Origin of the sequence: Chryseobacterium rhizosphaerae, from assembly GCF_003385455.1 — a bacterium.
In the GTDB taxonomy this organism is placed as follows: domain Bacteria; phylum Bacteroidota; class Bacteroidia; order Flavobacteriales; family Weeksellaceae; genus Chryseobacterium; species Chryseobacterium rhizosphaerae.
In genome coordinates, this window is sequence record NZ_QNUF01000005.1 from 1 (window position 1) to 115,343 (window position 115,343).

The window sequence follows — 115,343 nt, forward strand, 5'->3', positions numbered from 1 at the left end:
GTTTAATATATTGTTTTTTAGTGTTTTACATTGTTATTTTTTATTGAAAATCAATTTAATGTGAAAAAAAATTTGAATATATTATCTTTTTTTTTAAATTTAGTGAAACAAAATTCAATCATAAAAAATATAATCATTAATAGTAATTGATAAGAATTTGATTTTTTTTTTGAAAATTATTTTCTAATAACTTGCTTTCCCCACTATCTAGGCAGGTATTAAAATCTAACGTAGAACCGCATGTTAAATCAATCCATTGTTTATACCGTCAATAGTGATTGATTTGGAATTAATTCTTCCAACCTCATTTTACATTCCGATAATAAAACAACTAAATATTCAGACCTCATTTTAAGTCTGAGTTTTATGAGTTTTTGTACATCATCCTTTGTCCATTTGTTTCTCAAGTTGGGTGGATATTCGGATGGTAATTAGCCTGTGTCAAATTCAAAAAAATAAGACTATGAACACACTTGAACTACTTAAAACCCAATTTAAGTATCCGTTCCCTACATTAAAGAACCCTAATGCGGATCTATTGCAGGAAATAACAGAGAATCAATGGATTGATGGAGAGTATCTTTGGCTCTACGAACAAAACCCCAACCTTCGTAAGAAGTATAAGATGACCAAGACGGCACATATTGCTTCCCATTGGTTTCCTACGGCTTCTCCTGAACGATTGAGGCCAATTTGCAGACTGATGTTATGGACCTTGTATAATGATGACCTCTATGAAGAAAGTGAACTTGAAAACATCGAATATGTACATGCACAATCAATTGCTGTACTTAGGGGTGAGGTTACCGGTGAAGATTCCGGAATCCCTTTGGGTAAAATGCTGGCTTCCTTGAGACAGGAGCTGTTACAGTTTATCCCGGAAGAATCACTTTTCCGTTTTACACAGATGATCGATAAATATTTTATGGGATTGAAAACAGAGCTGATCTATAAGAAGAACAAAACTTATCCCAGTGTAGTAGAGTGTATTGCTTTACGCGAAAACTCTATTTGCCTGTATCCTTTCCTTCAACTTACTGAAGTGGAAACAGGAATCGTTCTCCCACCGGAAATTCATGCAAATCCGGTAATACAACGTTTACAAACTTTAGCCTGTCATTTGGTTACCTATTTCAATGAAGTTCAGTCTGTCTTGAAAGATGAAGCTACAGACAGCGTCTATTATAACATAGTGAAGGTCATTCAGAACGAAAGACAAATGTCTCTGATGGAGGCATGCCTTGAAGATTTACGTCTGCATAATGAAGACTTGAATGAATTCCTGGCATTGCAAGTCTCTCTTCCGGATTTCGGCGAGTGGCAGGAAGCGGTTATTAATTGGGTACATTACATGGGCATGGTTTTGAGTGGTTGGAAGAATATATCTACAAAGTTGGGAAGATATAATGCTATGGATTTTCCGGATGCCGGAGAGCTGAAGGCAAAACTAAATGAAATATAATAATCATATAATCTTAAATACATAATAAACCTATGAGTATCAGAGAAGAATTAATTGTTCCTAAATGCTATTATCCCTGGGAAACAGTCCAGAGTCCTATTGCCAATGCTTTTGATGAAGAGGAAAAAGAATGGTATGACAATGACTATACTTTTATTTCTGAAGAAGGAATAAAGAGATGCAAGCCTCAATTTTTGTCTCGGGTTGCCACTTATATGAACCCAACTTGCAAAAGTATTGATCTTATGCGTCCTTGTGCAAGGTTGATGATTTATATCACTATTTTTGATGATTATTTTGGGATAACACCAAGAGATGAATTGCAAGTTATAGCCGATAGGGTTTATGAGGTAATGATGGGGGATGAGCCCAATCCGGATGAAATTGGAATCCTCCGACAAATGGCACAGGCCAGAAAAGAGTGGCTGGCTAATGGAATGCCACAATTTTGGATAGACCGTGTCTCCATCAATTTCTATGAATTCATCATGTATGGCATGGCAGAGGAAATTCCTTTCAGGCAAGTAGAAAATAGAACCTATCCCTTGCTTGCTCATTATCTGAGTTTCAGGAAATACTCAATCGGTATGTGGCCTTACGGAGACTTGATAGATCCTGCCACTGACTCCCCGTTACCTGTTCACCTCTATAATCATCCCATTGTACAGCGCTGCAGGGAAATACTTTCTCTGGTTATTGTTATTCAGAATGATTTTGCCTCTATAAAAAAAGAACTTGAAATAGAAAGTGAAAGTTTGAACATCATCTTCATTCTGAGTAATCAGTATAATTTATCCTATCAGGACTCTTGTACGGAAGCGATGAAATTACATGATGCATATTGTCAGGAGCTTGATGATTTGCATAAGTCTCTACCGGATTTTGGAGAGTTCCAGGAATTAGTATATGATCATATCCAACATATCAAATTACAAATAAGCGGCTGTGCAAACTGGTATTATAATTCGGGAACCAATCGATATGAACCTAAAGGATTCATTGTTCCGCAATATGGAAGAGAGGGTGATGAAATCGTAATTCCTCATAGTGTATTTGTTAAGAAATAACAGTTGGGTGCTCTATTATAAATGATATGTAACATCCTCTTATGGAAAATAGTATGAACTAGCCTTTGAGTAATATTTATTTGAGCTATGGGGAAACAAATGAGGATGTTAGATTTGATAATTTAGTTGTTAAGTTATTAATGACTATGAAAAAAGAACGATTGGACGCCATTACAGATGGGATAATGGCCGTGATAAGCACTCTGATGCTTATGGATATTAAGATTCCTAATTTATCATTGGCACATTTACCTGGTATTTTATATCAGATATTTGTTTATGCCATGAGTTTTGTGACTGTAGTCATTGTATGGCTTAATCATCATCGCATTACACTCCATAAAGAGAAGATAAGCATTAATTCCGTTTGGATTAACTTCGGACTATTGTTTGTAATATCATTTATCCCTACTGCTACAGCACATTTAAGTGAATCTTTTTTTGATACATCGAACCATGTGTTCTATGGTGTTGTTACCACATTGGTCGTCCTTTTCTACGCAATCTTTCAGGAGTTTATCACTCGATCTGAAAATGAAAAGAATATACAGTTTGATAGGAAGATGAGCTGGTTGACAATGGGGCTGTATCTATTAAGTATCCCATTAAGTTTGATAACAGTATACATATCAGGGCTTATTTTTCTTTTCGTACCTGCTCTATATTTTATTCAAAGTAAGAAATAGTAATTTTTCAACAAAACATCATGAAGATATGAAATTCATATAACGATGGCAGATCTAAATCAAAGGTAATGAATGATACATACTTATGTTAATTATAAAGTTACCTTTGTTTATCATCATTTTTAAAAGCGGTATTACCATACTCAAAAGGGGTGGAATATCGCTTTCTTATTATTCTACTTATTCTACGTAAAAATTAACTTTATTACTGTCCTGTACAAAATATCCAATTTTCACGGAACAGTATATATGCTGGAAAGTTATGTGTAAATTTCGAATAAAGAATTTGAAATATAAATCCTATTTAAAGTAAGAAAATGTAAGAACAAACCAATTAAGGTAGATTGTTTACCTTAGTTGGTTTGCCTATAAAAATCAATTATGAAACAAAAGACACTCCTATTTTATATCTATATGAAATAGTCTCTTTTTCTAGTCATTTCGGAATATGAAATATCCATATTTACTATTTTTGTTTAGACGATGCTTTATTTTTTCAAAATAGATTCCTGAACAACTGACGAACCTGTGCCTGGATTTGGACTTTTATGGAGCGGATTCAAAGGATTATTCCATATACATTTCGACCATTTGTCCGCTTGATAAACTTTGACACAATCCTCAGACATATCGTAGATAAGCATCCCATTGGCAGGATTGGAGACCGTATTAGTATTAGCAACTCGATTAAGGATAAGGGCTTTGTCTGCTGATCCCAATTCCAAATCAACACTTGGATTGAGGTTGTCCGTTTTTATACCAATCTGAGCTGAAACAAAAGAACCCCATGTGAATGCCAGTAATATTATAGTTTTAGTTTTATTGATCATATTAGTTGAATGAGTGATTTAATGAAAATATGAATTAATTTTTTATACATCGAACAGAGTGAGCCTCCACTCTGGACATAACTTTGTTTGTATTAACCATATTAAGGATAAAATTGACGCCTACTCCAAAATCAGACAATCCCGAAACAGGATTTGATGTCCAATATGAAGAATTTCCAATACCAATGTCCTGAGGCAAATTAAGATTATCATTAGTTGCTTGGTTGCTAGTAGATGAATAAAGGCCAGATCTCATACCTCCCATTGAAAACTTTAGGCTCGAAAGAGATGCTATTGTTGCATTGGTAATACCTGCTGTTGTAAGTAAGGTTACATATTCTGTTCGTGAAGGAATCCTAAAGCCTATTGGGCAAGGATTATTCAATGAGGATTCTTGTTGCCATTTTGTAGGGCTATCGGTTACTGCCCAGTCTACAGGAGTCTGCCCTGCAGTAATTAATTTTGTATGATTGGGATTATCGCTCTTACTATTTGTTGTAACAGAATTGATAGAATTACCTGTAATCTCTGAAGTGTAAGCAATCAATTCATGGCCATCAGGTTTTCTTCCCCATTGAAAAAGTGAGCCATATGCCCTGTAGTCATTATGAGAGGTGGCCTGAGCTCCTGGGTTAAAATCAATACTGTTGATATTGGTATAATTTGCTCCCAGGTTATTGTTCAGCCAAACTTTACCATCTTCTCCCTGAACTGGAACATAAATAAAGTTATGACGTTGTCCTAAAGTTGGATCGTTATCTGTTTTCCCAAACATTTTATCAGGAATACCGGGGATATCCCGGACTGCGTAATTGGAAAAGGAACCAGCATTATTATAAGGATACTGGAAGGTTCCCATCAGAATACCCAAATAATCACTTCCTAGTCCAGCGTTTATGTCCAGCTTCTTTGCCTTAAGAGGTCCTCCTATGGCTTTAATAGTTGCTGTAATGAATTTAGAAGCAGAAGTATAGGTTTGTGGTATCCAGGATAACTGTAGCAGCCTGGATTTTCCATCCTCTGTCAGAAAAGCAGGAATACTTATTGTATTCGTCCATTCTCCAATTATTCCGGTACCTGAAGCTCCGGCTATGGGAATTTGTACCTGAATACCAGCTTCGGTAATGGATCCTTGATAATCAATCAACTGATCTGTTGTTCCATCAGCATCTACAGGGCGCGTAGTTGTAGCCGGGCCTGTAGGAATAGTATAAGGAAGATAATTATTATCAAAAATGGAAGCAATATATTGTATCCTGTTTTGTGCCAATGTAAAGTTTGGAGGTAATACTCCGCCGCCACCTTGTGAGACCGTTATAGTTTTAGAGCAAATCTTTCCGCCCAATACAATATTGAAGTTATAGTTTCCGCCTGTCGGAACAATGCTTGCTGTAACACTATAGGTTACAATTCCATTGCCATTATTAAAATTTCCTGCTGTAAGATTTGCCGTAAATCCTTCAGGTACAGAAACTAATGTCTGTGCAGGATAATCTCCTGCGTTTCCGCCTGTATAACTTACTACAAACGATCCGTTGTAAGAAGTTTGTCCCGCAGTTGCTTCCGGAGAAAGTACGGAGTTGCAGTCGATACTGGTAACGGTACCGTTACCTCCGGTCTGTCCATCATAACAAGAAGTCCATTGTCCAGCTTGATAAGCTTTCATGCACTTTTCAGAGAGGTCATAGATAACCATTCCATTGATAGGTAATTGTATACTAGAAATATTAGGCACGCGGTTCAGTAGTAATGCCTTGTCAGGAGAGCCTAAATCTAGATCAGAACTGAGATGTGGGTTGGAGGTTTTGATTCCTATCTGTCCGAAGGTATATGATGAAGGTATAACAATAGACATCAAGAGGTAGATAATGGTTTGCTTTTTTTTCATTGTTTTTTCTTTATTGTGTAGTGAGGAATGTTGTGGGGAATTCAAGAATGAGGGATGTCCGAACTCTGCAAAATTAAAATGAACAAATGAAAAGAAATTTACTTTGTTGTAATTAATTCGGAAAATATCTTATTCTTTTTTGCCTATCATGCATTGAAAAACACATCGATTTTATATTTTAAGGAAGGTTAGAATCTATAATTATTGGAGTTCTATTTGTGAAGCAAATCTTTTCATATTTACAGTAATTTGAAAAGATATAATGTTTAAAATCCTGAATTTCTCACTATAAAACCTGTGTAGGGTTGTTTATTCTACGCAATTTTGAGTCTTATAATAATATAAGTTTGATCAAATTAAATTTTGATCCTAACTCTAATGTTATAGGAGGAATGAAGGGGAAATCATTAGTCTGAAAATAATTTCTCTTGTCATGTCTAAGTAATTAGTACTTCACTTAAAAAATACAATTGAATATGAACAAAACAATAATTACCCTAATAATTATCCTTATAATATTTCTCTGTTATGCAAGAATGTTCAGCCAGGTGGGTATCTATACAGAGAATCCCCACTTCAGTATCCATCTTGAATTATACTCCTTCTATAAAGTATTTTTTCCGCTTATCAAGGGAAATCTGGAATTAATTTTCAGAACTATGGAGTATTAGGAGTTCCAACGATTTTTCTCATTGATAGCTTCAGGAGAGATAGAGGCGAAGATGACTGGGCTTGACAAAATTGTGAAAAGATTTAAATAGATGACTTCTTGAATGGGTGGACTTTTGAGAAATATAATTTTGAACCGATTACAAACAAAAAACAAATATAGGAGATGTAGCTTTACATCGTAATTTTTAAAACAAAAATATGAAGAAAACAATTTTAATTACAGGAGCGGCTAGTGGTTTTGGTAAAATCGCGGCATTTGATTTAGCAGGAAAAGGGCATAAAGTAATTGCAACTGCACAAGTGTATCCACAGATGAGTGATCTTATTCGTGAGGCAAAAGAAAAAGGAGTTGATCTTATTGTTGATAAACTTGATGTAACGAATGAGAGAGATCTTGCTTATATACATAGCAAATATGATATTGACATTCTAATAAGTAATGCAGGTATCATGGAAGGTGGACCTATTGCAGAGCAACCTATTGAGTTGATCCGTTCTATGTTTGAGGTTAATGTATTTGGCGGGCTTGCACTGGCACAGGGATTCATCAAGAAATTTGTTGAACAAAAGAAGCCGGGTAAGATTGTGTTCACTACATCAATGGGAGGATTATGGACAGTGCCGTATGTGGCAGCATATTGTTCATCAAAGCACGCAATGGAAGCTATTGCGGAAGGATTGAAAACTGAACTTGCAGATTTCAATATTAAAATTGCAACCTGTAATCCGGGAATGTTTGGTACTGGTTTCAATGACCGTGGGGCTGATAGTATTTTCCGTTGGTATAATCCTGAGGTTAACTTTACATCTTCTCATGTATTTGATGGGGTTTCAGAAGCATTGAGTGCGCAACTGGATCCACAGGCAATGGCAGAATGTATTGTTGATGTAGCATTGGATGATAATTCTAATTTTAGAAACGTATTTCCTAAGGAAACTGAAGATTTCGTGAAAAAACTTCAAGCAGAGGCATGGACTGCAAAAAGTTAGTCTAAAATATGATAGGGCACAGATCTGTATCTGTGCTTTTCTTCTATAATTTTTTAAGTAATAATTAGTAAAATGAGTATAGATTATCACGAGGCATCTAAGATAGTGAATGCCTCAATTGAAAAAGCTAAGGAATTGGGAGTGCCAATGAGTGTTGCAGTAGTGGATACAGGTGGTCATCTGGTTGCCTTTGCAAGATATAATAGTGTTTTTGGTGTTATAGAATTTGCTATGAAAAAGGCGAGAACAGCAGTAATGTTCGGAGTTGATAGTGATGTAATGGGAAGTATCATTGCAGGTGCTGGATTGCACGCTCAAGGGATGATAAATTCTAATGAAGGATTGTTAACCATTGCAGGAGGTATTGTCATTAGGAATAAAGAAGGAAATGTCATTGGGGCAGTGGGAGCATCTGGAGGAACAGTTGACCAGGATAGGGAAATTGCAAGCTCAGGAGCTGGTGTAATCATTTAATTTTCTGAAATTTGTATCATGGAAGTAATGCGTGAAATAATATTTGACAGATTGGTATACTCCTGTGTCTTTGAGAAACATAGGGGAGTTGAGGAATTTTTTCCTGAACATTTTTTAGGGTACCAGTTATCCGGTGAAACTCATGTTGTTCATGATCAAGGAACTACGGTTATCAAAGAGAATACAGTTGTATTTGTCAGGAAAAATCAACTGATAAGAACAATCAAGTATCCTTCAAGGTCTGGTAATTATAAGTTTATAGCTATTACATTAGATAAGGATGTCTTGGAACGTTATGCTATGGAAAACAAGGTTGTAATAGATAAAAGATTTGAGGAAACGCAGAAAATGTTTTTTGAACCCAATGATTTTTTACAGAGCTATTTCCTTTCTCTTGCTCCATACATTAATAAGACTAAAGAAGCAACACCAAGGTTGGCTGAACTCAAAATCAGGGAAGCTATTGAGCTTATCCTCGACAGTAACCCAGACTTTAAGTATATTCTATTTGATTTTACGAAGCAATATAAGGTTGATCTTGAGGAATTTATGAATAAAAATTTCATGTTTAATGTTCCTCTTGATTCTTTTGCAAAGCTTACCGGAAGGAGTGTCTCAACATTCAAGCGGGATTTCACCAAGATCTTTAATTCTTCCCCAAAGCTCTGGCTTAAAGATAAAAGACTGGAGGAAGCCCACTATTTAATAAAACACAAAAAACAAAAGCCTACTGAATTTTATCTGGATCTTGGCTTTGAAAACCTTTCTCATTTTTATGCTTCATTTAAGCAAAAATTTGGCTTTACAACCTCTGAGATAAGATAATATAATTTATTTAGCTTGATCTAAAAATGATATGATTTAGACTGCCACACAGTGTAGTGGCACAATTGGATAATGAAATATAGTAGCTGTCCATTAATTGTTTTTATCGTTAAGTATTATTATAAAAGTAGATTGATGGTAATTATTTCTATATCATTCCTACTATTACCACAAATCTTTATTAAACTTTGATAATGATATATTTGAATGCACCTAATGTATTCAAGGCAACAACAATAAGCGCCGTAGAAAATATAAAGTACAGAATCCGTAGAAGGTCTCATCGGCCATCAAAAACAAATTTGAAATTAGACATGATTATTGTTTTGATTTAATCATCTCCTTTTCAGGGGATAGTAGTTGTATTCAGGTGATGAGTAGATGTAGGATGTTAAAAGAGTAGATGTGAGTAGTTATGTTTTGACATCTGCCGAAGATTGTTTTTTAATATTGCAATGTCTTAAAAATAAATAGAACTATACCTGTATTAGTTTCTAAAATAATCCATAGACCAATGCCTTTGTATTTATGGGATGCTGGGGATACTTTCCCCAGTTCCTCATAAAGGGAGAGTAATTCCTGTAATCAAAATTCTTGAAATATAGCTGATTCAATTAATATAGTATTAACCAATTTAATATATAACACATGAGAAATATTAGTTTATTTATGATTTTGCTCAGTACGTTTCTTTCTGGGCAGGTGGGAGTGAATACTTCAAACCCACAAGGTGCTTTTCATATAGATGGTGCTAAAGATAACCCTGCATTAGATAGCCCTTTGAGCAGTCAGCAATTGAATGATTTTATTGTCACTGCTAATGGAAATGTAGGGGCGGGAACGACAACCCCAAATACCTACGCTAAATTAGATGTTATTGCCGATGATAAAGGGATTCTTACCCCAAGGGTTGATTTACAGAATCTTACCTATGATTTGAATGCTGATGGAGACAATAACATTTCTAACCAGCCTGTGGGGCTTCTTGTTTATAATAAGGGCGCTAATTTACAGCCCGGATATTACTTTTGGAACGGTTCTGAGTGGAGGCTATTTTCACATGTAAGTGGAAATGGAGGAAGTGTTACTGGATATTCACAAGTGAATTTTGAACATTATGCAGCAACAGGAACAGGAGTAGGGCCAGATGGTGGATTGGCAACAATATTACCAGGTGCTGTAAATATTGCCAGAGTTAAAAGATTACATTACTCCGTATTCAGGATTGATTTTGCTGTACCGTTTAAAGATAATAATTATATTGTATCTGGAGCAATATGGGAACCCAGACAATGGAATTTAGATAATGCCCAACCTTTTTTGTATGCTCCAAATCTTGTAAGTCAAGGTTCTGCTATTTTGGCTACTGCTATAGCAAATGATACAGATACAAATCCTACAGGCCCTACCAATCCTTCATATAATCTCGCCCCAAGACAAACTGTTCAGAGAGAGGGCTTTAATGTTTGGGTTGTAAAATATCCCACTCACTTTTATATTGTTGAGGGAGTAGGGGCATTTCCACTTGCAGGAGGGGCGTTAAGTATAACCCGATAATTGGTAATTTTAACCTCGTGTATGGAATTTTAGTAATTATTTTTGACAATAACACATACCCTTAATGTACCGATTTATATTTACATATTAACCCGTTGTGCATTATGAATAAAAAGAAATAAGTTGTTCATTGTAAATGTTTTTACCACAAAACATTTACAATGAACAACTTAATTGCAAATTACGAAAGAATTTTTGAAGTTTTACTGAAAATTTCAGATGAAACACTTTTATCTTATCAGAGAGGTGTTTCCAAAATGAAGGATCGCCTCGTCTTGACTGCCGAATATATGGGGATTGACAGTGAAAATTATATATAAAAGTCAATGAAATACGTTTAAAAATAGCTCTGAGTTTTAATGAATTTGAAGATTTTTTTATTGTTGACAGTATGCTTTTGGAAATCTGCAAAATCTCCAGAAGCACACGCTCTAAAATATGTAAAGAGGAACAGTATTGTTATCCTAACAGAGGTTTTTGCGCATCACAGCAAATGTCTTTTTATGGCTGCAAACTTCATGTGGTTTGTTCTGTGAGCGGTGTTTTCCAGAGTATACTAAGTCCGGTATCTATTCATGATATTCATTTTTTGAAGGATATTAAAGAACAGTTGTCTGATTATATTTTGCTTGGTGATAAAGGTGATCTCTCATCAGAGGTACAGGTAGATTGGTTTAATTACGCTAATATTACCTTGGAAACTCCGAAAAGAATCAGCCAAAAAGACTACAAACCACAGTTTTACTTGTTTAAAAAGCACAGAAAAAGAATTGAAACATTATTTTCTCAGCTATGTGACCAATTTATGATAAGAAGGAATTATGCAAAAAACTTTTGAAGGATTCAAAACAAGAGTGTTAGCAAAGATTACAGCTCTTACAATTGTTCAATTTATTAATAAAAACTATTTAAACAAAAAAAATCAACAATCTAAAGTCAAGCATATTTTAAAATGCACAACGGGTTATTTCATTAATTGTCCAACAGTCTTTTGCTTTTGTACCTTCATCTCTTCATCTCTAAATTTAAAAGATTATACTCCTGTTTTGCTTCCATATAGTATCTTTTCAATTTCTTTTTTTAAAACTCTAATTTTTCTTTGATTGAAATTGATATAAGATAACTTCCCTTTTTTTATCATATCATAAATCGTACTTGGAGCACAGCCTATAAGATGGGAAGCTTCTTTTACTGTAAGGCAATCAAAAGGGAGTAGGTTGACACTGTAGGATAACATAAAGTCTGATTTTCTATAGTTGGAAATGAATATTTATTATGTTTCTTATACATTCTTGTTCTACATCTTTGGTTGCGAAACCTTATTACAGTGGTTTTGACCTCAAATTCTGATCCACAATATTCGCATGTTTTTAATATATGAATATTTGTACTCATTGCTTTTTACTCTAATCAGTTGTAATATCTTGAAAACAAATAATTGTATATGAATGCGGTAATTTGTCCAAAGTCTAAAATAAGCTAGCTAAATTCTCTCAAAGGGAGTCATAAAAAATGGATGAGAATCTTAGAAATCAAGTTATGATCGTTATTAATCAATTTACATAGTAGTTAGGCTCATTAAGTACAGTAAATTAACCTTTAAATGCATACAATAAATTGTTCAAAGTGAAGAATAGACTAATTATTGTTCTTCAATAGATTATTTGAAAAAGCTGGTAAAAATTCTGGAAAATTATATTTAAATAAATAGTAATTAGCTTATTTATAGTATGATAGTGTTTATTAAGTGCAGTGAATTAACCTGTAAAATCTTGAAGTTTTTAGGTTAGAATTGGGGGACAAAACTGGGGACAAATTCAAGTGATTTATAACGTTAATTTCTTTATTTAAAATACATAAAGCGCTGTAAAATAGCGCTTTACTGGATATTTTCTAAATTCTATTATTTTAACGTAGATCGTTGATTTTAAGTTGTTTATGTATTCTATTTCCCGATACAAAATTTCGAGAAGATATTTCCTAATATTTCGTCATTAGTGACTTCCCCTGATATCGTTCCAAGGTGTTCCAGGGCATTTCTCAGTTCATACGCCAGAAGTTCTGTAGAAATCTGAACAGAAATAGCTTCTTTTACCTGATGTACAGCGTCCAGTGATTTATGCAAAGCTTCAAAGTGACGTTGGTTGGTAATCACTACATTGCTTTCTTCCGTTTTTAAGTGCTCAACGTAAGATGATAATTCATTTTTAAGATCCTGAATGTTTTGATTTTCAACAGCAGAGATTTTAATGAAATCAAACTCATGGGTGAATGCACTTCTGAAAATATCTTCTACTGCTTCATATTTGGTAGGGATTACTTCATCAATTTTGGTAGCACAGATGATCAGCTTAAGATCATCTCTCAGCAATGAGGTGATCATTTCAATATCTTCTGAAAAGTCTTCTGTAGCAGCATCAGCCAGATAGACCAGGATATTGGCGTTTTCAACCTTTTCTTTGGCTTTCTTTACTCCGATAGCTTCTATTTCATCTACCGTTTCACGAAGTCCCGCAGTATCAATTAATCTGAAGGCATTTCCTTTGATATGGAGTACTTCCTCAATGGTATCTCTGGTGGTTCCGGCAATATTGCTTACAATAGCTCTTTCTTCTTTTAATAGAGCGTTAAGAAGGGTAGATTTTCCGGCATTCGGTTTTCCGATAATAGCAACGGCTGTTCCGTTCTTAATGGCATTTCCGTACTGGAAGCTTTCGATAAGAGAATTGAGTTTCAATTCAATTTTATCCAGCAGTCCGCTCAACGCGGTTCTGTCGGCAAATTCCACATCTTCTTCAGCGAAATCAAGCTCCAGTTCGATGAGAGAAACAAAATTCAGAAGATCGGTTCTTAAGAATGAGATCTCGTTGGTAATTCCTCCCTTCAGCTGGTTAATGGCAACCTTTCTGGAAGCTTCATTTTCTGAAGCGATAACATCGGCAATTGCTTCTGCCTGGGAAAGGTCAATTCTTCCATTGATAAAAGCACGAAGGGTAAATTCTCCGGCTTTAGCCATTCTTGCTCCATTTTTAATCAGGGTTTCAAGAATACGTTTTCCAATATGTGGCGAACCGTGGAAGGCAATTTCCACTGAGTTTTCTGTGGTGAAACTTTTCGGAGCCAGAAAAATAGAGAGCATCACTTCATCAATTGCTTCTTCACCATCCATAAAATATCCGTAATGAATGGTATGGGACTTCTGTTTTTCCAGTTTTTTACCCGGAAAACTTTTCTGAACTATGGGTAATGCTTCATCTCCCGAAACTCTGATAATGCCTAAAGCACCTATTCCATTGGCTGTCGCCAGTGCACAAATGGTATCGTTATTCATGCTGCAAATTTAAGCTTTTTACGGCAGATTTTTAATAGACTCTATCATACACATTATCTATTATCTTGTTGGGCTTAAAAAGGCATTGTATAGAAGCTGTAAGTAAACGTGGTATAGATATCATGAGAAATGTCATTTTATTATTTTGTGATATTGTTATTGAAATTTTAAATAATAAGGAAATGTTTAATAAATGGATATAGGTGCTTTTAATCTTAATGTATTGTTATTTAATTTTTTAGGTATTGTTTTAATCTCTTTTTGTTGAATTATTCCTTTGCAGAATTATAAATTTCACCGCAGAATTATGATAAATATTCTAATATCAGATTTTAGTTTGGTATGTTAATTGTAAGTTAGGCCCTCAACACATAAAAAAAATTACATATTAATTATTAAAATATGTAAAATGTGTTAAAATAGCTTAAAGTTATGTGAATAATTTAAATTTTATCGTAATTAACAAGAAAATATTTTTTCTGTTAATTTTTGCTTTCTACGGCATGGTCAATGCTCAGTGTATTCCTTATACAGGTCAGGCAATACTTACGGGTAATACCTATTGCCTGAATGGAAACCTTACGGTGAGCAGCAGTATTGCAATTCCCAATGGGGCAACACTTATTATACAATCCGGGCAGTTACAGTCTGTTGATATTCAGGTTAATGGGGAATTGGATATCCTGGATGGAGCAAGTGTGAAATCTACGGGATCCATTACGATTGGAACATTCGGAACTCAGAGAAATTCAAAAATTAAATTAGGAAAGAAATCATTTCTATCCCTTACCGGATCTGTTTCTCAAGGGGATCCTTCTTTTATGGGGGCATTTCCAGGAACCAGCTCTGTTATAGAAATGGATGCAGGGAGTGTTGTGGAAATATGCGGAACATTTACCCAACAATCAACAACTTATCCTTCTGTTAAATATATAGGAGCTCCCAATGGAAAGGCTTATTGTATTGCAAAAGCTGATGTAAGTGGAGGAGGTCCCGGATCTGTTATCAGTGATGATAGCCAGATTGTAGCCATTGCTATGGGATCCGTTAGTGATCTTGGTGCTGGTGGTTCAAGTTTCTGTGGTCCAAATGCCACACAGGCTACATGTCCGTCTTTATGGCCTGATGGATTATCAAATGATAAAATGAGTTGTGGTAATGCTCCTACTATTATCAATGAAATTGATGATGTTTGTACAAAGCCCGGTGCTTTAGGAACTCCTGATGGTTTTACTAAGTTTGGAATTACTGTACAACAGAAAAATACGGTGTGGCCGGAGAATATTCCTAACGGTTTCATTGCTTTGGAATCTCAGAATAAAGGTTTTGTCATTACAAGAGTGCAGCATGTAAGCCAGACACCACAACCTGGTGATGCTATCGCTGACCCAAAAGAGGGAATGCTTTTATATGATATTCAGGATAAATGTGTGAAGCTTTATAACGGTACAGAATGGAAATGCATTGAAAAAAGCTGTAATGACTAATCTAATCTATAATATACACATGAAAAATATAAAAAACATCAGTATCGCAGTTGCTCTTATCATTTTTAATTCCTTTTTTGCCCAGGTAGCTATTGATAAACAATCCGTAGACGGAAACAGTACGGTCTTGGATTTTAATAATGTTTCCAGTAACACAAAAGGATTAATTCTTCCGGCAACCTCCGGGCTTTCCACGGGAGCTTTGGTCAATGGAACTTTTATCTTTGATGTAAGTGATAAAAAAGTAAAAGTATATGAAAATGATGGGTGGAAAGACTTGTCAGATGCCGGAAATTCAAATGCTGTACTTGTCAATAATTCAGCAGAATCAGGAAAAGGTGTCGTGATCGGGGCATCATCCAGCTCTGCAGATGGAGTTTTGGTGCTGGAAGCTCAGGATAAGGCAATGATCCTTCCAAAAGTGACAATACCTCATATCAACGTTAAGAATCCATATCCTGGCATGATCTGTTATGATACAGCCAGTAAAACATTGGCCATATTTGATGGATCAGTTTGGAATTACTGGAAATAAACCCTACATCATAAAAACAGATCTTAAAAAGATCTGTTTAAAACAGCTGTATAATTTCTATACAGCTGTTTTTTATGAAAAATGAACGTACTAATATTGTTGGGTAGTTTTGTTATGAATGAAGGAATATACTGTATCAGGGATATAGCCATCTTTCAGAACTTTAAAAAAGGTTCCCCATTGGTATGGGGTAACCTTTAATAAACAAATAATATAAGTTGTAATATCTTAAGATCGATTCATCCAGGAAAATACTTCCCTATGGGTTGTATTGTAAGATATTATTTTTCATCATAATGTAATGTGTTGATAGGCTTCTTTTTTATTTGTGTTTCTATTTTGATATTATTTGTTTAATTTTTTTTAAAAAGCCTCCCCCTTTTAGTTTCATCATTTGTGTTCTTATCAGTTGTGTTGTGTTTTTTACTTTTACTAAATCTAAATCACTTTAAAGGAGGAGGCTTGCAATTCACTTTCTACTTTTTCTATACTAATTTTAAGGTCTGTGGTTTTATTTTTTTTCCAAGTTTATATTTTTCACATTGCAAACATATCTATTAATGATAAATATTTCCAAAAAATAGCATACGACACAGCTACACTATGTATGTGTGTAGTTTGTTTAGTTGTTGATAATCAGTTAATTAATTTTTTATTGTTTTTGATTTGAAAATGAAATAAAAGAAATAGAAAATGATTTTTAACGTGAACTATACAAATTATTACCTCCCAATTAGGTGATTTTTGAATAATAAAAAACACCAAAAAACATAAATTTTATGTTTTTTATTATAAAATAAGCTTTTGGGAAATTGTGTTTTTTTCGAAAAAAATAAGATATTTTTATTGGGGAGCTGCCTGGGAATTAAAATTTTAAAACTGAAATATGATTCTGTAGGAAACAAGAAAAGAGTATGGATTAAAATCTTAAAATAAGTGAAAGTGTTTAATTTTTTTTATGCAGTTCCGATATCTCTTTATCATCTTTCGGGGGACCCGAAAATGAAGCTGAATATATGCTGAAAGAACTAAAGAATTTGAGCGCTTTCTTTGATGCTGCTCATCACGAAAATACTTTTTGTCTGGCCAATTCCTTCAATTTCTGATAGCTTGTTTACAAAAAACTCATGAAATTCATCCATATTGGGAGCCAGAATTTTCAACATAAAATCAAAATCACCACTGATGTTATAGAATTCAACAACTTCCTTCAGTTTTCCAACCTCCTCAATGAATTTTCCTGCTGTTTTTTTATTGTGAACATTCAGGGCAATCATACAGATGACCATCATTCCCTTATTCACCTTTTTACGGTCTACTACGGCAGTATATTCTTTAATAATCCCTAGCTTTTCCATACGCTTAATACGTTCATGAGTGGGAGTGGGGCTTAGATTGATCCTTGCTGAAATATCCCGGACACTCATTTTAGCATCCTTCTGGAGAAGACGGAGAATAGACAGGTCTTTTTCGTCCGGAGTATAATTTTCTGTTGGCATTTGTTCTGTTTTTAGCGTAATATTTTGTCGATACAGATGTTTTGTTCTTTAATTTTACATCTGTTTGTATTATTGTTCCAAATTTACTGTAAAATTTTCACATATGTTCTGTTAATTTTAATTTTGCAGGAAATTTGAATATATGGATACAAGGAAGAATGTAATATTAATTTTAGCATCGGTGGGAACATTTGTAGAGGCTTTGGATATTGCCATTATTAATTTGACGATTCCTTCTATTCAGGAACAGTTTCATGTTGGTGCAGGCACCGTTCAATGGTTGCAGACCCTCTATGTATTATTTTTTGGAGGTTTTCTGATCATTGGCGGAAAGCTTTCCGATCAGCTGGGAAGAAAGAAAATGTTTTTGTTGGGAGCTTTCATCTTTATGTTGACATCATTAGGTGCCGGATTATCTGAAAACTTTGAATCGTTAGCTGTATTCCGTGCTTTGCAGGGATTGGGAGCGGCTTTTGTAATGCCGTCAGCATTGTCTATTGTGACGAATACTTTCAGAGAGGAACAGGAGAGAAACCGTGCCATTGGAATTTTCAGTTCTTTTGCAGCCATAGGCTCCGGAAGCGGTCTTTCTGTAGGAGGGATTATCAGTACTTATCTAAGCTGGCATTGGGTATTCCTGATCAATGTTCCGATTCTTTTAATAACACTGATCCTGTCTTACTACTATTTGCCAAAAGATGAGAAAAGCGAAACCGTGCAGAAAACGGATGCTGTTTCAGGGATTCTGATGGTATTAGGTCTTTTAAGCCTAACCTATGGAACGCATGAGCTGATTCATATTAAAGAGCAGCCTTTCCTGGTGATAGGATCTTTAGTACTTGCCGTGGTACTTTTAGTATGGGTCTTCTACCGATTGAGGTCTGTAGCTGAACCGTTAATTGATTTACAACTATTTAAATATAAGTCATTGGTGGTTTCTAATGCGGCTTTCTTTAGTCTTGGAGCATTCTTTATTGGGTTTTTATTTCTGATTTCGTTAATGCTTCAGAAAGATATGGGATACAGCGCTGCTTCAGCAGGATTAATGCTGGTTCCCTTCAGTATTGTATCTGCTTTGACCGCTAAATTTATTTTGCCTCAGGTTTCTAAACGATTAAATTCTTCCCAAATGGGAATTTTTGGATGGTTATTTATGCTGACGGGAGGAGTATTATTATTGGCGTCTGTCTATACGGGACACCCGTTAACACTAGTGTTATTGGGAGCTGCGTGTATTTCAGGAATTGGAATGACCTTCTGTTTTACAGCTTTATCCGTCATGGGAATTCAGGATGTTGAACCTTCCAATTACGGTGTGGCATCAAGTTTGAGTTCTACAAGTTACTTCTTGGGAGCTGGGATTGGTTTATCCTTCATGACTTTAATGAGTCAGATTTTTCCATCAGAATTTGCGGTGGGAAGTCTGAATCTGATTATTCTGATTGGTTACGCTGTTTTAGCACTGGGAATGTTATCCTATTTTATAATAAGAAGCTTAAAAGTGAAACGTGCTGAGATGGCAGTTTCATCATAAGCGGCCTTAAAATGACACAAACTATATGAGAGAGGAATCGGTACTGAGTGCCGGTTCTTTTTTATTGGAAAAAAGTATTCATGGTTTACATATTAACTTGTTCTTTTTATTTTTGCAGCATGAGAATACAAATCATTAGCGATCTTCATCAGGAATTTGGAAGTACTGAACTATGTTTTGACAATTCGGATGTTGTCATATTGGCTGGAGATGTAAACTTAGGAACCAAAGGAGTAGAATGGATAAAGTCTAAGATCCAGGATAAGCCGGTAATTTATGTTCTTGGTAATCATGAATATTATAAAGGAGCATATCCAAAAACGCTTTACAAAATTAAAGAAGCGGCTCAGGGCTCAAATGTTTTTGTACTTGAAAATTCTTCTGTGGATATTGGCGGAATCCGTTTTCATGGAGCAACATTATGGACTGATTTTTCGATTTTCGGGAATGCTATGGAGTACGGAATGCTATGTCAGCCTAAAATGAATGATTACAAAATGATAAAACGTGATCCGTCTTATTCAAAACTGAGAACAGTAGATACGTTTAAGATACATCAGTTTTCAAAATTATGGTTGCAGGAAAGTCTTGAAAATTCAAAAGGACTTAAAAATATTGTAGTCAGCCACCACGCACCCAGCATTCAATCTGTACCTGAAAATTATAAGGAAGATCCACTGACTTCCGCCTATGCTTCTAATCTTGAGGAATTGATAATAGAGCACCACCCATTGTACTGGATTCATGGACATATTCATACTCCCTGCAGGTATAAAGTGGGACAAACCGAAGTCATCTGTAACCCACACGGATATATTGATGAAAAATATAATGGGTATGACAAGGAATTGATTATTGAGGTAGTATAAAGGGCAAATAGGTGGTTGTACCGATTTGTCTATTTTCATTGTGCTATATATTTTCTGGTTGGAGTAGGGCTGGTGGATAATGCAATGCTTTATCAATAATTGAGTAATCATTTAGCCAAAACATAAAAACAATATTTTAAGCGAAAAAGTGAGACGTATGCCCGTTAAAAATAACAGTCATCCTTTTTACCTTGTATTCCTTTGTTCTATTTCAGCCTTCGAAATTTTTTTATTCACTACCTTCGTGGCCTAATCTATCTTTGATGGCTAAAAAAAAACAGACAGAACCTGATTTTGTTTCACAATTGGCTTTTGATGAAGTTCTGGAACAGGTAGAATTTGATCTCAGGATCAAAGAATTTGTTGTCATGGAAATTGACAAAGCAAACTACATTATACAACCTAATATTCCTTACCGTTCAGACTATTTTTGTATTTTTTTAGTACAGAGGGGAAGTGTCAGTTTTCGACTCGATGATACCAGCTATGAGGTATTTCAGGGAGATGCCGTTTTTTGTCCAATGGCAGAAACTTTTTGGGTAGAAAATATCGCTGAGGATTATAACGCCAAATATATCTTCTTTTCTGTAGACTTTATTTCTCAGGCAGGATTTAATTATAAGTCGAATAATGTGTTAAAAAGCCTGTCATCAGACCCTACTCATATCATCAGAAATGAGCCTGATATGTACAGAAAGCTTCAATTTCATCTTGATGAATTGAGAGTGCTGAATAATAAGGAAAAAGACAATTATTATTTCAATGAAATGATCTGGCATCACTTTTCGCTGGTGATCTACGAGATTGATAATTATTTCAAAAAAATAGAAAAACCACATCTGGTTACCCATAGAGAAGATGAGCTTACCACCAGTTTTTTTATCCTGGTTCAGGATCATTTCAAAGAAGAGCACAATGTTCAGTTTTATGCTGATAAATTATGCATCAGCCGGAAATACCTTACCAAAGTCATTAATAAAACGATGTTTAAATCTCCCAGAGAAATTATTCATCAGGTATTGGCTGTGGAAGCCAGGCTTTTGCTTAAAAACCCTAATTTAAACATCAATGAAGTCGCTTTGCAGCTGAAGTTTTCAGACCAGGCCTCTTTCAGTAAGTTTTTTAAAAAACATACGGGCAGGTCTCCTTTGGAATATAGAAAAGATGATTTATACTGATAATGAATGAGTTATATTGATTGACGTCTTTTTGCTAAATTTAAAGTATAATTTTGATTAAAAATATGAATATCTCTCATTTGAATTACCTATAAATGATATTTCTCATGTTTTTAAAAACTAGGCGTCTTTTTGACAAAACAAGAAGTTTTTTGAATAATCCTATTGAATTTTTTTCGTTCGAATTTTGTGCGGTAAATTTAAAAGGAATATTGTTATGCAAAGATTTTTAATTCAGAAATCAACCATAGTTTTCCTCTCGCTTATTGTCTTGGCGGGATGTAGGAAAAACGATCAAAATCAATCTTATCAGCAGAAGGCGCCGGAACTTCCTGTAGAAACAGTGAAGCAGGGAGACGCTTCTGTTTCCAGGGAATACGCAGCATCTGTAGAGGGAATTTCTAATGTTGAAATCAGACCTCAGGTAACGGGATATTTAAGTAAAATTTTTGTGGACGAAGGAGATTTTGTAAGAGCGGGGCAGCCTCTTTTCAAAATTGAAGATCAGGTCTTCAGGGAGCAGCTTAAAAGTGCCCAGGCAGCTTTGATTACTGCTCAGGCAAACCTTTCCACCTCTAAAATTGATCTGGACAGAAAGAAGGAGCTATTCAGAAATAAAATGGTTTCGGAAATTCAGGTAAAAGAGGCGGAAGCATCTTATAATGCTGCAAGAGGAGCGGTAAGCCAGACCACATCTTCTATTGAATCTGCAAAGATTAATCTTAATTTTTCTGTGATCAAGGCACCGGTAAGCGGGTTTATCGGAAGGTTCAATTACCGTTTGGGAAGCTTAATGACCCCCGGAAATCAGGATCCTATCACGCTGCTTTCAGATATTCATCAGGTGTACACTTACTTTAGCCTGAGTGAAAATGATTTTAATAATTTTCAGAAACAATATACGGGAAGCAATATTGATGAAGTGATCAAAAATACACCGGCAGTTTCTTTATTGCTTTCGGGTGGGGAGAAGTATGCTGAAACAGGAAGAATTGATGCTGTAGAAGGACAGTTCAATAAAACTACAGGTTCTATTACTTTAAGAGCGAAATTCAACAATCCAAACAATATTTTGAGAAGTGGAAATACCGGAAAAATAGTGCTGGATCAGTTTTACAGCAATGTTGTTTTACTTCCTATCGCTTCTACAAGAACGATTCAGGATAAAGTTTTTGTATTTACCATCAAAGATGGAAAGGCAGCCATGCTGCCTGTTGAGGTCAATGGAAAAGCAGGAGATCATTTCATCGTATCTACCGGGCTTAAGGCTGGCGATCAATACATTGTTTCCGGTTTCGACAGATTACAGCCGGGTACTCCTGTAGTGGCTCAGAAGAAGAATGCTCAACAGAAAAAATCGTAAGAAGAAATCATGTTAAAGAAAATTATAAAAAGACCCGTACTGGCAACGGTAATCTCCGTATTGCTTGTTATTCTGGGGATTGTGGGTATGGTAAGCCTGCCGATCACAAAATTTCCGGACATTGCACCGCCTACCGTAATGGTAACCGCGGCCTATCCGGGAGCCAACGCTGAAACGATTGCCAGGTCCGTAGCTCCACCCCTGGAAAACGCGATTAATGGAGTGGAAAATATGGACTATATTACTTCTACAGCAAGTAATGACGGGACATTAAGTATTACGGTTATTTTTAAATTGGGAACAGATCCCGATCAGGCAGCCATTAATGTTCAGAACAGGGTAGCACAGGTAACCAACCAGCTTCCTGCTGAGGTAATCCAGGCCGGAATTACTACCGTGAAAAGGCAAAACAGTATGATTGCCATGGTTTCCCTGACGAGTAAAGATGGTTCTATGAATGATCTTTTCCTTGAAAACTATGCCAAGATCAATATTGTCCCTGAATTAAAAAGGGTAAAAGGAGTAGGAGATGCCATGGTATACGGAAATAAAGATTATTCAATGCGTATATGGCTGGATCCGAATAAACTGACCTCCTATAATCTTACTCCTGCAGAAGTTTCCCGTGCTATTCAGACCCAAAACCTTGAAGCCGCACCGGGAAGATTGGGAGAGAGAAGTAAAGAGGTAATGGAATATGTACTTCGTTACAAAGGAAAATTCACAGAACCGGAACAGTATGAAAATATTACGATTAAAGCACTGAATGATGGTTCTGTTTTAAAATTAAAAGATATTGCCAAAGTAGAATTTGGAGCTTACAGCTATACGGTTTCTTCCAATTATAACAAAAAGGCTTCCGTAACGATGGCTATTTTCCAGATGGCAGGATCCAATGCCAATGAAGTGCAAATTGCCCTTCAGGAAAGAATGAAAGAATTGGAAAAATCTTTCCCTGAAGGAATGGCTTATGAAATTCCTTATGCTACAAAGGAAGCGCTGGATCAGTCTATAGAACAGGTGATTCATACTTTAATTGAGGCGTTTATCCTTGTGTTCATTGTCGTGTATATCTTCTTACAGGATTTCCGCTCTACTTTGATTCCGGCCATTGCAGTTCCGGTATCTATTGTGGGAACCTTCTTTTTTATGAAAGTTTTTGGGTTCTCCATCAATATCCTGACCTTATTTGCTCTGGTGCTCGCTATTGGTATTGTAGTGGATGATGCCATTGTAGTCGTAGAAGCTGTCCATGCTAAAATGGAACATAAAAAACTGAATCCGAGGGCGGCAACGATGTCTGCTATGAGTGAGATTACAGGAGCTATTGTATCCATTACCCTGATTATGTCTGCGGTATTTGTTCCGGTAGCCTTTATGAGCGGTTCCACAGGACTGTTTTATCAGCAGTTTGCATTAACCTTAGCTATTGCCATTATTATTTCTGCCGTGAACGCACTGACACTGAGCCCGGCATTATGTGCACTATTCTTAAAACAGCATCACGGTGGTGCTCATGAGAAAATGAATTTTAAAGACCGCTTCTTTGCCGGTTTTAATGCAAGCTTCAATAAACTGACATTCCGTTACGGAAAAGCGGTATTATTCCTGTTGAAAAAGAAATGGATTGCTTTCATCCTGATCTTTGCATTCGGAGGACTGTTTGCATGGATGTCTATGACCACCCCTAAAGGGTTTATTCCGGATGAAGACCAGAGTTTCATTATTGTTACAGCGAATCTTGCTCCGGGAGCATCGAAAGACAGAACATCAAAAGTAGTGTCTGATACAGAAGATCTTCTGATGAAAAATCCGGCCGTAGATAAAGTGATTTCTGTAGACGGGCTGAACTTATTCAGTGGTTCGATGTCTTCTTCTGCAGCTTCTATATTTGTTAAATTAAAAAAAGCAGGGCAGAGAGGAGCTGTCAGTAATATCAATGACATTATAGGGCAAACCCAGGGAATACTTTCTCAGGATAAAAGAGCTAACTTCCTTGTGATCAATACCCCAACGGTAGATGGTTTTGGAAATACCAGCGGAATGGAGCTTGTGCTTCAGGACCGTACGAATGGCGAACTTCAGAATTTAGGAAACATATCTTATGGAATGATGGGTGCTTTGATGCAGAGACCGGAAGTTGCGGTAGCATTTACAACATTTGATGTTACCTATCCTCAGTTTGAAGTCCTTGTCGACGAAGTGAAATCTGCTCAGCTGGGAGTCAATGTTTCTGATGTATTAGGCGTAATGCAGGGGTATTATGGAAGTATTCAGGCTTCGGATTTCAACAGATTTGGAAAATATTATAGAGTATTGGTACAATCCACTCCTGAGACAAGACAGGATAAAGAATCCCTGAACGGAATCTTCGTTAAAAATAACCTGGGCCAAATGGTTCCTGTCAATACATTGGTAAGCTTAAAACAAGTGACAGGAGCTGAAGTGGTAGACCGTTTTAACCTTTTTAACTCATCTAATTTAACTGTAATGGCAGCTCCGGGATACAGTACGGGACAAGCCATGGCAGCTATTGATGAAGTAAGCAAACAGGTACTTCCTCCGGGATATACATATGATTATAAAGGAATGAGCCGTGAAGAAGCAGGATCCAGCTCACAGTCGGTGATGATTTTCGGATTGTGTATTGTATTTGTTTTCTTCCTTTTATCAGCTCAGTATGAAAGCTATATTCTTCCATTGGCAGTATTGATTGCTATTCCGGTGGGACTATCAGGAGTATTTGTCGGGATTACAGTGGCTGACCTGTCTAATAATATTTATGTTCAGATTGCACTGGTGATGCTGATCGGGCTTTTGGCCAAGAACGGTATCCTGATTGTGGAATTTGCTATACAAAGACGTAGAGCGGGCAAAAGCCTCATTGCTTCTGCCGTTGAGGGGGCCAAAGCCCGTTTGCGTCCTATTTTGATGACCTCTTTAGCATTTATTACCGGATTACTTCCGTTGATATTTGTAGTAGGTCCGTCAGCGTTGGGTAACCATTCTATCGGATATGCTGCCATTTCAGGGATGCTTTTCGGAACGATCTTAGGAATTTTTGTAGTTCCTGTTCTTTTCGTGGTATTTCAGGCTTTACATGAGAGAATCAATGGAAGAGTGGTAACGGATGCTGACTGGGAATATTAATTCAAATGATTTTAAAAATGAAAATTAAAAATATAGCCTATATCGCATTCATTTCAGGAACAGCCATATCCTGTAAAGTTCAGAAATATGAGCGCCCTGAATTGAAAATGCCTGAGGCTTTCAGAAGTGACAGTATAGTTGTAGAACAGAACGAGAATATCGCCAAGATCAGCTACAAAGATTTTTTCAAAGATCCTGTTCTGGTAGGATTGATTGACAAAGCGATGGTTCAGAATAACGATCTTCAGCTAGCCTTAAAACAGATTGAGTTTGCTTCGCTGGCTTACAACCAGAGTAAGTGGGCAAATGTTCCTACTGTAAGTGCTGCTGCCAATGCAAATATCAACCGCCCTTCGGATAACAGTATGAACGGGATGATGGCAGGGCAATTCATGGGGAAAAGATATATGGAAGATTATACAGCTTCTATAAATCTTTCCTGGGAAGCGGATATTTGGGGAAAGATCAAAGGAAGAAAAGAGCAGGCACTGGCCGAATACCTTAAAACCCAGGAAGCTGGAAAGGCTGTGAAAACACAGTTGGTGGCAGCAGTAGTGCAGGGATATTATAATGTATTAATGCTGGATACTCAGTTAGAGATCACAAAATCCAACCTGACCTATGCAGAAAATACCCTGAAGTTTTTGACAAAACAGCAGGAACTTGGATTGACCACAGCGCTGGCGGTACAGCAACAGGAAATCGTAAGGGATCAGATCTTAAAATCAATTCCGGCTATTGAAAGTTCCGTTACCACACAGGAAAATGCACTAAGCCTTCTTACGGGTTCAATGCCCGGTAAGATTGAAAGAAGTGCGAGCCTGAATACGGTGCAGTCTCCGGACCATATTGCAGCAGGTATCCCTTCAGAGCTGTTAAGCTACAGACCGGATATCAAAAGTGCTGAACTTGAGGTAAGGAAAAGTGCTGCGGCTATCCATGTGGCTAAAATGAGCATGTATCCTTCATTGAACATTACTGCTCAGGGGGGAGTGAATGCATTTCAGATCAGCAAATGGTTCAGTGTACCGGGCTCTCTTTTCGGGATGGCTGCCGGAGCTATTGCACAGCCTATTTTGAATGGTAAGCAGCTGAAAACCCAGTATGAGCAGTCGAAGGTGTTGGCGGATCAGGCTGAAATTACCTTTAAACAATCTGTTTTAAAAGCAGTGGGTGAGGTTTCTGATGCTTTGGTACAAATTAAGAAGCTTGAGGAGCAGCAAAAAATAGCGGAAGGATTGGCTTTAAAATCTAATGAAGCGGTGAAGAAAGCTGATATTTTATTTAAATATAATTCAGCCACTTATGTAGAGGTAATCATTGCACAAACCAATAAGCTTCAGGCTGAGCTGGACCTGGCTTCCCTGAAAGCGCAAAGACTGAATGCAATAACGGCACTCTATCGTTCTGTAGGAGGCGGATGGCAATAAAGTAAAATTGAACCTGCTTCGTCTTTACAAATGAAGCAGGTTTTTAATCCATTATCATTATGAAGAATACAAATATACAAGAGGGAATCATTCTTATTCCGGATTTTAGCGGATTTACAGAATTTGTGTTCAATACCAAACTTTATACAGGAGAATATATTGTAAGACAACTACTTTCTACACTGATCGATGTGAACGGTCGCTATTTTGAAATCTCAGAGATTGAAGGAGATGCCATTTTATTTTACAGATATGACGAAAATCCTTCCTATCAGAATATTTCAAAAATACTCATGAAAATGAGGAATGCCTTCAATAAAAAAATTGAAGAACTCAGTAGAAGCTTAAGTACTACTATAGCATTGTCCTTGAAGTTTATTGTACACTACGGAACATTTTCGCAATATAATATCGGAAGTTTTAGAAAACTATACGGTAAAACTATTGTAGAAGCCCACCAGCTTCTGAAAAATGGGCTTGCAGAACAACCCTCGTATGCGTTATTCAGCAATTCCTTTTTAGAAAACAGCAACAATCAGGAGACTGATCTTAATAAGGATAAACTTCGCTTACCGGAAGTAGGCGTTATCCAGTATTTTGAAAATATAAACTAGCATATTTTTTAATTTTAATCCTTGTAAATTTGCTATTGCTAGCGGCCCGGGTGAGAGAGACCCGGGCTTTTTTTGTTGAGGACAGAACTATTAAATTATTTTTAAGGGAGAAGTGAAATTTGGAATAATATATAATTTCGAATAGTTTGTTGCAGATGTGATGGGTATAAGTTGATTTTATTATTGTTTTATCTTGTTTTTCTGATTTTCTGCCAATTGAAAATAGTGTATGTTACTAAAAGCTAAGTATTTATTTCGCCTTTTTCAATATTGGGTGTAACAAATACCTCCCCATAGTGGTCTTATAGAATAAACTATAATTTCAAATGAAAACAATTTTATTTCCAATAGCATTATTAGCGGGTTCTTTGACCCTGGCTCAAACCCAGGTTGTGAAGGATACGGTAAAGCAGAAAGAGATTGAAGCCGTTACGCTGGTAGCCAGAAAGCCGACGGTAGAATCCAAGGTAGACAGAACGGTATTTAATGTTGCAAACAGTGCTATCCTTGCTGGAAATACAACATGGGATGTTCTGAGAATGACTCCTTTGGTGAGTATTGATAATAATGATGATGTAAAAGCTGAGGGACAAATGGTTACGGTATATATCAATGACAGAAAATCTGTTTTTACAGGTAAGGAATTAAAAGAATATCTTAAAACAATTCCTGCCGATAACCTTATGAAAATAGAGGTGATTACCAGCCCTTCATCACGTTATGAAACCTCAGGGTCTGTTGTCAATATTGTTCTTAAAAAAAGAGATGACGAAGGGTTGAAAGGAAGTATATCACTCAACAACAGACAAAGTACCAAAAACTCACAGTACACAAATATCAATTTGAACTACCATAAGAAAAAGTTTACACAAACCCTTATAGGAGGTTATAATAGCGGTAATTATGTGCAGAAAACCCAAACTTGGGATAACCGATATGAGAAGAATAGGCATACCGAATTCAATCTTGAGAACATAATGAGAAATGAAAGTCCTTCTCTTTCTTCTACTTCGGAATTTGAAATCAATGATAAAAATAATTTCGGCCTTGTGATGGAGTATTCACAGAGCAGGAATTTACTTTCAGCAGCATCTGATGGGTTGACTTCACAAGATGGAGATCCCGGTGAATCTTTTCACCAGATTCAAAATAACTGGGGATTCAGACGTAACTTGGGGACTAATGCTTTCTATAAATACTATGATAAAGAGAAAAACAGAATTTTAGATATTAATATTGGAACCAACTATTCCAGTGATAATAACGACAATTTGATTGACAAGCAGATTAATAAGCAGGGTGTGAAAACAGACCAGCAGCTAGGGGTGATCAGTACAAATCAGATGCGTAATTACTATCTGAAAATAGATTATACACAGCCTTTTGGTAAATCAGGCGGTACGATGGAAGTGGGAGGAAAAACTGAATTAAATAACCATGTTATTCCCAATAGCCTCTATGGGTTCAGTATTAATGATCCTTCATCCGATTATTCTAATCTATCAAAAAATGACAGATTTCATTATGAAGATAATCTGAGCTCTTTATATGCCAATTATAGTAAAACATTTTTCGAAAAACTGGAAACAAGAGTCGGAATACGATATGAATATATTGATTATAAAGTAAGACAGGATGTGGCGGGTACAGAGAGAAGAGATTCTTATGGTACTTTTCTTCCCAATCTGTTGTTGAAATATAGTTTTTCAGACAAATATGATCTGAGTTTTACCTATAACAGAAGTATCTGGAGACCATGGTATTCTGAATTTAATCCTTTTCTGATGCCCGAAATTAACGGTACCTATTCCAGAGGGAACCTTAACCTGAACCCGAACCCTAATGACAGGCTTTATCTGAAGTTTGGAATTCTGAAAAAATACTTTATCTCTGCAAGGTATATGCATACCAATCAGGATTACTGGACGACTTATGTGACAGAAAACGGAAGAACGGTTTCATTACCGGGGAATTTCGATGGAAAGGTTGAAAAATATTACCTTTTTGCCAATACCAATCAGAACTTCCTGAAAAATAAGCTGAACGTAAATGCCGGATTTGGATGGTATTATATTAATAATAAAGATTTTAACGAGAAAAACAAACTGGGAGCTAAAGATTATATCAGTTACTGGGGAGCCTCTGCCAATCTATCATATACCAATCTTTTTAATAAAAACATTAACCTGAGTGCGTGGGTGGAGCTTGCCAATCAGAATAACGGAAATTCATATGCTAATAATACCAATGTTTTCCACAATATTTCTGTCACCAAAATATTTCCAAAAACCCAGATGGAACTAAGCATGCAGCTGATGAACATTTTTAAAAGACCTTACGGTGATAACACCACCTATAGCCAGGACGGAACTTTCAGAGAGTATTCAAAATGGGACTGGTACGGAGTTTCTTTGACGTTTGTAAAGCGTTTTGGAAACCAGAAAGTAAAAGAAAATACCAAAACCGATGTAGAGAAAAACGCTGGCGGAGGAAAGTAATATACTATTTGTTAGATCAATACAAAAGCAGGTTCTATCGGGAACCTGCTTTTGTATTTCCTGCAGGAGGCCTTCTCAACAGCTTATTTATAACTTGATTTAACTGAGGGGTCTCAAAAATATTTTGTGACTTTTGGATACGTAGAAATAATATTAATGGACGGAAAAGAGATCATATTCGAATGGTGGTAAAAAACTGATATGAGTTACCACCCCGTCAAAAATTCTTTGAATTTTCGGCACCCCTCCGGAGGAGGGGAATAATAGTCTGCTTTTTTAACTCTTAGGTTGAGAATTGAAAGGTTGTAATATATTATTGGGTACAATGAAAAAGAAAATCAGAGATTTTCAAACAACTTATATGAACTTCTCTGTGGCTTATTGATAACAAAGTATTAGTAAGGTGTTTTCCACACCTTTTGTGGTTTGTATGTTCTCTCATAGTTTAGAGTAACACAGGTCTTTTGAGATTTGCAGAAACAAATAAAAAGCAGGTTCCGATTGGAACCTGCTTTAATTAATTCTACAAAATTAATTTCAGAAGTTAACTATTCAATACTAACTTCCATATTTCTATTTTAAAGTAAACTTTACCTTTGTTTTAATAGCATCTGAAGAGTTTCCGATCAGTGCTTCGAAATCTCCAGGTTCGGCTACCCAGTCGTGTTTACCGGCGTCAAAATAACTTAATGCAGTTTTGTCGATGGTGAAGGTTACTTCTTTTTGTTCTCCGGGATTTAAATACACTTTTTCAAAACCTTTCAGTTCTTTTGAAGGACGGGGAACAGATGATTTTAAATCACTGATGTAAAGCTGGGCTACTTCAGCACCGGCTTTCTTTCCTGTATTTTTAACACTAACTGTAAAAGTAATGGTGTCATCCTGTGAGATGACCGTTTTATCCGCTTTTGCTTTTCCAAACTCAAAAGTAGTATAGCTTAATCCATGTCCGAAACTGAAAAGAGGCTTGATATTTTTGGTGTCATGCCAACGGTATCCAACGAAAATTCCTTCGTTGTAGGTAATATTGATCGGGTTCTTCTGGTCTTTTCCTTTTCCTGCTGCAAATTCTTCTTTTTGTCCCGGATATTCTCCAAGTTGGTGAGCTGAATTATCTTCCAGTTTTACAGGGAAAGTAAAAGGAAGTTTTCCGGAAGGATTAGAATCCCCTGCGAGAACGGAGGCAATAGAATTTCCTGCTTCGGAACCCAGATACCATGCCTGTACAACACTTGGAACCTCCTTAATCCATGGCATGGCCACAGCATTTCCGGATACCAGTACCACGGCAAGATTTTTATTGGCTTTTGCCAGTGCAGAGATGACATGATCCTGGTTGTAAGGCAATCCATAGCTTTTTCTGTCATTTCCTTCACTGTCCTGGAAGTCTGCTTTATTGAGTCCGCCTACAAAGATGACGTAATCTGATTGTTTTGCCAGTGCTACAGCTTCATTCAATAATTCGGCTTCAGAGCGGCTGTCTTTTAAGTCCTGTCCGGATTTTACACCGTTATACTCTCCACCGATATCTCCTACATAACCTCTTGCATATTGAACGTCAGCCTTTTTTCCAAATCTGGATTTGATTCCGTCCAGAGGAAGGGCTTCGTATTTTACCTTTAATGATGATGAGCCACCACCTACAGTCATAATCTTAATAGCATTTTCACCAATCACAGCAATTTTTTTAGCTTTATTAAGATCGATGGGAAGAACATTCCCCTGGTTCTTTAATAAAACAATTCCTTCCTCACCAATTTCCTTGGCTACAGCTTTATGCTCTTCGGAAGCAATATTTCCAAAAGGCTTGTTTCTGTTCATGGTGGTCTGATAAGCAAGACGAAGCAGTCTGGTCACTTTATCATCAAGTTCAGTAGTTCCCACTTTTCCCGATTTAATCAAATCAAGATAAGGCTTTGCCAAAAAGTAGTTGTCATAAGCATTTTTAGTTCCGGCAGAAAGTCCATTGGTCCATGTTCCGAATTCAAGATCCAACCCGTTATGGATGGCTTGTTCCGTATTATTCACAGCTCCCCAGTCGGACACCACCACTCCTTTATATTTCCATTCTTTTTTCAGGATATCATTCAGAAGATATTGATTCTGGCTGGCATACTGACCTTTATACATATCATAAGCCCCCATAATGGTCCAGGAATCTCCTTCGGTTACTGCCGCTTTGAATGGAGGAAGGTAGATTTCATAAAGCGTTCTGTCATCCACGTTCACGTTACTGGTATGACGGAACATCTCCTGGTTATTAAGGGCAAAATGTTTTACAGAAGTGGCCACCCCATTAGATTGTACTCCCTTAATATAAGGAACTACCATTTTTGAAGTCAGGTAAGGATCTTCTCCCATATATTCAAAATTTCTTCCGTTCAGGGGAGTTCTGTAAATATTTACTCCAGGTCCTAAAAGGATATCTTTTTTCCTGTAACGGGCTTCTTCTCCTAAAGCCTTACCATAGTTCCATGACATTTTTTTATTCCATGTAGCAGATAAAGCTGTCAGGGCAGGGTAGGCGATGATAGAGTCATTGGTCCATCCTGCCTGGTCCCATTCGTCCCACATGACCTCAGGACGTACCCCATGAGGCCCGTCAGTAGTCCAGAATTCAGGAATTCCCAATCGGGGAACACCCGGTGAGCTGAATTTCGACTGGGCATGCAGCATAGCCACTTTTTCTTCCAGTGTCATTCTGGAAAGAGCATCCTGGATACGTTGTTCTACAGGTTTGGATTCGTCTAAATAAACCGGTAGAGTATTATTTGTCTGAGCCATATAAGAAACAGAAATAAGGGTGAATAAACTTACAATGGCGGTTTTCTTTAACATAATGCCTTTTTATTTGATTGTAAGCAAAAATAGCTAAAATTTTTATTATCTCAAATTGAGAAAATGAAAAATAATCCGTAAAAAAACTGTCTACATAATTGTTTGACAGTTTTGTTATCTGTTTAAAGCTGAAAATAAAAAGCGGGATAAAGATAATTCACTTTTGGCTTTCAGATTCTCAAATTCAAAATTACCATCCTTTCACGGCTCCTCCTTTGAAAATTTCTTTGGCTTTCTTCTCTACTTCATCAGATTCATAGGCTTTAACGAAATTTTTTACCTTCTGACTGTTTTTGTTGTCCTGTCTGGCAACCACTACATTGACGTATGGAGAATCTTTATCTTCTTTGAGGATACCCTGTTTTTCAGAATCCAAACCAGCCTGAGCTGCAAAATTATTATTGATAATACCCACCACCACATCTCTGTCATCCAAAACTCTTGGAATCTGTGCGCCTTCAATCTCCATAATTTTCAGCTGTTTTGGATTTTCTGTAATATCGGTCACTTTTGGAAGCAGTCCCACACCATCTTTTAATTTTAATAAGCCGTTTTTCTGTAACAGAAGCAGTGAACGTCCTCCATTAGTGGGATCATTAGGAATGACCACAGTATTTCCATTCTGCAACTGACTTATATTTTGAATTTTTTTTGAATATGCTATAATAGGGAAGACAAATGTATTTCCTACTACGGCCAGATTATATCCTCTCTGTTTGGATTGTTCGGTAAGATAGGGAACATGCTGGAAAGCGTTGGCATCAATATCCCCGGTGGTCAAAGCTTCATTGGGAACCACATAATCATTAAAGGGGATCAATTCCACTTCAAGGTTGTATTTTTCTTTCGCTACTTTTTTCGCTACTTCAGCAATTTCCTGCTCCGGGCCATAGGTAATTCCCACACGGATAAAATTAGGATCATCTTTCCTTCCGGAACATGCCGTGAATAATAATACGCCGGCAGCAAATAAACTTAAAATCTTTATTTTTTTCATTGTCATTCTTTTAAATAAGAAAAAAGGAATCGTAAAAGGACCACTTCTGCTCCTTTACTCACACACTTTCTATCTGTGATCAAAGCTTTTTGACAGCCGATCTCCTGCAAACTGTATAATAAATACCAACAGAACAAGTAAAACCAATACCGTATTCATGATTACTATATCATAACCAATATACCCGTATTGATAGCCAACCTGTCCCAATCCGCCGGCACCTACCGCACCGCCCATCGCAGAATAACCTACCAGAGTAATCAAGGTGATGGTGGCATTATTGATAAGTGAAGGAAGGGCTTCAGGAAGTAATACTTTTCTGATAATCTGAAAAGGGGAAGCTCCCAACGCTCTGGCTGTTTCTATCAAACCATGAGGAACTTCAATAAGGCTGTTTTCCACTAATCTTGCAATAAACGGAGCAGCTCCTATACTTAAAGGAACCAATGCTGCGTTAACTCCAATGGACGTTCCTGCTAAAATTCTTGTAAACGGAATCATCCATACAATTAATATAATAAAAGGAATGGCACGGAAAATATTCACCAAAATGGAGAGTGCTCTGTGATAAACCATATTTTCCAACAGCTGGCCTTTTCTTGTTAAAAACAGTAAAATCCCAACCGGAAGACCCAAAACGAATCCAAAAAATCCGGATACGAATGTCATATAAATTGTTTCCCAGGCTCCTTTTGCTAAAAGAGCAATTACCGTATCACTAAGCATATCCTTTTACTGTATTTTGAATTTTGTTTTGATTGAAATAATAGATGGCCTGTTGATTTTCGTCTTCTTTTCCCTGAAGTTGAAGCAGCAGTTTTCCAAAGTTGGAGTTTCCAAGATATTCTACATCAGCCTTCAAAAGTTTATAGGGAATTTTATATTGAGTATATAATGTTGAAAGAAGTTCCTCAACACTTATATTTTCGTTGAGTTCTATTTCGACCAGCGGAAATAAACCATCCTGTGGTTCTTTCTGAAGTCTGTTATTGAGTTCCTGTGGCAGGGTCATGTTATCTGAATTTATAAATTGTCGGATTACCGGATTTTCCCGATCCGAAATAATCTCACTTAATGTTCCTTTTGCTAATAATTTTCCTTTGTCTATCACGGCAACGTGGTTGCAGACTGCTTTGATAACCTCCATTTCGTGAGTGATAAGGAGGATGGTAATTCCCAGTCTTTGATTGATATCTCTTAACAGCTGTAATATAGACTGCGTAGTGGCAGGATCAAGAGCACTGGTGGCTTCATCACAGAGTAAAAGATGGGGGTCATTGGCTAATGCCCTGGCAATGGCAACTCTCTGTTTCTGGCCTCCGGAAAGGCTTCGCGGATAATCATGGGCCTTATCCTCAAGGCCTACAATTTTCAGAAGCTCATTTACCTTTTTATTAATCTGATCTTTATTTGCATGATCCAGCTCCAAAGGAAGAGCTATATTATCAAAAACAGTTCTCGAAGAAAGAAGATTAAAGTGCTGGAAGATCATCCCAATTTTTTTACGCTCTTCAGCCAGTTGCTTTGAGCTTAGTTTAGTGAAATCCTTTCCGTTAATAATAATCTGCCCTTCGTCCGGTCTTTCCAACAGATTTACCGTACGGATCAGGGTGCTTTTTCCGGCCCCTGAAAATCCGATAATTCCTACGATATCTCCTTTCTCTATAGTGAGGCTCACACGATCCAGCGCCTTGAAAGATTGCTTTTTCTGATGGAATGTTTTTGATATATTTCTGATTTCTATCATTCTGATGTCTTATACTATTTAAATAGGCTGGTATCGTCTGCCTGTTTTATTAAAAAATCGTTTCACTCTTCTTAACTTCACTTTTGACCGTTTTGAAAGTTTAAAATATTTGGTGACATTTGTCAACAATACTCCCAGCAATATGATGGATAAACCATACAGCTGACCTCCATTGATGCTCTGATTGGCAACAATCCAGCCTGCAATAACCGTTACAATAGGGTTAATGTAGGTATGGGTGCTTACCAAAGCGGCGGGTTTTACGGACAATAGCCAAATGTACGACAAATAAGCGACTATAGATCCAAAGAAGATCAAAAACAGAACGCCCAGCCATGCTGATAATGGGATGGCGGAAACCGAAAAACCGGTCCATTCTTTACGCAAAAATGCAATGAGAAAAGAGGCTAATCCAGCTACTATAAGCTGTTGGGCAATATTCATAAAAGTAGATTGTGAAGCCGGGTTTTTCTTTGAATATAAAGAACCCAATACCCAGGCTATAGAACTTAATCCTAACACAATAAAAGCGGTAATGCGGAGATGACTGTCAGTGGCTGCATGTGCTGCCGTTGAATTGACACTTCCTTTTAAAAATAATACCAATCCTACAAAACCAATCACCAATCCTATCGGAATAAACTTATCTGAAAAATAATATTTCCAGTTCTTTCTGTCAATGGCAATAAACCAAAAAGGTCCGGTTGCAATAGAAATGGCCGCTTCCGGTGCCGTTACATACTGCTCTCCCCAAGCCACAAGACCTGTTCCTCCGGTAAGAATTAAAATACCGGTAATTGCATTTTTTTTCCAGTTGATTAGTGTATTGGCCTTTTCTCCTTTGGACAGGAGATATCCTATCATCAGAATTCCTGCAACCAGAAATCTTAATCCCGAAAGAATGAACGGAGGAAAACCTTTCAAACCAAATGATATGGCTAAAAATGTAATCCCCCATATTACATAGATGTTGGTAAATGCCAATGGGACCAGCCATTTGTTTTTAGAAGTGCTCATTGTTATTTTTTAATGTTGTTTGTTGTTAATAAAAAAGGCTCTACAATGTTGTAGAGCCTTTAAAAAATATGTTATATAAAAGTAAGGTCATCCACAGTATTCTTGATGTATAGGCATACAGATACACATCATCATGTTTTTGATGGTATGTTTCTTTATTGAATTATTTTTTAATTCTGCCTTCATTTTATTTTATTTCCTGAATACGATTGCAAATATATAATATAATTTTTATTAGTCCACCAAAAAAGTAGACTTTTTGAATATTAATTTATTGTTAATGGTTTAATTTGCTGTAAATGAATGTTTTGTATATATGTAATTTTTTATGGTAGGTTTTGTTTTAATAGTTTTTAATTCATTTTTTATGGAAATGTGAGAGTAGGTACTGTTGTGAAATAATTAAAATAAGGTTGATATTTTAAGAATTACGTAAAATATAAGGAATGGCTATCATCTTCTTTTTCTGCTGCTCGTTCATCTACCAATCAAAAGAGAATAGTGTTTTAAATAGTTATTTATCAGATTGTTATATAAGTAATGGTAAATTTAACATTATTTATGACTAGACATTGATGATTAGTCATTAATTTTGAAATGAGAATTTTATTAATTTAAAAAACAACTTATTATGAAACGTTTTGAAAACAAAGTAGCGTTTATTACAGGGGGAAACTCCGGAATAGGTAAAGCTGTGGCTGTATTGATGGCAAGAGAAGGCGCAAAAGTGATGATTGCTGACATTCAGGAAAATAAAGAAACACTGGAAGAAGTTCTGAAAGAAGGGACTGATGCTAGATTTATTGCCTGTGATGTTTCTAATCCGGAAGATGTAGAAAAAGCTGTTGCAGAAACCATTGAAGTATTTGGAAGTCTGGATATAGGGGTAAATAATGCAGGAATTGTAGATGCGTCTCCCATTCATGAAAAATCAATCGAAGAATGGCAGCGTGTGATCAATATCAACCTGAGTGGTGTTTTTTATGGAATGAAATATCAGATTGCCCAGATGAGAAAGCAGGAAACCGGAGGGGCGATCGTGAATATGGGATCTATTATGAGTCAGGTTGCGGAATTTGGAATCGGCTCCTATGCTTCTTCAAAACACGGTCTGGTGGGACTTACAAAAGTAGCTGCATTGGAAAATGGCACGAATAATATCCGTGTTAATGCTATTGGCCCAGGCTATATAGAAACCCCTTTATTGATGGATAATGCTGCACAGAATGTTGAATACAGATCCTATATGGAATCTAAGCATGCAATGAAAAGATTGGGAAAACCTGAAGAAATTGCAAAAGTAGTCTTATTTTTGGCTTCAGATGATGCAAGTTTTTGTACAGGAGCCTATCTTCCTGTAGATGGCGGTTATCTGGTACAGTAATTTATAAATAATACAATGGAAAAAGATCTTCAGGAAATACCTCTCCGCCGGAAACTCGGTATCAGCATGGTGGAAACTTATAATAGTGTTTATGAGCAGTCCCAGGAATTTTTTGCAAAATATGGACTTACTTCACAGCAGTATAATGTACTTTCTATTCTGTATGATGCAGGAACGCCACTGTCTACGTCGGCTATATTAAAGAGAATGCTGGAGAAGAATGCCGGAGTTTCCAGGTTGGTAGATCGTCTTATAGCTAAAGATCTTGTAGAAAAGAAGGTGAATCCGGAGGACAAACGTCTGATCGATGTACAACTTACGGGTAAGGGTGAGGTTCTATACCATGAGGTTTTTACGGCACTTCCGGATGTGGATGCAGTATATAAGAATTTGACCGATACTGAAGTAGAATTACTTATGACTCTTTTGTCAAAGATTAGAGAGAGTTGATATCAGATTCAGAATGATGAACACTTCTCAGGTTGTATAGAAAATACAGCAATAACAATGATCCGGGAACCGGACACATCACTTACTCAATTACTTAAAATTTTTTGACTCCTGAAAATTCAGCTTTATGCTGGATTTTTTTTTACATTTATTAAACTAGTTAAATGTACAGGATTTCCATGGTCCATAATTTAGCATCAAAATTAAAAGACATGGACAATAGAATATTAGGTCTGCATCATATCACAGCTATTGCAGACAACGCAAAAAGAAATTTAGATTTTTATACCCAGGTTTTAGGGGTAAGACTGGTCAAGAAAACAGTCAATTTTGATGATCCGGGAACGTATCACTTCTATTTTGGAAATGAAAACGGAACACCGGGAACTATTCTTACTTTCTTTCCCTGGGAAGGAATTGGTCAGGGTACCAATGGAAGCGGTATGGCTACTCATATCGGATATTCAGTTCCGAAAGGAAGCCTGGAATTTTGGAAAAGTCGTCTTCAAGGTTTTAATGTAAATCTGGAGGAAGGGGAAATCTTTGGGGAAAAGCTGATCTCTTTTAAAGATCCGGATGGCCTGCAGTTACAGTTTATAGAACCATCCGCTGAGGATCACCGGAAAGTATGGACTACTGATGATCTCAAAGAAGAGCATGCTTTAAAGGGATTTCATAATGTCACTTTAAGTCTAAAAAAAGCTGATCCTACCCTTAAAGTTTTAACGGATATTTTAGGATATGATCTGCAAAAACAGGAAGGGGAAAGATACAGACTGGCAACAGATGCTATCGATACAGCCAATCTCGTAGATATTATTGAAAGTGATAGCATTCCATCCGGAAGGAATGCTGCCGGAACCAATCATCACATTGCTTTTAGGGTAAAAGACGATACTGTTTTAATGGAATACCGTGAAAAAGTATTATCGGCAGGCTTAAGTATCACTCCTAAGATCAACAGAGATTATTTTTACTCACTCTATTTCCGTGAGCCCGGAGGTGTATTATTTGAAATTGCCACAGACAATCCGGGGTTCACTGTAGATGAGCCACTGAATGAACTGGGTACTCACCTGAAACTTCCTCTACAGTATGAAGGAATGCGTGATAAAATAGAAGAAGCCTTACCGAAGTTATCATAGATCATTACTTAAGTCTTATAAACACCCTAATTTTGACATTCATAATAATTCTATAAATAATACAAAAATGGAAAGAACAGAAATAGTTTTAGAAGGAAGAAAAGGAGAAATTCAACTTTTCTCTGATGATCTTAAAGCAGGAAAAATGGACATTTCAGTAATTGGAAAAAAACTGACGGTCTACCATACTGAGGTGAATACGGAATATGAAGGGAAAGGCTTTGCCAAAATTTTATTGGAAAGACTGGTTTCTTATGCGAGAGAAAACGATTTGAAAATTGTACCCTTGTGTCCCTATGTTCATGCACAGTTCAAACGTCATCCGGAAGAATATAATGATGTGTGGATGAAAGAAGTGTTGTAATGAATGACGAGTAGGGGATAGAAGAGATCTCAACTTAGCGTATTTACCAATTTGCCTGATCGTCATTTTTCCCTTTCTTCCTGCGTTGGAATAATCCGGAAATAGATTTGGAAACTTCACATTACAACAATCAGTCAATAATTTTAACTTTCAATTTTCAACTTTATGAAACTTATCACAGGATTGCATCATGTTACGGCTATTACCGGCAATGCTCAGGAAAATATAGATTTTTATACCGGAGTTTTAGGACTTCGATTGGTCAAGAAAACAGTCAATTTTGAATACTCTGATGTTTATCATTTCTATTTCGGCGATGAATATGGAACGCCGGGAACTATTTTGACAACTTTTCCTTATGGTAAAGATCTGATTAACGGAAGACATGGCAAAGGAATGCTGAATACTACTGCTTTTTCGGTTTCTATGGATGCATTGGAGTATTGGACAAATCGTCTGGATCAGTTTAATATTCAATATAAACAGCCACAGCAAAGATTGTCTGAAGAAGTTTTTATTTATCTTGAAGATTTTGACGGGTTGGGACTGGAGTTGGTTTTTAATGATAAAGACCAAAGAAAAGGATATAACAACGGCTATATTCCCAAGGAATATGCGTTAAAAGGAATTCACCATGTGGAAATCTGGCAGGATGCCTATGAAAGAACAGCTGCCCTTTTAACGACTCAGATGGACCATAAAGTTATTATTGAAAGTGCTGACAGACTGAGGCTGGGAACAGAAGATCTGCCGGGACACTATGTGGATCTTTTGTATATGCCTAATGCATTAAAGGGGTTGGCAGGAAGAGGGACTGTTCATCATGTAGCTTTTGCCACTCCCGATGCGCAGTCACAACTTGAGATGGTAGACAGGCTCAATGCCTTCGGTTTGGAGCATACGGAAGTGAAAGACCGGAAATATTTCACGTCAGTATACTTTAAAGAGCCCGGTGGTGTGTTGTTTGAAATTGCCACTTCAGGTCCGGGATTCGATGTCGATGAAGAAGCTGCATCATTAGGGGAAGATTTGATGTTACCGAAACAATTTGAAGAACAGAGAGAACGTTTAACAGAAGTTCTTCCAACAATCAATTATCCAACAGAAAAATTCAGATAGAAATAATGAGCCATATTTTAAACATAAAAACAGCAGGAATACCATTAAAACAGGCAGAAAAAGCCTTGATTATGATTCACGGACGCGGTGGAAGTGCTCAGGATATCCTGAGTTTGTCCCAACATCTGAATGTAAAAGACTATGCATTACTAGCCCCACAGGCTCTGAATCATACCTGGTATCCTTATTCGTTTATCGCACCGGTGGATCAGAATGAACCATGGTTATCATCTGCCCTGGAAATGGTAGGAGAGACAGTAAAAGTTGCCACAGATGCAGGGATTAAACCCGAAAATATTTATTTTTTCGGATTTTCCCAGGGAGCGTGTCTTACATTGGAATTTTTGGCCCGCAATGCACAAAAATTAGGTGGAGCGGTGGCTATTATCGGAGGAGTGATTGGTGATAAGATCAATCGCGATCACTATAAAGGTGATTTTGCAGCAACGCCGGTTTTGCTAGCAACCAGTAATCCTGATTTTCATGTTCCTGTAGAAAGAGTCTATGCTACAGCCAATATTTTAAGAGAAATGAATGCTGAGGTTACCGAAAAAGTGTACGCCAACTTCGGACATTCCATTAATCAGGAGGAGATGGAACTGGCGAATTCAGTTATATTTAAATAAATTAAAAGATAGTATTGTCGAAATTCAGTAGAGGTGGGCTTTAGCCCACCCGACAATATATCATCAATCCATAGGCTTTAGCCAAAACTTATACCCTCTAAAGAAGATGCATGAACAACTACTTTTAATACTAGGACTTTTATTACTCGTTATGATGCTGGTGATGCTGGCACAGCGCATAAGGATTGCTTATCCTATTTTTCTGGTACTTGCAGGATTAGGAATCAGTATGATTCCGGGAGTACCTGTTTTAAAGCTGGATCCCGATATTATATTTTTAATCTTTTTACCTCCCCTTTTATATGAGGCGGCATGGTATACTTCATGGAATGATTTCTGGAAGTGGAAACGCCCCATCAGCTTGCTAGCCTTTGGGCTGGTTTTCCTGACCTCTCTGGTCGTTGCTTATACTTCACAGCTTCTGATCCCTGGTTTTACCCTGGCATTAGGCTTTTTATTGGGAGGTATAGTTTCACCACCCGATGCTGTTGCAGCAGCCACTGTATTAAAAGGATTAAAGGTTCCCAAACGCACCCTTGCCATATTGGAAGGTGAAAGTCTGATCAATGATGCCTCGTCACTGATTGTTTTCAGATTTGCTTTAGCTGCGGTTATGACCGGAGCTTTTTCAATGCATGAAGCCACCGGCCAGTTTTTTCTTGTGGCAGGAATGGGAATTGTTGTAGGAATTATCGGAGCTCATATTTTTTACGCCATTCATAAGTTTTTACCTACCACTCCGGCAATTGATGCTGCTATTACGGTAATTACGCCTTATATTTTATTTCTTTCCGCAGAGCATTTCCATTTTTCAGGAGTGATGGCTGTGGTAAGCGGAGGACTTTTTATGTCATTTCGTGCCCATGAGATTTTTAAAACCGGAACGACAAGAATTAATATGACGGGAGTCTGGAATACGTTAATCTTTGTAATGAACGCTTTGGTCTTTGTATTAATAGGACTTGAGCTTCCGGATATTATCAATGGTTTAGGAGAAACCTCTTTAATGGAGGGCATAAAATATGGTTTGATTATAAGTGGTATTGTCATTGTGGTTCGTCTGTTATGGATTTATCCGGTGGCTCATCTTCCAAGATGGTTGAGTAAAAAAGCCCGACGTGATCCAAGTCCGGGATGGAAAAATCCCTTGATCATCGGTTGGGCCGGGATGCGGGGCGTTGTTTCTCTGGCAACAGCCTTATCTATTCCGGTTATGATGAATGAGCAGTCTCAGTTTCCCATGAGAAACCTGATTATTTTTATCACGTTTATCGTTATTTTTGTGACGCTGGTTTTCCAGGGACTTACGCTACCTTTAATCATTAAATTAACTAAAATAGAGGAAATAGATCCTATTTTACCTTCTCATGAGCAGCAGGCAGGAATTCAAATGAGACTTGATCAGCTGGCAATTGACAGGCTGAGTAAAGAATATGAACCTATGGTAAGCAGTAATACCCTGGTAGAGAACCTTAAAAAAGCATTGGAAAATGATATTAAACTCCACCAAAACCATCTGAGCTCTATTGAAATGTGCACCAACAGACAGAATGATATGAAGGAATATCATAAGATCATGCTCGACATTATTGCATTACAGAGAAAAGATTTATTCAAAATGAAACGTGAAAAATTATTCAGTGATGATGAGATCAGAAAAGCCGAATCTCAGCTGGATTTGAATGAATTGAAAATAACGGGGAATAAACATTTGTAGGAGAATTGAGAGTTAAGAGTTAATAGCTACGAAAGTAAATTACTTATTATCTTTACACTTTCCAGTTTCATACATTACATCGCTTTTACCTTTAAACTCTCAACCATCAACTCCTAATCAATAAGAACCATAAATCCTAAACCTAATGAAAACATTACATTTTTTAGTCATCGGAAAGAATCAGGAAATTCTGGATGTTTTACAACGCATTATAGGAAATAACGAGGGCTGGACGTCTGAGATTCAAAGTGATGAAAATGCCAGTTATGGCTATATAACAAAAAATAAGGTAGATATCGTTCTTTTAAGTTCCGGATTATCTGATGACTTTGAGAAAGAGATGAAGATATTCTGTGCCCATTTAGATAAAGATGTTAAAGTGATTGACCATTATGGAGGAGGAAGTGGACTGTTAAAGAACGAAGTTTACAGTCTTTTTCCTAATTTGCAGGGGTAAACTTTAATTTATGTTTGAAAATATCATCAGGAATATTGAAAGATTCATCACTATAAGTCCGGAAGAAGGGAAAATTTTTACAGATGCTTTGGTTTGCCAGACATTTCCCAAGAAGACCGTTTTATTAAGAGAAGGAGAAATCTGCCAGTTTGAAGGATATATTCATAAAGGATGTGTAAGAATGTACTGTTTGGATGATAGCGGTTCTGAAGTGACCTTATTGTTTGCCATCGAAGATTGGTGGATCAGTGATATTGCTTCTTTTCATGAGCAAAAGCCCTCGAAAGTATATATTGAAACCCTGGAGGATTCAGAAATTTATATGTTGAATCCTACGACCAAAGAGAAGTTATTACAGGAAATTCCCAAGTTTGAAAGAGTTTTCAGGATGTTGGTACAGCGGAATTTAACGACCCTGCAGAGCCGCCTGGTGAATACCATTTCAAAGACTGCCTCGGACAGATATATTGAATTTATCAAAGTATATCCGTCCATACCCCAAAGGGTTGCCCAATATTATATTGCTTCCTATTTAGGAGTGTCAAAAGAATTTGTAAGCACGATCAGAAAACGCTTGGCTTCAAAAGAGAAGTAAGCAGGACAGGTGAATTTTTCACCACAGATTACTCAGATGAACACAACTGCTTATATCTAAACCGTAAACTCTGTCAAATTATTTGATGTGTATCAAAAGCTGCGTCATCTGCTCGAAAAAATATCAACCACAAAAGTCACAAAAGTTTTAAACACTTAAGATTTATAAAGTGACTACCACACTGCTGAAAAGTACACTTAAGTTTTTTTTATATTCCCCTCCTCTGGAGGGGTGGCGAAAATTTAAAGAATTTTTGACGGGGTGGTTAATGATGTATATTTGTTTTTAACCATAGAATAGTATGAATATTTCTTGGTGAAATCTACTTGATCTGCTCAATCTGCGAGACTCATAAAAAATTCTTCCCTTACATTGGAAGTCAACAATTTTATTGAAGATAAAATCTTTAAACCTTTGCGCTATACCAGCTGCCAAAGCAGTGTATATACCGGATATTTTTATATCCGGATTTTTTTTGCTGAAAAGTGATTTATTAAACTAGTTAAATGTGCAGGGTTTTTCACCACTGTACATTTGTCCTATCAAAAACAAACAAATAATAACTCGATATGGACAGAAAAGATTTTTTAAAGAAAGGTTTATTAGGAACAGGAATGTTTGTAGCATCAGCTTCTCTTGGAAATACCATGAAAAATGAGATTGATGAAATCGAACCACTAGAACCTATCGGATACAATCATTTACCGAATACGGAATCAAAAATTAAAGACAACTCTGTCATCCATAAAGCAGATTCACGGGGAAAAGCGGATCACGGATGGTTGCTAAGCCAACACACTTTCAGCTTTGCCAACTACCATAATCCTGAAAGAATGCATTTCGGAGTACTGAGAGTTTTGAATGATGACAAAGTAGAAGCGGGGAGAGGATTTGGAACCCATCCTCACGACAATATGGAAATCATCAGTATTCCTCTGGAAGGAGATCTTGAACATAAAGACAGCATGGGCAATACAGCCGTTATCAAAAGCGGGGATATCCAGGTGATGAGTGCAGGAACCGGAATTATGCACAGCGAATTCAACAGAAATAGTGATCAGCCGGTGAAGTTTCTCCAGATCTGGGTGTATCCCAATAAAAGAAATGTAGTCCCAAGATACGATCAGATGACATTAGATAAAATAAAAAGCCAAAACCAATTTCAGCAGATTCTTTCTCCAAATACCAATGACGAGGGAGTCTGGATTCATCAGGATGCATGGTTTCATCTGGGAGTTTTTGAAAAGGATAAGACAGTCAATTATCAGATCAGGAAACAGGGAAACGGAATCTATGCTTTTATCCTTAAAGGAAGTGCCGAAATCGAAGGCCAGCCAGTAGAAGAAAGAGACGGGTTCGGAATGTGGGATATCAAAGATTTAGATATTAAAATAACCGGGGAAGGAACGGAAATCCTATTGATGGAAGTACCTATGACTTTATAAAAATAACTCAATAACAAACAACATTTAAAGTAAATATTATGAAAAAATTAATCCTATCATTTGTAACAGGTTTACTCTCGTTAACAGCAACAGCTCAAAATCCTGGAAAATCATTATTAAATCCTGGCAACCATGCCTTGGTACTTATTGATCACGAAGGGCAGATGGCTTTTGCAACCAAAAGCATAAGCATGGAAGAGTTGAGAAATAATGTCGCCCTGGTAGCTGGAGGATCAAAGATTTTTAATGTGCCTACAGTGGTAACAACTGTGGCTGAAAAATCATTCAGCGGACCTGTTTTTCCTGAAATTTCAGCAGTATATCCGGAAGCAACAAGCGGATATGTAGACAGAACAACCATGAATACCTGGGAAGATCTGAATGCTCACAAAGCCATTACCGGAAAGAATAAAAAGAAATTGGTTTTTGCAGGATTATGGACCAGTGTATGTATCGTAGGGCCTGTTTTATCCGCAATAGACGAGGGATATGATGTGTATGTCGTAACGGATGCTTCAGGTGATATTTCTAAAGAAGCCCATGATCAGTCGGTTACCCGTATGGTTCAGGCAGGAGCACATCCAATCACTTCTGTTCAGTATGTGTTGGAGTTGCAGAGAGACTGGGCAAGAAAAGAAACATACAAACCGGTAAATGATCTGATGAAAAAATATGGTGGAGCTTATGGTATCGGAATTCAGTATGCTCAGGAAATGCTAAAACATTAATGGTATCTGCTGCGGCAGGCCGAAAGTCTGCCGCATTCTTCAAACTTAAATAATATGATAATGAAATTACTGAATACACTTATACTTTCCGCCGTCTTAGGCACAGGAGTCTTACATGCTCAAAAAGCGGATATGATTATTACCAATGGAAAAATCACAACCATGGATGATAAAAATCCTGAAGTACAGGCTGTCGCCATAAAAGACCATAAAATTTTACAAGCGGGAACAAATACCCAGGTTTTAAAATTAAAAGGTGGCAGTACAAAGGTTATTGATGCCAGAGGAAACAGAGTTATTCCGGGATTGTTTGACAGCCATCTGCATGTGATTCGTGGAGGAAGGTTTTACAATACAGAACTTCGTTGGGATGGCGTGAAGTCTTTAAAAAGAGCATTGGAAATGCTGAAAGAACAAGCACAGAGAACACCGAAAGGTCAATGGGTAAGAGTGATTGGTGGTTGGAATGAATATCAGTTTGAAGAAAAGAGACTTCCTACATTGGCTGAGATTAATGAAGCGACAGGAAATGTACCCACTTTTATCATGTATCTCTATGGGAAAGCCTGGTTGAACAAAGCCGGATTAAAAGAGCTGAACATCAATGAAGATACGCCTAATCCTGCACAAGGTTTAATTGAGAAAGACAATAATGGAGATCCCATAGGATTGCTGGTAGCAGAACCCAATGCCTTCATTCTTTATTCAACACTTGCCAAATTACCGGAATTGAAAGAAGAAGAAAAAGTAAATTCTACACTTCAGTACATGACCGAGCTGAACAGATTGGGGGTAACAGCTGTAATGGATGCAGGAGGAGGATTCCAGAATTTCCCGGATGACTATGGAACAACAGATCAACTGAACAAAGAAGGGAAAATTACCGTTCGCCTCCCTTATTATTTATTTGCACAGAAAAAAGGTTCAGAGCTTGAAGATTACACCAAATGGGTAGGAATGGTTGATATTGATGACCATGGTCATAACGATTTCAATGAAATAGATTATCATGTTAACGGAGGAGGTGAAAATCTGGTATCAGACGGAGCTGATTTTGAAAACTTCCTTTTCCCAAGACCGGAACTTCCTGCTACCATGGAAAAAAATATGAAAGATGTGGTAGGTCTTCTGGTTAAAAATAAATGGCCTTTCAGAATTCATGCGACCTATAATGAAAGTATCACAAGATTTTTAAATGTCATTGAAGAGGTTAATAAAGAAACTCCCTTGAACGGATTGGTCTGGTTTATTGATCATGCCGAAACCGTAACTGAAGACAATATGAAAAGAATCAAAGCTTTGGGTGGTGGAATTGCCATACAGCACAGAATGGCTTATCAGGGAGAAAGCTTCATCCACAGATACGGTAAAAAACCTGCTTTAGCTTCCCCACCTGTGAAAAAAATGCTTGAGATGGGAATTCCTGTAGGCTTGGGAACAGACGGTACCAGAGTGGCGAGCTATAACCCATGGGTTGCCTTATACTGGATCACAACAGGGAAAACAATCGGAGGAAATCAGGTGATGGCTAAAGAAAATACCCTGGACAGAAAAACGGCTTTATCACTTTCTACTTATCGAGGTTATGAATTAATAAAAGACTCTCAGAAAGGGAAAATACAAAAGGGATATTTTGCAGACCTAACCATTTTAGATAAAGATTATTTTATGGTTAATGATGAAGAAATTAAAACCATTACTTCAAAACTCACCATCGTTGATGGGAAAGTAGTCTACGGAGATGAAACTTATAAAACAGCTGCTCCGGCACCGCTTCCTGTCATTCCGGACTGGTCACCAGTAAAATACTACGGAGGTTATCAAACAAAATAATTTTAAACCACAAAAGCTACAACCACTTCAATTGAAAGGGCAAAAATTCCCCTCCTCTGGAGGGGTGGCAAAAATTCAAAGAATTTTTGACGGGGTGGTCAACCCATCATTAATACAGTCACGATAATCAATTTAATCCATAGCCAAAAATTATTCAAATCATGAAAAAAATAATCCATATCATCACCAATACAAATCCGGGAGAAAAATTAACCGATACAGCACTTTTAGTGTTCAGAGTTTTACTTTCAGTGGAGTTAATTGTAGCCCACGGATTAAAAAAATTAGGAATAGGTGTTTCAGAAGCAGAACAGGTTCCGAACCCGCTGCATCTTCCGGAAGTATTCAACAGTCTTTTTGCCGATGCTGCCAACCTGGTATTTCCTGTATTTGTAATCCTGGGCTTTTTTACAAGAATTGCAGTATTACCCATTCTGGCGGTGACACTTACAGGTTATTTTATTCTCCATTGGAATGATGCATTACTGGTAAAAGATACGCCCTTTATGTACAGCTTGTGTTATCTGCTTTTGCTGTTTATGGGTTCGGGGAAATATTCGGTGGATAATTATTTAAGAAAGATATCATCATGAGAAAACTGATTGCCATCGTACTGTTTCTGCAGACTTTTATTCCCGTTCAGCTTTCTGCCCAGTTTAAGCTGATGAGGTTTGATGAAGATTATGCTGCCTATAAAGACTCTGCAAAGACCTTTTACAATTCCATAAAATATATTCCCCTTACAGAAAAAGCTAATAATTATCTGTCGCTGGGGGGAGAAGCAAGACTGGAATTTGTTGATTTTAATAATGAAGATTGGGGAAGGATGGGAATTGGAAGTAATCCTTTTCTGATTCAGAGATATAATGTACATGCAGATCTGCATCTGGGCTCACGGGTAAGAATTTTCGGACAGGTGAGAAGTGCATGGGAAAATGGAAGAAAGAACGGTCCAAGGCCTATTGATGAAGACCATTTGAATATTCAGAATCTTTTCATTGATGTTGATGTTCTGAACAATGAAAAAGAAAAGCTTACAGTGCGCCTGGGAAGACAGGAACTGGATTATGGAAGTGGAAGACTGATCTCCGTGAGGGAAGGTCCCAATTTAAGACTCTATTTTGATGGATTGAAATTCATGTATAAAAGAGGAAACTTCAGATCTGATGCCTTTATGATGGCAGCAAGCGAAATCAGTCCGGGAGCATTGGATAACAAATCTTCAAAATCAATTAATCTTTGGGGAAGTTACAATACATGGATTATTCCCCGAAGTGGAAACCTGGAGTTGTATTATTTGGGAATTCACAGAAAAGAGGTACGCTTTGAAGATGGGTTTTCCGATGAAAACAGGCATACTTTCGGAGGAAGGTTCTGGAGATATGGGGGAGGTTTTATTTATAATTTTGAAGCAGCCTATCAATTCGGCAGCTTTAATAAAGGAAATATCAGCGCGTGGACGGCTTCTGCAGACATAGGATATATGTTTGAAAATGTGAAAGGAAGACCGACCATCAATTTTAGAAACGACTATATCTCTGGAGACAGCAATAAAGGGGACGGAAAATTGGGAACATTTAATCCTCTCTATCCGAAAGGAGGCTATTTTGGATTTAATCCTCAGATCGGACCTGTGAACTTAATTGATATTCACCCCTATGCCACCATTGATCTAAGTAAAAAAATAACAATGCAGGCAGACGTAGTTTTCAACTGGAGGTATTCTACCCAAGATGGGATTTACAGACCCAGCGGAACATTGAATCTGCCTTCTTCCAACTCAAAAAAGAGATACATCGGAACCGCATTTTTAGGAAGTTTCAATTATAAGATCAATCCATTTTTAACCTTTAACACCGGAATACAATATTTCAATACCGGAGCCTTTATCAACGATGTAATCGCCAACCACAAAGACGGACTTTTCATCAACTCCAGAATCGTATTTAAATTTTAACAGATAAATTTTATAAAGATTAAAACCCCGCAGCAAAAAATAACCCGCACCTTGTAACTCGAATCTCATAACCCACAACAAAATTACCCCAGATCAATGCCCTTTTCCATCACAGAAACTACCTTTGAAAAAGAAATAGCCGGAGCGGAGCGACTTGCGCCTTAAAAATATAAACCTTTAAAAACTTAGCGCCTTTGCGTTATCCAACAAACAACCTTTACAACCCGTATCTCGCATCCCCGAAACTCATCACTCGTAACAAACAACTAAAAATAAATCACATGAAAAATACACTAAAACAATCACTGGTAATTGCAGCTTTAGCATTATCTACACTCAACTTTGCACAAACCACAACTGCAGCTCCTGCGAAAACAACAGCCATCGGAACTTCCAAAACCTGGGGAACCGTAGATGGAATTTCCATGATAGGTTTAGTACAGGGGCCTTCTTCAGCCGATGCCCAGCTTCAGGTAGCCTGTGTTTTTGAATATACGGAAGGAGATATTTTTAACGCTCAGGCTTTACCCGCTAAATTAAATGGATTGGTTCACCTGGATGAAGCTTTAAAAGGAGAATTAACCAATATCAGAAAATTAGGCCAGTTTCAGGGACATTCTTTAGAAACCCTTTTGATTACCCCACCTGCAGGATCGATATCCGCAAAGAAATTATTGCTGATCGGTTTAGGTGACCGTAATAAATTTACACCTGATTTAATGACTTCCGTAGGCGAAGTGGCAGCTCGTGAAGCTATGAGATTAGGCGTTACCAATTTTGCATTTGCCAGTGACCTGAAAGATGCAGGAATAGATTCTCCAACCGCTTTGGTAGCTGGAAACGTAGTCAAAGGAATTGTTCATGCCAACCGTTCTGAAACTTATCTGAAAGAACACAAACTTTCCACTACAAAAAAATTAGAAAAAGTATATCTGCTGGCGGGTCCTGCTTTCTTTGAAACTGCAGGTGGAGGAATTACTGATGCCATTTCAGAAGTCCAAAAGAAATAATGAACTTAGTTTCATTAATATTGTTGATCCTGCCCCCTTTTGATAAGGGGGCTTTTTGTTATATTTACTTTTTAAGAAATGATATGGGATTAGGACTTGAAATAAGTTTTCTGTTTGATAAAGAGGAGCCTCTATGGCAATATCTAAACCTGAGAGATCGATGCCATTTTGACGGAAGAGAAGGCTTAAATCTGGTGATGACCGGTGATGGTATGGAAGATGATGACCGGTTATTGTGCCAAATGGAAAGAGTCTTACATATAGACTTGAAGATATTGGATTTCTGGAATTTTTATGAAGAATATATTGATCTGGAGGTTTTAAAATCTAATCTGGTACAATTGAAAAATGCATTGAAAAACCAACCTGATTTCTATAAAAAGATAACGTATGGACATGATATTGAAGAAGGTTATCTGAAGGAGAAGTTTGTTGAGGACGTGAATTTTCTTATTGAAAGGCTGGATCTGAATATAATAAATGGTGCAGAAAAAGTAATGTTTGTTAGTTCATAATTATTAATATTGCTGGCAGGTTTGGGATACTCGTGCCAACAACTTATCAAAGATCAGCTCCCAACTAAATTAGCTAAATCCAAAAAAAATCCCGATTTTTGCACCCCTACAATAAACCCGAGTTCATGAAATTATGTATTGCCGAGAAACCCAGTGTTGCCAGAGATATCGCCAAAGTATTGGGCGCTACCACGCCTAAACAAGGTTATATGGAAGGAAACGGCTATTGCGTAACATGGACGTTCGGACATCTTTGTACCTTAAAAGAACCTCACGACTACGGTCCGCAATACAAATCATGGAATTTGTTTCTGCTGCCTATTATTCCCAGCAGCTTTGGGATAAAGCTTATTCCGAATAAAGGCGTAGAAAACCAGTTTAAAGTTATTGAAAGATTGGTAGAAGAATGTGATGAGGTCATTAACTGTGGCGATGCCGGGCAAGAGGGAGAATTGATCCAGCGTTGGGTACTGCAGAAGGCAAAATGCAACAAACCGGTCCAGCGTTTATGGATTTCTTCACTAACGGAAGAAGCTATCAAGGAGGGTTTTGCCAGTCTGAAACCGGCTGAAGATTATAAAAACCTGTACCTGGCCGGAAATGCAAGAGCCATAGGAGACTGGCTGTTAGGAATTAATGCGACGAGGCTTTTTACCAAAAAATTCGGAGGAAACAAAGCCGTTCTTTCTATAGGAAGAGTGCAGACTCCCACACTGGCTATGCTGGTGCAGCGTCAGAAGGAGATCGATGCTTTTACTACAGAAGAATATTGGGAGCTGAAAACGAAATACCGTGATGTTATTTTCAATGCTGCGATTGACCGTTTAAAAACCTTGGAAAGAGCTGAAAAAGGGCTGGAATATCTTAAAGTAAATCCTTTTGAAATCGTTTCTTTCGAAATAAAAGAAGGAAAAGAAAAGAATCCAAGACTTTTTGACCTGACCGGGCTTCAGGTAGAGGCCAATAAAAAATATGGATATTCGGCAGAAAACACACTGAATTATATCCAGAGTCTTTACGAAAAGAAGCACGTAACCTATCCTCGTGTTGATACCACCTATCTATCCGAAAGTTTATATCCGAAAATAGGAGGAATTCTTCAGAAAATGTATCCTTATCAGGACCTGATTGCTCCATTATTAGAAGCTCCGATTCCAAAATCGAAAGCTGTTTTCGACGATACCAAAGTAACCGATCACCATGCGATCATTCCTACAGAAATTCCACCTTCTCAGAATCTGAGCAGGGAGGAAAAACTGATTTATGATCTGATTGCGAAACGTTTTATTGCCGTATTCTATCCGGAATGTAAAATTTCCAATACTTTAGTGGAAGGAAAAGTAGGAACCATCCCTTTCAAAACAAGTGGAAGACAGATTCTTGAACCGGGATGGAGAGCTGTGTATGCTAAAGAACCTAAAGAAGAATCTACCGATAAAGAAAAAGAAAAGGAAGAAGAGCAGACCATCCCCGAATTTATCGTGGGTGAAACAGGACCTCACGATCCAATGATCCACCAAGGGAAAACGACGCCTCCCAAACCCTATACCGAAGCAACATTGCTGCGTGCGATGGAAACTGCAGGTAAACAGGTAGAAGATGAAGAACTGCGTGAAATGCTGAAAAACAACGGAATCGGAAGACCATCTACCCGTGCCAACATCATCGAAACCCTTTTCAAAAGAAAATATATCGAAAAGAAAAGGAAAAATCTGATTGCTACCCAAACCGGAATTCAGTTGATTGATACCATCGAGGATGAACTTCTAAAAAGTCCGGAACTGACAGGTGAATGGGAATCAAAACTTCGTAAAATTGAGAAAGGTGAATATGAAGCCAATCTTTTTAAAGAAGAACTGATCCAGATGGTAACGGAACTTACCGAAAAAGTGGTATATGGTAAAGGAAAAGTGATTACCCTACAGGAAGAAGAGAAAGAAGAGGTGAAGGAAAAGAAAAAAAGAGAACCTGCACAGAAAAAAGAACTTCAGTCCTGGGAAGAAACAAAATGTCCAAAGTGTAAAGAACATAATCTGATTAAAGGAAAAACAGCAGTTGGATGTTCCGATTTCAAAAACTGTGGTTTTAAAATTAGTTTTGAAATTTTTGGCAAAAAACTGTCTGATAAACAATTGATGGATCTGGTGTTAAAAGGGAAAAGCTCAAAACTAAAAGGCTTCAACACTCACCCGGAAGGATTAACAGAAGGAGTCCTGACTTTAAGTGATGATTTTCATGTATTGCTTTCCTAAGGCTTATACAAAATTTCCTTCAGAATTATAAATAACAGATTTTGTCTGTCCACTCATTTTGTCATTCCGTAGGAATCTAAGCATAATAAGAAATAAAAATCTGCTTAATCTGCTCAATCCGCGAGAGAATATATCCACCACAAATCGAAGATTATCTCCTTTCAGTCGATGAATGTTATTTCGACGTAGTCAAAAGTCACAAAAGCTTTATACACTTAAGATTTATGAAGTGACTGTCACCCTGCTGAAAAGTACACCTAAGCTTAATGAAAATCTTTGATTTTCTTCTCAAGTGAACTTCTTATATATAATAATTTTTGCTCTTTCTCAAGTGATCTAAAGTGTTAGGGAAATATATCACTTTTAGAGTCAATATCAAGCTGAGAAATACACCTAAGCTTTCATGAAAATCCTTGATTTTCTTGTGTATACAAATCTAGATTCCTTCAGAATTATAAATAACAGATTTTGTCTGTCCACTTATTTTGTCATTCCGCAGGAATCTAAGCATAATAAGAAATAAAAATCTGCTTAATCTGCTCAATCAGCGAGAGAACATATCCACCACAAATCGAAGATTCGACGTAGTCAAAAGTCACAAAAGCTTTATCCACTTAAGATTTATAAAGTGACTATCACTCTGCTGAAAAGTACACCTAAGCTTAATGAAAATCTTTGATTTTCTTCTCAAGTGAACTTTTTATACATAATAGTTTTTGCTCTTTCTCAAGTGATCTAAAGTGTTAGGAAAATATATCGTTTATGGATAAGCAGAATATTCGCCTTAGGAAGGTTTGCAAAAATTCAAAGGATTTTTGATGGGGTGGTGATCTAGCCACAAAACACCTGTCATATTTCTATCAATTTAAAAATTACCTGAACAGCCTGTCATACCATCCACTGATATCTTTTTTAATAGACTCATGGTATTTGCACAGGACCTGAGCCAGCTCCAGATCGGATCTTTCAGACTTATATGTGTTCAAGGTAAGATATCCGTAAAAATTTCCATCCTGATCAACAATAGCCGGAGGGTAGGAGGCATAAGAGTTCCAGGGAGAGTAGGTGCTGTATGGACTTCCATAATTTCCGTAGGCATTCCAGATTGATTTTGAACTGTATACATTTCCATAGTCCCCGTAAGTGTTCCACACCGAATCCTTATTAAAAGTATCACAGTTTAAACATCCCAGGTATTGGTTTTGATCGGAACCTCCATATAAAGATAAAGTCTGGGCCTGAAAAGCACGGCACATCAGAATGCTTACAAACAAAAAAAATCTTTTAAAACCCATATGACCATCCCTTTAGTACAAAGCTAAACTTTTTATCTCGTAAAAATAAACCAGCCTGATAGGTTTTAAAATCCGTAAAGTTTAATTTATATATGTATTAAATACATTACGGTTTTCATTCCGGGTAACTTTCTTCTTCACAAAACATGACTCTTACAATAATTAAAAATCCTTTTGTTGCTGGAAATAAATATATACCTATCATTCAATTTTTAGCCTTTTCATTCTTTACTTTTTAAATCAATCTTTACATTTACATCCAAATTCAAAAAGCAATGACTCCAGAGAAAACAAAACTTATTACAGACAGCTTCAACCGGTCAGAAACATTGAAATTCTACAGGGCAGAACTGCTGGAAGTGGAAACTGATTTTATTTCTATAAAAATTCCTAAGATGGAAATGATGACCCGGAAAGCGGGAATGTTCAACGGAGCAATGATCGCTTCTTTAGTAGATGTTTCTTCAGGATATGCAGCGGTGAGCCATTACAAAGAGGATTGCTATGTGGTGACGGTTGAGCTAAAGGTGAACTATTTACGGCCTGCAATGGGTGATGCCTTGATATCAAAATCATATGTCATTAAAGGAGGGACCAAAATCAGTGTGATCAGAACGGAAATTTATGTTCAGAATGAAGGTTTAGATTCAGACAGCCATGTGGCCACTTCATTGGTGACCATGATGAAAATAAAATAAAAGCTTTACGGTTGTAAAAGGCCAAAATATTCTTTAAACAAAGGGATTTTATTGGATTATTTTTACCGGAATGGAATGGCTTTTGCTCCATACCCCCCATAAACATTAAAAAAATAATAATATGAACTTAATTATCAGATTATTTGTTACAGCGATAGTTGCCTATCTTTTAACAAAAGTTTTACCGGGAGTCCATTTTGAAGGATTTTCAACGGCCCTTATCTTTGCCATTGTACTGGGAGTCCTGAATATCTTTGTGAAACCTATTTTAAGTCTTTTCGGACTTCCTCTTACCATTATTACATTAGGCTTCTTTGCCCTGGTAATTAATGCGGCAATTATTATGCTTGCAGATTATTTTATAGACAGTATGGTGGTAGATGGTTTCTGGTGGGCATTTATATTTAGTATTCTATTGTCCATTGTCACTTCTTTGGCAAACTCAATGTTCTCAGATGGAGAGTAATTGATTAACAATACAAATGAAAAGGTCCGTTGGTTTTTACTGACGGACCTTTTTTGTGGGCATTCATGAGTTACGGGTTTTTGAGATACGAGACACGAGGTTCTGGATTTTGGGTTGGGGATAAGCTTGGGAATATAATCACAGGATAATTTATCTTTGAGATCATTCATTACAAAAAACCATTTGATGTTTAACCATTCCCCTCCTCCGGAGGGGTGGCGAAAATTCAAAGAATTTTTGACGGGGTGGTTAAAAGGTATTTTCACACTTTACATACAGAATATACTAAGATATCTCATAAATACTAAGAGAATATAAATTTTAGTGTTAATTATTTCGGTCATTTTTATTTTAAATATTAACTTTGGCAATCTTTGAATCTAATAAAAGGATTTTATGAAACCATACCGGTTTTATATATCCGTTAAAAAATGAATATCAACATATGAAACTTAAGTACAGTCTGCTGGCTCTGGCAGCTCCGCTTTTAATGAATGCACAACAACTAATGACGCCTGAAATTCTTTGGACTTTGAAAAAAGTTGGAGTACAGGCCGTTTCACCGGATCAAGCTTCCCTTATTTATAAAGTAGGACAGGTAGATCTGAAAACAGAGAAAACAAAAAATGAGAACTATTTTCTGAATGTTCTTAATAATCAGTCTTCTAAAATAGATTTCGGTAAAAAAGCCCTGATTCAATGGGATAAAAATGGAATCTATGCACAGGAAGGTGACATCATCTATCTTTCAAAAGATGCCGGAAAAACCTGGACAGAATTTTATACCATAGGTGAGGTGGATAATATCGTTATTTCTCCCGATGGTAAAAGAATCGCTTTCAGTAAGCAGGTTCTGGTTGAGAAACTGATGGGGAAAGATAAATACAGTGATACTCCCAAAACAACCGCTCAGGTATACACGGACCTGAACCATAGACATTGGGATTATTTCAATGAAGGGAAATACAACCACGTATTTGTTGTCAATACTTCCGATAAAGTAGATGCTGCTAAAGATCTTTTGGAAGGGAAAACCTGGGATTCTCCTCAAAGACCTTTCGGAGGTGCTGAAGATTTTATCTGGAGCCCGGATTCTGCACAGCTTTTATATGTGACCAAACCTAAAAGCGGTAAAGAATATGCTACAAGTACCAATACGGATATTTTTGCTTACGATCTGGCGTCAGGTACTACAAAAAACCTTACAGAATCTAATAAAGGATATGATCTTAATCCAAAATTCAGTCCGGATGGAAAATCATTGATCTGGCAGAGTATGGCCAGAGACGGGTATGAAGCGGATAAAAATGATGTAAAGATCATGGATTGGAAATCAGGTAAGACGACGAATCTTACAGCAGGTTGGGACGATAGCGTTTCAGGAGACGTGCTTTGGGGAGCTGATTCAAAAACAGTTTACTTTACGGCAGCCTACAGAGGAACAAAACAGCTTTTCTCTCTGGATTCAAAATCAGCGAAAATACAGCAGATTACCAAAGGAGATTTTGACGTTAATGAAATCTTTACAGACAATAAAACTTCCCTTTTAGTAGGAAGAACAGATGTAAATCATGCTACAGAACTTTTCTCAGTAAATCTTAAAAACGGAGAAATGAAGCAGGTTACTGAAGCCAATAAAGAAGCGTATGCTAAGTTGGCTCAGGGTAAATCTGAACTTAAAATGGTAAAAACTTCGGATGGTAAAGAAATGGGAGTATGGTTCCATTATCCACCAAATTTTGATCCGAATAAAAAATACCCAACATTGGTATATTGCCAGGGTGGGCCACAGTCTGCACTGACACAATATTTCAGCGTAAGATGGAACTTTGCTTTAATGACTGCCAATGACTATATCGTAGTGGCTCCCAATAGAAGAGGAATGCCGGGATGGGGAACAAAATGGAATGAGGAGATCTCCAAAGATTGGGGTGGACAGCCGATGAGAGATTATCTGGCAGCAACTGATTATGCAAAAACATTACCGTACGTAGATGGAGATAGAGTAGCTGCTGTAGGAGCAAGTTATGGTGGATACAGCGTATTTATGCTGGCAGGAATTCACGAAAACAGATTCAAAACGTTTATCGCTCACGATGGATTATTTGATATGAAATCATGGTACCTGACCACTGAAGAACTTTGGTTTGCAAACTGGGATATCGGTTCTCCATGGGAAAAACCACAGCCAAAAGCTTATACAGAATTCAACCCAAGCAATTTTGTAGAAAAATGGAATAAGCCAATCATGATCGTTCAGGGAGGAATTGATTTCCGTGTACCTTACGAACAAGGGCAGGAAGCTTTCCAGGCTGCAAAATTAAGAGGTCTGAAATCTAAACTGGTTTATTTCCCGAATGAAAATCACTGGGTACTTCATCCACAAAACGGATTGGTATGGCAGAGAGAATTCTTCGATTGGTTGAAAGAAACATTATAAAAGTAATAACAATTACATATCAATAGAAACGGGCTTTGGCCCGTTTTTTTTATGGTAAAATTTCCCATGGCATTGAGTCAAAATTTATATATTTGAGTATGCAAAACCGTATTTCCTCATTTTTACCGCTTATCGATATGCAGTCTGAAATTTTAATTTTAGGTTCTATTCCGGGAGTGAAATCATTGGAAAAACAGCAGTACTATGGCCATCCACAGAACAAATTCTGGAAGATTATTTTTGAATTACTGAATGAAGAATTTACAGAAGATTATGTGGAGAGAATCAATATTTTAAAGAAATACCATATCGCTCTCTGGGATGTTATTGATTCCTGCGAAAGAAAAGGAAGTCTGGATTCTGAGATAAAAAATGAAGAAGCCAATCAAATTGCGGAGCTGTTGGAAGAATACCCTAACATCAGAGCTATTTTCTGCAACGGAGGGAAATCTTATAAAAGCCTGCAGAAACTCTTAGGGAAAAACTATAGGCTCCCTGTATTTTTATTGCCATCCACAAGCCCGCTCCATACCATTTCCTTTGAAAAGAAATATGAAGAGTGGAAGAAGATCCTGGAATTTCTGGATCGATGATTCAATGCTTAAAATTGAATAGGAAGGATAATGATCTCCATTGAGATTCCTTAAGAATGACAAAGTGCGTGGATAGGCTACTTTTTAGTATTTGTCATTCAGTAGGAATCTAAGCATAGAATATTAGCATAATAAGAAATAAAAATCTGCTTGATCTGCTCAATCCGAGAGAGAACATATCAACCACAAAAGTCACAAAAGCTTTATACACTTAAGATTTATAAAGTGACTATCACACTGCTGAAAAGTACACCTAAGCTTAATGAAAATCTTTGATTTTCTTGTGTATACAAATCTAGATTCCTTCAGAATTATAAATAACAGATTTTGTCTGTCCACTCATTTTGTCATTCCGTAGGAATCTAAGCATAGAATATTAGCATAATCAGAAATAAAAATCTGCTTGATCTGCTCAATCCGAGAGAGAACATATCAATCACAAAAGATTTATAAAGTGACTATCACACTGCTGAAAAGTACACTTAAGCTTTTCAAAATCTACGATTTTCATAGTCAATATGACAATGGAAGCTTCTATATTCCCCTCCTCCGGAGGGGTGGCAAAAATTCGAAGAATTTTTGACGGGGTGGTTAATGATGCAAATTTGATTTTTGACCACAAACCGAAGATCCGACTTAATTAAAAGTTCAATGAAAGTCTCTGATTTCCCTGTGTATACGTGTTTAGATTCCTACGGAATGACAAGAGAATGGGATGATCCACTATTATCTTTTTCACGCCATAGGAATAGAGAAAGTATCAGTATTTCTTACTGTATCAACAATCTGATCAATCTGTTAGGCTGTAAATCAATCAGCTTTCAGATATCTTCTCAATCCTTTTAACAGCTTTAGCTGATTGCGTGTTCTGTTGAGATTATGTTCAGGATACTGTATAGCATAGTAAGTACTTCCATTCAGATAGTCGGTCAGAAAACGAACTGCCTGAATATAGATCACCACCTGGGCCGCATAATCAAGATGCTCAAGTTCTTTGAATACCAGCTTTTCTTTTAAGTGAAGCAGGAATCCGTCTTTTACCGCCCTGTATATTGATGGACTGAAGTTTTTCAGAGCACTGCCATCATCTTCATTTGTTGTATTGGTGTAGGATCTGGCAATATCTCCAAAATCATATAATAAAGTAGAAATCATGATGGTATCCAGATCAATAACAGCCAGAGGACTGAAGTCGGTATTAAAAAGGATATTTCTGACATTAGGATCTCCATGTATGATTCGGCGGGGAAGCGCATTATTTCTTTCCATTTCAATCCAGTGCTGAGGTAAGAACAATAAATCATTGACCTCTTCAATCTCGGGAGAAGCTTTTTCTATCAGGGCTACATCGGCAGCCTGTAATGAATTCCTGTAATCTGTAATTCTTTTTTCAAAATTGATAAAATCAGGAATGGGAGCCTGGATATCCGGAATATCTCCTGTATTAATGGCATTAAGAAAACATCCTATTGCTTTAGCAGATTCATAGGCAGAGGCTTGGTCATGAATTTTAAAAAGGGTTTGTGCATTTTCTATAAAACTGGATAACCTCCAGGAATCCATATGGTCATCATAGACGATAAAACTTCCTGCCAAAGAAGGGATGGGCTTGATCAGCTGCAGAGGATAATTGCCATTTTCTAAACGTTGATTGACAATAATATGATTGTTGATGATGATCTCCGGCTGTTTGAAAACGGCATGATTGATCTTTTGCAGGATAAACTTTTTCTGCTGGTCTTTATCTTCTAAGAGGTAAGTGGTATTGATCAGTCCATCTGTAATAGGGGAGATGTTATAATTATTTGTACCAATGAATTGATTGACAATGCTGTTTAGTTCCATAAATCTTCCGGGTATCTGTTTTTTTGAATTTCTGAAGTCAGAAAATCTTTAATGCTCTTTTTGTCGTCTGCGTATGTTACTCCCATCCATTGGGAAGGGGAGGTTTTCACTTTTACTTTCACCTTTTTTTCATCTATCATTCTCTGTAGGGCAGAAGGAATATAAAATTCCTGAGTAGGCATCGGACCTGACTTTATAAAATCATAAAAATAGGTTTCCAGAGCACTAAAAATACCGGGATGGAAAATGAAAAAATTCATGGATACTAATGTATCGGGAGCTATTTCTACCGAATGTCCGTTTTCTGTATACATAATTGAATCATTTACCTTTTGAATAGACGTCTGTTCTTCTACTTTGATCAGGAAATTGTCCGGATCTAAAGTGCAGATTCCCCTTGCAACAGTTCCGTTACCACTTAATGTAGTACTCACGGGATAAGCTGCCATAGCCAATCTTACATCGGAAATATGATGAAGGTCAATTTCGTCAGCTGCCAGCTGATAGGCTTCTTTTCCGTAAAAATCATCTGCATTAATCATGACAAAAGGCTCATATATAACGTCTTTTGCACAAAGAACAGCATGAGCGGTTCCCCAGGGTTTCTGCCGTTCTGAATAATCAAAATGTTGAAGAGGAATACGGTCCATTTCCTGATACACCCAATGCAGCTCAAACCCTTTTGTTTCGGATAGAGCATTGAGTCGTTCAATATAACTTTTGGGGATCAGCCTGTTGACAATAATGACTACTTTACGAAAACCCGCCTCCAGTGCATCATAGATAGAATACTCCAAAATCGGAGAACCGTTATCGAGTATTCCATCCACTTGCTTGAGACCTTTATAACGGCTGCCTAATCCGCCGGCTAATATGAGTAATGTTTTTTTAGAACTCATCGGTCATTCCAAATACAGGTTTACGGGTCTTCCATTTACCATTGGTGAAATCAGGAATCTCAACAACCTGGCCGCCCTTGGCAATAGATTCTTCACTAAGCGGCGTAATGGAGTACCATAAAGCAAGGTCGTAAACATCCATCGGAAATTCTATATTGCGTTTGATACATTCAATAAAAGTATTCATCACAAAGAAATCCATTCCGCCATGTCCTGCACCTGCTGCTGTATTTTCAAACTTCTTCCACATCGGATGATCGAATTCTTTCATCCATTTTTCCGTATTTTCCCAACGGTGGCTGTGGTTCATTGTTTTTTCAAAATAAATATTCCCCTGGTTGAAATCTCCCCATCCGAAATCCTGCCACAATCCTTCAGTTCCCTGTACACGGAATCCAAGATCATAAGGTCTCTGTAAGCTGGTATCGTGGGTTAACAGTATTGTTTCCCCATTGGCACAGGCAATTTGTGTAGTGACGATATCACCCTGATTGAATTTTACCTTGGCATTCGGATGGTTTTCTCCACCTTTAGCATGTTCTACGATATATTTATGTAATCCTACAGATTTTGAAGAGAATGAGGAAAGTCTTGTTAAACGGTTTCCACGGTTGATATCCATCATCATGGCAACCGGCCCTAATCCATGTGTAGGATACAGTTCTCCATTACGTTTTACATAATGTTCAGTTCTCCATTTTGCTTCACTGAAGCCTTTTTCTCCAAATTCAGCCCCGGAATTATAAGGGTTTACTCCGTCATTGAAAAGGACTCCTCTCAGATCGTGCTGGTAGCCACCTCTTCCATGAACCAGCTCTCCAAACATTCCTTTACGGACCATATTCAGAATAGCCATGATATCTCTTCGGTAGCATACATTTTCCATCATGAAAATAGGAACCTTTGTTTCCTCATATACTTTCACAAATTCCCAGCAATCTTCAAGCTTAATAGCTCCGGAAACTTCCATTCCAACAATCTTTTTGGCGCGCATAGCTTCCACCCCCTGCGTAAGATGCCACTCCCATGGAGTTGCAATAACAACCGCATCTATTGTTTTTGATTTTAAAAGATTTCTATAGTCATATTCTCCGTTTGAAAACTCCTGAGCAGCCGATTTATTATTGTCTTTTAATATTTTCTGAGAAGCTGCGAGCATTCTTTTATCAGGATCTGCAAATGCTATGATCTCTACATCATTACGTTTTGCCAGTAGTTTTACATGTTCCTGTCCACGAAGCCCAACACCGATAAAACCGACACGGACTTTTTTATCTGTTTTAAAATCATTTGAATAGGCAAATAAAGAATTGGGTACGACCAATGCTCCAAAGCTCGCCAAAGCTGCTGTTTTTAGAAAGTTCCTGCGGGAAGTACTATTGTCCATCTATTTTTTTTCTAAATATATTAAAACTTTTGTAAATCACAGCGAAGAGAGGGCGGTAATAAGTTGTGGTGAGAAGGGGTTTGAGAGTACTAGAGTAGGAGAGTGGAAGAGTATTAGAGTTTGAGAGTGGGGGAGAATATAAAATAGCTTTTGGTGTACATATCTGATATCTAGTATCTGACATCTAATATCTAATATTATCCCCTTTTACTGTCCCAAATAAGCCGTAATCAGTCTTTCTCTCATTTTATTCAAGTATTTAATGTCTTTTGTATTGGATAGAATAATTAAGGTCAGATCATTTTTATCGGCTAGATGTACCCAGTTGGCACTGTGTCCATAACCTTCTCCCTGACGTTCCACAAAAAGGGTATGTACAGAACCAAAGTTTTTAGGGTACACCCAAAATCCCAGTGCTGTATCTTCCAGTTTTTTATCCGGAGTAAGCATGGTATTCAATGTTGCTTTATTAATCAGAGTATGGTTAAAGAGAGCCTGGTCAAAAATGAGAAGATCCTTGGGCGTAGAATACATGGCTCCAGCAGAATAAAAATTGTCGATATAGGTGTTGGTAGGAGTGTGGAGAGCAAAAACATTGGTGTCATCAGCAGTATAGCCCTCATCAATATTTTTAATGATGTCATTATGGTGAAGAAATCCTGTGTTCTGCATTTTCAGAGGAATTAATATCTGTTCTTTAAGGACGTCTTCAAAAGGCTGATGGTATATTTTTTCAATAATCTTTCCAAGAAGGATAAAATCCCCATTGTTATAACTGAATTTCGTACCGGGCTTATCGATCAGTTTTTCAGAGAGAAAAGTACTGATGAAATCATCCAGATCCCATAACGTATTATCATAAGCCTGATGAATGAGCTCAGGAGAGCTGATGTCTTTATTTTCTCTTCCACTGCTATAGGTGAGGAGATTCCTTATGGTTGCTTTTTTTGCTGCTTCCCCTTTGTATTCAGGATAATAAGTGGAAATAGGAGCGTCTAAATTTATTTTTCCTCTTTCATAAAGCTGCATGATCAATGCTGCAGTAAAAGTTTTGGTAAGTGAAAAGATATGAAATCTGGTTTCATCTGAAAAAGGAATATTATAATGCCTGTTTGATAACCCTTTATAGGTAAGTAATTCAATTCTGCCACCTTTCGCAACCAATACACTCCCATTGAAATTATCTTTTTTTACACAGGAGTCAATGACTTGCTCAACTTTCTGTATCTGCGGATAGGCCAGATGAATCATCATCATCAGGATTCCTGAAAGTATTTTTTTCATGGAAAATATATTTTTAGTTTAGTACCGAATTACTTACGTTAAAAGTAATCAATTATTTATGTAGTACAGATCAAATTATATTAAGTATTTATTGGCCTATCCATGCATTCCTTAAAGCTAACTGTTTTGAATCGGGGTTGGAGGAAAGACTCACTTTTCCGGTAGTTTCATCATAAGTAAAACCCACTTTGGCCAGATATTCTTTCAAAGGAATGGGTTGGGTCCCTTCAATAAAGTCTCTGAAAAATGTACGTATTTCCGGGAAAGTCATTTTGGTAATTTCATCAAACAGTTCATCATCATTAAAATATTTGCCTTCTCCGTATTTTTTCATCAGCTGCAACATCAGATCCTGGGTACCCATTTTTCCTCCGGAAAGCTCCCTTAATCTGATATCCAGACACATGCCCAGTAATGGTCCTTTCTGATAAAAATTCATATACTGGTCCTGTCTTTCCATGGCATTTTTGCTGATCTCCGTAAAAGATAATGTGTTGTCAAACTCTTTCATGCCCTTTATCTTTTCTTCCAGGGTTTTTTCAAAATCATCCAGGCTTATCATTTTTTGTTTTATAGGCATATGGATGGTGGCATATTCTGTCATTCCCTCATATAGCCAGAGATGTTTAGATAGGGTAGGATTTAGAAAATCATAATGCTGAATCTCTCCTGAGTGAATGTTGAGAGGCGTAATAATATGAAAGAATTCATGGGAAGCTACTCTGTTTAAAGCAAAAGGAATAAAATTCATACTCCCGGAGCGGTACAGGCAGACTGTCGAATGAGAATGCTCCAGCCCATCTCCCATAAATCCCTTTTCATTGGCAGATTCATAATAAATCAAAAAGGCATATTTCTTTACCGGTAGCGACCCTCCCAGATAAGCTTGCTGGTTTTTCAAAATGTTCTCTAGTTCAAGAGCTATTTTTTTTGAATAATGTCTTTCTTTCTTATTATAAAATGAAACAAGAACTTCAGTATGGCCTATTTTCAGCCAGGTGGTATCAGGAACACAGTATAAAACAGGAGAGTCTACCAACTGGCGGTAATCTTTTGCCCATACTATATCGGTATTTTTATCTTTCTGTTTGTAATCCAGAGCAGAAGAGGCATAAAAATCTTTATTTTTTGTAATGTTGATTTGGTAGGGAATATCTTTCATTTCCTCAAAATATCCCACTAAAGAATTGTAATTGATGACAAAAACACTGTCTTTAATAAATGTGCTGCCGGCAGATTTGGCTTCATGGGTATCTTTTTCTAACGAGTCCCATCCGTCTGCGACCTGATATGATATTTTGTTGACATGCTTAAGGTCATGTACCATCCAGCTGTTTTTGTCCAGACGTTCGGTAAGTATCTTTTTCCCTTTTTTATCCGTGGCAACAAGATTGGAGACATACTGCCCAAAATTCATAGCCTGATAGAATCCGGGAACAAGTTTAGGAATGATAAACTTCCCTTGTGTAAGATTGTTTTTGGGAGGGGTAAAAGAAACTGTGACTTCATCATTCGATACATGAAGAAGATCGATATGGTATGTATAATTTTCCTTTGATACCTGGGCAATAATTGTAGAAGGAAACAGAACCAGTACAAAAACTAATTTTATCAGGTTATTCATCTGCTTTTGTTTTTTAACTGATACGAAAGTACAAAAATTGCCCAAGGTTAAGGAGCTTTATTTTTCTGTAAAATACACTTCTTCATACGGTTGGATCAGTACCCATCCGTTTCCTGAAAACTTCATTTGGAATTCCTCTCCGCTTCCTCTTCCGATAAGACTTTTAAAGGAAACATTTGTTTTCAGCTCCGGGCTTAGGTTTCCGGACCATGCCACAGTAGCATTAGGATCTGTGAACACAGGAGTGTCAGGAGTAACCAGTAAAGTCAAAGGATCACCATGGGTAGTTATGGCAATATGACCCGTTCCCGAAAGTTTGGCCTGAAAAAGACCTCCCGACATCATGCCGGCAACACTTTTAAGCATCGTTATGTCACTCTTTACACTTTGCTCATGCGCTAAAATATCATTACCATTCACGCATACAGATTCGTTATTTAAATACAGAATACGGACTTTTTTCCCCGAATCTGCTACATACAATTTCCCTGTTCCTTCAGCTTTCATCAGCCTGGCACCCTCACCGCTGATCGCTTTCTTTAAAAGATTACCAATACCTCCGGCCAGCATTCCCTGTCTTTCAAAATTGATATTGCCCACATAGCTTACCATGCTGCCTCTTTTTGTCCATACAGCCTGGTTATTAAGATTGATCTCTAAAAGATGTTTGGTCTCCAGCTCAAAATAATCTCTTTGTTGTGGATTCTCTTTTGTTTCATTGATAAAAGCTTCAATTGAATATTTGCTCATAATTGTAATTATTGATGTTTCATGTATGGGTGAGTATGAATTGTATATTTGTGATAAAATGGACAATTCAGTACATAACTTTTTTATCTGAGACTAAATTAATCTTTTTTTTCGGTTAAAAATTCCCGTGAAATCACGGTTTTATATTTCATTGTAAATAATACTTGACAAAGGGGTCTTGAATGTCGTATATTTGCACTCCGAAAATTACACCTTGTAATTTCAATAATTTTTAAACCGTAATTTAAAATGAAAACATCAGATTTTAATTTTGATCTTCCTGAGGAATTATTAGCAGAGCATCCATCAGAACACAGAGACGAGGCTAGATTAATGGTTCTTGATAGAAAAACAGAAACTATCGAGCACAAATTATTTAAAGACGTTGTGGATTATTTTGATGAGAAGGATTTATTTATTTTTAATAATACTAAAGTTTTCCCTGCACGTCTTTATGGAAATAAAGAAAAAACAGGAGCTAAAATTGAAGTTTTCCTTTTAAGAGAGCTTGATAAAGAAACTCGTGTTTGGGATGTATTAGTAGATCCGGCAAGAAAGATCAGAATTGGTAACAAATTATTCTTTACTGAAGATGAATCTTTAGTAGCTGAGGTAATAGATAATACCACTTCAAGAGGTAGAACTTTAAGATTTTTATTCGACGGTTCTTACGATGAATTCAGAACAAAACTAAAGGAATTAGGAGAAACTCCGCTTCCAAAATATATCAAAAGAGCAGTAGAACCTGAAGATGCTGAGAGATACCAGACGATCTATGCAAAAATAGAAGGAGCCGTAGCCGCGCCTACAGCAGGTCTTCACTTCTCAAGACACCTAATGAAAAGATTGGAGATCAAAGGGATTGATTTTGCTGAAGTTACGCTTCACGTAGGATTAGGAACATTCAACCCAATTGAGGTAGAAGATCTTTCTAAACACAAAATGGAATCTGAGGAAATCATTATTGATGAGAAAAATGCTGAAATCATCAATAGAGCTGTAGAAACTCACAGAAGAGTTTGTGCCGTAGGAACTACTACCATGAGAGCATTGGAAACTTCTGTTTCTTCAAACAAAAAAATCTCTGCTTTCAACGGTTGGACTAATAAATTCATTTATCCACCTCACGATTTTGGAGTAGCTAACTCAATGATCACCAACTTCCACACTCCAAAATCAACATTATTGATGATGATTGCAGCATTTGCAGGAAGAGATTTCGTAATGCATGCTTATGAAGAAGCCGTAAAAGAAAAGTATAAATTCTATTCTTACGGTGATGCAATGTTAATTTTATAAAAAGATATTAGGTTATAGGTTGCAGCTAGATTAATAGCTGCAGCCTGTCATCTACAACCTATCACCTGAAATGAAAGATATCCGTATATTATCATTAGACCAGCTTAAAGACTACTTTGTATCTTTAGGAGAAAAACCGTTTCGTGCGAAACAGGTCTATGACTGGCTATGGAGTAAAAACCTCCACTCGATTGATGAAATGACGAATCTTTCGAAATCACTTCGTGAAAAAATTTCCGAAGAATATACCATTAATCCCGTTTCTGTAGACCTTCTTCAAAAAAGCACAGACGGAACAATAAAAAACGGAGTAAAACTCCATGACGGATTATTGGTAGAATCTGTTCTTATACCAACAGAAACAAGAACTACAGCTTGTGTATCTTCACAGGTAGGCTGCTCACTCAACTGCGAATTCTGTGCTACGGCGAAACTGAAAAGGATGAGAAACCTTGAAGTGGCGGAGATCGTAGATCAGGTAGCCCTGATTGACAGCCAAAGTAAAATGTATTTTGAGAGACCCCTTACCAATATCGTATTCATGGGAATGGGAGAACCAATGATGAACTACAAAAATGTAGTGGAAGCCATCAGAAAGATCACCCAGCCGGAAGGTTTAGGAATGTCTCCAAGAAGAATTACCGTATCTACATCCGGAATTCCTAAAATGATCAAAATGCTTGCTGACGATGAACTGCGTGTGAAACTGGCATTATCCCTTCACTCTGCCATCGAATCAAAGCGTAATGAGATCATGCCTTTCTCAGATAAATTCCCGTTAACGGATATCATGGACTCACTTCAGTACTGGTACCAAAAGACTGGTTCAGTTATTACGTTTGAATATTGTGTCTGGAAAGGAATTAACGATGGAGATGAAGATATTAAAGCTTTAATCAAATACTGTAAACAGGTTCCTTCTAAAGTAAACCTTATTCAATACAACCCGATTGGAGACGGAAAATATGATCAGTGTAACAAACAGGCGGAAGAAAACTATATTCGTCAGCTTGAAAATGCCGGAATTACGGTAATGGTCAGAAGAAGTCGTGGTGGTGATATTGATGCTGCCTGCGGACAATTGGCCAATAAGGCTACCGATTAAAATTTCCTTAAAAAAGGTTAAAACCCCCTTTACTACATTGTCTAAAGCCCTACCTTTGCACAAATTATTTTGTGATGATGGACTTTTTTATGAATGAAGATGGGTTAGAAAATGTATATGCATGGTCAATTCCACTTCACGCTACAGTTATCTTGGCTGAAATGATTTACAGCCATATTTCTGAAGCTAAATTATACAGTGGGAAAGATCTTGCCACCAATGTTTACCTGGCATTGATGAACTTCGGCCTCGATCTTATTATGAAAGCTTTTGCAATGGGGGTAATGTTTTTCTTTTACCATCACAAGCTTTTCTCATGGGATTTTAGCATCTGGTATTTTTTGATCTGTTTTATTGTGACAGACTTCGCCTATTATGTGCTGCATTATGTGGATCACCGTTCCAGAGCATTCTGGGCTGTTCATATTACACACCATAGTTCAGAGTATTTTAACCTGACAACAGGATTCAGAAGCCCTGTGCTGCAGCCACTTTACAGATACCTATACTTTTCTCCTCTGGCCTTTTTGGGCTTTAATCCCTGGCATATTATGGTGGTTTATGCCATCGGACAGGTATATGGAACCTGGGTGCATACACAGACTGTGAAGACTATGGGAATCCTGGAATATATTCTGGTAACCCCTTCTCACCACCGTGTACACCATGCCTGCAATATTAAATACCTGGATAAAAATATGGGAATGTGCCTTATTATCTGGGATAAAATATTCGGGACCTTTCAAAAAGAAGATCCCAATGTTCCTATTAAATACGGAATCTATCCAAAAATGCCGGATAACCGACCGGATACCGTTCTTTTCTATGAGTGGAGGAAAATCTGGAAAGACCTTAAACAACCTGGATTAAAATTCACAGACAGAATCAATTATATTTTTAATTCTCCGGGATGGAGACATGACGGCACTGGAAAGACCGTAAGACAATATCAGAAAGAGTATTTTGCAAGACAGGCTAAAAAGAAAGAACAGCCGCAAAATCAGGAAACACAGAAAATTGCTTAACCTATAAGTTAATTTTAAATAAAAATCTATCATGAGAACGGGCTTTTTAGCCCGTTTTCTTTTGAGATCATCCCGTCAATCTCAGATTTCTCACTCCTTTTCGGGGAGTAAAATGATCATACATCAAACTGTGGTCTTTCTATACAATAAATCAATGAGCAAAATGTACTTATTTCTTTTATCCCACGAATCTCAACCCGTGTCTTCTCTCCGTTTAAACTTAAAGCCCTATTTTTGTCTTATGAAAAAAATCCTTCTGGTTACTAGCCTTATCATTGGTCAGTTCGCATTTTCACAGCAAACTGATTTTCTAAAAATAAAAAAATACAGAGTCAGTTATCTGGATCATAAAATTGAGGAAACTTCAGGATTGAGTATGTTCAATGGAAAATTATATACCTTCAATGATAGCGGTAATGCTCCGGAATTGTTCGAGATCAGCAAAACATCAGGAGAGATTTTACATACTTTAAAAGTAAATGCTAAAAACACAGATTGGGAAGCTCTTACCAATGATGGTACTCATTTTTATATAGGAGATTTTGGAAATAATGACGGAAGCAGGAGGCATCTTAAGATTTTTAAAGTGCCCGTACAGAATGATAGCCTGCAAAACAGCAGCCTAAAGGAAATTCTGTTTCACTATCCGGAGCAGACGGACTATATATCCAGCTATTATAATACGGATTTTGATGCAGAAGCCATGGTATATGCTCATGGGAAAATTCATCTTTTTACAAAAGAATGGGCAGCGAAAGCCACCACACATTATACAATAGAGCCTGAAGTATATGAAAAGCAGGGAGCTGTAAAGACAGAATCTTATAAAACCAATTTTATGGTAACGGATGCCGCTTACTTTGATAAGAAACTTTATTTAGTGGGCTACACCAAGAAAACAGAGGTTTTTCTGGATGTTTTTACGGAAACAGAACCGGGGGTATTTTTTAAAGAAAGACCCAGGCATTATTATCTTGGAAGTGCTACAGCCATTGGGCAAATAGAAGGAATAGCAGTAGATGAAAGCGGAATATATTTATCCGGTGAAAAATTCAGATATTCAGTAGTGAGAACAAAGCAGGCATTTTATTTTATTCCTAAAGAAAAACTCAAAGATTAATTTTTCTTAAAATTGACCGAAAAAAATTATCTTTGTGAGAATAAATAATTATTCACCCAGCATTCGCAGATTGTGGCAAACATTGTAGAAGACATTAAGCAACCGATCAATGAGGAAATGAAACTTTTCGAACAGAAGTTTTATGAATCAATGCAAAGTAAAGTTCCCTTATTAGATAAAGTAACCCGCTTTATTGTTACAACCAAAGGGAAACAGATGCGACCTATGTTTGTATTTCTTTGTGCTAAACTGGTGGGTAATGTTAATGAAAAGACCTACCGTGGAGCTTCTATGATTGAGCTGATTCACACGGCTACTCTGGTACATGATGATGTAGTGGATGAAAGTTTCAAACGTCGTAATTTCTTTTCTATTAATGCTTTATGGAAAAATAAAATTGCTGTTTTAGTGGGGGATTACCTTTTGTCAAAATCAGTATTATTATCTACAGACCATAAAGATTACGATTTACTGGGTGTCATTTCCAGAACAATCCGTGAAATGTCTGAAGGTGAGCTTTTGCAGCTTGAAAAAGCCAGAAAACTTGATATTACAGAAGATGTTTATTATGAAATTATCCGTCAGAAAACAGCGACTTTAATTGCTGCCTGCTGTGAAATTGGAGTGCTTTCCAATAATGCGGACGAAATACTTGCCAAAAAAATGCAGGATTTCGGTACTTACACCGGAATGGCCTTTCAGATTAAGGATGACCTTTTTGATTATTTAAGTTCTAATGTAATTGGAAAACCCGTAGGAATTGATATTAAAGAGCAGAAAATGACGCTTCCTTTGATTCATGCTCTGGAAACAGCCAGTGAAAAGGATAAGAAATATTACTTTGATACCATAAAACGTTATAACAATAATCCTAAAAGAGTAAAAGAGCTTATAGAATTTGTTAAAAGTTCCGGAGGATTAGAATACGCAGTAAAAATCATGACAGAATTTCAGCAAAAGGCTAAAGATATTCTTAATGAGTTTCCGGACTCTGAAGCGCGAAGCTCTTTACATAGTATGCTGAGCTATGTTATTGAAAGGAAATTTTAAGAATATAAATACATAATAAAAAATCGGAGTGCTTATGGCATTCCGATTTTTTCTTTTAAATTTTCTGAATCGTTACATTGGTTACATTACCACTTCCGGTACTTCCGGTTTCCGTCGCAAGAACTGTACAGTTTTGGTTAGGTGCGGCTGTAAAACGGATTTGATAACCGGCGGTAGGAATGACCAGCATGGTGGTATAATTCATAAGTTCTCCTACAGTTCCGGAAGTTGCTGTAGCATTATAATGACTTCCCCTTCCCAGATAATTGGCATCAGGAACAGGACGTACTCCCAGAAGTAGCTGGGTTCCGGCTGCCGCATTTGAGAAACTGGCCTGCAGGGTAATCAGGTAATTTCCCGGCTGGTTGAACGTCAAAATTCCTGTACTTGTATTATAGGAATAAAATGGCGAAGTTGCTAATGGAGTAGAAAATAGTAATGTGCTAATAGAAAGAGTTGTAAGATTTTGGCTGGCTGTAAGGCGGGCATGAAATAACGAATAATCCGTAAAATTGATGGTCTTTAATACTCCGTTTGCATCGGCTACCACAACTCTGTCGTTTCCTCCCACCCCAATATTGGAGTTAATATTTCGAATTCTGACATTTCCTGAACTAACATCCAGTTTGTCCGTAGGTACAGTAGTTCCAATACCTATATTTCCTGTTCCCGTTACAACAAAATCATTAGCCTGTTGCAGGACAGAAGGGCTTCCGGTTGTCGGATTATCTTTTGCTGCATCAACGTGGAAGGCAGCTTGGGGATTACTTGTATTGATCCCTACCTGTGCAATTGTAAACATGGGAAATGCGAAAGCATTTACCAACGTCAATAATGTAATTTTCATTTGTTTTTTTTTTGAGTTATGCAGGAGTAAAATTACAAATATGATATCGAAAAAGCAAATATTTCATTAAGTTGTGACTTATTTGCTTATTTAAGTGTTTTTTATTTGTTAATTTTAATATTTATTCATTTAATTAGTAATTTTAAACAGATTTTAAAGAAATAAATAGGATAATATTAATTAAAGTATTTTCATGGTTACAATAATAACAGCTAGAACTATACAAAATAAGGCGAATAAAAATAAATAATCCGCAATAGTCTCAAACTTGCTTTCCTTCTTTTCTGCTTTTGTTCTGATAGCCAGGAAAGAGAAAAAACAACTGCATGCGAAAAGTAGGCAAGCTAGCCCTGCAAATTCGTCTAAATATGTATTGCGACTGATTTTACTGATTTTCAGTGAAGTAATAATGATCAGTGAGAATCCTAAAAGATTGCTCGATGCATTAAGAATATGAGGTGACTTTTTTTCCATCTTTACAATTTTTTTCAAAATAAAGCACAATTTTTTTTATTATCAAATTTTTAAAAAAGATTATTAAAAATTAAAATTAATTTAAAAAGTGTATATTAGCAAAATACTTGAAGAATAAAAAACTTTTTTACTTAGCTATGCAAACAACCTATATTGAAACACAGCAAATATCCTTTCAAGATTTTAAAAATCAGATACTTGGAGATTACAAGTTAGGAAGGATCTCTCGTGAAATGTCTTATCTCGGAAGAAGAGAAGTTCTCACAGGAAAAGCTAAATTCGGAATTTTTGGAGATGGTAAAGAACTTCCTCAGTTGGCAATGGCGAAAGTTTTCAGAAATGGTGACTTCCGTTCAGGATATTACAGGGATCAGACTTTTGCATTAGCAGTAGATGCTTTAACAGTAGAAAGCTTCTTTGCACAATTATATGCTGACACCAGCGTAGAAAGAGAGCCGGCTTCAGCAGGAAGACAAATGAACGGACACTTTGCAACAAGAAGTTTACATGAAGACGGAAGTTGGAAAGACCTTACAGCACAGAAAAATATTTCTTCTGATATTTCTCCTACTGCGGGACAAATGCCTAGATTGTTAGGATTAGCTCAGGCTTCTAAAATCTATAAAAGCGTAACCTTTGAAGGTTCTGAAAAATTCTCGAAAGGAGGGAATGAGGTTGCTTTTGGAACCATTGGTGATGCCTCTACAGCAGAAGGTCATTTTTGGGAAACATTGAATGCTGCATGCGCGCTTCAGGTTCCTATGATCGTATCTATCTGGGATGATGGTTACGGAATTTCAGTTCCTACAAAAAATCAGAGAGCTAAAGCAGATATCAGTGAAATGTTAAGTGGTTTCCAGAGAAAAGAAGGAGACAACCAGGGTTGTGAAATCATCCAGGTAAAAGCTTGGGATTATCCTGCCTTATTAGATGCTTATGCAAGAGCAGAAAATTTTGCAAGAACAGAAAGTGTTCCTGTGGTAGTGCATGTAGTGGAAGTTACTCAGCCTCAGGGACATTCTACATCTGGATCTCACGAAAGATATAAAAATGAAGAGCGTCTTGTTTGGGAAACGCAGTTTGACGGACTGGTAAAATTCAAAGAATGGATTTTGAACTATTCTATTGAAATTGAAGGAAAAGACGAAGTCATTGCTACCGTTGAAGAACTGGATGCCATTGATGATGAAGCTAAAAAAATAGCAAAAGCAGGTCAGAAAGTGGCTTGGGACAGCTATCAGAAAACAATTACAGATTTGGTGCAGTCTATCTTGCCTTTAGTGGAAAATCTTAAAGGTCAGAATACTGAAGTTGAAGCTTATATTGCTCAATTCAACAAACTGGTTTCTAAAGCTAAAAAAGATGTTTTCCACTTAATCAGAAAATCTTTACTGGCAACAAGAGGAACTCATTCTGCAGAAAGAAATCAACTGATGCAGAAGTACAATGAAGTTTTTGAAATTGAAAAAGACAATTATTCTTCTCACCTGTACTCTCAGTCTCAATGGAAGGCTGAAAATGTAAAGGAAATAAAGCCGGTATACTCAGATAGCTCTGAAGATGTGGACGGAAGAGTAGTTGTAAGAAATAACTTTGATAAAATTTTTACAAAATATCCTGAAACTTTAGTATTTGGTGAAGATGCCGGAAATATCGGTGACGTTAACCAGGGGCTTGAAGGAATGCAGGAAAAGTATGGCGAATTGCGTGTAGCAGATACCGGAATTCGTGAAGCTACCATCCTTGGACAGGGGATTGGTATGGCAATGAGAGGATTAAGACCTATTGCCGAAATCCAGTACTTAGACTATGTTCTTTACTGTTTACAGGGGATGAGTGATGATTTGGCTACCGTACAATATAGAACAAAAGGGGGGCAGAAAGCTCCTGTAATCATCAGAACAAGAGGCCACAGATTAGAAGGAATCTGGCACTCAGGTTCTCCAATGGCGGGGATTCTGAACCTTTCAAAAGGAATCCTGGTATTAGTTCCAAGAAACTTAACAAAAGCTGCAGGATTTTACAACACGATGCTTCAGACGGATGAGCCTGCAATTATTGTAGAATGTCTGAACGGATACAGATTAAAAGAAAAGCAGCCTGATAACTTAGGTGAATTCACTGTTCCTGTAGGTAAAATTGAGGTTACTAAAGAAGGGAAAGACGTTACATTGGTAACTTATGGTTCTACCTGGAGAGTGGTTTCTGAAGCCGCTAATGAATTAGAGAAATTAGGAATCTCTGCAGAGGTTATTGATATCCAGTCATTAATCCCTTTCGATTTATCTCATGAGATTGCGGAAAGTGTAAAGAAAACCAACAGATTAGTAGTAATCGATGAAGACGTTGAAGGAGGAACTACAGGATTTATTTTACAGCAAATTTTAGAAAAGCAGAAAGCATTCAGATACCTGGATTCAGATCCGTTAACGATTTCTGCCAACGATCACAGACCAGCATATGCAAGTGATGGAGATTACTTCAGTAAGCCGTCTACAGATGATATGGTAGAAAAGATCTATGCTATGTTCAATGAAACAAATCCTCAGAAATATCCTGCGATATTCTAATTGGAATTTAAAATAATAAAACGGCGAGCTTTCAGAATTCTGAAAGCTCGCCGTTTTTCATCATAAAAAGTAGATCTGAAATTTTAATCTGTTTCGGCCAGAGTGATCCGCAACTTATTCAGCGTATTCATTAAAGTGATACTTGCTGTTAGCTCTACAGCTTCCCGCTCTGTAAAATGTTCGGCCAGTTTTTCTTTGATCTCATGCCAATCATTGGTATGGTGAATGACAGCCTCTGCCCAGCTTAAAACAAGCTTTTGCTTAGCATCAAATGCATAGGTGTGTTTCCAGCCCGGAAGCTTATTAATAACATCTTGTTCAAAGCCAAAGCGGAGGAGCTCGTTAGCATGGTAACTACAGCAATAGGGACATCCGTTAATCTGGGATATCCGTAATTCTACCAGAGCAATAAGCTTTTCGTCAATACCGGATTTTCGGATACTGGTGTGCGCTTTATACAGGTGGCCAATGGTTTCTTTAGCTATTTCTTTATAATTCATAATGGAAATTTTATACAAATTTGAACTATAAACATATCAATAGCTATATACTTACTTTTTCGTGTTATACTTACCCTTTTGAAAGTATCCCGGATCAGAACTCTACATATTAATAAAATTGCTTCACCGTCTCAATAGCTCCAGTTTCAGGATCAGCAAAGAGATAGACACCTCCGTTATCGTGGAATATATCACCGTTCTTAATGGCTATTTGTCCTAAAAAGAATAAAGGTTTGTTGTTTTTAATCGGCCAATTGGGATTTTGTATCCATTGAGGAGGTTTCGTCTGATATTTAAAAAGCTCAGCATACCGTTGTTTCATGTACAGCTTTTGATCAGTTTTTGAAAGGGTTTTATCTTCCGGTAAAATGTATTTTTCAATAAAGTCTGGTTCTGCATCGATATATTTGGGACTTGTACTTAGAATCAGATTATACTCATCGGAGTATTGGGTTGAAGAAGTGAATTCAACTCCTATTTTTGAAAGAAATAGCTTTACGGTCCCATGGGCGTTTAATTTTCCGATAGAACTCTTATAATCCTGTTCTGCTAAATATAAAAATGGATTGGTATCCTGTAAATAGGTTCCTTGCCAAGTAATGCTAGTGTCTGAAAGGATTTTTTCTAAATCCGGATTGGTATAAAGCTGTTGTTCAAAATCTTTTTCAGAAATTGTATTCCCAACAAAGTCTTTTAAAATCTGTATCCCGTCTGCCATCTGAAAATATAGTTTGTCTTAAAAATTATTGCTACAGACCAAATGTACGTATTATCCGGCTGTGCTTTATGCTTTGTAACTTACATTCCCGGTCACATTTTTAAGTTTTATATATAGATTTGCTGAGCCGGATTATGTAATTCCTGTATTATTGATTCAGTTTGTGATGTTTCTGATTACATTTTTTATCCTGTCATTATTGATGAAAAATAACGCTAAGAAGTACGGTAAGCCAAATTTCTCTCCTTTAAAGAAATCCGAATATATCCGAGTTGGAAATAAAACAAAAGGCTGTCAAACATTGACAGCCTTTTTACTTTCTTTATTCAGTATACTACAATCTTTTGTTTGTAGTCCTTTAACCTGGTATTTTGCTTCCCATTCCTCAAGCAGGTATAGAATAGGCAGTAAAGCCAGTCCTTTTTCCGTAAGAGAATATTCTACCCTTGGAGGAAGTTCTTTAAATTCTTCACGGATCACCAGACCATCACTTTCCATTTCCCGTAACTGGTCAGTCAGAACCTTTCTTGAAATAACATTAATACGCACAGCAAGCTCTCCAAAGCGTAATTTCCGGTCTTTGATCACCAGTACAATAATGGGTTTCCATTTGCTTCCCAATGCGGCCATTGCCTTACCCAAAGGGCAGCTGTATTGCATTAATTCATTCTTTTTCATAGGGAAATATTTATTTTTTAAGCACATATAGAATTGAGATTCCATATGTTACTTTGATGTTACTAATGTAAGTTACTGCGAAGTTACCACTATTTTTTTAATAAGAGATACAAAAATGAACTATTATTAGTTACTTTGTGTAACAATTATAAAACAATATTTAAAAATGAGCACATCGTCATTATTTAAACCGTTTCAATATAAGAATTTACAGCTTAAAAATAGAATTGTAATGGCTCCTATGACCAGAGCACAATCTGATAATGGAGTTCCTACACAGAATATAGCAGACTACTATGGGAGAAGGGCAGCTTCAGAAGTTGGATTGATCCTTTCTGAAGGAACTGTCATCAACAGACCCGGATCGAAGAACTTACAGAATATCCCGGATTTTTACGGCAATGAAGCCCTAAACGGATGGAAAAACGTCATTGATACCGTACATCAGAATGGAGGTAAGATGGGTCCACAGATCTGGCATGTAGGGGACACAAGAATGTCTGAAGACTACCCTCTGGTTTCTATGGAAAAAGCTTCTACAATGACCATTGAAGATATTCAGGATACTATTGCCCAGTTTGCGGCATCAGCGAAATCTGCAAAAGATCTTGGTTTCGACTGTCTTGAAATTCATGGAGCACATGGCTACCTTATCGATCAGTTTTTTTGGGAAGTAACCAATACCAGAACAGACGAATATGGCGGTAAAACATTAAAAGAAAGAAGCCGATTTGCCGTGGAGGTAGTAAAAGCCATCAGAGCAGCAGTGGGAGAGGACTTTACGATTATCATCCGTCTTTCACAATGGAAGCAACAGGATTATAAAACAAGGTTAGCATTTACTCCCAATGAAATGGAAGACTGGTTATTACCTTTAAAAGAAGCTGGAGTAGATATTTTCCATTGTTCGCAACGTCGTTTTTGGGAACCTGAATTTGAAGGTTCTGATTTAAATTTTGCAGGATGGGCTAAGAAAATTACCGGTCAGCCAACCATTACGGTAGGTTCTGTGGGATTAAACGGAGACTTCCTTAATGCTTTTGCCGGTCAGGGGACAGAAAAAACTGACCTTACAGAACTGATCAGAAGACTTGATCATGAAGAATTTGATCTGGTGGCAGTAGGAAGAGCAATCTTACAGGATCACCAATGGGTCAATAAAATCAAAGAAGGAAATACAGCAGAACTTCTTGATTTCTCAGCAGAAAGTATGGGCGTATTATTTTAAATGGAGTGGTGAATAGGGGATGAGTTTCGCTGTCAATTTTTTAACAGCATATTTTATTCACTGCGAAGCAAAATTGACGATTCACCATTCAGTTTATCATCATAATTCACTTTATTTTATATTTAATTTTTTCACCTATTTATTAAAAAACCGGCTTTCAGAAATTCTGAAAGCCGGTTTTGATTCTAGTTCTGGTATCTCCATGCCGTAACGGCAGATTCGTAAATCCAGTCCATTAGCTTTCCAAACTCTTTCCAAAATATGCAGCAGTTTTATGTTGGATGGATTTTGCAATATGTTGTGAAATGAATTAATATATGTTATCCTGTTTGTATAGGATCCTGCACAAAAAAATACTGGGTATGAGAAGTCAGGATAAAACAAACCCGCTCCCGGAAAATCCGGGAGCGGGTTTTTAACAGATTTAAATATCTAAAACTGCCTTATAGCGGCAGAAGTGATTTCCTATAAACCAATATTTTTTGTTGGTTTCAACTGCTTCAAAATACTTTTTGGAATTGCATTTTTGTGAACCAAAATAGCAGTTGATTTGTATTCAACATAAGGTCTTGATACATAAAGGTATCCTGCAAAGTCATTGGTAACTCCCCAAGAATTTTTTACCATATAATATTCTTTACCGGTCTGGTCTTTGGCCAAACCTACGATATGCATACCGTGATCATCTGTTGTAGAAAGGTTGTTTAGAGCTTTCTGACGCATATCTTCAGTAATTGTTTTATCCTTTTTAGGCTCTGTAAACAACGTCTGCTTATTTTCAGCCGTAATTTGCTCTAAGTCCATATCAGGAACATAAGCTACCCCATTTTTGTAAGAAAAATAAGGCTCAGAAACATCAGTTGCCCACCCGATAGAATATCCTTTATTCACAGCATTGTCGATAATAGCTGTAAAATCTTTCATTGGAACATTCCAGTCAGAATCATGGCTCCAGTTATCTGGAATTGGAACTACAAATTTCTGATAATAAGGATAATCTTTGTAAGATGATAATTCTACATAATCTTCAGGATTAATTCCTACCACTTCTTTCGCGAATGTTTTGGGAGTGTAGTTTTTCCCCTCATACGTAAAATTAGCAGGTACTTTTCCTAAATATTCATCAAGAATAGCATCCACAGAATCCATCCAGTTATCGGAAAGCTTTCCTTTTGAAGAAGCCTGAACCAGACTATCCAATACCGGCTTTATTTTTCCCTGCATTTCTTTGAAGTTGTTCACTGTTTGTCCGGCTTTTAATCCAGAATAAACATCTTGAGGAACAGCTCCATACTTTTTGTACATATTGATTACATCGTGGAGTTCTCCACCGTCACCCCAACTGATAGCTCCGTTATTTAAAACATATAACTTCGCTTTATCATGATAAGAGTTTCTGGCCGTGAAAATTTCAGCAAGATCTACAGGCTTTTTGCCCATTCTCTGCATTTCAGATTCAAGGAAAGAATTTCCTGAGTAGCTCCAGCAAGTTCCTGATGAACCCTGGTTCTTTACAGAAGTAGCACCAACGTCTTTTAGTGTTGTGAACTGAAAATTAGCATTTTGTGAGTGGTTATTTTTTAACTTATTGATTAAGTCATCTTGGGCAAACATCATACTTCCTGCAGACAAAACAAAAAGCAATGATGCGATTTTCGCATTTTTCATTACTATAAAAAGATTATTTGTATTAATAGTCGTTGATAATAGAGATTTGTTACAGAGGGAAAAGTTAAATGTAAAATGAAAAATTTTTCATAAAAAACTAAAAACAGTGAAAAAGCTAAGAATAAATTTTAGGATTCAGAATGAAAAACAGATTCAGGATTAATCAGTACATTCACTTAGAGCTTCCTCTGATCCACCTTTCTGCTTTCTCAGGCGTCTTTGCCTATTCATAATATTTACTCTATTTTAGGAAAAAGTTTACCATGTTTCCAACCTACTCAAAAGTTTCTGCATCTATCCTGATATAACTCCTGACTATGGAACGAAAATTATTATTAGAATGCCAGCGTAACGACCGCAATGCCCAGCGGAAGGTTTACGAGAAAATGGCGGGCAGACTGTACGCTGTCTGCAGACGCTATCTGAAAAATGATGAAGATATTGAAGAAGTATTGGCAGATACCTTTTACAAGATCTTCACAAAGATTGACCAGCTTCAGAATCCTGAAACCTTTGAAGCCTGGGCAAGGAAAATTGCAGTGAATGAATGTCTGCAGAAACTAAGAACCAATAAAGTGATGTTTATTTCTTTAGAAGAGAACTTTAGCCATTCTTCAGATGGAACGGCTGAAAATATTTCTTTTGAAAAAGATATTATGAGCCTGCTTAGTTTTCTTCCCGAAGGATGCAGAGCAATCTTTAATCTTTTTGCCATTGAAGGCTATCCTCACAAAGAAATTGCCACAATGCTTTCCATAAGTGAAGGAACATCCAAATCTCAGCTCAATTTTGCGAGAAAGAAATTACAGGAACTCTTGGTGAATCAAAACATTTAAACTTTTACAACAATGGAAAATAATCATATAGATCAACAATTCAATGAAGCTTCGAAGCTTTCAGAAGAACCTACGGTTTTTCCTGGTTTTGAAAAAGTCTGGGGAAAAATTGAAGAGAAATTAGACCATAAAGAAGAGAAAAAAAGGATGGTCCCTATTTGGTTTCCTTACGGAGTTGCCGCCAGTCTGGTCATAGGGTTAGGTGCTTTATACTTTCTGAATACAAAAGATGCATCAGAGTCTGTACAGCAGTCAATGGCAGATATCAGAACTTCAAAAGAATCTGTTGTCAGTACTAATATTGCCCAAATCGACAGTATAACAAAGATGAACATTCAGAAAGATAAAAATAATGCTGAGCCTGCTGTAGAAAAAATAGCTGTTCATACAGATCCGGTTTCTGGGCAGCCTTTTGATGTGGCGATGCCGTTACCTGTGCCTGCTCCACCCATACCATCAATTCCTAAAATCCAGGTGTCAGCAAATGAATATTATGTGCAAAATGCCAAAAATATTGAAGTTTCAGACAGAAGAAAAGAGGTATATCCACCAGATGGTTATTATACCCAAAATAAAAACGCTGGCGAATCTACCCAGTCAATTGGGGAGGTTGTAGTGACTGCAATGGGGGTTAAAAGGTCTAAAGCTTCTACGGCATCAGCATCGAGTGTTATTACTTCAAACAGTATTGCTCCTCAAACCTCTGTTGTCAGTACTTTACAGGGAAGAGTTGCAGGAATACAGATAGGATCGTCAACAAACAATCAGGTAACCATCAGGGGGGTGGCATCTGTTGCTCCCGGAAAAGATCCTTTGTACATTGTGAATGGAAAAATTGCTGGTGCTGATGATTTCAAAGCGTTGGAGCCCAGTAAAATTGAAAACGTAGCCATATTAAAAGATGCAGCAGCCACAGCATTATACGGAAGCAAAGCCGCTAATGGAATCATTGTGGTTACCACCAAAAAACTTTCAAGAAGGGAAAGAAAAAGAATAGAAAAACTTCAGGAAGAAATCAATAAACAGAAACAGATTTCTCCTGTAGCCAATGATGAAAGCTATGATGCTTTTATAGAAAATCCGTTTGAACTGACCCAAAGTCAGCCATTATCTACATTTTCCATAGACGTGGATAACGCTTCGTATTCCAATGTTAGAAAAATGATCAATAATGGAGAGGCTGTCAATAAAAATGCAGTACGGGTAGAAGAGATGATCAATTACTTTACATATGATTATCCACAACCTAAAAATGCAGATCCGTTTTCTATTAATACGGAATATAATAAAGCACCATGGAATCCTGACCATCAATTGTTGAAAATAGGACTTCAGGGGAAAAATATTCCAATGGATCGTTTACCTGCTTCCAATCTGGTTTTTCTTATTGATGTCTCCGGATCAATGGATGAACAGAATAAGCTGCCGCTACTGAAATCATCTTTTAAGGTACTGCTGAATCAGCTCAGACCTAAAGATAAAGTAGGAATTGTAGTATACGCAGGAAGTGCCGGAATGGTTTTGCCTCCCACATCAGCTGGGGAAAAAGATAAAATTGTTCAGGCTTTGGATAGATTACAGGCTGGAGGAAGTACAGCAGGAGGAGAAGGAATTGAATTAGCCTATAAATTAGCCCAGGAAAACTTTGTAAAAGACGGAAATAACCGTGTGATCATTGCAACCGATGGAGATTTTAATGTTGGAGAATCATCTACGTCAGATCTTCAGACGCTTATTGAAGGCAAAAGAAAATCCGGAGTTTTTCTTACCTGTTTAGGCTTTGGAATGGGTAACTATAAGGATAATACCCTGGAAACCCTGGCGGATAAGGGAAATGGAAATTATGCCTATATCGACAATATGCAGGAAGCCAATAAGTTTTTGGGAAGAGAATTTGCAGGAAGTATGTATGCCATTGCCAAAGATGTAAAAATTCAGATTGAATTTAATCCGGAGTTTGTAAAATCCTACCGATTGATCGGCTACGAAAACAGGAAGCTGAGAAATGAAGACTTTGTGAATGATAAAATAGATGCCGGAGAACTGGGAAGTGGGCATACGGTTACCGCTTTGTATGAGATCATTCCTGCCAATATAACATCTGATTATCTTCCTAAAGAGAACGGATTGAAATATACACAGACTATTTCTTCAAAGAAATTTGGAGAAGAGCTGGCTACCATCAAATTCAGGTATAAAAAACCGGATGAAGAAAAGAGTCAGGAGATCAGTCAGGTTGTTAAAAATTCTAACCGTAATATCTCTTCAGCTAGTCCGGACTTTAAGTTTGCTTCTTCTGTAGCATGGTTTGGATTGGTACTAAGAGATTCCAAACTAATTAAAGTAAAAGACTTACATGCAATTGAGAGTTTGGCCAAAGAAGGGAAAAGTAAAGATGAAGAGGGATATAGAAGCGAATTTATAAGGTTGATAGAAAGCTATAAAACAAGTAAATAGTGATAAAAACAGGCATCTACAAAGGATGTCTGTTTTATTTTAAAATTAATTTTCAAAAATTATTGAAAATTCAAAAAATATAATTAGATTTGTAATAGAAATTGAAAAGCTAAACACAATGCAACTTTCAGAAGCAAAAGAAAAATATATTCAAACCTGGGGAACCTTTGCTACCAATTGGGGAATTAACCGTACCATGGCACAGGTACATGCCTTACTGTTGGCAAGTGATAAACCTTTGTCTACAGATGAGGTAATGGAGCAGCTGGAAATTTCAAGAGGAAATGCCAATATGAATCTGCGGGCTTTAATGGATTGGGGTATTGTAAGAAAGGAATTTATTAAGGGAGACCGGAAAGAATATTTCGTAGCAGAAAAGGATGTGTGGTACCTGTTCAAACAAATTACCAAGGAGCGTAGAAAAAGAGAAATTGAACCTGTCATTTCTTTCCTTGAGGAACTGAAGAATATTGAAGATAAGGATTCGGAAGGGGCAAAAGAATTCATCAAGTTAATGGAAGATTTCAGCTCTGTCACCGGAAAGATCAACAATATTATGGATCTGGCGATAAAAAGCGATGATCACTGGCTGGTAGGAAAAATTACTAATTTATTGAAATAGAAAGAGGATGAAAATCCTTTTTTATTTCAAATTAACTTTCAAAAATTACTGAAAGTTTTAAATAAATAATAATTATGAAAAACTTTATCATTCATTTATTTCTGATTTTGTATTTCAGAAAAAGAGGAACCCATTAAAAATAATTATCATGAAAGAATTTACAAAAAATGATTACTACATCCAAGTATTCTTTATTATAGCGGGAATTGTTATTTCAATTGCAGGAATGAATTATTGGGGATTTATGGCATTTTATTTCGTAGTTGGCATTTCACAACTGATAAGCTTCCTGATCAGGTTGTTTATAAAATCAAAAAAAACGATGGCTTATATCATTTATGGAATAGCAATACTACCGGTTTGGATTTCCTTATTGATGATCGTTCTACTTAGTCATGATAATAGTTCTACCAATTTCTTTGGCTATATTTTAATTGGTGCACTGTTATACAGCCCGGTAATGGCAGGACTTTATGTGTACGACTGCTACAAAACATATCAATTTTACAAATAATGACCATGAAGACCTTAAAAAATCATACGTTAATCTACGACAATGAATGTCCGATGTGTAATCTATATTCCCGGGGCTTCACAAAATCAGGGATGCTTGATGAAAACGGCAGAGAAGCTTTTACAGAAATCTCATTAAGAAATAAAGACCTGATAGATATCCATCGGGCAAAAAATGAAATTGCATTGGTAGACCATAACAGCAATGAAGTGATCTATGGATTAGACAGTCTACTTCTGATTATTGGAAATTCTTTCCCACGGTTGGAAAAGATAGCAAGACTACAACCTCTTTATTGGTTTTTCAAAAAACTCTATTCTTTTGTCTCTTACAATAGAAAACAGATTATTCCATCAGCAGAAAATGGTGCGGAAGATGCCTGTGTTCCTGACTTTAACTTAAAATACAGACTATTGTATATAGCGTTTGTTGCGGTTTTCTCTGCTTGGATTTTAAGTGTGTTTTCCGGAAAGCTGGGGGTAAACTTGGACCGTAATTTCTTAAGAGAGTTTGCTGTTTGCCTGGGGCAGATCTTCTGGCAGGCTGTTTTTCTAAGAATCTATTTAAAAGATAAAATCTGGGATTACCTGGGAAATATGATGACAGTTTCTTTAATCGGAACCCTACTCCTGATACCGACTTTGTGGACAGATTTTGATTCTGTTTTTTACATGATTTATTTCGGAATTGTAGTTTTTATCATGTTTCTGGAGCATTTGAGAAGGTGTAAAATACTAAAGCTCAATTATATTCCTACTATTTCCTGGATTCTATTCAGAACACTAGCATTGGGTATCATTATTCTGACAACTCTTTAAAATAAAAACAATGAACCACCTGGAACTTATCAGACAAGTAGAATGGAAAGATCTTAAAAAACTTTCTGTTAAAGAAATGTTGATTGAAAATAATATCAGCCTGCCATGGCTTTTTATTTCATTGATTTTAGCGTATCATGGGTATTATGGGATCGCATTGCCGTTTTCAGGATTTTATTTTCTGACAGCACTGAGGCAGGTACATAACGGTTTTCACAACTCATTGGGAACCGGAAAGTTGCTGACATGGCTGTCTCTGTACCTGAACAGTATTTTAATGATGGCTTCTATTCATGCGGTAAAGTTCAATCATATCAGACATCATAAATTTTGTCTGTCTGAAGAAGATTATGAAGGAAAATCTGCTTCTATGAAATGGTATGAAGCTATTTTATATGGACCCCAACATATGTTTTTGATTCACTGGATTACTTTAAAGAAAGCAAATACAGTGTATGTGAAAAATATGATGGTAGAGCTGCTTTCAATAGCTGTTTTTATATCTGTCGTATTTTATTTTCAAATCCACTTTCTGATGTACCACCTACTGATCATGCTTTTTGGTGAACTTTTGATGGCCTTTTTTGCGGTGTGGACAGTTCATCACGACACTCATGAAAATCCAAATGTAGCAAGAACTCAGCGGGGATTTTGGAAAAACAAACTGACCTTCAGTATGTTTTATCATATGGAACATCATCTTTTTCCCGCTGTTCCCACCATTAAACTCCCGGAATTGGCAGAAAGAATAGATAAAACCTTACCGGAATTACATAAAAAACAAACTTTTTGAAAATGTCTGACATATATTTAGAAACACTAATCGATGCTGATATACACCATGTTTTTGATCTGGCAAGAGATATTGATCTGCACCAAAAATCAACTTCAAGATCCAATGAAAAAGCAATTGCAGGACGGACATCCGGCCTGATTGAAAAAAATGAAACCGTGACCTGGAGAGCAAAACATCTGGGGGTCTATCAAACCCTTACCACTAAGATCATCAGTATGGAAAAACCACATCAATTCACCGATATTATGCTGAAAGGCGCTTTTAAATCTATGCGGCATCAGCATATGTTCAGAGACGTAGAAGGAAAAACCCTGATGACAGATCGTTTTGAATTTGAATCTCCATTCGGAATCATAGGAAAACTGTTGAATAGAATCTATCTCACTCACTACCTCAAAACCTTTCTTCTGGAAAGAAATGAGTTAATAAAAACCATCGCTGAAGAATCCGAAATGAGGGACTGAACAACCATTTAATCTGGGATAGGATACAATTTTATTAAAGATATAACAATCAAAAAATACACGATTATGAATTTTTTAAAAGCCGAATGGCGGAAATTAGCCATCATTAATTACGAATTCGATCCTGAAGTATTGCTGACCTATTTACCTCAGGGGACTGAGCTGGATTTTTATAAAGGGAAGTGCTATGTAAGCTTGGTGGGTTTTATGTTTTTAAATACAAAATTATTAGGCTTTCCTATTCCTTTTCACAGAAATTTCGAAGAAGTAAATCTTCGGTTTTATGTAAAGAAGTATGAAAACGGAATTTGGAAAAGAGGAGTGGTTTTTGTCAAAGAAATAGTCCCTAAACCGGCTTTGAGTTTTGTAGCCAATTCTATTTATCAAGAAAATTATCATACAATGCCTATGAAAAATAAGATCTGTGAGAGTGGCAATGAGCTGCTGATCAAATATTCCTGGAAAGACAAAAACTGGCATTCCATTCAGATTACAGCGGACAATACAGCGCAACCCATGGAGACTGATTCTGAATTTGAATTTATCACAGAACATTATTATGGTTTTACCAAAAAAGATCATACAACTTCAGAATATGAAGTCTGCCATCCAAAATGGGAGTTTTATCAGGTGAAAGATCATGAACTGGAAATTGATTTCGGAACAGTCTACGGTCAGGATTTTGAATGCCTGAACCTTCAGATACCTATTTCTGTAATGCTTGCGGAAGGTTCTGATATTAAAGTGAAAACGAAGAAATATATAGGGTGAAAGAAACTTATTGGAGAAGACATCATATAAACATTGTAAAATCCAATACCTTATACCTCAAATTTTTAAACCTCAGAAAATGAAAATTATCATAGCCGGTGGAACCGGATTTCTCGGCGACAACCTGGAAAAGTATTTTACTGAAAAAGGCGATCAGGTACTCATCTTAACCCGAAAGCCCAAACGTAAAAATGAATTGTACTGGAATGCAAAAACTGTAGGGGAATGGAGAAATAGCCTTGAAAAAGCAGATGTTCTGATCAACCTTACAGGAAAATCTGTTGATTGCCGCTATACAGAGAAAAATAAGCGGGAGATTTACTCTTCCAGAATAGACTCTACTCAAGTATTGCAGGAAGCCGTAAACAATTGCCTGGATAAGCCGGAAATCTGGCTGAACGCAAGCTCTGCAACCATCTATGTACATTCAGAAAAACATTTGAATACTGAGGAAAGTGGAGTGATAGGCGATGATTTCTCAATGAATATCTGTAAGAGTTGGGAAGAAGAGTTCTTTACCGTTAAAAATGAAGAGACCAGAAAAGTAGCACTCCGTACCTCTATTGTTATGGGAAATAACGGAGGGGCTTTTCCAAAATTAAAACTGATTACAAAGTTGGGCTTGGGAGGCAAACAGGGACGAGGTCAGCAAATGGTAAGCTGGATTCATATTGATGACTTCTGTAAAGCTGTGGAATGGATTATAAATAATGAAAATATTCAGGGAGCAGTCAATGTAACCGCTCCAAATCCTGTATCCAATGAAGAGATGATGAGAAAATTAAGAAAACAGCTGAATATTCCTTTTGGACTTAATGCACCGGTTTGGCAATTGGAAATAGCCTCTATCCTGCTGAAAACAGAGACCGAGCTGTTGCTCAAAAGCCGGAACGTTTATCCTGAAAAACTGAGTAAAACAGGATTCGAATTTTCTTATCTCCGGATAGATGAAACTATAGATCATCTTTTGAAAACCTGATATTGTATTTCATGGAAAGATAATTAAATTAGCCAAAACGATTTCCATATGCCAGCCAGACAAAAAACAAAAGTTATTGTTCTTTCTTCATTTTTGATTACTGCAAAGCTTTTATCTCAAGCCCATAATGTTTCTGAAGGGTATCAAAAGCCTGTAGATCCTGTTGTTGCAAAAAATGTAGAAGAATGGCAGGATCTGAAATTCGGTTTGTTTATGCATTGGGGAACTTACAGTCAATGGGGAATTGTTGAAAGCTGGAGCTTATGTCCTGAAGATGAGTCCTGGACTCAGAGAAAGCCCGAACATGGGAAATCGTATTATGAGTATGTGAAAAACTACGAAAACCTTCAGACCAGTTTCAATCCTGTAAGGTTTAATCCTCAAAAATGGGCGGATGCCACAAAAAAAGCAGGAATGAAATATGTGGTTTTTACTACAAAACACCACGATGGCTTTGCCATGTTTGATACAAAACAGTCCGATTATAAAATAACATCAGCAAAAACCCCGTTTTCTAAGAATCCGAAAGCAGACATTACAAAAGAAATTTTTAGTACATTCAGAAAAGAAGGTTTTAAAATCGGAGCTTATTTTTCGAAACCTGACTGGCATTCAGACGACTATTGGTGGTCTTACTTTCCACCGAAAGACAGAAATGTAAATTATGACCCGAAGAAATACCCTGAAAAATGGAAAAGCTTTAAGGACTTTACTTTTAATCAGCTGAATGAGATTACTTCCGGATACGGAAAAATTGATATTCTTTGGCTGGATGGAGGTTGGGTCCGCCCTTTCAATACAATAGATCCAAAAGTAGAGTGGCAGAGGACTATCAAAGTGGAACAGGATATTGACATGGACAAAATAGGTGCAATGGCCCGTAAAAATCAACCGGGGATTATTATGGTAGACCGTACCGTTCCCGGAAAATGGGAGAATTATATAACCCCCGAGCAGGCTGTTCCGGAACAGCCTCTTTCTGTTCCTTGGGAAAGCTGTATCACTATGGGCGATTCTTTCTCCTATGTTCCCAATGACAATTATAAATCAACTCAAAAAATCATTGAGACCCTGGTGAAAATTATTTCCCGGGGAGGAAATTACCTGATGAATATTGCACCGGGGCCCGATGGTGATTATGATGCCGTGGTTTACGAAAGGTTAAAAGAAATTTCCGGATGGATGGAGAAAAACCAATCGGCGGTATTTGCAACAAGAAGCGTAGCCCCTTATCATGAAGGTGAATTTTATTATACCCGGAGCAAAGATGGCAATACTTTAAATATTTTCCATCTGGATACCCAGTCAGAATACCGGGCTCCGTCAGAGCTTACCTTTGCTATTCCAGAACAATTCACTCCAACATCACTGAAAATTCTCGGTATTTCTTCTCAAGTTCAATGGAAGAAAAACGGAAATACAATTAAAGTACAGCTTCCGCAAGACCGGACAGCATTAAAATATGCTGCTGTCATTCAGGTAAGGCAGTAAATACAAAATAAAAAAGAGCAGAATGGATCTGCTCTTATAAAATATAATATTTTAAAATCTTTAGTATTTTCTGGCCAACAGAAGGTTCAGTAAGAAGGTACCAGTCCAGTTACTGTTGTTGGTACCGTTAGCTCCAATGAAATCTATACGGGCAACAGATACGGTAAGTCTGGTTTTTCCACTTGTTCCGTTATTAGCAAGACTTACAAATGATGCTGTAAATACATCAGGAAAACTTGAATTATTTCCTGCTGTAAGAATAGGGTACATATTGGTTACGTTGAAAGGGGCTCCCTGATATTCATAAACAATAGTCATTCTACTTGTATTGGAATACGAAGCTGTATGGGCATTGGTTACTGATGATTTACTGATAATCCACCATAGATCTGTTCCTGATCCGGTATCATAAGAAGTATTGGCATGGTTTGTCCAGTCTGCAACTCCCGGTGATCCGTTTCCATGAGGAGGAATAGACAATTGAGAACCGTAAATCTCCACGTTACTTGGCTTAGGAAGAACGGTAAAAGAGAGATCCCAAGTTCCACCAGTAGTATTCGCATTGTTCACTACTTCCGCATAAGCTCCTACCGGCACTACAAAAGAAGGAACAGGAACACTGTCTATTCTCAAAGTATTACCTCCGGAAGGTTGAATGGTAAGGTTAGAGGTAGAAATATTTTTAATTTTATAAATCCTACCAGTATAGCTGCTTGTTCCACTTCCAATAACCGGAAGCGTAAAAGTGGTATTACCTGTCCCGTTATAGGTAATATAATGATCAGTAGCGGTAATAGCATATGTGTTCGTTGTTACTTCCTTGTAGCCCGCTCTCAGAGATCCGTTTACTGCTAAAGTACTGTTGGGAGTTGAGGTGTTAATACCAACCTGTGCATTCAGCGTAAGTGCCCCGAATAAGAAAATCGAAATGTATTTTTTCATATTCATTTTTTTTAATTGTTTGTACAAAAATATAAAAAATTCATACGTAATTTGCTTTATGTTAAACATTTTATATATTCTTAACATAAATCTCCAATGCGTGATATTTAATATTTATTAGACTTATTTTTAAACAAGCTTATAGGTAATTCACTCATTTTCTGAAAGATAATAGCTATAATGCTATCGAAAATAACCTTCACAAATGATCCACTCACTTTCTCTATTCATCAGTAATCAAGATGGCTTTTTTTGTCTTTTGCAGACTATTTTAGATTTTTTTTTCAAGTAAAAATAGTAGATGTTTTATATTTTTATGGTGCCGGAATGAAAATTAATGGAAAATAAATTATAAATATATTTTATTGTATAATCTTAAATGCAATTTTTTGAATATGGTATAGTATGTGCATTCTTATGATGAATATGAATAATTTTAATTCAATATAATTAATTGATTAATATTATTTTAAAAATATAAACATCATGAATAAGTTATTTATTTCCACGTTGTTGGTACTAGGTTTATCAATGAATGTTTGTGCCCAAAAACGTCCACCTCTTCCTCCACATCCGTCAAAAACTGAGCTGGTAGATGCTAAAATGCGTGAACTCGATAAAAGATACAATACTGAAAAGAAATTGATTTTGAATCATCCGCTTGCGACCAAACAGATGAAAAGAGATCAATTAAAAGCTTTAAATAAAAGATATCAAAGTGAGAAACGATTGCTTAGAAGTCTTAAATAATATGGATTTCTTGCACTTATTAAAATAAGATAAGTCAAATTTCACATATTTGATTTTGTGAAATTTGTAATTCTCTATATGATTTATTGAAAAAGGGCGCTATTGTGTGCTCTTTTTTTTGTTTAAAATTAAATAGAATAAGCTTGATAATGCATTTTCAGATCAATTTCCAGAAACATGAAACATCCAATATTTTTCCTTAAATTCGCATAAAAATTTTTAAAGTAATGAATTACGATATTATTGTCATTGGAAGTGGTCCTGGTGGATATGTTACTGCGATCAGAGCAGCACAGTTGGGTTTCAAAACCGCAATTATCGAGAAAGAAAACTTAGGAGGGATTTGCCTTAACTGGGGATGTATTCCTACTAAAGCTTTATTGAAATCTGCTCAGGTTTTTCATTATATTAACCATGCTGAAGATTACGGATTGAATAAAGTGGAAGCTAGCTTTGAGTTCCCGAATGTTATTCAGAGAAGCCGTGGGGTAGCCAGCAAAATGAGCAAAGGAATCGAATTCTTAATGAAAAAGAACAAGATTGACGTAATTCTTGGTACAGCAACTGTTCAGAAAGGTAAAAAAGTTTCTGTTACAGATAAAGATGGTAAAGTAACTGAATATTCAGGAAGCCATATTATCATTGCTACAGGAGCTCGTTCAAGAGAATTACCAAACTTGCCACAAGACGGTAAAAAAGTAATCGGATACAGACAGGCATTATCTCTTCCTGAGCAGCCAAAATCTATGATTGTTGTAGGTTCTGGAGCAATTGGAGTAGAATTTGCCGATTTCTATAATACAATGGGAACAAAAGTAACTGTTGTAGAATTTATGCCAAATATCGTTCCTGTAGAAGACGAGGAAATCTCTAAGCACTTAGAGAAATCTCTGAAGAAGACAGGAATTGAAATCATGACCAACGCTTCTGTAGAAAGTGTGGATACAAGTGGAGAAGGAGTAAAAGCTACTGTAAAAACAGCTAACGGAACTATTACCTTGGAAGCTGATATCTTATTATCTGCTGTAGGTATTGCTGCGAACATCGAAAACATCGGTTTAGAAGAAGTAGGAATCCAAACGGATAAAGGAAGAGTTTTAGTAAATGAATGGTACGAAACTTCAGTACCGGGTTACTATGCGATTGGAGATATCATCCCAACTCAGGCATTAGCTCACGTAGCTTCAGCAGAAGGAATCACTTGTGTTGAGAAAATCAAAGGATTACACGTTGAAAAAATCGACTATGGTAATATTCCTGGATGTACTTACTGTCACCCTGAAGTAGCTTCTGTAGGTCTTACAGAAAAGCAGGCTAAGGAAAAAGGATACGAAATCAAAGTAGGTAAATTCCCTCTTTCTGCAAGTGGTAAAGCTACTGCAAACGGAAATACAGATGGTTTCATCAAAGTTATTTTTGACGCTAAATACGGAGAATGGTTAGGATGTCATATGATTGGTGAAGGAGTAACTGATATGGTTGCTGAAGCTGTGGTAGCAAGAAAACTTGAAACTACAGGTCATGAGATCATCAAGTCTATTCACCCTCACCCAACTGTTTCTGAGGCGATCATGGAAGCAGCAGCAGCAGCTTACGGTGAAGTGATTCACATTTAAGACATAGAAAAAGAGCAAAACTCTTTATTAATGATATAAAACCACAGATTTTGTCTGTGGTTTTTCTATTAAAAATACCTAATTTCGGTAAAAAATTAACATGAGGAATAAATCTATCATAGCCGCTTTTGCTTTAGCAGGAACACTCTTCTCTGCACAGGAAAAAAATGAATTTGTAGCTCCCAATGAAAACCTTGTTGCACAAAATATTCTGCCAATTCCCAAAAGTTTAGGCCAGAGTCTTAAAAAATATTCTGAAAGCAGAAATGCCTCTCTGGCAGATATACATCCGAACGGAAATGAAATTATTGCCGTTACCCGTTTTGCATCTACCAATCAGCTGTATAGAATTGCTATGCCTATGGGGGCCAGAAGACAGATCACCTTCTTTGATGAACCTGTTAATATTGCTTCTTATGAGCCCACAAAAGGGGAATACCTGGTCTATTCAAAAGATACGGGAGGAAACGAATTCGGGCAGCTTTATACATTAAACCTCAAAACATTGGAATCTAAACTGCTTACCGATGGAGGAAGAACCCAAAATGGTGGTATTACCTGGAAAAAAGACGGTTCAGGATTTTATTTTACCTCCACCAAAAGAAATGGGGGTGACCGTGATATTTATTATATGAATCCCTTAAAACCTGAAGAAACCAAGCCTGTTCTGGAACTTAAAGGTGGTGGATGGGGAATCAGTGATATTTCTGATGATCATAAGAAGCTGCTGATCACAGAATATGTCTCTGCCAATGATTCTTATCTGTATATCTACGATACGGAAACAAAAAAATTAGAACCCGTTACGGACAGAAAGGAAAAAGGAATTGTTCAGCTTAATGCTTCTTTCGGTAAAAATCCTGATGAAATCTACTATATTACAGACAGGGATAATGAGTTCAGCAGACTGGCTGTATTCAATCTAAAAACAAAAAAGATCAGCTATCTGACGACTTCTATTCCATGGAACGTAGAAAATTATGATCTTTCTAAAGATAAATCCAGACTTTCTTTCATTACCAATGAGAGTGGGATCAATAAACTGTATCTAATGAATACAGATAACCGGAAATATACACCTGTAAGCGATATTCCTGTTGGACTTATCGGTGGCGGAAAATTTTCAGGAGATGGAAAATCCCTGTATTTCTCACAGTCGGCAGCTAATTCAGGATCAGATATCTATAAAATGGATATAGCTTCTCAAAATATTGAAAAATGGACAGAAAGTGAGCAGGGAGAAATGCAGTCTGCAGATATGGCTGTTCCAAAACTGATAGAATGGAAAAGTTTTGACGGTATGAAAATTACAGGATTCTACTATCCTGCGCCAGCAAAGTTTACCGGGAAAAGACCGGTTCTGATTTCAATTCACGGAGGTCCGGAAGGACAGTCTATGGCTACATCACTTGGGCAGGCCAATTATTTCCCCAATGAAATGGGCATCGCAATGATTGCACCTAATGTAAGAGGATCTTCAGGCTTCGGAAAGACTTATATTGCAGCAGATAACGGATATTTGAGAATGAACTCTGTGAAAGATATCGGGGCTTTATTAGATTGGATTACAACACAACCTGAATTGGATAAGGACAGGATTATGATTACAGGAGGAAGTTACGGAGGGTTTATGACGTTGGCTACAGCATATGAATATGCAGACAGAATCAGATGTTCCATGGATGTAGTAGGGATTTCTGACTTCAATACATTCCTTAAAAATACTGAAGAATACCGAAGAGATCTGAGAAGAGTAGAATACGGTGATGAAAGAATCCCTAAAATGGCAGAATTCTTCACCAAAATTGCTCCTTTAAATAATATTGATAAGATTAAAAAGCCTATGTTTATTGTTCAGGGAACCAATGATCCAAGAGTTCCTGTATCAGAAGCTATTCAGATGAGAGATAAGCTGAAAGCTCAGGGAAAAACCGTATGGTATCTGGAGGCAAAAAATGAAGGCCATGGCTTTAGAAAAAAAGAAAACATCGATTTTCAACGCCTTGCTATGATCAGATTTATGCAGGAATATCTGTTGAAATAAGACATTATTTTATCTGAAATAAAAACACTCCCGTAAATTTTATGGGAGTGTTTTTATTTACAATGAAAAGGGGATAAAATAAAACGATACAAATAAATTAAATGAACCTATAAACCGGAAATACCTGTTATTTGTTAAAATAATTTTAAAATCAACATATTTATAAAAATTAATCTGATTTTCTCAGCCTGATTTCTTACATTTATTCTATGAATTTTGAGAGAGTAGGACTTGTTTTATCAGGAGGTGGTACGAAAGGGATCGCCCATGCAGGAGTATTAAAATTCTTGAAGGAAAAAAACATAGAAGTAGATATCCTTTCATGCTGTAGTGCAGGATCTATCGTAGGATGTCTGCATGCTGTTGGCAAAACACCTGAAGAAATTCTCGAGTTCTTCAATTCAATTTATTTTTTCAACTGGAAACATTTTACCTTCAACCAGCCAGGATTGGTTTCTTCGGTCATTTTCAGGAATTATCTTAAACCTATTTTTCACGATATGAAATTAAAGGATTTGGATATTGAAGTGAAAATTGTAGCCACAGAGCTGGTTTCCGGAACGCAGAAAATTTTTGATGAAAATTTTGAAATAGTAGATGCTATTATTGCCTCTTGTTCGATTCCCGGAATCACAACACCTTACATCATTGATGAAGAAATGTATTGTGACGGAGGAGTGCTCAATAATTTTCCGGCAGACATTATCAGAGACGAATGCGACAAGCTTATCGGAGTTTTTGTATCACCGCCTCATGATACCAATATTAATGATTTAAAATCAATTAAAGCCATTGTTTCACGTTCTTATGACCTTCTTTCCTATAGGATCGAAAAAGTGAAGTTTGAGTATTGTGACTGGTTTATTACTTCACAGAAGCTGTCAACATACGGAATGTTTGAGCGTAGAAAAGACAGGCTGGAGGAAATTTTTGATATTGGGTATAAATCCGCTGCAGAAAGTTTTGAAGCCAGCCAGTATCAGACGGAGCTCAAAAAATTAGGAACATAAAAATAAATCCTGCATTCATCATGCAGGATTTTATCTGATACAACGTAAAGGAAATATGCTTTATGGATTGAAATCCACGTTGCATCTATTCTTAGTTTTTAACTACCTGCCCGTCCTCACGTACAATTTCACGACCATTTTCGTCATTTACAGTAAGGGTGTAGGGTGCTTTTTTAGGTGAATCGGTAAGATAGTTTCTCCAAACCTGATAACTGTACCCCTGATTATTAAAGTCAATATAATAGTTTCCTCCTGTACCGTCAGGAACCAGTTCACCATCACTGATGATCATACTTGGTTTTGCCGTGATTTTAGCATTTGCATTCCATGACTGATACAAATACTTGCCGTTGGGCTGTTTGTCAATTCTTATCTTAAATTTTTTTGTTTTAATAATGACCGTTTTGGGTACTTTTTGAAAAGTAGCATAAGAGACTACTCGGTGGTCTTTAGATTCATTCGGAACTTCTTTTGCATATACAAAAGAAAACTGAGCCAGGCAGAAAGTCCCTAATAAGAAGCTTTTAATCATATTTTTAAAGGTTATTGGTTACTAATCAGAGTTTCATCAAATATAAAGCCATTTTTAAAGAGATAAGGTATCGGATAGAATGGAGTTGTCTTTATGCTCTTCAAAAATCCGAAAAGATGAGCTAAGTATAGCAAAGAGAATTAGAAAGCTTAGATTCTTACAAGATAAGAGATAGAGAATAGAGTCTACCGATGCCATTGTCATTCCGTAGGAATCTAAACACATATACACAATGAAATCAGAGACTTTTATCAAAATTTTGATTACATCGGATCTTCGGTTTGTGGTCAAAAATCAAATTAACATCATTAACCACCCCGTCAAAAATTCTTCGAATTTTCGCCACCCCTCCGGAGGAGGGGAATATAGAAGCTTCCATTGTCATATTCACTATGAAAATCGTAGATTTTGAAAAGCTTAGGTGTACTTTTCAGCAGTGTGATAGTCACTTTATAAATCTTAAGTGTATAAAGCTTTTGTGATTGATATGTTCTCTCTCGGATTGAGCAGATCAAGCAGATTTTTATTTCTTATTATGCTAACATTCTATACTTAGATTCCTACGGAATGACAAAATGAGTGGACAGACAAAATCTGTTATTTATAATTCTGAAGGAATCTAGATTTGTATACACAAGAAAATCAAAGCTTTTCATTAAGCTTAGGTGTACTTTTCAGCAGTGTCATAGGCACTTTAAATCTTAAGTGCCTAAATCTTTTGTGACTTTTGTGGTTGATATTTCTTTCGCAGATTTATCTTATTTAAAGCTGTAAATTTTAGTTGGATAGAGCGGTATAGCTTGCAAAAGCCTCTTCCAGGCTGTCAAATCTACCCTTAAATTCATCAATAGAGCAGTCCTGAAGGATATTCCCTTGATGAATCAGAATAACACGGGAACAAAGAGCTTCCACTTCCTGCATGATATGCGTAGATAGTAAAACCGTTTTTTGCTGTCCGATTTCCTTTACCACATTTCTGATCTCAATAATCTGGTTGGGGTCAAGCCCATTGGTTGGCTCATCCAAAATTAACAAATCAGGCTGATGAATAATAGCCTGGGCCAGCCCTACACGTTGCTTATATCCTTTAGATAGCTGACCTATTTTTTTTGATTTTTCCGGAGTGATCCCTACAAGCTGAATCACTTCATCAACTCTGGCCTCGGAAATTTTATGAATGTTTGCAACAAACTGAAGATATTCCTTGATATACATTTCCAGGTAAAGCGGATTGTTTTCAGGAAGAAATCCTATTTTTTTCTTGCTTTCAATAGCATGTTCAGAAATATTTTGACCATTAAAAATAATTTCACCTTCATCAATTTTCAATGCACCAACGATAGATTTCATCAAAGTAGATTTTCCGGCACCGTTAGGACCAAGAAGACCGATGATCTCATTTTTATCAATAGAAATGTTGATATTGTTAAGGGCAGTTTGTTCCCCAAACTTTTTAGTCAAATTGATTATCTGAAGCGGCATAATAATGAATGTCTTTCTGCAAAAATAAAATAAAAAAACTCATTCGATGGAATGAGTTTCACAATATTTTTAAATAATATTTATTTTTTTGATTTCTTCCCATTACCAGTGGATCCCGGGGTTGCTGTAGAGGCTGTATTGACACCTGATTTTGAATTTACAGCAGATCTTTCATATAATGCATATTTACCATTCGTTTTACCGAAAATTTTCTCAACCTGTTTTTGGGTTAAAAACTGAGATTTTCCGACATACTTTCGGTTTTTGTTGATGATCTGAATAAACTGGACCGTCGGCTGACCGTAGTTTTTTTCATAGTGAAGCTCAATAATATCATTAGGAAGTTCCAGAATGATGTTTTCATCAGGAACAGCCGTTATAAAGCCTTCCATGATAAGTTTATAAAGTCCTGATACATCTCCATTCAGGTTTTGGAATGAGAAGGATCGGATGGTATTCAGGTTGCTGGTGTTCAAGTCCTGGTAATTGATTGTAAACTTATCTTCCTTTTTATATAAACCTACGGAATTATCTTTACCAATTTCCACTAAACTCTCATTTTTCAACACTTTAATTTGTGAGAAAACTGAAATGCTGAACATGCATGTAATAAGTAGAATTATTTTTCTCATGAATTGAATTTTAATGTTTTACAAATTGGTGTACATAAACTTACTAATAAAAAAGTTAAATAACAATTTTTATTTGTTAAACAAAAGTAACACTTTTTTTTGATATTCATAAGGAATTGCCTGTGGGAGCTATGGATTGGTGTTTGTTTGTAATGAATTGTAAATCATTTGTTTATTGCTTTTTTATGAATGTACTCCTGTTTGAATCTCTGAAAAAAGCAGATCAGAAATTATAGGGTGTAATGTATTGAAAAACAGGTTGGAAATGAGTTTGCAGCGTGTTGAATTAAAAATTATTTAAAATAAGTGTTGAATTTTATGATGATAAAAAAAGAAATGATGGTGCAAATAGCATTTTTGACGAAAGCGATAATTCACCAATAAGCTTATAATAATCTGTTTTTTGACACTGCGGATATGAAAGCGTCAAATTCCTGGCGATAGCTTCTTCCAACAGGAATATGATGATTGCCAAGAAGCACTTCGGTGGTGTTGAAAGCACTAACGAAATCAATATTGATCAAAAATGATCTGTGAATTCTTATGAAACCTTTGGAGGAGAGGGTTGCTTGTAGATCTGTTATTTTATTCTTTGAAATAAAACTTTCCTTTGTGGCCAAAACAACCTTGATATCATTTCCCTGGCTCTCAAAATAAATGATTTCCGAAAGAAAAATTTTGTGCTGCATTCCTTCTGTCCTGAATATGATAAAATCTTCCTGAGGAGCCGCTGTATTTCTTAGAATACGTTCTACCGATTTAAAAAAGCGTTCAAAAGTAATGGGTTTAAGAAGATAATCTACCGCTTCCAGCTCAAAACCTTCAATGGCAAAATCACGGTAGGCTGTGGTGAAAATAGTGGCTGGCTTCTGAGACAGTGATCTTAAAAAATCAATTCCGTTTAAGTGGGGCATCTGAATATCCAGAAACATCAGCTCTACAGATTGACTCTGAATCATTTTATAGGCTTCCATTGCATTGTCAGCTTTCCCGATCAGTTTCAAATGATCGATTCTGAAAATGTGATTTTCCAGTAACTTTGCTGCCAAAGGCTCATCATCTACGATAATACAGTTAATCATATTGTGAAGGAGTGATTATTTCAACTTTAAAAATATTGTTTTCCCGGGAAATTCTGAAAGTAAAATTTTCATCATAATGATGCCGGAGCTGTTTTTTGATATTTTGAAGGCCAATTCCTTTCTCATTATCAGTCTGATCCTCATGGTAAGTATTTTCAATTGTAAAGACTGAATGTTGGGGGTTGGTTTCCATTTCTATTTTTATTTCTGTCTGCTGGATATTTTTTCCTGCGCCATGTTTAAAAGCATTTTCTACTAAACTGAGATATAAAAGCGGAGGGATGGTATTGGAAGAATTTAGTAGGACCTGCTTGCTTATCTGTAACCTGTCCGTATGGTAGCGGAGACTTTCCAGAGCGATATAATCTTCAATAATATCCAGTTCATCAGAAACGGATACCCATTTTTTCTGTCCTTTGTATAAAATATAATCTAAAATATCCGAAAGCTGGCTAATGGACTGGGAAGTCTTTTCAGAATGGCTGAGGGAAAGCGAATAGATATTGTTCAGTGTATTAAACAGAAAGTGAGGGTTTAGCTGGGATTTGAGGGCTTTCAATTCCAGTTCGGCTTTCTCTTTCTGCAGGTTGGCTGCTTTTTCTTTTTCATCTTTGTAGCGGATAAAAAACATCATTGAAATAAAAATGAAGGCCCCGCTGATGATCGGAAAAGTATAATGAATTAAAAGGTATTTCAGGTCTGTGAAAATACTGAAAATACTGTCTTTTGTTTCATTGATAAAAAAGGGCTCGGCAATATAAACAATAAAGAACCTGTTGATGACTGATAGGAGATAAAGGCTGATGATAAGAAATACTGAACATTCAAGGTATTTTTTCTTATCAAAAAAATGCCTGATGAGGATAAAATAAATAAAATTAGCGGCAATAATCTGGAAAATCCAATGACAGAAATTATAAATAATTATGTCTGAAGATAATCCATCGTATTCTCCGTAATTTCTTGCGGTTCCAAACAGAAATAAAGCTGTCCAAAAAAACAGCTGGAAATATAGGGTACGTCTGATATGAACCTCTGACTCATTTTTCATCTTCAAAAATATAAAATCTAAAGTAGAGCTGACGAAAAATGTTGCTGACGACGATCAATTGGAGATGAACAACCTTATTTGATATTCAGAAGACTTATTGTACTGTTGACATCAGTTGAGCTGTTTTCCAAATGTCACGGTAAAAAGTATTCCGGAATCTGACAACATTTGCAAAAAAATGAAATGAAAGAACAGTCGGAAAGGTTGTATGGGTTGGATCACCTGAGATCCGTGGCCATTGTATTGGTTTTAATGTATCATTATAGGGCATTCACGCACCCGGCATGGATTGACAATATTGGCCGATTCGGCTGGACGGGTGTTGATCTTTTTTTTGTTTTAAGTGGTTTTTTAATAGCAAGCCAGCTGTTTAAAGAAATAGAAAATAAGCAGACCATCAGTCTGAAAATATTTTATATTAAACGTTTTTTCAGGATTATTCCACCTTATGGGGTTACCCTGTTGCTGTATTTTATTTTTCCTTTTTTCAGAGAGAGGGAAGCACTGCCGCCTCTATGGAAGTTTATTTCCTTTACCCAGAATTTTGGATTGAATGTTATTGATCAGGGTACATTTTCCCACGCATGGTCATTGTGTATTGAAGAGCAATTTTACCTTCTCCTTCCTTTGTCTCTTTTGATGGTAAAGCGGATCAAGCTGTTTCAATATCTGGCTGTTTTAATTATTCTCCTGATCCCTTTTTCTTTGGTACTCAGATTCTTTATGTGGAATCAGTTTTTAGTTTCTGTTGATAGTAATTCTATGGAATTCTGGCGTTTGTGGTATATGAAAATCTATTATCCTACGTATACCCGGTTAGATGGTCTGGGAATAGGTGTGTTTATTGGCTATTTAATGCAGTATTCATCAGTATTTAAGAGATTTGTTCATCATCATGGAAATACGTTTTTTTTCCTGGGATTGGTACTGTTGGGTGTTTCATTCTGGGTTTGTAATGAGCAGGGTTCAAAAGAAGCTTCTGTCTTTGGATTTACTTTGGTGGCTGTTAGTTACGGAATACTGGTAATGTCTGCTGTATCTGAATCTTCATTTCTTTCCCGGTACAGATGCTATACTACCACGCAGCTGGCTGCTTTATCTTATGCCATATATCTTTCACATAAAGGAATTATCCACATGGTACAAAGCGGCCTGGATAATTTGGGAATTCAAACTTCAGACAATATAAGCCTTATGATCTGTTTTTTTGCCTGCATTGGAGGAGGATTGCTATACAGATTCCTCATTGAAAAACCATTTTCGAGACTTAAATACAAACTGTTGAATGCCAATTATCATTAACAATAAAAATCCCCAAATAGAAATACTTTTTGGGGATTTAACTTCTATAATGCCAGGAAAACAGCAGAAATTAAGACTTCAAATAAAAACAGTCCTATTCATCTGAAGAGATACGTTTTATGGTAAGCCTGGTTTAAGCTGTGTTGGCGATATTCCATATTTCTTTTTAAAAGCAAAAGAAAAGTGGGAGAGGTCCTCAAATCCTACTTCAAGGAAAACGTCTTTGGGTTTTCTGTTCTTTTCTGACAGCTGGTAATAGGCCAGTTCAAGCCTTTTGGCAATCAGCCATTTCTGGGGAGTATTGTTAAAATGCCTTTTAAAATCCCGGTTAAAAGTAGACAGGCTGCGACCCGTGAGGTATCCAAGTTTTTCCAAAGGCATATTGAACATGAAGTTCCGTTCCATAAAATGGATAAGATCTATTTTTCCCGGGGCATCGAAATGGGCAAGAACTTTATCTACATCAGGATTTACCGATCTGAGGATGGCTATTGCTTCGGTTATTTTAAGGGAAGCAATATGTTCAGGAAAGGTTTCCTCCATTTCAAAATAAGGAAGCAGAGAGTTTAAATAACTTTTCAGTAGCGGATGGTTATTAAAACTGTAAATACATTGCTCCGGCCGTATGGGTTTAGGTAGATCAATTTTTTCATAATAATGCTTCAGGCGTTCTACCGAGAGATGGAGGACGACTGTTTTATGAGGTAGCCCGTCCTTAGGATAGTTGACAACTGTAGCTAACTGATTTCGGGGAATTAAAAAAGTATCGCCGGCATGGAAGTAATACGTTTTGTCTGCCTGTATGATTTTGGTTTCACCTGAAATAAACCAGACCAGCATATGATCATCAAACATAAGATCTGACTTGAATAGTTTATCCTCATAGCAGGATAATTTGATCTCCTTTGTCAGGTATTTTGAAATATGATCCATGGCTCATGATATTTTTAGACTAATAAATATAATACATTTTGCAGTGTCTTTTTTGCCTTATTCAACCGGAAAACGGATGCCTGTTATTTTCTCACTCCAATCCCATAAACGGATGGCACTGGATTGATCCAAAGAATAGGGTTTTACCCCTTTTGTTATTGCATTTTCAAGTGCTAATGGGGCAATATCCGTATCTTCACAGTAGACTCCTCCGATAGCATTAAGTTGTGGGCTGGTAGCACACCATACTGTTGTGGCAGCACCCTGAGGAATTGTTTTTAAGGTAGAGAGTATTTCCTCAGGAATATTCCCGTGAGCGTCTGCCAATCCCATTTTTTGGAAAAGTTCCAGGGGAGCTTCTCTTCCCAGTTCTGTACCGGCAATTGATCCCGGATGTAGAGAATATACTCTTACTCCTGCTGATCTTGCCCGGTTATCCAATTCAAGAGAAAAAAGATTCACTGCTGTTTTAGATTGCCCATATCCCTGAAGAGTTTCATATTCACGGGTAAGGAAATTAGGATCTTCAAAGTTGAAAGGAGCAAACTGATGTCCTTGTGATGATACATTAACCACTCTGGCTCCCTGGGCATTTTTAAGAGCCGGCCATAGCCTTGCTGTTAACTGAAACTGAGCGAGGTAATTTGTAGCCAGCTGAGACTCAATACCCCGTTCATCTTTACGTAAAGGTACCCACATAATACCTGCATTATTGATCAGCAGGTGAAGAGACCTTCCGGATGCGATAAATTTTTGGGCAAAATCATCAATAGACGAGGGATTCATGAGATTCATAGGCTCGATTTCTACGTTTTCAATTCCCTTCAGGTTTTCTACGGCCTTTTGTATATTCCGTGCAGGGATAATAACTGTTGCTCCCGCTGCAGCCAAAATTTTAGTCGTTTCCAGGCCGATACCTGTATTTCCTCCGGTAACAATGGCGATCTTTCCCGTAAGATCAATCCCTTTGATCACTTCCTCTGCTGTCGACTGTGCATTAAACCCTGAAATAATAGGCTTTTGCATTGTACCCTGATAATTACTGTTTTGCATTGTTTTGGTATTTAAATGTTATACAGCAAAGGTATTCCGGATTTATTCTTTTCATTTTGTTGTAAGCGTCAATTTACTTTGTTGTAACTGTCGTGGTATTAGTTTTCTGTATTTTGTCTGAATATCATTTTAGAGGAATTTTTACGTTATAACATGAGCAGAATTAATAAATTAGCAAGTCAGATAAAACTCAATACATGATCACTATTACAATGAAGAATACATTAAGCAGGCTGTTAAAAACAGAATCATTCAGAAAAATAAAAACAATACATACAGCAATGTTGTTTGCTTTGTTATGTATTTCTTTTACAGGGTTCGGGCAGACACCTGCTTCTGCATTTGATATGATATACGGTCAAATGAAGCAAAAGAATTTTTTTGAAGCCCGTACATCTTTTGCTGCGCATAAGAAAAAACTGCCTGTGGAATATCAGTATTTTACAGAAGCGGTACTTGATAATGCATTTAACAAACCTCAAGAATCTAACCTGAAAATTGCAAAGCTGGAAATGTTGAAGCCTTCATTTCCGGATTCCCTGATGCTTAAAATAGGGCGTATAAAAGAAGATAACTGTATGAAACAGTATGATTATGCCGGAGCTAAAAAAGCGGTACAGGGGACTCTTCAACAATATGACAGGCTACTTACACAAGATGAAAAGGATGACCTTAAGAATAATCTGAAAATCTGGACCGCGCTGGAAAATGAGCCCCGTCAGAAAATTGTCATGAACGGTTCAACTCGTTTGAAAATGGAAAAAGATGCGGCAGGGTTGAAAAACCTGAAAGTGGATATAGGAGAAGGTACCATGAACTTTATTTTTGATACGGGTGCCAATATTTCTACAATTTCAACTTCAGCGGCCCAGCGTTTACATATGAAGATCATTCCGGCTGCTATTGATGTAGATGCCATTACCGGTATTTCTGTTAAAGCTGATCTTGCAGTCTGCAAAAAACTGGTTCTTGGAAATATTACCGTTGAAAATGCTGTATTTCTGGTGTTTGCAGATAGCGCACTCAGTTTTCCTCAAATCAAATACCAGATCAATGGTATCCTCGGTTTTCCTGTGATCGAAGCATTAAAAGAAGTTCAGCTGACTAAGGACGATTACTTTATAGTGCCAGACACAGAAACGAAAATAAATACAGTCTCCAATCTGGCTATTGACGGATTATCTCCCCTTATTTTTATCGATGGGAAACATTTTTCATTCGATACGGGAGCAGACCATACCATTTTGTATGCCCCTTTTTATCAGGAGAATAAAAAAAATATTGACAGGCAGTATCAGATGACTAAGATCAGCATGGGGGGAGCCGGTGGGAAAATTGAATATGACGGATTTAAGATCAATCATACTTTTCATATCCTGGATAAGAAAATTCCTCTTGAGAATGTAAGTGTGCTAACAACCAAAATTAATAAAGAAACGGTTTACGGAAATATTGGGCAGGACGTGATCCGTCAGTTTAATACAATGACCATGAATTTTGATCAGATGTTTATCAGGTTTGACTGATCAGAGGTAGGAAATTAAGAACATTTATCATTATAATAGAATAGCACCATTTAATGAAAATGGTGCTATTCGGTTTAATGAACAGGAAAAACCTGTTCTAGATACAAAATATGATTGATATGAATGTGACTTTATTTACGGATTCTGGGTAATCTGTGGGTTGTTATTGATTTCTTTATTAGGGATCTGAAACCTGAATTTGTCCGGTGATAGATTAAACCTTCCGAAAGTATGGTTCGTTCCCGGGTATATCCTTTCCAATGGGGTATTTAATCTTTTCATATCAAACCAGGCGTAGCCTTCTCCCCAAAGCTCTATTCTTTTTTGAAGGATAATTTCACTGATCAGTTCATTTCCTGTTTTTGAAGAAAGGGTGTATGCCTTATCTCTTTTGGATGAAATCTCAAATAATACCTGTCTGGCCTCGGCTTCTCTTCCCTGTCTGGCAAGGGCTTCAGCTTCTATATAGTAAAGCGAGGAAGCTCTGATATAGATATAATCGCCCTCAAAAAGACTAGGATCTTTAAACTTCCAGCTTACATAGGCAGGATAGTTTTTGGTTTTTCCATTAAAAGTATATGAAGCACTTTGGCTGCCATTGAAAACTTTTTTCCGGTAATCCGTTTCCGGAATAGCATCATAAAGACGTTTGTCTATCAGTTTACGGATCTGCGCAGCTCCGGCATAGCCTTCATTGGTATTATCAAACATAGAGAAGAAAGAAGCATAATAATTCCCGATACTCATAGTGGATATGGTATTGTGGAACCCCCATATTGCTTCGGGATTGCTGACAGTAGAGAATCCGGTAGTGGTATAGTCGTTTTCTGTCATCAGGGCAATACCCTGTTTACTTTCTTCTGCATATTGGGCAGATTTAGCATAATTTCCTGTTTCCAAAAATACTTCAGCAGCAATAGCCTTAGCTGTCCTCTGATCAATCTGAGCTTTAGAAGGGCGGGCAAAAGTATCCAGAAGGACAATAGACTCTTCAATATCTTTAACAATTTGCCCATATACTTCTGAAACGGTTGATCTTGGAAGTCCCTGGCTTGGGTTACTGCTTGTCAGGACTAAAGGAACGCCGGGTTCCGACTGATGTTCTTTGTAGCTGTTAGCATAAAAACGTACCAAATAAAGATAGGAATAGGCTCTTAATGCAAGCAGTTGCCCTTTAATAGCTCTGTTTTTGGTACCCGTATCATTTTTCAGATCATCAAGAAGCTTATTGATTACAAATATTCTTGCATAAAAAGTGGTCCATACAATTTCTGAGGCAGAATTGCTGGCATTGGTTGCCTCATAATTATAAAACATTCCCAAATGCTGATTGGTAGACTGTATAACATCATTGGACATCAGGTCTGCACCTGCTTTTATTCCCATAATCCCAAAATCGGAATGAGAGGTCGTTCCTCCGGCTCCATTGCTTCGGAGATCAAGATAGATTCCGCCCAATATTTTTTCAGGGCTTGATGAGTCATTATTTAATTGCTCTCCGGATATATCGCCTTCCGGCAGCGTATTGAGGTCACTGGAGCAGCTATGCGCTATCAATCCGATGCTTATAGCAGTTATAAAGTATTTTATTGTTTTCATAAGTTCTTTTAAAATGTTAGTTTAAAGCCGAGAGAGACACTTGATAGCGTAGAATATTTGTATGAATCTGAAACTCCGGTTAATGAAGTTCTGGGATCATATCCTTTTCTCTTGGACCATAGGTAGAGGTTGTTTCCTGTGAGGTAAACTTTTAAACCGGATAAACCAGCCTGTCCTGCAAAATCATCAGGCAGCTGATAAGACAGCGTAACATCCTGAAGGCTGATGTAATCTGATTTGATAAGATAGAGTGTTGAATTTCCATTCTGATTGGTTGATGTCAGGTCCACTCTTGGTAAAGCTGCACCGGGGTTTTCAGGAGTCCATGTTTTATCCAGATCCGTAGAGTAGTTAGAGGCATAGGTATCCGAATGGAATAAGCTTCTGTAAATATCATCATACCCATAGCCGCCAAACTGATAAGCAAAATTAACAGACAGGTTCAATCTCTTATAGGTTACATCTGTTCCAAAACCACCATACACTTTAGGAATAGCTGATTTTCCAGTATTGTAGTCTGTAGCCTCCTTATAATTATTGGTTATGGTTTTTTCTTCCTTTTGAGTGGTTGGGTTGATGACTGTACGGTACCATAAGGCATCCCCGTTATTGGGGTTTACACCGGCAAACTCTTTAAGGTAGTAGGTATATCTGTCACCGCCTTCCGCCAAAATAAACAGGCCGCTGACAAGACCCGTATTTCTCTGTTCAGCAGGTAATCTGGTAATTGTATTTTTATAATGGGTCGCATTGGCGTAGATATTCCATTGGAAATCATCGGTACGAAGAACATCCACATTGATATTAGCCTGTACACCTCTGTTTGTCATGTCTCCTATATTTCCGTATTTTACATAAGATCCGGCATTGGAGGGAGGAAGAGGAAGCGTATAAATCATATCTGAGACTTTCCTTTCAAAATAATCAGCATTTAAGGTAATCCTGTTTTTCAACAGGGAGATTTCAACACCGGCATTCAGATTCTTGGAAGTTTCCCATTTTAAATCTTTGTTTCCTTGCTTTTTGAGGGATAGCACAGGCTTGTCATCCCCAAAATTGTTGATCCCATAGATATCCTGATACGCATAATAATCCCTATTGGTCCCGTCTAACAGGATGTTGTCATTTCCCTGCTGTCCGTAGGAAGCTTTTAACTTTAAAGAATTGATCAGCGCATTATCTTTAAGAAAGTTTTCTTTGGCCACATTCCATGCTACTCCCAATCCATAGAAATTTCCCCATCTGCTTTCCGGAGAAAAAACAGAAGAGCCATCTCTTCGTACATTGGCATTAAAGAAATATTTACCGTCATAATTATAGAGTAATCTGGAGAAATACCCTTCTACAGCATACTCATAGCCATTCCCGGACAGGTCTGTTATTTTTACGGCATTATCAAAAGACAATGAATTCGGTAATAAAAGTTGTTGTTTTGATCCGGAAAATCCTTCATTTTTTATTTTGTTTAATTCGTGGCCTACAAGGATGTTGAAACTATGATTGCCTAATTTCTTTTGATAGGTAAGCAACTGCTGATGATTCAGGGTATATTTGAAAATTGAACCTTTGGAAATAGTACCGCCCACGGATGATGATGTACCTCCTTCTGTATTTCCAAACTGAAGGTTGGTGACATTCTCAAGATAAGCTCCGAAATTATAAGTAAAGTCCAATCCTTTAATGATTTCATAGTTTAACCCCAGGTTGATATTCGTAATATTGCTGGTGGTTTGAGATTTATCCTTTTGGAGATTGCCCACCGGATTTTCAAACACAGCATAAGACCTTGTAGCTCCGTTAGGACCTTGCCCGTCACCATAATCATACAGAGCATTTCCATTAGTGTCGTAGAGCTGTTGATAATTATTATCTCTGAGGAAAACAGGATAAAAAGGAGATATATTTCTGGCAAACTGAAAAGGATTGGAAAAACCACCTGATTCTCCAAAATCCTGCTTGCTGTAAGTATAAGAAAGGGCTGTCGTTAATTTTAGTTTTGAGGTAATAGAATAGTCCAGGTTGGATCTTATCCCAAACCTTTCAAATCCGGAGGAGATAAGATAGCCTTTATCATCCAGGTAGTTTAAGGACGTATAAGATTTTACCTGATCACCATTGGCACTGATTCCTACAGTAGCTTCCCTTCTTAGGGCAGGTTTGAACAGCAGCTTTTTCCAGTTATCCTGATACAATAACTGAGCATCCGGATTAAATTGACCGTCTTTTGTAATCAGCTGATTAAAAGGAGTGTTGTAAACATTGTATCCCAGTTTGCTTAAAGCAGCCAATCCCGCAGCATGAGGACTGGCAGCAGAAGGTATAGCACCCGGTTGCTGGAGTCTTGCCACTTCTCCAATCCTCGCCCTGTTATAGTATGCGGTATAATAATCCTGTGGAGAGGTATAAACCGAATAATCTTCAATAGATCTGAAATTAACCCCGGTTCTCACATCAGCTTCAATATGTAACCCCTTCGTTTTGCCTCTTTTGGTGTTGACAATAATAACACCGTTGGCTCCTCTTGATCCGTATAAAGCATTGGAAGAAGCATCTTCAAGAAAGGAAATACTTTCAATATCTGAGGCTGCAATACTGTTGAGGTTTCCGCTGTAGGGGATACCGTCCAGAACGATGAGTGGATCACTGGAGGCGTTAATAGAACCTATTCCTCTCATTCTTATAGTTGGCTGTGAGCCGGGTTGTCCTGAAGAGATTACCTGTACACCGGCAACCTTTCCACCAATTCCCTGAAGAATGTTTCCGTTTTGAAGGTTAGACAGGTCTTTAGCTTTTAAGGACTGTACAGATCCGGTGATCTCTTCTTTTTTCTGTTTTCCAAAGGCTACCACCACCACTTCTTTGATCGAGGTTTCTTTGGAGAGGCTGTCTTTACTTTGTGCAAAGCCATATTCTGCGAATAAAAGCACAGCCAATACACCAAGTTTGCATTGTTTTTTTCTCATTATATTATCATCTTTAAGTTTAAAATCGTAGGATATGACGGCCTGTACTTCCAGTTAAGGAATAAGAAGTCCCGGCCTCCCTTTTTGGGGAGGTTCCAGTGAAAAGCTTATAATGGGTACAGGGTTAGTTAAGCCTTGAAATAAAAGGCCCTACAGTATCAGATTGTGTATGTGAAGTTATGACATCATCATTGTACACATCGAAAATTCAAAACACATATTTTGAGAAGTATGATCGTGCTGTGAAAGACATAGATATGCACTGCGGTTATGTTGGGCAGACATCCTATCGACGATGGTGAACAGGTAAGTATCGGAGTAATTTTTATTCATGAGAATAAAGTTTATTTTTTTTAACTGTGTCAAAATTATTTAATTATTTGTAAATCCTTATCAATAGGGGATATGAGATATATCATATAAGTCTACTAATTTAGTAGGGTAATGGGGATTTAAGTATTTGAAGTATGGATTTTAAATGTAATATATTTTAAATCAGTAAGTTATTTATTTCGTTGAAATGCGAGATAAAGTCTCTATTAAGCTTCTTATATGGTGTGAATAAATCTTAATAATAAAAGTCTATTGTTTTTGTAGACTTTTTGTTTATTTTATGGGAATGAGATGAGTTTGTTTTTGGCTAAGAAGAAGTGAGATTGAGCGAAGTCTGTTTTAAGCGGTATTCAGAATTTTACATCAACAAAAAATAGATAAAAATGAATATTGTTTTAACAGGTTCCATCGGGAACATTGGAAAACCACTTACAGAAGAGCTCGTACGAAAAGGACATTCGGTAACCGTTATCACCAGTACTACAGAAAGAGTATCCGCTATTGAGATGCTGGGAGCAAAAGCTGCTGTAGGAAATATGTTTGATGTAGATTTTCTGACCAAAACATTTGAAGGGGCAGATATTGTTTATTTAATGGAAACTATGGAGGCCGTGGGAGATCTATTTGATAAGAGTATTGATTTCATTGGTGAGATCAGTAGGATAGGGCACAACTACAAAAAAGCTGTTGAACGGTCCGGTGTTCAAAAAATCATACATCTCAGCAGTATTGGCGCACATACCGACAAAGGAACAGGTATCATTGTTTTTCATTATGATGTAGAGCAGATACTCAGAGAATTGGCGGAGGCTATTTCTATTAAATTTATTCGCCCGGTGGGTATTTACTTCAATCTGTTTTCCATGATTACCGGCATCAGAAACAAAGGAGCGATTGTTTCCAACTGGGGAGGCGATAAAAAAGAACCCTGGGTTTCCCCATTGGATATTGCAGAAGCTATTGCAGAAGAAATTGAAAAACCCTTTGAAGGAAGAAGTGTTCGTTACGTAGCCAGCGATGAGGTATCTCCCAATGAAATTGTGAACGCTTTGGGAGAGGCTATTGCTAAGCCGGATTTACAATGGCAAATCATTCCGGATGAGGAATTATTCAATCATTGGGTGGATATCGGATTCAATGAGCAGGTGGCAAGAGGTTTTGTAGAAACCCAGGCAGCACAGGGGAGTGGTATATTATACGAAGACTATTATCAACAGAAACCTGTTTTAGGAAAAATAAAGCTGGCAGATTTTGCTAAAGAATTTGCTGCTGCCTATCAAAATGAATAATACATAGCGCATCACCGGCAGTCTCAATACATGATGGATAAGGTTGAGACTGCAATGCTGCTGCAAATCACCACAAATTAGTAACTTTATCCTTATGGAACAGCGGATTACAAAAAGAATAAAAACCATTACTGAATTTCACCGGTCAAGAGGTTTGCCTCATCCCGAACATCCCCTGGTGAGTGTGGTTGATTATAGTACCGTTATCCGGCCTGAAGATATTGGTGAGGCCAACTGGGTATTTGATTTTTATATGATTTCTCTTAAAATAGGAATCAATGGTCAATTGAAATATGGACAGCTGGAATATGATTTTGATGAAGGCACCATGTTTTTTATTTCTCCCAATCAGGTCTTCCGGATTGAAACTGAACCCGCTCTTCAGGAAAAGCAATCCGGGTGGATGCTGCTGATTCATCCTGATTTCCTTTGGAATACCCCTCTGGCAAAAGAGATCAGGCAATATGATTTTTTTGACTATTCAGTACATGAAGCTTTATTTCTTTCCAAAAAAGAGGAAAAAACAATCAATGAAATTATAGAAAATATTGAACAGGAATATCGGGCTACTCTTGATAAGTTCAGTCAAAATATTATTATTTCACATATAGAAACCCTGCTCAATTATTCCGAAAGGTTTTATGAACGTCAGTTTATAACCAGAAAAATTATCAACCATCACGTTCTTAATCGCCTGGAGGAGGTGTTGAATGAATATTTCAATGATAATGCTCCGGTTTCAAAAGGATTACCCACCGTGCAGTATATCGCCCAAAAGCTGAATATTTCTCCCAATTACCTGAGCCGGATGCTTACCACGCTTACAGGGCAAAGTACACAGCAACTGATTCAGGATAAATTGATTGAAAAAGCCAAAGAAAAACTCTCTACAACAGATGAATCCATAAGTGAGATTGCATATGATTTAGGCTTTGAGCATCCCCAGTCTTTTACAAAACTGTTTAAAAATAAAACGAATCTTTCGCCGCTAAAATTCAGAAATTCTTTTCATTAAATGAGATGAGGATTAAAAGCTCAGGATAGGATGTTTGTATAAAGGAATCAGGATATGTTGGGTCTAATGGAAGAATAAAATGAAAATACTTTAATGTCCATAGCTTACCACTCTTGAGATCATCCAGCCTTCATCAGTATGCTTCCAGATATGAACAAATTTGAACGTTCCACAATGGGTTAAAACTCCATTTTCCAGACGACAAAACTGATGTACCCCCGATTGAATAGCTCCGTAATCTTTAACAGGATATACTTCTACGGTACCGGGCACAAGTATTCTCCTGGTATAGGCATAGTTTTTAGCAACCTTTAGGAAATTATCAACGGTTTCTTCGTATCCAGCCAATCCACCGGTATCATGGAAAAATTCAAGGTCTTTGGTGAAAAAGGTTTTGAGTTTGTCGATATCTCCACTGTTGGCAGCACTGAAAAGTGTGCTGTCCCTTTCCATAATGGTATGATAGAGTTCCCGGGAAACCGGAGTGTAGGATTTTGTTTGCGAAAAGGCTGCCGACCCTAATGCACTGCATATCAGGATAGAGAAAGAGCGTGCCCCTATTATTTTTTTTGTAAAAAATGTTCATTGAATAAATCTAAGCATTAAATTTTGATCAGCATTTTTAAAAGAATCCATTGATCTATGAAAGCTTGAAATATCGATGATTACCATAAAAGAAATGATGATATGAAAAGAGTCGGTATAAAAATTAAGCCCATTTTTAGGAGGTATTGAGAGTATTT

Annotated in this window: 97 protein-coding genes and 1 pseudogene; 64 read left to right on the forward strand and 34 right to left on the reverse strand. The window is 36.9% G+C overall.

Annotation, left to right across the window (positions count from 1 at the left end; all coding sequences use genetic code 11):
- The first annotated feature begins 463 nt into the window (after positions 1-463).
- The 3 genes from DRF57_RS05565 (at position 464) to DRF57_RS05575 (ending at position 3,215) form a co-directional block, all read left to right on the forward strand.
- Complete coding sequence (locus tag DRF57_RS05565) at positions 464-1,462, forward strand: terpene synthase family protein (protein ID WP_115917332.1); 999 nt, start codon at positions 464-466, stop codon at positions 1,460-1,462.
- Positions 1,463-1,494: 32 nt separating this feature from the next.
- Positions 1,495-2,529 carry a terpene synthase family protein gene (locus DRF57_RS05570; protein WP_115917334.1) on the forward strand — a complete coding sequence of 345 codons (1,035 nt, stop codon included), beginning with the start codon at positions 1,495-1,497 and terminating at the stop codon, positions 2,527-2,529.
- A gap of 161 nt (positions 2,530-2,690) precedes the next feature.
- Positions 2,691-3,215, forward strand: a complete 525-nt coding sequence (locus DRF57_RS05575) for a TMEM175 family protein (RefSeq protein ID WP_157969878.1) — start codon at positions 2,691-2,693, stop codon at positions 3,213-3,215.
- 488 nt (positions 3,216-3,703) lie between these two features.
- On the opposite strand, the gene DRF57_RS05580 is transcribed toward DRF57_RS05575, so the two are convergent.
- Together DRF57_RS05580 and DRF57_RS05585 are read right to left on the reverse strand one after the other, a co-directional pair.
- Positions 3,704-4,045, reverse strand: a complete 342-nt coding sequence (locus DRF57_RS05580) for a hypothetical protein (RefSeq protein ID WP_047486699.1) — start codon at positions 4,043-4,045, stop codon at positions 3,704-3,706.
- A 34-nt stretch (positions 4,046-4,079) separates the two neighbouring features.
- Positions 4,080-5,933, reverse strand: a complete 1,854-nt coding sequence (locus DRF57_RS05585) for a fibrobacter succinogenes major paralogous domain-containing protein (protein ID WP_123863287.1) — start codon at positions 5,931-5,933, stop codon at positions 4,080-4,082.
- Between the two features lie 870 nt (positions 5,934-6,803).
- Between DRF57_RS05585 and DRF57_RS05590 the strand changes: the two genes are divergently transcribed.
- The 5 genes and pseudogenes from DRF57_RS05590 to DRF57_RS05610 form a co-directional block, all read left to right on the forward strand.
- Positions 6,804-7,595, forward strand: coding sequence for an SDR family oxidoreductase (locus tag DRF57_RS05590; RefSeq protein ID WP_047486694.1), 792 nt, complete (start codon positions 6,804-6,806; stop codon positions 7,593-7,595).
- A gap of 72 nt (positions 7,596-7,667) precedes the next feature.
- Positions 7,668-8,069: a GlcG/HbpS family heme-binding protein gene (locus tag DRF57_RS05595; protein ID WP_047486691.1), complete on the forward strand. Its 402-nt coding sequence runs from the start codon at positions 7,668-7,670 to the stop codon at positions 8,067-8,069.
- Positions 8,070-8,096: 27 nt separating this feature from the next.
- A complete protein-coding gene (locus DRF57_RS05600; protein ID WP_228450280.1) occupies positions 8,097-8,894 on the forward strand; it encodes a helix-turn-helix domain-containing protein in 798 nt (265 codons plus the stop codon).
- A 648-nt stretch (positions 8,895-9,542) separates the two neighbouring features.
- Complete coding sequence (locus DRF57_RS05605; protein WP_123863288.1) at positions 9,543-10,451, forward strand: hypothetical protein; 909 nt, start codon at positions 9,543-9,545, stop codon at positions 10,449-10,451.
- A 161-nt stretch (positions 10,452-10,612) separates the two neighbouring features.
- Positions 10,613-11,398, forward strand: a pseudogene (locus tag DRF57_RS05610) (IS982 family transposase); the annotation flags it as partial.
- Positions 11,399-11,484: 86 nt separating this feature from the next.
- On the opposite strand, the gene DRF57_RS05615 reads toward DRF57_RS05610, so the two are convergent.
- Together DRF57_RS05615 and mnmE are read right to left on the reverse strand one after the other, a co-directional pair.
- Positions 11,485-11,688, reverse strand: a complete 204-nt coding sequence (locus DRF57_RS05615) for a helix-turn-helix domain-containing protein (protein ID WP_081988935.1) — start codon at positions 11,686-11,688, stop codon at positions 11,485-11,487.
- Between the two features lie 708 nt (positions 11,689-12,396).
- Positions 12,397-13,782, reverse strand: a complete 1,386-nt coding sequence (gene mnmE, locus DRF57_RS05620; protein WP_047486685.1) for a tRNA uridine-5-carboxymethylaminomethyl(34) synthesis GTPase MnmE — start codon at positions 13,780-13,782, stop codon at positions 12,397-12,399.
- A gap of 434 nt (positions 13,783-14,216) precedes the next feature.
- On the opposite strand from mnmE, the gene DRF57_RS05625 reads away from it, so the two are divergent.
- Together DRF57_RS05625 and DRF57_RS05630 are read left to right on the forward strand one after the other, a co-directional pair.
- Positions 14,217-15,269, forward strand: a complete 1,053-nt coding sequence (locus DRF57_RS05625) for a hypothetical protein (RefSeq protein ID WP_123863289.1) — start codon at positions 14,217-14,219, stop codon at positions 15,267-15,269.
- A gap of 19 nt (positions 15,270-15,288) precedes the next feature.
- Complete coding sequence (locus DRF57_RS05630; protein ID WP_115917562.1) at positions 15,289-15,804, forward strand: hypothetical protein; 516 nt, start codon at positions 15,289-15,291, stop codon at positions 15,802-15,804.
- A 1,028-nt stretch (positions 15,805-16,832) separates the two neighbouring features.
- On the opposite strand, the gene DRF57_RS05635 is transcribed toward DRF57_RS05630, so the two are convergent.
- Positions 16,833-17,303 carry an Lrp/AsnC family transcriptional regulator gene (locus DRF57_RS05635; RefSeq protein WP_047486679.1) on the reverse strand — a complete coding sequence of 157 codons (471 nt, stop codon included), beginning with the start codon at positions 17,301-17,303 and terminating at the stop codon, positions 16,833-16,835.
- 142 nt (positions 17,304-17,445) lie between these two features.
- On the opposite strand from DRF57_RS05635, the gene DRF57_RS05640 reads away from it, so the two are divergent.
- From DRF57_RS05640 to DRF57_RS05675, 8 genes are all read left to right on the forward strand, one after another.
- A complete protein-coding gene (locus DRF57_RS05640) occupies positions 17,446-18,837 on the forward strand; it encodes an MFS transporter (RefSeq protein ID WP_115917340.1) in 1,392 nt (463 codons plus the stop codon).
- A 119-nt stretch (positions 18,838-18,956) separates the two neighbouring features.
- On the forward strand, positions 18,957-19,706 hold the full coding sequence (locus DRF57_RS05645) for a metallophosphoesterase (RefSeq protein ID WP_115917342.1): 750 nt from the start codon (positions 18,957-18,959) through the stop codon (positions 19,704-19,706).
- 263 nt (positions 19,707-19,969) lie between these two features.
- Complete coding sequence (locus tag DRF57_RS05650; RefSeq protein ID WP_115917344.1) at positions 19,970-20,884, forward strand: helix-turn-helix domain-containing protein; 915 nt, start codon at positions 19,970-19,972, stop codon at positions 20,882-20,884.
- 217 nt (positions 20,885-21,101) lie between these two features.
- The gene (locus tag DRF57_RS05655; RefSeq protein ID WP_115917346.1) at positions 21,102-22,247 is read left to right on the forward strand and encodes an efflux RND transporter periplasmic adaptor subunit; all 1,146 of its coding nucleotides are present in this window, start codon (positions 21,102-21,104) and stop codon (positions 22,245-22,247) included.
- 9 nt (positions 22,248-22,256) lie between these two features.
- Positions 22,257-25,397, forward strand: coding sequence for an efflux RND transporter permease subunit (locus DRF57_RS05660; RefSeq protein ID WP_115917348.1), 3,141 nt, complete (start codon positions 22,257-22,259; stop codon positions 25,395-25,397).
- A gap of 17 nt (positions 25,398-25,414) precedes the next feature.
- Positions 25,415-26,827 carry an efflux transporter outer membrane subunit gene (locus DRF57_RS05665; RefSeq protein ID WP_228450282.1) on the forward strand — a complete coding sequence of 471 codons (1,413 nt, stop codon included), beginning with the start codon at positions 25,415-25,417 and terminating at the stop codon, positions 26,825-26,827.
- Between the two features lie 59 nt (positions 26,828-26,886).
- Positions 26,887-27,441: a DUF2652 domain-containing protein gene (locus DRF57_RS05670; protein WP_047486658.1), complete on the forward strand. Its 555-nt coding sequence runs from the start codon at positions 26,887-26,889 to the stop codon at positions 27,439-27,441.
- Between the two features lie 326 nt (positions 27,442-27,767).
- Positions 27,768-29,939, forward strand: a complete 2,172-nt coding sequence (locus tag DRF57_RS05675; protein WP_115917351.1) for an outer membrane beta-barrel protein — start codon at positions 27,768-27,770, stop codon at positions 29,937-29,939.
- Between the two features lie 573 nt (positions 29,940-30,512).
- On the opposite strand, the gene DRF57_RS05680 is transcribed toward DRF57_RS05675, so the two are convergent.
- From DRF57_RS05680 to DRF57_RS05700, 5 genes are all read right to left on the reverse strand, one after another.
- Positions 30,513-32,777 (reverse strand): glycoside hydrolase family 3 C-terminal domain-containing protein, encoded by a 2,265-nt coding sequence (locus tag DRF57_RS05680; protein WP_115917353.1) that lies wholly within the window; start codon positions 32,775-32,777, stop codon positions 30,513-30,515.
- A gap of 190 nt (positions 32,778-32,967) precedes the next feature.
- On the reverse strand, positions 32,968-33,774 hold the full coding sequence (metQ, locus tag DRF57_RS05685; RefSeq protein ID WP_174772360.1) for a methionine ABC transporter substrate-binding lipoprotein MetQ: 807 nt from the start codon (positions 33,772-33,774) through the stop codon (positions 32,968-32,970).
- Between the two features lie 69 nt (positions 33,775-33,843).
- Complete coding sequence (gene metI / locus DRF57_RS05690; RefSeq protein WP_115917357.1) at positions 33,844-34,500, reverse strand: methionine ABC transporter permease MetI; 657 nt, start codon at positions 34,498-34,500, stop codon at positions 33,844-33,846.
- Entirely contained in the window at positions 34,493-35,521 is a 1,029-nt protein-coding gene (locus DRF57_RS05695; protein ID WP_115917358.1) for a methionine ABC transporter ATP-binding protein, read from the reverse strand. Before DRF57_RS05695 ends, metI begins: the two co-directional genes overlap by 8 nt.
- Positions 35,522-35,539: 18 nt before the next feature.
- A complete protein-coding gene (locus DRF57_RS05700; RefSeq protein ID WP_052188556.1) occupies positions 35,540-36,538 on the reverse strand; it encodes an EamA family transporter in 999 nt (332 codons plus the stop codon).
- A 631-nt stretch (positions 36,539-37,169) separates the two neighbouring features.
- Here DRF57_RS05700 and DRF57_RS05705 point away from each other — a divergent pair.
- The 17 genes from DRF57_RS05705 to DRF57_RS05785 all read left to right on the forward strand — a co-directional run bounded on the left by DRF57_RS05705 (position 37,170) and on the right by DRF57_RS05785 (position 54,135).
- Entirely contained in the window at positions 37,170-37,922 is a 753-nt protein-coding gene (locus DRF57_RS05705) for an SDR family NAD(P)-dependent oxidoreductase (RefSeq protein ID WP_047486637.1), read from the forward strand.
- Positions 37,923-37,937: 15 nt separating this feature from the next.
- Positions 37,938-38,372, forward strand: a complete 435-nt coding sequence (locus DRF57_RS05710; protein WP_084087239.1) for a MarR family winged helix-turn-helix transcriptional regulator — start codon at positions 37,938-37,940, stop codon at positions 38,370-38,372.
- Between the two features lie 212 nt (positions 38,373-38,584).
- Positions 38,585-39,517, forward strand: coding sequence for a ring-cleaving dioxygenase (locus tag DRF57_RS05715; protein ID WP_115917564.1), 933 nt, complete (start codon positions 38,585-38,587; stop codon positions 39,515-39,517).
- 67 nt (positions 39,518-39,584) lie between these two features.
- The gene (locus tag DRF57_RS05720; RefSeq protein WP_047486631.1) at positions 39,585-39,881 is read left to right on the forward strand and encodes a GNAT family N-acetyltransferase; all 297 of its coding nucleotides are present in this window, start codon (positions 39,585-39,587) and stop codon (positions 39,879-39,881) included.
- 165 nt (positions 39,882-40,046) lie between these two features.
- Positions 40,047-41,000: a VOC family protein gene (locus DRF57_RS05725; RefSeq protein WP_115917360.1), complete on the forward strand. Its 954-nt coding sequence runs from the start codon at positions 40,047-40,049 to the stop codon at positions 40,998-41,000.
- Positions 41,001-41,005: 5 nt separating this feature from the next.
- Positions 41,006-41,626: an alpha/beta hydrolase gene (locus DRF57_RS05730; protein WP_084087245.1), complete on the forward strand. Its 621-nt coding sequence runs from the start codon at positions 41,006-41,008 to the stop codon at positions 41,624-41,626.
- 106 nt (positions 41,627-41,732) lie between these two features.
- Positions 41,733-43,343, forward strand: a complete 1,611-nt coding sequence (locus tag DRF57_RS05735; RefSeq protein WP_115917362.1) for a Na+/H+ antiporter — start codon at positions 41,733-41,735, stop codon at positions 43,341-43,343.
- 145 nt (positions 43,344-43,488) lie between these two features.
- Positions 43,489-43,800 (forward strand): hypothetical protein, encoded by a 312-nt coding sequence (locus DRF57_RS05740; RefSeq protein WP_115917364.1) that lies wholly within the window; start codon positions 43,489-43,491, stop codon positions 43,798-43,800.
- 10 nt (positions 43,801-43,810) lie between these two features.
- Positions 43,811-44,395: a Crp/Fnr family transcriptional regulator gene (locus tag DRF57_RS05745; RefSeq protein WP_047486617.1), complete on the forward strand. Its 585-nt coding sequence runs from the start codon at positions 43,811-43,813 to the stop codon at positions 44,393-44,395.
- Positions 44,396-44,964: 569 nt separating this feature from the next.
- Positions 44,965-45,840, forward strand: coding sequence for a pirin family protein (locus tag DRF57_RS05750; RefSeq protein ID WP_115917365.1), 876 nt, complete (start codon positions 44,965-44,967; stop codon positions 45,838-45,840).
- Between the two features lie 38 nt (positions 45,841-45,878).
- Complete coding sequence (locus tag DRF57_RS05755; protein ID WP_047486610.1) at positions 45,879-46,568, forward strand: hydrolase; 690 nt, start codon at positions 45,879-45,881, stop codon at positions 46,566-46,568.
- Positions 46,569-46,628: 60 nt separating this feature from the next.
- A complete protein-coding gene (locus DRF57_RS05760; protein ID WP_115917367.1) occupies positions 46,629-48,401 on the forward strand; it encodes an amidohydrolase in 1,773 nt (590 codons plus the stop codon).
- A gap of 161 nt (positions 48,402-48,562) precedes the next feature.
- A complete protein-coding gene (locus DRF57_RS05765; RefSeq protein ID WP_084087255.1) occupies positions 48,563-48,994 on the forward strand; it encodes a DoxX family protein in 432 nt (143 codons plus the stop codon).
- Positions 48,991-50,358 carry an alginate export family protein gene (locus DRF57_RS05770; RefSeq protein ID WP_115917369.1) on the forward strand — a complete coding sequence of 456 codons (1,368 nt, stop codon included), beginning with the start codon at positions 48,991-48,993 and terminating at the stop codon, positions 50,356-50,358. The genes DRF57_RS05765 and DRF57_RS05770 overlap by 4 nt, the downstream gene beginning before the upstream one ends.
- A 281-nt stretch (positions 50,359-50,639) precedes the next feature.
- Positions 50,640-51,368: a M17 family peptidase N-terminal domain-containing protein gene (locus DRF57_RS05775; RefSeq protein ID WP_115917371.1), complete on the forward strand. Its 729-nt coding sequence runs from the start codon at positions 50,640-50,642 to the stop codon at positions 51,366-51,368.
- On the forward strand, positions 51,368-51,883 hold the full coding sequence (locus DRF57_RS05780) for a hypothetical protein (RefSeq protein WP_115917373.1): 516 nt from the start codon (positions 51,368-51,370) through the stop codon (positions 51,881-51,883). The genes DRF57_RS05775 and DRF57_RS05780 overlap by 1 nt, the downstream gene beginning before the upstream one ends.
- A 125-nt stretch (positions 51,884-52,008) precedes the next feature.
- Positions 52,009-54,135 carry a type IA DNA topoisomerase gene (locus DRF57_RS05785; RefSeq protein WP_115917375.1) on the forward strand — a complete coding sequence of 709 codons (2,127 nt, stop codon included), beginning with the start codon at positions 52,009-52,011 and terminating at the stop codon, positions 54,133-54,135.
- Between the two features lie 872 nt (positions 54,136-55,007).
- On the opposite strand, the gene DRF57_RS05790 is transcribed toward DRF57_RS05785, so the two are convergent.
- Positions 55,008-55,409 (reverse strand): hypothetical protein, encoded by a 402-nt coding sequence (locus DRF57_RS05790; protein WP_206607182.1) that lies wholly within the window; start codon positions 55,407-55,409, stop codon positions 55,008-55,010.
- A 296-nt stretch (positions 55,410-55,705) separates the two neighbouring features.
- Between DRF57_RS05790 and DRF57_RS05795 the strand changes: the two genes are divergently transcribed.
- The 4 genes from DRF57_RS05795 to DRF57_RS05810 all read left to right on the forward strand — a co-directional run bounded on the left by DRF57_RS05795 (position 55,706) and on the right by DRF57_RS05810 (position 59,627).
- Positions 55,706-56,128, forward strand: coding sequence for a PaaI family thioesterase (locus DRF57_RS05795; protein WP_047486584.1), 423 nt, complete (start codon positions 55,706-55,708; stop codon positions 56,126-56,128).
- 121 nt (positions 56,129-56,249) lie between these two features.
- Positions 56,250-56,594, forward strand: coding sequence for a phage holin family protein (locus DRF57_RS05800; protein WP_047486581.1), 345 nt, complete (start codon positions 56,250-56,252; stop codon positions 56,592-56,594).
- Between the two features lie 445 nt (positions 56,595-57,039).
- A complete protein-coding gene (locus DRF57_RS05805) occupies positions 57,040-59,034 on the forward strand; it encodes a S9 family peptidase (protein WP_084087264.1) in 1,995 nt (664 codons plus the stop codon).
- Positions 59,035-59,132: 98 nt separating this feature from the next.
- A complete protein-coding gene (locus DRF57_RS05810) occupies positions 59,133-59,627 on the forward strand; it encodes a DNA-deoxyinosine glycosylase (protein ID WP_047486576.1) in 495 nt (164 codons plus the stop codon).
- 810 nt (positions 59,628-60,437) lie between these two features.
- Here DRF57_RS05810 and DRF57_RS05815 read toward each other — a convergent pair.
- From DRF57_RS05815 to DRF57_RS05840, 6 genes are all read right to left on the reverse strand, one after another.
- Entirely contained in the window at positions 60,438-61,472 is a 1,035-nt protein-coding gene (locus DRF57_RS05815; protein ID WP_115917377.1) for an aminoglycoside phosphotransferase family protein, read from the reverse strand.
- Positions 61,463-62,371 carry a sugar phosphate nucleotidyltransferase gene (locus tag DRF57_RS05820; protein WP_047486570.1) on the reverse strand — a complete coding sequence of 303 codons (909 nt, stop codon included), beginning with the start codon at positions 62,369-62,371 and terminating at the stop codon, positions 61,463-61,465. The genes DRF57_RS05815 and DRF57_RS05820 overlap by 10 nt, the downstream gene beginning before the upstream one ends.
- Entirely contained in the window at positions 62,361-63,758 is a 1,398-nt protein-coding gene (locus DRF57_RS05825) for a Gfo/Idh/MocA family protein (protein ID WP_115917379.1), read from the reverse strand. Before DRF57_RS05825 ends, DRF57_RS05820 begins: the two co-directional genes overlap by 11 nt.
- A 207-nt stretch (positions 63,759-63,965) precedes the next feature.
- Positions 63,966-65,042: a serine hydrolase domain-containing protein gene (locus DRF57_RS05830; RefSeq protein WP_174772361.1), complete on the reverse strand. Its 1,077-nt coding sequence runs from the start codon at positions 65,040-65,042 to the stop codon at positions 63,966-63,968.
- An 88-nt stretch (positions 65,043-65,130) separates the two neighbouring features.
- The gene (locus DRF57_RS05835) at positions 65,131-66,666 is read right to left on the reverse strand and encodes a M61 family metallopeptidase (RefSeq protein ID WP_115917381.1); all 1,536 of its coding nucleotides are present in this window, start codon (positions 66,664-66,666) and stop codon (positions 65,131-65,133) included.
- Between the two features lie 57 nt (positions 66,667-66,723).
- The gene (locus DRF57_RS05840) at positions 66,724-67,416 is read right to left on the reverse strand and encodes an AIM24 family protein (protein ID WP_047486564.1); all 693 of its coding nucleotides are present in this window, start codon (positions 67,414-67,416) and stop codon (positions 66,724-66,726) included.
- A gap of 249 nt (positions 67,417-67,665) precedes the next feature.
- On the opposite strand from DRF57_RS05840, the gene queA reads away from it, so the two are divergent.
- The 5 genes from queA to DRF57_RS05865 all read left to right on the forward strand — a co-directional run bounded on the left by queA (position 67,666) and on the right by DRF57_RS05865 (position 73,015).
- The gene (gene queA, locus DRF57_RS05845; RefSeq protein ID WP_047486560.1) at positions 67,666-68,715 is read left to right on the forward strand and encodes a tRNA preQ1(34) S-adenosylmethionine ribosyltransferase-isomerase QueA; all 1,050 of its coding nucleotides are present in this window, start codon (positions 67,666-67,668) and stop codon (positions 68,713-68,715) included.
- Between the two features lie 70 nt (positions 68,716-68,785).
- Entirely contained in the window at positions 68,786-69,820 is a 1,035-nt protein-coding gene (gene rlmN / locus DRF57_RS05850) for a 23S rRNA (adenine(2503)-C(2))-methyltransferase RlmN (protein WP_047486557.1), read from the forward strand.
- A gap of 74 nt (positions 69,821-69,894) precedes the next feature.
- The gene (locus DRF57_RS05855; protein ID WP_047486555.1) at positions 69,895-70,845 is read left to right on the forward strand and encodes a sterol desaturase family protein; all 951 of its coding nucleotides are present in this window, start codon (positions 69,895-69,897) and stop codon (positions 70,843-70,845) included.
- A gap of 241 nt (positions 70,846-71,086) precedes the next feature.
- Positions 71,087-71,965 (forward strand): hypothetical protein, encoded by an 879-nt coding sequence (locus tag DRF57_RS05860; protein WP_115917383.1) that lies wholly within the window; start codon positions 71,087-71,089, stop codon positions 71,963-71,965.
- A 72-nt stretch (positions 71,966-72,037) separates the two neighbouring features.
- Entirely contained in the window at positions 72,038-73,015 is a 978-nt protein-coding gene (locus DRF57_RS05865) for a polyprenyl synthetase family protein (RefSeq protein ID WP_115917385.1), read from the forward strand.
- A gap of 55 nt (positions 73,016-73,070) precedes the next feature.
- Here the strand turns inward: DRF57_RS05865 and DRF57_RS05870 are convergent, their stop codons facing one another.
- Positions 73,071-73,862 carry a hypothetical protein gene (locus DRF57_RS05870; RefSeq protein ID WP_115917387.1) on the reverse strand — a complete coding sequence of 264 codons (792 nt, stop codon included), beginning with the start codon at positions 73,860-73,862 and terminating at the stop codon, positions 73,071-73,073.
- A 180-nt stretch (positions 73,863-74,042) separates the two neighbouring features.
- Entirely contained in the window at positions 74,043-74,336 is a 294-nt protein-coding gene (locus tag DRF57_RS05875) for a hypothetical protein (RefSeq protein WP_047486547.1), read from the reverse strand.
- A gap of 137 nt (positions 74,337-74,473) precedes the next feature.
- Between DRF57_RS05875 and DRF57_RS05880 the strand changes: the two genes are divergently transcribed.
- Complete coding sequence (locus tag DRF57_RS05880; protein WP_115917389.1) at positions 74,474-76,906, forward strand: alpha-ketoacid dehydrogenase subunit alpha/beta; 2,433 nt, start codon at positions 74,474-74,476, stop codon at positions 76,904-76,906.
- A gap of 83 nt (positions 76,907-76,989) precedes the next feature.
- Here DRF57_RS05880 and DRF57_RS05885 read toward each other — a convergent pair whose 3' ends face one another.
- From DRF57_RS05885 to DRF57_RS05895, 3 genes are all read right to left on the reverse strand, one after another.
- Positions 76,990-77,406 carry a carboxymuconolactone decarboxylase family protein gene (locus tag DRF57_RS05885; protein WP_115917391.1) on the reverse strand — a complete coding sequence of 139 codons (417 nt, stop codon included), beginning with the start codon at positions 77,404-77,406 and terminating at the stop codon, positions 76,990-76,992.
- 109 nt (positions 77,407-77,515) lie between these two features.
- Positions 77,516-78,124, reverse strand: a complete 609-nt coding sequence (locus DRF57_RS05890; RefSeq protein WP_115917393.1) for a hypothetical protein — start codon at positions 78,122-78,124, stop codon at positions 77,516-77,518.
- Positions 78,125-78,418: 294 nt separating this feature from the next.
- Positions 78,419-78,802: a winged helix-turn-helix transcriptional regulator gene (locus tag DRF57_RS05895; RefSeq protein WP_047487133.1), complete on the reverse strand. Its 384-nt coding sequence runs from the start codon at positions 78,800-78,802 to the stop codon at positions 78,419-78,421.
- 166 nt (positions 78,803-78,968) lie between these two features.
- Here DRF57_RS05895 and DRF57_RS05900 point away from each other — a divergent pair, with 166 nt between their 5' ends.
- Positions 78,969-80,030: an NADH:flavin oxidoreductase gene (locus DRF57_RS05900; RefSeq protein WP_047486540.1), complete on the forward strand. Its 1,062-nt coding sequence runs from the start codon at positions 78,969-78,971 to the stop codon at positions 80,028-80,030.
- Positions 80,031-80,495: 465 nt separating this feature from the next.
- On the opposite strand, the gene DRF57_RS05905 is transcribed toward DRF57_RS05900, so the two are convergent.
- On the reverse strand, positions 80,496-81,698 hold the full coding sequence (locus DRF57_RS05905; RefSeq protein WP_047486539.1) for a C1 family peptidase: 1,203 nt from the start codon (positions 81,696-81,698) through the stop codon (positions 80,496-80,498).
- A gap of 317 nt (positions 81,699-82,015) precedes the next feature.
- Between DRF57_RS05905 and DRF57_RS05910 the strand changes: the two genes are divergently transcribed.
- The 10 genes from DRF57_RS05910 to DRF57_RS05955 all read left to right on the forward strand — a co-directional run bounded on the left by DRF57_RS05910 (position 82,016) and on the right by DRF57_RS05955 (position 91,446).
- The gene (locus DRF57_RS05910; protein WP_115917395.1) at positions 82,016-82,534 is read left to right on the forward strand and encodes an RNA polymerase sigma factor; all 519 of its coding nucleotides are present in this window, start codon (positions 82,016-82,018) and stop codon (positions 82,532-82,534) included.
- 12 nt (positions 82,535-82,546) lie between these two features.
- Positions 82,547-84,991, forward strand: coding sequence for a vWA domain-containing protein (locus DRF57_RS05915; protein ID WP_115917397.1), 2,445 nt, complete (start codon positions 82,547-82,549; stop codon positions 84,989-84,991).
- A 118-nt stretch (positions 84,992-85,109) separates the two neighbouring features.
- Entirely contained in the window at positions 85,110-85,613 is a 504-nt protein-coding gene (locus tag DRF57_RS05920) for a GbsR/MarR family transcriptional regulator (protein WP_115917399.1), read from the forward strand.
- Positions 85,614-85,761: 148 nt separating this feature from the next.
- On the forward strand, positions 85,762-86,127 hold the full coding sequence (locus DRF57_RS05925) for a hypothetical protein (protein WP_115917400.1): 366 nt from the start codon (positions 85,762-85,764) through the stop codon (positions 86,125-86,127).
- Positions 86,128-86,132: 5 nt separating this feature from the next.
- Positions 86,133-86,945 carry a DCC1-like thiol-disulfide oxidoreductase family protein gene (locus tag DRF57_RS05930; protein ID WP_123863291.1) on the forward strand — a complete coding sequence of 271 codons (813 nt, stop codon included), beginning with the start codon at positions 86,133-86,135 and terminating at the stop codon, positions 86,943-86,945.
- Between the two features lie 10 nt (positions 86,946-86,955).
- Positions 86,956-87,738, forward strand: a complete 783-nt coding sequence (locus DRF57_RS05935) for a fatty acid desaturase (protein WP_084087302.1) — start codon at positions 86,956-86,958, stop codon at positions 87,736-87,738.
- 2 nt (positions 87,739-87,740) lie between these two features.
- Positions 87,741-88,205, forward strand: coding sequence for an SRPBCC family protein (locus DRF57_RS05940; RefSeq protein WP_115917404.1), 465 nt, complete (start codon positions 87,741-87,743; stop codon positions 88,203-88,205).
- Positions 88,206-88,271: 66 nt separating this feature from the next.
- Positions 88,272-88,976 (forward strand): YqjF family protein, encoded by a 705-nt coding sequence (locus tag DRF57_RS05945; protein ID WP_115917406.1) that lies wholly within the window; start codon positions 88,272-88,274, stop codon positions 88,974-88,976.
- Between the two features lie 79 nt (positions 88,977-89,055).
- The gene (locus DRF57_RS05950; RefSeq protein ID WP_115917408.1) at positions 89,056-89,955 is read left to right on the forward strand and encodes a TIGR01777 family oxidoreductase; all 900 of its coding nucleotides are present in this window, start codon (positions 89,056-89,058) and stop codon (positions 89,953-89,955) included.
- Positions 89,956-90,003: 48 nt separating this feature from the next.
- On the forward strand, positions 90,004-91,446 hold the full coding sequence (locus DRF57_RS05955) for an alpha-L-fucosidase (protein WP_115917409.1): 1,443 nt from the start codon (positions 90,004-90,006) through the stop codon (positions 91,444-91,446).
- 60 nt (positions 91,447-91,506) lie between these two features.
- Here the strand turns inward: DRF57_RS05955 and DRF57_RS05960 are convergent, their stop codons facing one another.
- Positions 91,507-92,388 carry a hypothetical protein gene (locus tag DRF57_RS05960; RefSeq protein ID WP_123863292.1) on the reverse strand — a complete coding sequence of 294 codons (882 nt, stop codon included), beginning with the start codon at positions 92,386-92,388 and terminating at the stop codon, positions 91,507-91,509.
- Between the two features lie 486 nt (positions 92,389-92,874).
- On the opposite strand from DRF57_RS05960, the gene DRF57_RS05965 reads away from it, so the two are divergent.
- The 4 genes from DRF57_RS05965 (at position 92,875) to DRF57_RS05980 (ending at position 97,808) form a co-directional block, all read left to right on the forward strand.
- Positions 92,875-93,138 (forward strand): hypothetical protein, encoded by a 264-nt coding sequence (locus tag DRF57_RS05965; protein WP_047486520.1) that lies wholly within the window; start codon positions 92,875-92,877, stop codon positions 93,136-93,138.
- A 227-nt stretch (positions 93,139-93,365) separates the two neighbouring features.
- The gene (gene lpdA / locus DRF57_RS05970) at positions 93,366-94,754 is read left to right on the forward strand and encodes a dihydrolipoyl dehydrogenase (RefSeq protein WP_047486518.1); all 1,389 of its coding nucleotides are present in this window, start codon (positions 93,366-93,368) and stop codon (positions 94,752-94,754) included.
- A gap of 100 nt (positions 94,755-94,854) precedes the next feature.
- On the forward strand, positions 94,855-96,798 hold the full coding sequence (locus tag DRF57_RS05975) for a S9 family peptidase (RefSeq protein WP_115917413.1): 1,944 nt from the start codon (positions 94,855-94,857) through the stop codon (positions 96,796-96,798).
- A 209-nt stretch (positions 96,799-97,007) separates the two neighbouring features.
- Positions 97,008-97,808: a patatin-like phospholipase family protein gene (locus tag DRF57_RS05980; RefSeq protein ID WP_084087317.1), complete on the forward strand. Its 801-nt coding sequence runs from the start codon at positions 97,008-97,010 to the stop codon at positions 97,806-97,808.
- A 91-nt stretch (positions 97,809-97,899) separates the two neighbouring features.
- On the opposite strand, the gene DRF57_RS05985 is transcribed toward DRF57_RS05980, so the two are convergent.
- From DRF57_RS05985 to DRF57_RS06005, 5 genes are all read right to left on the reverse strand, one after another.
- Positions 97,900-98,340 (reverse strand): hypothetical protein, encoded by a 441-nt coding sequence (locus tag DRF57_RS05985; RefSeq protein ID WP_115917415.1) that lies wholly within the window; start codon positions 98,338-98,340, stop codon positions 97,900-97,902.
- 777 nt (positions 98,341-99,117) lie between these two features.
- A complete protein-coding gene (locus DRF57_RS05990; protein ID WP_047486512.1) occupies positions 99,118-99,822 on the reverse strand; it encodes an ABC transporter ATP-binding protein in 705 nt (234 codons plus the stop codon).
- 80 nt (positions 99,823-99,902) lie between these two features.
- Entirely contained in the window at positions 99,903-100,454 is a 552-nt protein-coding gene (locus DRF57_RS05995; protein WP_115917417.1) for a hypothetical protein, read from the reverse strand.
- Between the two features lie 386 nt (positions 100,455-100,840).
- Positions 100,841-101,536, reverse strand: a complete 696-nt coding sequence (locus DRF57_RS06000; RefSeq protein ID WP_115917419.1) for a LytR/AlgR family response regulator transcription factor — start codon at positions 101,534-101,536, stop codon at positions 100,841-100,843.
- On the reverse strand, positions 101,529-102,587 hold the full coding sequence (locus DRF57_RS06005; protein WP_084087325.1) for a sensor histidine kinase: 1,059 nt from the start codon (positions 102,585-102,587) through the stop codon (positions 101,529-101,531). Before DRF57_RS06005 ends, DRF57_RS06000 begins: the two co-directional genes overlap by 8 nt.
- 183 nt (positions 102,588-102,770) lie before the next feature.
- Here DRF57_RS06005 and DRF57_RS06010 point away from each other — a divergent pair, with 183 nt between their 5' ends.
- The gene (locus DRF57_RS06010; RefSeq protein ID WP_115917421.1) at positions 102,771-103,889 is read left to right on the forward strand and encodes an acyltransferase family protein; all 1,119 of its coding nucleotides are present in this window, start codon (positions 102,771-102,773) and stop codon (positions 103,887-103,889) included.
- A gap of 117 nt (positions 103,890-104,006) precedes the next feature.
- On the opposite strand, the gene DRF57_RS06015 is transcribed toward DRF57_RS06010, so the two are convergent.
- The gene (locus DRF57_RS06015) at positions 104,007-104,822 is read right to left on the reverse strand and encodes a helix-turn-helix domain-containing protein (RefSeq protein WP_115917423.1); all 816 of its coding nucleotides are present in this window, start codon (positions 104,820-104,822) and stop codon (positions 104,007-104,009) included.
- A 57-nt stretch (positions 104,823-104,879) separates the two neighbouring features.
- Positions 104,880-105,875, reverse strand: a complete 996-nt coding sequence (locus tag DRF57_RS06020; protein WP_115917425.1) for an SDR family NAD(P)-dependent oxidoreductase — start codon at positions 105,873-105,875, stop codon at positions 104,880-104,882.
- A gap of 197 nt (positions 105,876-106,072) precedes the next feature.
- Between DRF57_RS06020 and DRF57_RS06025 the strand changes: the two genes are divergently transcribed.
- Positions 106,073-107,401 (forward strand): pepsin/retropepsin-like aspartic protease family protein, encoded by a 1,329-nt coding sequence (locus DRF57_RS06025; protein WP_115917427.1) that lies wholly within the window; start codon positions 106,073-106,075, stop codon positions 107,399-107,401.
- 135 nt (positions 107,402-107,536) lie between these two features.
- Here the strand turns inward: DRF57_RS06025 and DRF57_RS06030 are convergent, their stop codons facing one another.
- On the reverse strand, positions 107,537-109,000 hold the full coding sequence (locus DRF57_RS06030; RefSeq protein WP_115917429.1) for a RagB/SusD family nutrient uptake outer membrane protein: 1,464 nt from the start codon (positions 108,998-109,000) through the stop codon (positions 107,537-107,539).
- Between the two features lie 8 nt (positions 109,001-109,008).
- Complete coding sequence (locus DRF57_RS06035) at positions 109,009-111,963, reverse strand: SusC/RagA family TonB-linked outer membrane protein (RefSeq protein ID WP_115917431.1); 2,955 nt, start codon at positions 111,961-111,963, stop codon at positions 109,009-109,011.
- Positions 111,964-112,679: 716 nt separating this feature from the next.
- Between DRF57_RS06035 and DRF57_RS06040 the strand changes: the two genes are divergently transcribed.
- Complete coding sequence (locus tag DRF57_RS06040; RefSeq protein ID WP_115917433.1) at positions 112,680-113,585, forward strand: SDR family oxidoreductase; 906 nt, start codon at positions 112,680-112,682, stop codon at positions 113,583-113,585.
- A gap of 94 nt (positions 113,586-113,679) precedes the next feature.
- Positions 113,680-114,600, forward strand: coding sequence for a helix-turn-helix domain-containing protein (locus DRF57_RS06045; RefSeq protein WP_115917434.1), 921 nt, complete (start codon positions 113,680-113,682; stop codon positions 114,598-114,600).
- Positions 114,601-114,690: 90 nt separating this feature from the next.
- Here DRF57_RS06045 and DRF57_RS06050 read toward each other — a convergent pair whose 3' ends face one another.
- On the reverse strand, positions 114,691-115,053 hold the full coding sequence (locus DRF57_RS06050; protein WP_115917436.1) for a nuclear transport factor 2 family protein: 363 nt from the start codon (positions 115,051-115,053) through the stop codon (positions 114,691-114,693).
- Positions 115,054-115,343: the final 290 nt, after the last annotated feature.

What these genes read in the sequence shown, in the direction of transcription:
- DRF57_RS05565 (WP_115917332.1), top strand. Translation starts at nt 464, where the DNA reads ATGAACACACTTGAACTACTTAAAACCCAATTTAAGTATCCGTTCCCT.
- DRF57_RS05570 (WP_115917334.1), top strand. Translation starts at nt 1,495, where the DNA reads ATGAGTATCAGAGAAGAATTAATTGTTCCTAAATGCTATTATCCCTGG.
- DRF57_RS05580 (WP_047486699.1), bottom strand. Translation starts at nt 4,045, where the DNA reads ATGATCAATAAAACTAAAACTATAATATTACTGGCATTCACATGGGGT.
- DRF57_RS05585 (WP_123863287.1), bottom strand. Translation starts at nt 5,933, where the DNA reads ATGAAAAAAAAGCAAACCATTATCTACCTCTTGATGTCTATTGTTATA.
- DRF57_RS05590 (WP_047486694.1), top strand. Translation starts at nt 6,804, where the DNA reads ATGAAGAAAACAATTTTAATTACAGGAGCGGCTAGTGGTTTTGGTAAA.
- DRF57_RS05595 (WP_047486691.1), top strand. Translation starts at nt 7,668, where the DNA reads ATGAGTATAGATTATCACGAGGCATCTAAGATAGTGAATGCCTCAATT.
- DRF57_RS05600 (WP_228450280.1), top strand. Translation starts at nt 8,097, where the DNA reads ATGCGTGAAATAATATTTGACAGATTGGTATACTCCTGTGTCTTTGAG.
- DRF57_RS05605 (WP_123863288.1), top strand. Translation starts at nt 9,543, where the DNA reads ATGAGAAATATTAGTTTATTTATGATTTTGCTCAGTACGTTTCTTTCT.
- DRF57_RS05615 (WP_081988935.1), bottom strand. Translation starts at nt 11,688, where the DNA reads ATGTTATCCTACAGTGTCAACCTACTCCCTTTTGATTGCCTTACAGTA.
- mnmE (WP_047486685.1), bottom strand. Translation starts at nt 13,782, where the DNA reads ATGAATAACGATACCATTTGTGCACTGGCGACAGCCAATGGAATAGGT.
- DRF57_RS05630 (WP_115917562.1), top strand. Translation starts at nt 15,289, where the DNA reads ATGAAAAATATAAAAAACATCAGTATCGCAGTTGCTCTTATCATTTTT.
- DRF57_RS05635 (WP_047486679.1), bottom strand. Translation starts at nt 17,303, where the DNA reads ATGCCAACAGAAAATTATACTCCGGACGAAAAAGACCTGTCTATTCTC.
- DRF57_RS05640 (WP_115917340.1), top strand. Translation starts at nt 17,446, where the DNA reads ATGGATACAAGGAAGAATGTAATATTAATTTTAGCATCGGTGGGAACA.
- DRF57_RS05645 (WP_115917342.1), top strand. Translation starts at nt 18,957, where the DNA reads ATGAGAATACAAATCATTAGCGATCTTCATCAGGAATTTGGAAGTACT.
- DRF57_RS05650 (WP_115917344.1), top strand. Translation starts at nt 19,970, where the DNA reads ATGGCTAAAAAAAAACAGACAGAACCTGATTTTGTTTCACAATTGGCT.
- DRF57_RS05655 (WP_115917346.1), top strand. Translation starts at nt 21,102, where the DNA reads ATGCAAAGATTTTTAATTCAGAAATCAACCATAGTTTTCCTCTCGCTT.
- DRF57_RS05660 (WP_115917348.1), top strand. Translation starts at nt 22,257, where the DNA reads ATGTTAAAGAAAATTATAAAAAGACCCGTACTGGCAACGGTAATCTCC.
- DRF57_RS05665 (WP_228450282.1), top strand. Translation starts at nt 25,415, where the DNA reads ATGAAAATTAAAAATATAGCCTATATCGCATTCATTTCAGGAACAGCC.
- DRF57_RS05670 (WP_047486658.1), top strand. Translation starts at nt 26,887, where the DNA reads ATGAAGAATACAAATATACAAGAGGGAATCATTCTTATTCCGGATTTT.
- DRF57_RS05675 (WP_115917351.1), top strand. Translation starts at nt 27,768, where the DNA reads ATGAAAACAATTTTATTTCCAATAGCATTATTAGCGGGTTCTTTGACC.
- DRF57_RS05680 (WP_115917353.1), bottom strand. Translation starts at nt 32,777, where the DNA reads ATGTTAAAGAAAACCGCCATTGTAAGTTTATTCACCCTTATTTCTGTT.
- metQ (WP_174772360.1), bottom strand. Translation starts at nt 33,774, where the DNA reads ATGAAAAAAATAAAGATTTTAAGTTTATTTGCTGCCGGCGTATTATTA.
- metI (WP_115917357.1), bottom strand. Translation starts at nt 34,500, where the DNA reads ATGCTTAGTGATACGGTAATTGCTCTTTTAGCAAAAGGAGCCTGGGAA.
- DRF57_RS05695 (WP_115917358.1), bottom strand. Translation starts at nt 35,521, where the DNA reads ATGATAGAAATCAGAAATATATCAAAAACATTCCATCAGAAAAAGCAA.
- DRF57_RS05700 (WP_052188556.1), bottom strand. Translation starts at nt 36,538, where the DNA reads ATGAGCACTTCTAAAAACAAATGGCTGGTCCCATTGGCATTTACCAAC.
- DRF57_RS05705 (WP_047486637.1), top strand. Translation starts at nt 37,170, where the DNA reads ATGAAACGTTTTGAAAACAAAGTAGCGTTTATTACAGGGGGAAACTCC.
- DRF57_RS05710 (WP_084087239.1), top strand. Translation starts at nt 37,938, where the DNA reads ATGGAAAAAGATCTTCAGGAAATACCTCTCCGCCGGAAACTCGGTATC.
- DRF57_RS05715 (WP_115917564.1), top strand. Translation starts at nt 38,585, where the DNA reads ATGGACAATAGAATATTAGGTCTGCATCATATCACAGCTATTGCAGAC.
- DRF57_RS05720 (WP_047486631.1), top strand. Translation starts at nt 39,585, where the DNA reads ATGGAAAGAACAGAAATAGTTTTAGAAGGAAGAAAAGGAGAAATTCAA.
- DRF57_RS05725 (WP_115917360.1), top strand. Translation starts at nt 40,047, where the DNA reads ATGAAACTTATCACAGGATTGCATCATGTTACGGCTATTACCGGCAAT.
- DRF57_RS05730 (WP_084087245.1), top strand. Translation starts at nt 41,006, where the DNA reads ATGAGCCATATTTTAAACATAAAAACAGCAGGAATACCATTAAAACAG.
- DRF57_RS05735 (WP_115917362.1), top strand. Translation starts at nt 41,733, where the DNA reads ATGCATGAACAACTACTTTTAATACTAGGACTTTTATTACTCGTTATG.
- DRF57_RS05740 (WP_115917364.1), top strand. Translation starts at nt 43,489, where the DNA reads ATGAAAACATTACATTTTTTAGTCATCGGAAAGAATCAGGAAATTCTG.
- DRF57_RS05745 (WP_047486617.1), top strand. Translation starts at nt 43,811, where the DNA reads ATGTTTGAAAATATCATCAGGAATATTGAAAGATTCATCACTATAAGT.
- DRF57_RS05750 (WP_115917365.1), top strand. Translation starts at nt 44,965, where the DNA reads ATGGACAGAAAAGATTTTTTAAAGAAAGGTTTATTAGGAACAGGAATG.
- DRF57_RS05755 (WP_047486610.1), top strand. Translation starts at nt 45,879, where the DNA reads ATGAAAAAATTAATCCTATCATTTGTAACAGGTTTACTCTCGTTAACA.
- DRF57_RS05760 (WP_115917367.1), top strand. Translation starts at nt 46,629, where the DNA reads ATGAAATTACTGAATACACTTATACTTTCCGCCGTCTTAGGCACAGGA.
- DRF57_RS05765 (WP_084087255.1), top strand. Translation starts at nt 48,563, where the DNA reads ATGAAAAAAATAATCCATATCATCACCAATACAAATCCGGGAGAAAAA.
- DRF57_RS05770 (WP_115917369.1), top strand. Translation starts at nt 48,991, where the DNA reads ATGAGAAAACTGATTGCCATCGTACTGTTTCTGCAGACTTTTATTCCC.
- DRF57_RS05775 (WP_115917371.1), top strand. Translation starts at nt 50,640, where the DNA reads ATGAAAAATACACTAAAACAATCACTGGTAATTGCAGCTTTAGCATTA.
- DRF57_RS05780 (WP_115917373.1), top strand. Translation starts at nt 51,368, where the DNA reads ATGAACTTAGTTTCATTAATATTGTTGATCCTGCCCCCTTTTGATAAG.
- DRF57_RS05785 (WP_115917375.1), top strand. Translation starts at nt 52,009, where the DNA reads ATGAAATTATGTATTGCCGAGAAACCCAGTGTTGCCAGAGATATCGCC.
- DRF57_RS05795 (WP_047486584.1), top strand. Translation starts at nt 55,706, where the DNA reads ATGACTCCAGAGAAAACAAAACTTATTACAGACAGCTTCAACCGGTCA.
- DRF57_RS05800 (WP_047486581.1), top strand. Translation starts at nt 56,250, where the DNA reads ATGAACTTAATTATCAGATTATTTGTTACAGCGATAGTTGCCTATCTT.
- DRF57_RS05805 (WP_084087264.1), top strand. Translation starts at nt 57,040, where the DNA reads ATGAAACTTAAGTACAGTCTGCTGGCTCTGGCAGCTCCGCTTTTAATG.
- DRF57_RS05810 (WP_047486576.1), top strand. Translation starts at nt 59,133, where the DNA reads ATGCAAAACCGTATTTCCTCATTTTTACCGCTTATCGATATGCAGTCT.
- DRF57_RS05815 (WP_115917377.1), bottom strand. Translation starts at nt 61,472, where the DNA reads ATGGAACTAAACAGCATTGTCAATCAATTCATTGGTACAAATAATTAT.
- DRF57_RS05820 (WP_047486570.1), bottom strand. Translation starts at nt 62,371, where the DNA reads ATGAGTTCTAAAAAAACATTACTCATATTAGCCGGCGGATTAGGCAGC.
- DRF57_RS05825 (WP_115917379.1), bottom strand. Translation starts at nt 63,758, where the DNA reads ATGGACAATAGTACTTCCCGCAGGAACTTTCTAAAAACAGCAGCTTTG.
- DRF57_RS05830 (WP_174772361.1), bottom strand. Translation starts at nt 65,042, where the DNA reads ATGAAAAAAATACTTTCAGGAATCCTGATGATGATGATTCATCTGGCC.
- DRF57_RS05835 (WP_115917381.1), bottom strand. Translation starts at nt 66,666, where the DNA reads ATGAATAACCTGATAAAATTAGTTTTTGTACTGGTTCTGTTTCCTTCT.
- DRF57_RS05840 (WP_047486564.1), bottom strand. Translation starts at nt 67,416, where the DNA reads ATGAGCAAATATTCAATTGAAGCTTTTATCAATGAAACAAAAGAGAAT.
- queA (WP_047486560.1), top strand. Translation starts at nt 67,666, where the DNA reads ATGAAAACATCAGATTTTAATTTTGATCTTCCTGAGGAATTATTAGCA.
- rlmN (WP_047486557.1), top strand. Translation starts at nt 68,786, where the DNA reads ATGAAAGATATCCGTATATTATCATTAGACCAGCTTAAAGACTACTTT.
- DRF57_RS05855 (WP_047486555.1), top strand. Translation starts at nt 69,895, where the DNA reads ATGATGGACTTTTTTATGAATGAAGATGGGTTAGAAAATGTATATGCA.
- DRF57_RS05860 (WP_115917383.1), top strand. Translation starts at nt 71,087, where the DNA reads ATGAAAAAAATCCTTCTGGTTACTAGCCTTATCATTGGTCAGTTCGCA.
- DRF57_RS05870 (WP_115917387.1), bottom strand. Translation starts at nt 73,862, where the DNA reads ATGAAAATTACATTATTGACGTTGGTAAATGCTTTCGCATTTCCCATG.
- DRF57_RS05875 (WP_047486547.1), bottom strand. Translation starts at nt 74,336, where the DNA reads ATGGAAAAAAAGTCACCTCATATTCTTAATGCATCGAGCAATCTTTTA.
- DRF57_RS05880 (WP_115917389.1), top strand. Translation starts at nt 74,474, where the DNA reads ATGCAAACAACCTATATTGAAACACAGCAAATATCCTTTCAAGATTTT.
- DRF57_RS05885 (WP_115917391.1), bottom strand. Translation starts at nt 77,406, where the DNA reads ATGAATTATAAAGAAATAGCTAAAGAAACCATTGGCCACCTGTATAAA.
- DRF57_RS05890 (WP_115917393.1), bottom strand. Translation starts at nt 78,124, where the DNA reads ATGGCAGACGGGATACAGATTTTAAAAGACTTTGTTGGGAATACAATT.
- DRF57_RS05895 (WP_047487133.1), bottom strand. Translation starts at nt 78,802, where the DNA reads ATGAAAAAGAATGAATTAATGCAATACAGCTGCCCTTTGGGTAAGGCA.
- DRF57_RS05900 (WP_047486540.1), top strand. Translation starts at nt 78,969, where the DNA reads ATGAGCACATCGTCATTATTTAAACCGTTTCAATATAAGAATTTACAG.
- DRF57_RS05905 (WP_047486539.1), bottom strand. Translation starts at nt 81,698, where the DNA reads ATGAAAAATGCGAAAATCGCATCATTGCTTTTTGTTTTGTCTGCAGGA.
- DRF57_RS05910 (WP_115917395.1), top strand. Translation starts at nt 82,016, where the DNA reads ATGGAACGAAAATTATTATTAGAATGCCAGCGTAACGACCGCAATGCC.
- DRF57_RS05915 (WP_115917397.1), top strand. Translation starts at nt 82,547, where the DNA reads ATGGAAAATAATCATATAGATCAACAATTCAATGAAGCTTCGAAGCTT.
- DRF57_RS05920 (WP_115917399.1), top strand. Translation starts at nt 85,110, where the DNA reads ATGCAACTTTCAGAAGCAAAAGAAAAATATATTCAAACCTGGGGAACC.
- DRF57_RS05925 (WP_115917400.1), top strand. Translation starts at nt 85,762, where the DNA reads ATGAAAGAATTTACAAAAAATGATTACTACATCCAAGTATTCTTTATT.
- DRF57_RS05930 (WP_123863291.1), top strand. Translation starts at nt 86,133, where the DNA reads ATGAAGACCTTAAAAAATCATACGTTAATCTACGACAATGAATGTCCG.
- DRF57_RS05935 (WP_084087302.1), top strand. Translation starts at nt 86,956, where the DNA reads ATGAACCACCTGGAACTTATCAGACAAGTAGAATGGAAAGATCTTAAA.
- DRF57_RS05940 (WP_115917404.1), top strand. Translation starts at nt 87,741, where the DNA reads ATGTCTGACATATATTTAGAAACACTAATCGATGCTGATATACACCAT.
- DRF57_RS05945 (WP_115917406.1), top strand. Translation starts at nt 88,272, where the DNA reads ATGAATTTTTTAAAAGCCGAATGGCGGAAATTAGCCATCATTAATTAC.
- DRF57_RS05950 (WP_115917408.1), top strand. Translation starts at nt 89,056, where the DNA reads ATGAAAATTATCATAGCCGGTGGAACCGGATTTCTCGGCGACAACCTG.
- DRF57_RS05955 (WP_115917409.1), top strand. Translation starts at nt 90,004, where the DNA reads ATGCCAGCCAGACAAAAAACAAAAGTTATTGTTCTTTCTTCATTTTTG.
- DRF57_RS05960 (WP_123863292.1), bottom strand. Translation starts at nt 92,388, where the DNA reads ATGAAAAAATACATTTCGATTTTCTTATTCGGGGCACTTACGCTGAAT.
- DRF57_RS05965 (WP_047486520.1), top strand. Translation starts at nt 92,875, where the DNA reads ATGAATAAGTTATTTATTTCCACGTTGTTGGTACTAGGTTTATCAATG.
- lpdA (WP_047486518.1), top strand. Translation starts at nt 93,366, where the DNA reads ATGAATTACGATATTATTGTCATTGGAAGTGGTCCTGGTGGATATGTT.
- DRF57_RS05975 (WP_115917413.1), top strand. Translation starts at nt 94,855, where the DNA reads ATGAGGAATAAATCTATCATAGCCGCTTTTGCTTTAGCAGGAACACTC.
- DRF57_RS05980 (WP_084087317.1), top strand. Translation starts at nt 97,008, where the DNA reads ATGAATTTTGAGAGAGTAGGACTTGTTTTATCAGGAGGTGGTACGAAA.
- DRF57_RS05985 (WP_115917415.1), bottom strand. Translation starts at nt 98,340, where the DNA reads ATGATTAAAAGCTTCTTATTAGGGACTTTCTGCCTGGCTCAGTTTTCT.
- DRF57_RS05990 (WP_047486512.1), bottom strand. Translation starts at nt 99,822, where the DNA reads ATGCCGCTTCAGATAATCAATTTGACTAAAAAGTTTGGGGAACAAACT.
- DRF57_RS05995 (WP_115917417.1), bottom strand. Translation starts at nt 100,454, where the DNA reads ATGAGAAAAATAATTCTACTTATTACATGCATGTTCAGCATTTCAGTT.
- DRF57_RS06000 (WP_115917419.1), bottom strand. Translation starts at nt 101,536, where the DNA reads ATGATTAACTGTATTATCGTAGATGATGAGCCTTTGGCAGCAAAGTTA.
- DRF57_RS06005 (WP_084087325.1), bottom strand. Translation starts at nt 102,587, where the DNA reads ATGAAAAATGAGTCAGAGGTTCATATCAGACGTACCCTATATTTCCAG.
- DRF57_RS06010 (WP_115917421.1), top strand. Translation starts at nt 102,771, where the DNA reads ATGAAAGAACAGTCGGAAAGGTTGTATGGGTTGGATCACCTGAGATCC.
- DRF57_RS06015 (WP_115917423.1), bottom strand. Translation starts at nt 104,822, where the DNA reads ATGGATCATATTTCAAAATACCTGACAAAGGAGATCAAATTATCCTGC.
- DRF57_RS06020 (WP_115917425.1), bottom strand. Translation starts at nt 105,875, where the DNA reads ATGCAAAACAGTAATTATCAGGGTACAATGCAAAAGCCTATTATTTCA.
- DRF57_RS06025 (WP_115917427.1), top strand. Translation starts at nt 106,073, where the DNA reads ATGATCACTATTACAATGAAGAATACATTAAGCAGGCTGTTAAAAACA.
- DRF57_RS06030 (WP_115917429.1), bottom strand. Translation starts at nt 109,000, where the DNA reads ATGAAAACAATAAAATACTTTATAACTGCTATAAGCATCGGATTGATA.
- DRF57_RS06035 (WP_115917431.1), bottom strand. Translation starts at nt 111,963, where the DNA reads ATGAGAAAAAAACAATGCAAACTTGGTGTATTGGCTGTGCTTTTATTC.
- DRF57_RS06040 (WP_115917433.1), top strand. Translation starts at nt 112,680, where the DNA reads ATGAATATTGTTTTAACAGGTTCCATCGGGAACATTGGAAAACCACTT.
- DRF57_RS06045 (WP_115917434.1), top strand. Translation starts at nt 113,680, where the DNA reads ATGGAACAGCGGATTACAAAAAGAATAAAAACCATTACTGAATTTCAC.
- DRF57_RS06050 (WP_115917436.1), bottom strand. Translation starts at nt 115,053, where the DNA reads ATGGAAAGGGACAGCACACTTTTCAGTGCTGCCAACAGTGGAGATATC.